Origin of the sequence: Pseudomonas sp. TWR2-1-1, assembly GCF_049897045.1 — a bacterium.
GTDB classification, from domain to species: domain Bacteria; phylum Pseudomonadota; class Gammaproteobacteria; order Pseudomonadales; family Pseudomonadaceae; genus Aquipseudomonas; species Aquipseudomonas versuta.
The window spans coordinates 169,272-283,686 of record NZ_JAFCVM010000001.1 but is presented as its reverse complement, the minus strand read 5'-3'; the positions used below and the strand labels follow the sequence as shown (position 1 = coordinate 283,686).

Here is a 114,415-nt window from a genome sequence, read left to right as displayed (position 1 = left end):
CCGGGCACTGAATTACAGCGCTTTGACGTCTTTGATTTCCACGTCGAAGGTCAGGGGCTTGCCTGCCAGCGGGTGGTTGAAATCGATAGTCACTTGCTCGTCATCAAAAACTTTGACCACACCCGGAAGCTCGGTGTTTGCCGCGTCATTGAAGATCACCAGCAAGCCTTCAGACAGCTCCATGTCCTTGAATTGCGAACGTGGAATTATCTGTACATTTTGCGGGTTCGGCTGGCCGAACGCATTTTCCGGAAGGATCTCCAGAGTGCGCTTGTCACCGGCCTTGAAGCCGAATAGAGCGGCTTCAAAACCCGGCAACAGACTGCCATCACCAACCTTGAAAGTGGCGGGTGACTTATCGAACGTGCTGTCGACGGTGTCGCCATTTTCAAGACGCAGAGCGAAATGTAAGGTGACTTCTGTGTTCTGGCCAATACGTTGCTCAGTCATGAGCGGACTCTCCGGACTTCTTACTTTTGAACATATCCAGCGCCAGCATCACTGCCCCGACACAAATCGCACTATCGGCGACATTGAACGCAGGGAACAGTCGATGCTCCCAATGCACCAGAATGAAATCGATCACATGGCCGTAGGCAATGCGGTCATACAGGTTGCCAAGCGCGCCGCCCAGAATCAGTGCGAGCGCAATTGCCAGCCAGGTGTCATTACGTCCAAGACGCTTGAGCCATACCAGCAGTACCGTACTGACCACCACGGCAATCAGGGCAAACAACCAACGCTGCCACCCCGAGCTGTCAGCCAAAAAGCTGAAAGCAGCGCCCGAGTTGTAAGCCAGGGTCCAGCTGAAGAAATCGGGGATCACCACGATTCGCTGGTACATCTGCAGGGAGCTATCGAAGTAGGTCTTGCTGGCCTGGTCAATGACCAGGACCAGCAACGTCAACCAAAGCCAGCCCAGGCGCCCAAAGCGCCCGGCATTGCTGGTATTAGGCATAGTGACGTACCTCGCCGGCGCCGCTGATGTTGTCGACACAACGACCGCAGATTTCCGGATGCTCCGGGTTCACACCGACGTCTTCGCGGCAATGCCAGCAACGGGCACATTTGGCGTGTGCCGACTTGACCACTTTGAGCTTGAGGCCAGCCACTTCGGTCACTACTGCATCTGCCGGCGCCTGTACAAACGGCGCAACACTGGCGGTGGAAGTAATCAGTACGAAACGCAGTTCGTTGCTCAGCTTGGACAGGTCTGCAGCCAGATCATCTTCGGCGAACAGAGTGACTTCGGCCTGCAAGTTGCCGCCAATGGCTTTGGCCGCACGCAGGTTTTCCATCTCTTTGTTAACCGCAACCTTGACCGCCATGATCCGCTCCCAGTAGGCGCGGTCCATCTCGGTGCCTTGCGGCATCTCGCTCAGGCCTTCGTACCAGGTGTTGAGCATGACCGATTCGTTGCGCTCGCCCGGCAGGTATTGCCACAGCTCATCGGCAGTGAACGACAGGATCGGCGCGATCCAGCGTACCAGCGCTTCGGAGATATGGAACAGCGCGGTCTGGCACGAACGACGGGCCTTGCTGTTGGCGCCAGTGGTGTACTGACGGTCCTTGATGATGTCGAGGTAGAAACCGCCCAGCTCCTGCACGCAGAAGTTGTGCACTTTGGAGTACACGTTCCAGAAACGGTATTCGCCGTAATGCAGTTCCAATTCGCGCTGCAGCAGCAATGCACGGTCAACCGCCCAACGGTCCAGGGCCAGCATTTCATCAGCAGGCAGGATGTCGGTGGCCGGGTTGAAGCCGGTCAGGTTCGAGAGCAGGAAGCGAGCGGTGTTGCGGATACGCCGGTAGGCGTCAGCACTGCGCTGCAGGATCTGGTCAGAAACCGCGATTTCACCTGAATAGTCAGTCGAAGCGACCCACAGACGCATGATGTCGGCGCCCAGGGTGTCGTTGACCTTTTGCGGTGCAATCACGTTGCCCAGGGACTTGGACATTTTGCGCCCGGCTTCATCCACAGTGAAGCCGTGGGTCAGCAGTTCGCGGTATGGCGCGTGGTTATCGATGGCACAACCGGTCAGCAGCGACGAGTGGAACCAGCCACGATGCTGGTCGGAGCCTTCGAGGTAAAGATCGGCACGTGGGCCGGTCTCGTGACCCATCGGATGCGAGCCGCGCAGCACATGCCAGTGCGTGGTACCCGAATCGAACCAGACATCCAGGGTATCGCTGATCTTGTCGTACAGCGGCGCTTCGTCGCCCAGCAACTCGGCAGCGTCCATCTTGAACCAGGCTTCGATGCCTTCAACTTCAACGCGCTTGGCTACTTCTTCCATCATTTCGACGGTACGCGGGTGCAGCTCGCCGCTTTCCTTGTTCAGGAAGAACGGGATCGGCACGCCCCAATTGCGTTGACGCGAGATGCACCAGTCCGGACGGTTGGCGATCATCGAGTGCAGACGGGCCTGACCCCAGGCCGGAACGAACTGGGTGTCTTCGATGGCGTTGAGCGCCCGGACACGCAGGGTGTCGCCTTCGGTCGGCTGTTTGTCCATACCGATAAACCACTGCGCGGTGGCGCGGTAGATCAGCGGCGTCTTGTGGCGCCAGCAGTGCATGTAGCTGTGGCTGATGGTTTCGGTGAACATCAGCGAGCCGACTTCAATCAGCTTGTCGATGATGTTCTGGTTGGCCTTCCAGATGAACTGGCCACCGAAGAATTCAAGCGAGGGTACGTAAACGCCGTTGCTTTGAACCGGGTTGATGATGTCATCGTTGACCATGCCATAAGCTTTGCAGGTCACGAAGTCGTCGACGCCATAAGCCGGGGCGGAGTGAACCACGCCGGTGCCTGCGCCCAGTTCGACGTACTCGGCCAGATAAACTGGCGACAGGCGATCGTAGAACGGGTGACGGAAGTTGATCAGCTCCAGTGCAGCACCGGTAGTGGTGGCAATGACCGAACCCTGCAGGTTGTAGCGGGCCAGGCTCGACTCGACCAGTTCTTCAGCCAGCACCAGCAGCTTGTCGCCCACGTCGACCAGCGCGTAGGTGAACTCCGGGTGCACGTTAAGTGCCTGGTTGGCCGGGATGGTCCACGGTGTGGTGGTCCAGATCACGATCGAGGTCGGCTTGCTCAATGTAGCCAGGCCGAAGGCCTCGGCCAGTTTGGCTTCGTCGGCGACCGGGAATGCCACATCGATGGCCGCAGATTTTTTGTCCTGGTACTCAACTTCCGCTTCAGCCAGGGCCGAACCGCAGTCGAAACACCAGTTCACAGGCTTGAGGCCTTTAAAGACGAAACCGCCTTTGACGATTTCGGCCAAAGCGCGGATTTCACCGGCTTCGTTTTTGAAGTCCATGGTTTTGTACGGATTGGCGAAGTCACCCAAAACACCCAAACGGATGAATTCGGACTTCTGGCCTTCGATCTGCTCGGCGGCGTAGGCACGGCAAAGCTCGCGGGTTTTATCCGCGCTCAGGTTCTTACCGTGAGTCACTTCAACCTTATGCTCGATCGGCAGCCCGTGGCAGTCCCAGCCCGGCACGTACGGCGCATCGAAACCCGCCAGGGTTTTCGAGCGGATGATCATGTCCTTCAGAATCTTGTTCAGCGCATGACCGATGTGGATTGTGCCGTTGGCGTACGGAGGACCGTCGTGAAGTACGAACTTCGGACGATCCTTGCCAATCTCGCGCAACTTCCCGTACAGGCCAATGCTGTCCCAGCGCTGCAAAATTTGCGGTTCGCGCTGTGGCAGGCCGGCCTTCATTGGGAAGGCTGTGTCCGGAAGGTTTAGCGTGGCTTTGTAGTCGGTCATTTCAGGCTCTTTTTAAGCGGTTGACCCAGCCAATAGGCTCGGGCGGCGGCGACGTCCGCATTGATCGCCGTCTTGAGCGCCTCCAGGGAGGCGAAACGCTGCTCATCACGCAGCTTGTGGTGGAATGCCACGGTCAAACGCCGGCCATACAAGTCGCCGGCGTAATCCAACAGATGTACTTCAAGATGGGCGCTGCCATCCCCTGCTACGGTTGGCCTGACGCCAATATTGGCGACGCCCGGCCAGGTTTTTCCATCGACTTCAACACTGACCAGATAAACCCCGGTCAACGGCACACGACGACGCTTAAGCTGAATATTGGCAGTTGGCGTACCCAGCTGGCGCGCCAGCTTCTGCCCGTGCAAGACCCTGCCGGCAATTTGAAACGGGCGGCCCAGCAAGCGCTCTGCAAGACCGAAGTCAGCACTGGCCAAGGCATCACGCACCTTGGTGCTGCTGATCCGTACACCATCAAGCTCCACGGTTTGCGCAGCTTCGACGGTAAATTTTTGCATGACGCCAGCTTGTTGCAGGAAATCAAAATCGCCGACCCGGTCACAGCCAAAACGGAAGTCGTCGCCGACCTCCAGATGCTGTACGCCAAGGCCGTCGACAAGAATGGTATCGACGAACTCGGCGGCACTGAGTTTGCACAAGCGCTGATTGAACGCCAGGCACAACACCCGATCAACCCCTGCGTCAGCCAACAGCTGCAGCTTGTCGCGCAGGCGGGCCAGACGCGCCGGAGCAGTCTCGGGGGCGAAGAACTCGCGCGGCTGCGGTTCAAAAATCACCACGCAGCTGGGCACGCCCAACTCCAGTGCACGCTCACGCAGCCGCTCCAGGATAGCCTGGTGACCACGGTGTACACCGTCAAAGTTGCCAATAGTGGCGACACAGCCCCGATGTTGGGGCCGCAGATTGTGAAGGCCTCGAACCAGCTGCATAACGCGCTTCTTGCTCATAAAGTGGCCGATTATAACCACACCCAGCCCGGTACGACAGGCAACAGCGCAAGGCAAATCAGGTCAATTCAACAAAATAGACGTCTGACCTGCAATTACCTCACATAAGAGACTTGCGGGCGAAATCCTTCAAACGCAAGCCCAGCAGCAATAGCATGCCGAAATAAACCAGTACGCCCGCAACCACCAACCCGCCCAAACGCATGAAGCGCTCCAGCATATGACCTTGATCCCAGGCAGGCATCAATTGCATCAAGCCCAGCAAAACAGCAGACATCACACCTACGGCCAGCAACAGCTTGAACAAGTATTTGCCCCAGCCCGGCTGGACGACAAACAGCTTCTGCTTGCGTATCTGCCAAAACAGCAAGCCGGCATTGATGCAGGCGCCGACACTGATGGCCAGCGCCAGGCCTGCGTGCTGCAACGGCACAATGAATATCAGGTTGAGTAACTGAGTAATGACCAGCGTAAATACGGCAATTTTTACCGGCGTGCGGATGTTTTGCTGGGCATAAAACCCCGGAGCCAGGACTTTAATCAAAATAATACCGAGCAATCCGAAGGAGTACGCAATCAAGGCCCGCTGAGTCATGGCCGAATCCAGTGCGGTGAACTGACCGTACTGAAACAGCGACACCGTCAACGGCTCAGCGAGGATCGCCAATGCCAGGGAGCACGGCAATACCAGAACAAAGCACAGACGCAGGCCCCAATCGAGGATCCGCGAGTATTCATGACGATCCTTGTTAGCGTAGGTTTTTGACAGCGTCGGCAACAAAATGGTACCCAGCGCCACACCCAAAACCCCTGAAGGCAACTCCATCAATCGGTCTGCGTAGTACATCCAGGACACCGACCCGGCGACCAGGAACGAGGCAAAGATCGTGTTGATAATCAGCGAAATCTGACTGACCGATACACCCAGAATGGCCGGCAGCATTTGTTTCATGACCCGCCATACACCGGTATCACGCAGATTGAGCCGCGGAAGCACCAGCATGCCGATTTTTTTCAGGTGGGGCAGCTGAAACAGCAACTGCGCCAGACCACCGACCAGAACAGCCCAGCCCAGGGCCATGACCGGCGGATCGAAGTACGGTGTCAGGAACAACGCAAAAATGATCATGCTGACGTTGAGCAGGGTCGGCACGAAGGCCGGTACCGAAAAGCGGTTCCAGGTATTGAGGATCGCGCCTGCCAGGGATGACAACGAGATCAGCAAAATATAGGGGAATGTGACCCGCAACATGTCGGAAGTGAGCTCGAACTTCTCCGGAGTGGTAGCAAACCCTGGCGCCGTCGCCCAAATCACCCAGGGCGCGGCAATCATCCCCAGGATGGTCACGATGGCCAGCACCAAAGTCAGCAATCCCGCCACGTAGGCAACAAATGTGCGCGTAGCTTCCTCGCCTTGCTGGCTTTTGTACTCAGCCAGAATCGGCACAAAGGCCTGAGAGAAAGCCCCCTCGGCGAAGATCCTGCGCAGCAGATTGGGCAATTTGAAGGCGATAAAGAACGCATCCGTGGCCATTCCGGCACCAAAGGTACGCGCAATGATGGTGTCCCGAATAAAGCCTAAAACCCTTGAAATCATGGTGATAGAGCTGACGGCAGCTAACGATTTGAGCAAATTCATTGAAAGAGTTTTTGCCTATAGATAAAGAGCAGGCGAACAAAGCGCCCACTTATGCGATACTGCGCGCCGCAACAGCACAGAGCCAAGCTCGCGAGTTTACAGGTCAAGCGCCGGAAATAAATCTCCCGTCTCCCTCGATCCACCACTCAGCGGATCGTATCAATCGCCCTTGACAAGAGTTGTCGTCATCGGCATGATTCGCGGCCTATTTTGTTTGTTATTTCCCAAAAGTCTTTCGAGGAGCTCGACGGTGGCCAACACACCTTCCGCCAAAAAACGTGCAAAACAGGCTGAGAAGCGTCGCAGCCACAACGCCAGCCTGCGTTCCATGGTTCGTACCTACATCAAGAATGTAGTTAAAGCCATCGACGCAAAAGACGCTGCTAAAGCGCAAGCTGCTTATGTTCTGGCTGTTCCTGTTATCGACCGTATGGCCGATAAAGGCATCATCCACAAGAACAAAGCTGCTCGCCATAAGAGCCGCCTGAATGGCCACGTCAAGGCACTGAACCTTGCGACAGCCGCTTAAGCGATAAGCTTTTTAAAAAACCGACCTCAGGGTCGGTTTTTTATTGCCTGCGATTTATGCCAGAACTCCTGACCCGTCACCGCTGACGAGCGCAGCAAGGCTGCGATCGAGCGCCTGGCGCTCGCACAACACACGACTGCCACGCAGCCGATCACAGCCTCGCTACGCTCGTCAGCGACTACAGACCCATGACAGCCCACGACGACCACGGCATTTGACAGGCACAAAAAAAGCCGCGAAAGGCATCACCCCCATCGCAGCTTTTTTATTGAAAGGAATTACTCGTGCGGCCAAGGCAAAATCGGGATTGCCGTCACCGCATTCTGCGGACTGCCTTCAATCAGGCGGTCGCTGTACACCAGATAAACCAGTGTATTGCGCTTTTTGTCGAGGAATCGCACCACCTGCATGGTCTTGAACACCAGCGACGTGCGCTCCTTGAACACCTCCTCACCATCCTTCAAATCACCCTTGAAGCTGATAGGCCCCGTCTGGCGGCACGCGATGGAGGCTTCGGCACGATCCTCAGCCAGTCCCAGACCGCCTTTCATGCCGCCAGTCTTGGCACGCGACAGATAACAGGTAACCCCGTCCACCTTGGGATCATCGAAGGCCTCGACCACAATGCGATCATTGGGCCCGACAAACTTGAAGACCGTCGACACCGTACCGATTTCTTCGGCAGAGGCCAGCAACGGCATCGCCAACATCAACCCCAACAAACCGCTAATCAAGCGCATGTCACACCTCAAAATCAGACCAGGATCAGGTTATCGCGGTGAACCAGTTCCGGCTCCGCCATGTAACCCAGCAAACTGACAATCGCATCTGACGACTGCCCAATAATTTTCTGCGCTTCACCAGCACTGTAGTTGGCCAGACCACGGGCAATCTCTCGACCGTCCGCCGCCACACAAACCACCATTTCGCCACGCCGAAAGCCACCCTGCACCGCTTTGACACCCACAGGCAGCAAACTTTTATTGCCCTTGGACAACGCAGCTACAGCGCCATCATCCAGTACCAGCGTACCGCGAGTCTGCAGATGCCCGGCCAGCCACTGCTTGCGCGCAGCCAGCATGCCACGCTCTGGCGACAGCAATGTGCCCAGACGCTCACCGGCCTTCAGACGATCCAGCACTCGCTCCAGACGCCCGCCAACAATAATCGTATGCGCCCCCGAACGCGCCGCCAGGCGTGCCGCACGCAACTTGGTCTGCATGCCGCCACGACCGAGCGCTCCGCCAGTACCGCCCGCCACAGCATCCAGCGCCGGGTCATCGGCGCGCGCCTCATAAATCATTTTTGCATCGGGGTTGTTACGCGGATCAGCATCAAACATGCCATCGCGGTCGGTCAGAATGACCAACAGATCAGCCTCAACCAGATTGGCCACCAACGCTGCCAGCGTGTCGTTGTCACCAAAACGAATTTCGTCAGTAACCACGGTGTCGTTTTCATTGATAACCGGGATCACACCCAACTCAACCAGGGTACGCAACGTACTGCGGGCATTCAGGTAACGCTTGCGGTCAGACAGGTCATCATGGGTCAGCAGAATTTGCGCGGTGTGCCGGGAATGCTCGGCGAAGCTCGACTCCCAGGCCTGTACCAACCCCATTTGACCAATGGCCGCAGCCGCCTGCAGCTCATGCATCGCACTGGGTCGGACTGTCCAGCCAAGGCGACTCATCCCGGCCGCTACCGCACCGGAAGACACCAGCACCAGCTCCACGCCCGCCTCGTGCAGGGCCACCATTTGCTCGACCCAGACGCCCATCGCCGCGCGATCCAGCCCCTTGCCATCCGCTGTCAGCAATGCGCTACCGATCTTTACGACCCAACGCTGCGCACCCGTCACCTTGCTCCGCATCATCATCCAACCTATGCCTGAGAGCAGCACGACCGAGTGCTGCCCATGGAATTATTTTGATTACCGTTACGTAGATGCCAAAACGCCGCTCGATTGAGCGGCGCTTCAGTTTACTGCAAGGAATCAGTCGCGGACGTAAATGATTTCCGGACCATCCTCATCATCAACATCTTCTTCGTCCCAGTCATCTTCACCGATGTCGTGGACGCTCTTCACGCCGCTGCGGCGCAGGGCACGCTGATCATCCAGCGCCTGCAACTGGGCACGCGCCTCATCTTCGATGCGCTGATCAAGCTCATTCAACTCTGCCTTGTAGGCAGGGTCGTTGGCCAGACGATCGGCACGGTCTTCGAGGTAACGCATGATGTCGTGGCAAAGCTTCTCGGTGCCAATCTTGGCAATGGCCGAGATCACATACACCGGACCGGTCCACTCAAGACGATCGACAACTTCTTTTACTCGAGCGTCATGCTCATCTTCCGGCAAAGAATCGCACTTGTTCAGCACCAGCCAACGATCACGTTCAGCCAGCGACGGGCTGAACTTGGTCAGCTCGTTGACGATGACTTCAGCAGTATCAGCAGCGCTTTCGGTGCCCTCAACTGGCGCCATGTCCACAAGATGCAGCAGCAAACGCGTACGCGCCAAGTGCTTGAGGAAACGAATGCCCAGGCCCGCACCATCAGATGCGCCTTCGATCAAGCCAGGAATATCGGCAATCACGAAGCTCTTCCAGCGATCAACGCTGACCACACCCAGGTTTGGCACCAGGGTAGTAAACGGATAATCCGCCACTTTAGGCTTGGCCGCCGATACCGAACGGATAAAGGTACTTTTACCCGCATTCGGCAAACCAAGCAGACCTACGTCAGCCAGTACTTTCAATTCCAGCTTCAGGTCGCGCTGCTCACCCGGCTTGCCCGGAGTGGTCTGGCGCGGAGCCCGGTTGGTGCTGGACTTGAAACGGGTGTTACCCAGACCGTGCCAACCGCCGTGCACAACCAGCAAACGCTGGCCGGCCTTGGTCAGGTCGCCGATGATTTCCTGAGTCCCGGCGTCGATCACGGTCGTACCGACCGGAACACGCAGAATCATGTCTTCGCCTTTACGACCGGTACAATCGGCGCTGCCGCCGTTCGAACCGCGCTGGGCATCAAAGTGACGCGTGTAGCGGTAGTCAACCAGGGTATTGAGGTTTTCGTCGGCGACCATATAGATCGAGCCGCCATCACCACCATCACCACCGTTCGGACCACCGTTTTCGATGAACTTCTCGCGACGGAAACTCATGCAACCGTTACCACCATCGCCAGCTTTTACTTTGATCGATACTTCATCAACAAACTTCATAACAAAACGCGCCTCTCGTCATCAGGACGAGCCGATAAAAACCAAGACATAAGACTCTTGCAAAAATGAGCGCAGCGACCTCAATCAACGACCGTTAAATCCAGCGCCAGCAGCCCATACAAACAGTTTTGCAAGAGACTCACCCCACAAACGAAAAAGCCCCGTCGCAAGACAGGGCTCTTCCAGCTACCAAGCTTTTACGCCGCGACGACTGCAGTCTTCGGAACGATGCTTACATAGCGACGACCGAAGGCGCCCTTAACCTGGAACTTGATCACGCCTTCCACTTTCGCGAACAGGGTGTGATCTTTACCCATACCAACGCCGTAGCCAGCGTGGAACTGAGTACCGCGCTGACGCACGATGATGTTGCCCGGGATGATAGCCTGGCCGCCATACATCTTCACGCCAAGGCGTTTGGCTTCTGAGTCGCGACCGTTACGGGTACTACCACCAGCTTTTTTGTGTGCCATGAGTCAATTCTCCTAGTGAGGAATTAGGCTGAAATTAAGCCTGAATACCGGTGATTTTGATCTCGGTGTACCACTGGCGGTGGCCCATACGCTTCATGTGGTGCTTACGACGACGGAACTTGATGATGCGGATCTTGTCGTGACGACCTTGGGAAATCACTTCAGCAACAACAGTGGCGCCAGGAACAACTGGAGCGCCGATGTTTACGTCGTCGCCATTGGCGACCAACAGAACGCGATCAAAAGTTACGGATTCGCCAGTGGCGATTTCCAGTTTCTCGATCTTCAGGTATTCACCTGGTGCTACTTTGTATTGCTTGCCACCAGTAACGATTACTGCGTACGACATGGTATTTCTCCGATAATCCTGCTCACCCAGCTCTTTATAGGTAAAGGTATTGGCTGGCATGGCTGCATGGGGCTGGAACGGCCCAAGTGCAATTGCGTAAGGCAGGTGCTGCCCAGGAAGTTCAGGGTGCGCGATTGTACGCAAGCCACGTCAGGGTTGCAAGGGGCCGCCCATCGCGCCTTGACAGGCCCTGCCCCCCGACCTAGCATGCCGCGCAACCCTTCTGGAGCACCTGTCGCTGATGCAACCCCAAGCTTTCTACCGCGCGGTGGCGGACGATTTTAGCGCCGTCGACGACATCATCAAGAAGCAGCTGACTTCACGCGTCCCGCTGGTCTCAAAAATCGGCGACTACATCACTTCGGCCGGCGGCAAACGCCTGCGTCCTTTATTAGTGTTGTTGTGCGGCAAGGCACTGGGCCGTGAAGGCGACGACTTGCGCTTACTGGCCGCGACCATCGAGTTCCTGCATACCGCGACCCTGCTGCACGACGACGTGGTGGACATGTCCGGCATGCGCCGTGGCCGCAAGACTGCCAATGCAACGTGGGGCAATGCGCCAAGCGTACTGGTTGGCGACTTCCTGTATTCGCGCTCCTTCGAAATGATGGTCGAGCTGGGTTCGATGCCAGTGATGAAAATCCTGTCGCAAGCCACCCGCATCATTGCCGAAGGCGAAGTCCTGCAGCTGTCCAAAGTGCGCGACGCCAGCACCACCGAAGAAACCTACATGGAAGTGATTCGCGGCAAAACCGCGATGCTGTTCGAGGCCTCTACCCACAGCGCAGCGGCCCTGGCCGGTGCCACTCCAGAGCAAAGCGAAGCCCTGCGCACCTTTGGTGATCATCTGGGCGTGGCGTTCCAGCTGGTCGACGACTTGCTCGACTACCGTGGCGATGCCGAAACCCTGGGCAAAAACGTGGGCGATGATCTGGCTGAAGGCAAACCGACCTTGCCGCTGATCTACACCATGCGCGAAGGCACGGCCGAGCAGGCTGCCCTGGTTCGCAAAGCGATTCAGAAAGGCGGCATTGAAGATCTGGAGAGCATTCGCGCGGCCGTGGAGGAATCTGGTTCGCTGGACTACACCGCACAACTGGCCCGTGATTATGTAGCCCGGGCCATTGCCTGCCTTGAAAGCCTGCCGCCCAGCGAATACCGCGACGCACTGGTTGAACTGAGCGAGTTCGCGGTCGCCCGCACGCACTAAACCTTGTGGGAGCTGGCTTGCCAGCGATGCATACACCTCGATCCATCAGTGATGGCAGGTGATGCAATCGCTGGCAAGCCAGCTCCCACACGTTCATTACACCCCTAACCACCGCCCGCCAACAAAACCCTATATAATGCGTGCCTTTTAGCCATCCTGACTCTTAAGGAGCTTTAGTGAGCACGTTGCCACCCTGCCCAAAATGCAATTCCGAATACACCTACGAAGACGGCGCCCAGCTGATCTGCCCGGAATGCGCCCATGAGTGGTCCGCCAATGGCGACGCCGAAGAAGCCAGCGATGTAAAAGTCTATAAAGACTCCGCAGGCACTGTCCTGACCGACGGTGACACCATCACCGTGATCAAAGACCTGAAAATCAAAGGCACATCCCTGGTGGTCAAGGTCGGGACCAAGGTCAAAAACATCCGCCTGTGCGATGGCGACCATGATATCGACTGCAAAATCGACGGCATCGGCCCGATGAAACTCAAGTCCGAGTTCGTTCGCAAAGTCTGATCCTGCTCGCTTCCTTCCTGCGTTTCGCGCAGGAAGGTGCTGGCCTCCTCGCAAAACCCCCGCGCAACATCAAAAAGCCACCAACTTTGACCCGCAGCAGTTTTTATCCGGAAAAAAAACAAATCCGCCAATAGGCACTTGCTATTAATTGAATAAGAATTATTCTCATTGGTATTCATCAAGGAGATGACGACCATGACTTATTTAATTGATGCCTGGCTGGACCGTCCACATCCCTATCTGCGAATCCTGCATCGGGAAACCGGGGAAGTCTGTGCGGTGCTGGAAGAAGAAGCGCTTAACGAGCTACAGGATCAGGGCGACCTGGATTTCAACGGGCTCAACTCAAGTGAACCGGTGGTGCTCAAAGAACTGGTGCGAAATCTGTTTCTGTTTTGCTATGCCCGGGCATTGCGCCCCATAGGCACGACCGATACTCAAGAGCATCACGCCAAACTGGAAATATGATGAGCCTTGTGTGACCGCAGGCTTGCGTGCAAACCCGCGGTCACCGTTAAAGCACCGAAGTCTTACAGAACTTCCAGCAGCTCAACGTCGAATACCAGCACGCTGTGCGGAGCGATGCTGCCAACGCCCTGGGCGCCGTAGGCCAATTCGCTCGGCACGTAGATGCGCCATTTGCTGCCGGCGTTCATCAGTTGCAGGGCTTCGGTCCAGCCGGCAATTACGCCGCCGACCGGGAACTCGGCTGGCTGACCACGATCGTAGGAGCTGTCGAACACAGTGCCGTCAATCAGGGTGCCGTGGTAGTGAACACGTACAGTGTCTTCACGCGATGGCTTGGCGCCTTCACCTGCAGTCACAACTTCAAATTGCAGACCCGAAGCCAGGGTGGTGATGCCGTCTTTCTTGGCATTTTCAGCCAGGAAAGCCTTGCCTTCACCTGCAGCAGCTTCTGCCTTGGCAGCCGCTTCAGCTTGCATCAGCTCGCGGATTACCTTGAAGCTGGCACTCAGCTCTTCTTGACCAACACGGCTTTCTTTACCGGCGAAAGCATCGGTCAAGCCAGCCAGGATTGCATCCAGGCTAACGCCCGGTGGCGGGTTGTCACGCAGTTGGTCGCCCAGCTGACGGCCAATGCCGTAGCTAACGCGGGTTTCGTCGGTCGACAGATTTACTTCGGACATAACACTGCTCCGCTGTAGGGCGATCCAGAAAAAGCCATTTTTAAAAACAGCCCCCTCTCAACCGCCCAGAACCAAAAAAGGGCGAGCAGACTACCACAGCCCCCAAAGCCTTCGCAGCCCGCCGTCATGTAACGCACGTCACGACAAATCAGTGCTTGGTCAGTTTGTCGAGATAGCCCATGGCAAACGCCGATACCACGAAGGTCATATGAATGATCACGTACCACATCAAGTACTGAGGCTCGATGTTGCGCGCATCCATGAACACCCGCAGCAGATGGATCGAAGAGATGGCCACGATCGACGCTGCAACCTTCATCTTCAACGACGTCGAGTCCATGGTGCCCAACCAGCTAAGCTTCTCCTTGTGGTCATCGATATCCAGCTGGGAGACAAAGTTTTCGTAGCCCGAAATCATCACCATTACCAGCAAGCCACCAACCAGGGCCATGTCAATCAACGACAGGATGACCAGGATCAAGTCCGACTCAGATAGCGCGAACACGTTGGGAATTACATGAAACACTTCCTGGAAGAATTTCAACGCCAGGGCCAGCAAGCCCAGCGAGAGGCCAAAGTAAATCGGGGCCAGAATCCAGCGTGAGGCGTACATTGCGTTTTCGATAAAGCGTTCCATTGAAACTCACAGGAAGTAAAAAAATGGGCGCGAGTATATCAGCGACAAATCAATAGCGATAAAGCCCCGGAAACAGCCTGTAAAATAAATTTTCTGCTAGTGTCGACCTCCTCAGCACCGCTTTCGGACAGGAAAACTGAACAATGGATCTGCGATTTCCCTTGGGCTGTCTCGGGCTTTCAATAGCTTTGCTTATTACGGGCGGCTGCTCGCCAGATGACAAACACCAGCAGGCCAGTCTGGAAGAGCGCAGCGCAGCATTCGAAAAAAGCCTCGACAGCATCAAGGACCAGCAACTCAAAGATGCCGTAGCAGACCTGGGGGGCTCCTTGCTGCTGCTCGAGCGGGCCAGGGTCAAGCTTGAGGAAAAACCGCTCGAAACCGAATATGGCGATGACGACCTGGCCCTGCTCAAGCACTACCCCAGCAGCCAGGCGCTGAGCGATACCTACATCAACGGGCTGTTTGTAGTGCGCAAAAACTCCAGCTCGGATTATCTGACCGACCTTGAACCCGTATTCCCGTTTCCGGCAAACAGCGACTCTGAGTTTCCGTTCCCCCATGCGCTTGAATGGCAGTCCGTGACCCTGAGCAACAAACAACTGGTGCCGTTCCAGGCCGAGTGGTCTGAAACCGATCCCGGCATCCAGCTCAGCCCGTCCAGCGCCAATATGAGCAACCCGGACGATCTGACGGTCACCTACCCCTATATCGACGGGGTTGAAACTGAAAACATCCAGCAACCGCAGCCCCTGATATTGCACGGCAAGGTAGAAGTGATCGCCCCCGGCAAAGTGGTGAACTTCCACCTGAACAGCAAGGACGTGGGCCAAACCCGCACCGACGGCACGATCAGTGTGACCCTGCTGGCCCTGGGCAAAAACTTCGCCGAAGTCGATATCAACAACAGTGCCGCGCTGGCCGAAGAAGTGCGCGACACACAACTTAATCCGCTGATCATTCAAGCCCGCGACCACACCGGGCAATTCCTGTCGCGCGCAGGCTCGATCAATGAAAACGCCGAGCAGTTGGCCTTCTATGAGCTACAACTGGCGCAAATGCTCAAGCAAACCGCGTGGAGTGAGGCTTTCGGGCAACAACTGGATAGCGAACAGAAGGCCTTTGACGACACCCACACCCATCACTACAGCAAGGTGTATTTCAACGGCAATGTCGAAAACCTCGACATCAGCGTGCTCGATTTCTCCACCGCCAATATCACCCGTAAAAGCCTCGACCTGCCTGTGCGCAGGCTCGACAAGACGGTCGTGGGCAAAGATATTCAACCCCTGCCGCTGTCGGTCGTGGTGTATGACGATCAGGCCGCCAACTACCTCAAAGACGCCAGCCTGGAGCCTGAACAGCTGACAAAGAGCGTGGTGATCAACCAGTCTGTGGATGACGCCAGCGCCGCAACCCTTGAGTTCAGCCACCCGCCAACCTTCAATGACGAACTGCTGGGCGCCTTGCCGGACACAGCTGACGCCCCTGTCACCTTCTTCGCCGAAGACGAGAACGGCAAGCGCAGCGAGCCTCTGGAACTGCCCACCGAGGCCTTCGATGTTGACCCGCATACAGGGGTTATTACCTATGACCTCAATCTGTTCCCCGAAACACCGGCTTATGCAGTCGGCTCCATGCCGATGTTTATCGCTGCCATCGACAAACAGCCCCTGAACACGGCGCAACTGCCTAAAGGCCTCGAACTCAAAGGCAACGCACTGATTGTTGATCAAAAGCTGTTCCCGTCCGAGGCCTGGCGCTTTTACGCCAAAGACGACACCGGCAACTACCTCAAGGAAGTACTCGCCGTAAGCCACAGCGCCGAACCTAATGGCCCGGCGCTGTTTGACGTGCACTACTTCTATGGGCAGCCCACCCAGCTCGAAAGCTATGCCCGCAAAGACCTGCTGCCTGTCGAGTACGGTTTTGAAATCAAGCTCGACAAAGTCCCTGAAGTCACCCCGCCCCGCTGATATAGCGACTTAGCGGGAGGCGTGACAGCGACCACCGTTGATCTGGCGCAACTGGGCCTGCACGTGCAGGCACCAGATCTGCGGGTCATCGGCAAGCCGATAGCCATGCAGTGTCAGGCTTTCAACGATTGACTCAAGAATGGTTTCAGCCACAAAAGGGCCGGGGAACGGGCCTTGGGACTTGATCGTAGTCGGCTGCTCGCCTGCCAGCCCGGCAGCAAACAGCAGCGTCCACATCCCGGTATTGCCTGCCAGCGGTCGAATGCTGCATTCAATACGGGTAACCAGGCCCAAGCATTGGCGGGTAAGGCAAAGGTTGCGCGACATGGCGGCGACCCTCGGTAGATTCTGTCATCAGCCGCACACTACGGGCTGCATCATTCCAGTGACGACAGTGGAAGTCCTGCTTTGAGAATAGAGGAAGAATCTGACAGGAGAAGCTGCCAAGACCAACGGATGCCCTGACCTCTGCAGGAGCGAGCGTGCTCGCTCCTGCAGTTGATCCAGAGTTAAGCCGGTTTTTTCGCCGCCAGAACTTCGGCAAGCAGTTCCTTTTCGGCGTCCTTGAGGTCTTCGTCGTTGATCATCTCGGCAATCGCCCGCAACCTTTCGACCACCCGTGCATTGACGCTGCCTTCCGGGAACTGACCTTCGGCATCCGGTTCACCGGCCGGCTCGCCGACCAACAGGCTCAACGCCTCATCCGCCTGACGCACCGCGTAAACGTGGAACTTGCCTTCGCGCACCGCCTGCAACACCTTTTCGTCCAGCATCAAGGTCGCCACGTTGGCTTGCGGGATGATTGCGCCCTGCTCGCCCGTCAGACCACGTGCCTCGCAGAGTCGGAAGAAGCCTTCAATCTTCTCGTTGACTCCGCCCACCGCCTGCACTTCGCCGAACTGGTTGATGGAGCCGGTGATTGCAAAACACTGCTTGAGCGCGGTTTTGGAAAGCGCCGAAATCAGCGTGCACGCCTCACCCAAGGAGGCACTGTCGCCATCGACATACCCGTAGGATTGCTCCAGCGCGATGCTCGCCGAGATCGCCAGCGGGAATTCCTGGGCATAACGGCTGCCCAGATACCCGGTCAGAATCATCACCCCTTTGGAGTGAATCGGCTGTCCGAGGTTTACTTCACGCTCGATGTCGACAATGCCACTGCCTCCCGGATACACCGTGGCAGAAATGCGCGCAGGTACGCCGAACGCCGAGTCCCCCACTTCAAGTACCGTCAGCCCGTTGCACTTGCCGACCGCCGCACCGTCGGTGTCGATCAAAATGATCCCCGCCAGCATGTCGTCAAGAATCCGCGCCGAAACGCGCCCGGTGCGGGTGGCCTTGGCTTTGAGCGCACGCTCGATGTGCCCGGCATCAGTCATTGCATCGTTGGCCAGGTGGCGAATGAAATCCGCCTCGCTGACCAGCTGAAACAGATCCCCGATACGCGCCGACAACCGCCCCTGGTGCTCGGCAAGACGCGCACTGTAGGTTGCAAGACGCGCTACGGCATCAGCGGTCAACGGCGCCATACCCTCTTCCGAGGTGCGCGTGGTCAGCAACTGGGCGAACTGCTCCAGGCTTTCGTCGACCATCGGGATGTCTTCATCGAAATCCACCAGTACCCGGAACATCTCCTGGAAGTCCGGATCCAGATCCTGCAGCGTGTAGTACAACTGGCGGGCGCCGATAATGATGACCTTGACCTGCAACGGGATCACTTGCGGGTTAAGGGTGATGGTGGCCAGACGGCCCATCTCGCCCAGCGGCGACTCCATTTTCAGTTTGCGTGATTGCAGGGCACGCTTGAGCGCATCCCACACAAAGGGCTCGCTAAGCATTTTCTCGGCTTCGAGAATCAAAAAGCCGCCATTGGCACGGTGCAATGCACCGGGACGCAATTGCCGATACGTGGTGTACAGCGCGCCTTGATCAGTGCTGTATTCGATCCGGCCAAACAGGTTGTCGTAGGTCGGGTGTGGTTCAAACACCACCGGCGCGCCGCCGCTCATGGGCTGGCCAACCACCAGGCTCGGCAGGTACTGCTCTTCAAGCAGCTTGCGCGCCTGAGCATCGGTTTTGCTGTCGTCCACCAGTTGCTCGACCACAGTCTTCAGCAGATACACCTGCATGGCCTGCAAATAGCCGCAGACCGCACCATTTTCGGCGTACTTCTGCGACAGAGGCGCCAGCAGAGGTTGCAACGCCAGGGTGATGGTTTCTTCGTTCAGGTGACGCAGCTGGTTGTTCGACTCGCGCTTCCACTGCGGCAGGCTCGCCAGCTCTTCGTTTAGACGCTCCTCAAGCCCGGAAATATCTTCGTGGAAGCGCTCACGCTCTTCATCGGGCAATTGCGAAAACTCAGCTTCGTCCAGCGCCTTGCCCTCGCTCATCGGAGTGAAGGCCACGTTGCTGCTGTCGCGGTACAGCGCCACGCCTTTTTCCAGCGCCAGACGCTCAATGACATCCAGCGCACGGTCGTAACGCTGGTTGAAACCGCGATCGATTGCGCTTTTGCGTTGCTGGTAGGTCGGGTGTTCAAACACTGCCGGAAAGGTCGCCAGCAGGTTGTCGATCAAGCCGTTGATGTCGGTGATGAATGCACCGGCAGTACTCGCAGGCAGCTCAAGCGCGCGCGGCTCGCGCGGCTCATCGAAGTTGTTCACATACACCCAGTCGCTGGGTGACTTCAGGCGTTTGCCCTCGGCCTTGAGATAGCGTTTGACGAACGAAAAGCGACCGGTCCCCGGCTCGCCCATGACAAATACGTTGTAACCCGGGCGCGGCATGGCCACGCCAAATTGCAGGGCTTCGACCGCTCGCTCCTGGCCGAGAATGCCGCGAAAAGGCTCCAGATCATTGGTGTTGGAGAAGCTGAACTGTTCAGCGGAGAACGGACGGGTTAGCGCGTCAGGCGCTAGACGCAAGCTGGCAGCTACAGGATCAGGCATCGGGCTTCCTTACATCAGGCGGGGCAGATGGCAGCATTCTGGCGCTGGCCGTATCCCACTGGCAAGGCGCACAGCACGCGAAAGATCAGCCCCCTGTGTTTACGGGCTATAAATACTGCCGCTCAATGAATATTTTACAAAAATTCACGGAACCGGCCGATCGTGCCTAGACTCCTACGTGTTACGCGGCTGGAGTAATAACTGGTCCGTACTGGCGCTTCAGGGCCAGAACCCTTGTCCATTGGTTGCACACACATAGAGAACAAAGCTTATGAAACGGATTCTTCTCGGTACTCTCTTTACTGTTGTTTCCCTCAATGCCATGGCGCAAGCACCGGGTGGCCCGAACTGCGGTTGGGGCAACATGCTGTTTGAAGGTCAGCGCGGCACACCGGCTCACTTCCTCGCCTCAACCACCAACGGCACCTCCGGTAACGCTACCTTCGGTATGACCTCCGGGACCAACGGCTGTACGACCAAGGACGCCCTGACCTACGGCGGCAAATCGTGGATTGCCATGAATGGCATGATGAACGAGCTGTCCGAAGACATGGCCAAAGGCAATGGCGAAGCACTGACCACCTACGCGGTGGTACTGGGTGTCGCCCCTGAAGACCGCGACCATTTCGCGGCAGTCACCCACGAGCACTTCCAGCAAATCTTCAGCAAAGCCGACGTAACCGCTGACGATGTGCACACCAACACCCTCGCTATCCTCAAAGGCGACGCACGCCTGGCGAAATACGCAACTGCTGCGTAGTAAATGAGACCCGCCCGCTCCTCCCGGAGCGGGTATTCTCCTGCTTCACTTCTATTCGTCTGACAACAGTTGCCCACCATGCTCAAACGCCTTGCCTATCTGGCGCTCTGTGCCTGCGCCCCGTTGTATGCCGCACCCCATATCGACGATCAACGTTTGCAGCAGCTGGCCAACGATCCTTTCTGGATCTCCCTGGGGCACTATGAGGCCCGCAAGCTGGGCGGCTGGCGCAGCTATGTCAGCGACGACAAATTCTTTCTCGCCAAAGACGGTGCCCACCATCCGGATGCCGAATTGCGCGCTACCGTGGATGCGTTGTATGCCCCCCTGAGCATGGGCGACAAGCACCCGCAGTGCGTGTACCCGGCACGCACCCGCTGGCTCAAGGCCCAACTGAACCTGACCGACCTGCCCAAGGCCGAGTGCGCAGAGTTCACCCAGTGGTTTAAAGACGTGGCCCCCCACAGCACGGTGATGATTTTCCCGGCGGCCTACCTCAACAGCCCGTCCTCCATGTTCGGCCACACCTTGCTGCGTATCGACCAGGCCGACGTACAGAGCAACAAGACCGCGCTGCTCAGCTATGCGATCAACTTCGGCGCCTACATTGAAGGTTCCGACAACAGCATTCTGTATGCCTGGAAAGGTTTGGCCGGGGGTTATCCCGGTCTGTTTGCGCTGGTGCCCTACCAGGAAAAACTCTCGGAGTACCGCAGTCTTGAGAACCGCGACCTGTGGGAATACCGCCTGAATCTGACGCCCGAAGAAACTCAACGCATGGTCGAACATGTGTGGGAACTCAAACAAATCCAGTTCGACTATTTCTTCTTCGACGAGAACTGCTCGTACCGCCTTCTGGAACTGCTGCAAGTCGCGCGTCCCGGCTTGCAACTGACCACGCAATTCCCGCTGACCGCAATCCCCACCGACACCGTGAAAGCAGTTAAGGAAGCCGGGCTGGTGGAAAGCATCGAGTATCGCCCGTCCCGCGAGCGTGAACTGCTGGATCGCGCCAAGGTGCTGGACCCTGAAGAGCAGCAATGGGTACTGCAGGTCAGTGCCGATCAGGCCCAGCTGCAGAACCCGCAATTCAAGGCGCTGCCCAAAGAGCGTCAGGCGCTGATCATTGACGCGGCATATCGCATTGAGCGCTACCGGGCCAATGGCCTTGAACGAGACAGCGCACGCTCACAGCGCAGCTTCGAACTGCTCCGGGCGATCAACCAGAATCCCGCATCCGGGCTTGAGGTCGAAAAACCCGAACTGCCGGAAAACGGACACGAGTCACGCACCTGGCAGCTGGGCGCCGGCAGCCGGGACGACAAGGCATTTGCCGAGTACGGCCTGCGCATGGCCTATCACGACCTGAACGACAACGCGCCGGGCTTTCCGCTGGGAGCGCAGATTGAAATCCTGCAACTCAAGCTGCGCCAGTACGAAGGCAATCACTGGCAGGTCCAGCAGCTGGATCTGGCCAATATCCGCTCATTGACCCCACGAAACGACTTGCTCCAGCCCTGGTCCTGGCAAGTGGGCGGCGGGCTCGAGCGCGTCCTCGGCAAGCACGGCGACGAAACCCTGGTCAGCCACGTCAATGGTGGCGCAGGCGGTACCTGGCAGCTGGGCGAGAATGTACTGGGGTTTGCCCTGGGCACTGTGCGCGTGGAGCACAACAATGACTTCGCCGCCTTTGTATCGCCTGCAGCGGGTTTCAACACCGGCGTGTTGTGGCGCAATACAGTGGGCAATCTGAGCCTGGAAGCCAAAAGCGACTACTTCACCAACGGCGAAATCCGACGCAGCCTGAGCCTGAATCAGCAATGGGAAGTGTCACGCAACCTCGGCCTGCGATTGACGGCACAACGGGAGTTCAGCCACCTTAGCGCTCCGGTAAACGAAGTGATGCTGGAACTGAAGTGGTATCACTATTAAATGGAGTTTAAGAACATGGCCGTAACCTGTGATTCCCTTGAACAAGTGCGCGAGAACATTGACCGGCTGGATCGCCAGATCGTCGGACTGATCGCCGAGCGCGGTGCTTATGTGTCCCAGGCCGCCGGCTTTAAAAAAGACAGCGACGCGGTGAAAGCCCCGCAGCGGGTAGAACAGGTCATCACCAAGGCCCGCGCCTTGGCAGAACAACTGGGCGCCAACCCGGATGTGACCGAAAGCGTCTACCGCGCCATGATTGCTGCCTTTATCCAGCAGGAACTGGCAGAGCACTCAGCGTTGCAGCTGGCCGACTAAATAAATAAAACCGTAGGAGCGAGCTGTTCGTTGTTGGATTGAAAAGCTCGCGAGCAAGCTCGCTCCTACAAGTTACCCGGCAAACCAATCTGAACCCTGACTCCCTCTGCGGCTCTAAATCCCACAGCCCCGGAAGGACATCGTCATGAGCCGCGCGTTTGTAAACGAAGACACCGCCGCCGAACAGGCCAATACCCCCGTTGAGCGCCAGATCAGCGATCAGCCCAACTATGTAACCGCCGCCGGCCTTGATCAGCTACAAGCCAAAATCAGCGAGTTGCAGCGCCAGCACAGTGCCGAGTCAGCCCGGCGCGATGACGCCGACAAACAACGCCTGGCCGACCTCGAGCGCGACCTGCGCTACTACAACCAGCGCGTACAAAGCGCCCATGTCGTCGCCCCTGCGACATCAACGCAAAAGGTGCAGATTGGCAGTTGGGTGACCTTTGCCGATGACTCGGGCAATGAACAACGCGTACAACTGGTCGGCGAGGATCAGGCCGATGCAGGCCAGGGGCTGATCAATTGGGGCTCGCCGCTGGGTCGCGCGCTGTTGGGCGCGCAACTGGGGGATGAAGTGCTGTGGTTTCGGCCCGCAGGGGATCTGCAGGTCGAAATCATCAGGATTGATCCGGCTTAAACCACGCCCTGGGCCAGCATTGCATCGGCGACTTTGACGAAGCCTGCAATGTTGGCGCCTTTCACGTAGTTGATACGGCCATTCTCTTCACCGTAGTGCACGCAGGCATGGTGGATCGACTGCATGATGTTGTGCAATTTGCTGTCCACCTCGCCTGCCGTCCAGAGCAGGCGCATGGCGTTCTGCGACATTTCCAGGCCGCTTACTGCCACACCACCGGCGTTTGAAGCCTTGCCCGGAGCAAACAAAATACCCGCGTCGATAAACATATCGACCGCTTCAAGGGTGGTCGGCATGTTCGCGCCTTCAGCCACGCATACGCAGCCGTTGCTCAGCAATGCACGGGCCGCATCGGCGTCCAGTTCGTTCTGGGTGGCACATGGCAGCGCGATGTCACACACCAGGCCCCACGGATGCTGGCCAGGCAGAAACTCCAGGCCAAATTGGCCGGCCAGTTCGCTGATACGTCCGCGCTTGACGTTCTTCAGCTCCATCAGCGCCTCCCACTGCTCATCGCTCAAGCCGGCTTCGCAAAAGAGCGTGCCTTCAGAGTCCGACAACGAGATCACTTTGCCACCCAGGTCCATCACTTTACGGGCCGCATACTGGGCCACGTTGCCGGAACCGGAAATCGCGACACGCTTGCCGTCAATGCGCTGGCCGCTGCGTTTGAGCATCTCCTGGGCGAAGTACACGCAGCCGAAGCCGGTGGCTTCAGGGCGAATCAGACTGCCGCCGTAGCTCATGCCCTTGCCGGTCAACACCGACGTGAACTGGTTGCTCAGACGTTTGTACTGACCAAACATAAAGCCGATTTCACGCGCGCCCACACCGATGTCGCCCGCCGGCACGTCGACATCAGAACCGATGTGACGATACAACTCGCTCATGAAGGCCTGGCAGAAGCGCATGACTTCAGCATCGCTTTTGCCTTTTGGATTGAAATCCGAGCCCCCTTTACCGCCGCCCATTGGCAACGAGGTGAGGGAGTTTTTGAAGGTTTGCTCGAAGGCCAGGAACTTCAGAACCCCCAGATTTACCGACGGATGGAAGCGCAAACCGCCTTTGTAAGGGCCAATGGCGCTGTTCATCTGGATCCGGAAACCGCGGTTGACCCGCACTTTGCCTTCGTCATCAACCCATGACACGCGGAACACAATCGCGCGCTCGGGTTCACAGATGCGCTCGAGAATGCCTGAGTTCAGGTAATGGGGATTGGCTTCAAGGAACGGCCACAGACTGCGCAGAACTTCTTCTACGGCCTGATGGAATTCAGGCTGGTCCGGGTCACGTTTTTTCAGGCGGGCAAGGAAGTGGTCGACGGATTCGATCATGGGAAAGTCTCGGCAAATTTGTTGTCGTTAGGCGCTGATTGGCCAGAACTTTATCAACTCATGCCGCACCGCGACAGCGCAAAATGTCGCAGTTATGAATTTAAATGGTGCTTTTATATAAATTAATCCAGTTAAACGAGTAATTGCGCACCATAAAAGTGATTCTTGTACCCAGTTTTGCACCAGATTATCCCCGTGGAGTTCACGTAGCAGCTGACGAGGCACGAGGCTGCGTCTGGCGGCGAAGCCGTCATGAATTCAGAGCTCCCGTTCATTCAGATAAACCGCAGGCCCTGAATTTACGATCACTTCGCAATCGGACGCAGCCTCGTTCCTCGTCAGCGGCTACGACCACCGGGCACAACCAGAAATCCAAAAAAAAACGGAGCCCCGAGGGGCTCCGTTTTTTCTTGCCAACCGGCCTTACTGGGCCAGTTTCTTGTGACGTACACGGTGCGGCTGGTTGGCCGCTTCGCCGAGACGTTTTTTACGATCAGCTTCGTACTCGGTGTAGTTGCCTTCAAAGAAGACCGCTTGCGAGTCATCTTCGTACGCCAGGATGTGAGTCGCGACGCGGTCAAGGAACCACCGATCGTGAGAGATCACAATGGCAGCGCCCGGGAAGTCCAGCAGCGCTTCTTCCAGCGAACGCAGGGTCTCGACGTCAAGGTCGTTGGACGGTTCGTCGAGCAGCAGCACGTTGGCGCCCTCTTTCAAGGTCAGGGCCAGGTGCAAGCGACCACGCTCACCGCCGGACAGGTCCTTGACGAACTTCTGCTGATCGCCACCTTTGAAGTTGAAACGACCGACATAGGTACGCGACGGGATTTCGTAGTTACCAATGCGGATCACATCGGAACCATCAGAAATGGCCTGGAACACAGTCTTGCTGCCATCCAGGTCATCGCGGCTCTGGTCCACACATGCCAGCTGCACGGTTTCGCCGATTTCAATGCTGCCCGAATCCGGCTGCTCTTTGCCCATCAGCATGCGGAACAGGGTCGACTTACCGGCACCGTTACCGCCGATCACGCCAACGATGGCGCCTTTAGGCATGGAGAACGACAGGTTGTCGATCAGCACGCGATCGCCGTAACCCTTGGAGACGTTCTTGAATTCGATAACCTTGTCACCCAGGCGCGGACCGGCCGGGATGTAGATTTCGTTGGTTTCGCTGCGCTTCTGGAATTCCTGCGATTGCAGTTCTTCGAAGCGTTGCAGACGGGCCTTGGATTTTGACTGACGGGCCTTGGCGCCTTTACGGACCCATTCCAGCTCGTCTTTCATGGCCTTTTCATGGGCCGACTGCTGCTTGGATTCGGCAGCCAGACGATCGGACTTGGCTTCAAGCCAGCCCGAATAGTTGCCCTCGTAAGGAATGCCCGCACCGCGGTCAAGTTCCAGAATCCAGCCCGCCACGTTATCCAGGAAGTAACGGTCGTGCGTAATCGCAACCACGGTACCCGGGAAGTCGTGCAGGAAGTGCTCCAGCCAGGCCACGGAGTCAGCGTCCAAGTGGTTGGTCGGTTCGTCGAGCAGCAGCATGTCGGGCGCCGACAGCAGCAGGCGGCACAGGGCCACACGACGCTTTTCACCACCGGACAGGTGCTCAACCTTGGCATCCCAGGCGGGCAGACGCAGAGCATCGGCAGCCACTTCCAGCTGGCGCTCAAGGTTATGACCGTCGCTGGCTTGCAGGATCGACTCCAGCTTGGCCTGTTCTGCAGCCAGCTTGTCGAAGTCGGCGTCCGGGTCGGCGTATTCAGCGTAAACCTGATCCAGACGCGCCTGCGCATCCTTGATCACGCTAACGGCTTCTTCAACCACTTCGCGTACGGTCTTGTTCGGGTCCAGCTGTGGCTCTTGCGGCAGATAACCGATGTTCAGTTCCGGCATCGGGCGTGCTTCGCCGTCGAACTCGGTGTCCACGCCAGCCATGATTTTCAACAGGGTGGATTTACCCGAACCGTTCAAACCGAGCACGCCAATCTTGGCGCCCGGATAAAACGACAGGGAGATGTTTTTCAGGATTTCCCGCTTCGGCGGAACAACTTTGCTCAGCCGATGCATGGTGAAAACGTATTGAGCCATGGAGAACCTAGCGTCAGTGACTGATGAATAAGGCGCGAGCATTGCCCGATCAGGCCATAGAAGAAAGTCAGGAACTGATGTGCATCAATACCTGCTGATCGTAAAAGCCTGAGTGTAGGCGCTCGAATAACCGGCAAAGCTACCTGAATGCGTTGATCAGGGCAAACCAGCGCAAAGCACAGGGCTGGCACTTTGCCACAACCCAAGGCATGCTAGGCGCCCTCTGGGCGTCCGGCTTATAGTGCGTGCGCGCCTTGTTTGCCAAATCGCAGGATCACAGCTTGCCCAATGTCACCCCGCCAACACTGACCCGCATACCAGGCCAATTCCTTGGCACACCTGTGCGCGGCACGTTAAAAGGCGCGCTGGCCACGCTGGTCCTGATACTGCTGGCAATGCTGTTCTGGCTATTGATTGAACAGTTCCGGCACACGATCCAGCAGGAGCGCTTATCGAGTATCAATTACAGCGCAGACCTGGCCGATAACATCAATCTGAGCATGGCGCTCAGGGCTGAAACGGCCCTCAACCAGCTACCCTCCTACGCGCAACCCAAAGACCCGCACCAGCTACAGGAACTGCTCACCCGGCTGCGCCAATCCTTGCCGGCCCTGCAAAGCCTGGCCTTGTTGAGCGCCACCGGCCAAGTGCTGCTCGACAGTACGGGGGTCAGTCCCGACGCCGCCTACCTTGCCGACTGGATAAAAAGCACCCGGTTGCACAAGCGCACAGCCGGCTACTATTACGGCAACAACAGTGATGGCACTGTTGCCTATCTGATGTTGCGCCACCCTGGCGGTACGACCAACGGTTACTGGTTGCTGCGCATGAATCCGGATCTGCTACAAGACCTGGCACGCAATACCGTCAACAACCGCCCCCGGTGGCTGATCGAAAACACACAGACCGGCAGAACCCTGAGCCGCAGCGCGCCCCCTCTGGCTCCGGTATCGGCCGTCGATCCTCAGGACATCGATGACACAGTACTGCTGACCCCCTTGAGCAACAGCGACTGGCAGTTGCGCGGGCTGTTCAATGACAGGCTGGCGGCTGAGCACTTGCTCCCCGGACTGATTGGCAAAAGTCTGCTCGGCTTGTTGTTTTCCATGCTGCCGGTGGTCGCCCTGTTCAATATGCGCCGCCGCCAACGCCAACTGCACGAAGGCCGCCGTCGTTATCACGATATTTTCGAAGGCACCGGCGTTGCCCTCTGCGTACTCGACCTGTCCAGCTTGCCGGGGTTTCTCGAGCGCGAAAAAATTCGCGACAGCCGCACGCTCAAGCAATGGCTGGACAGCCAGCCGCATCACCCTCACCAGTTACTTGAACAATTGCGCATCACTGAAGTGAACCAGGTCGCCATGCAATTGCTGGAGGTCGAATCAGAGGACGGCGCGTGGTTAAAACTGATCAGCGACTGTCCGAAAACCGGCCCGGCCATCGGTTATCCGTTGGTAGAGGCGATACTCGACCAACTGCAGCAGCTTGAGCTGGAAATCAAACTGGCCGACGCCCGGGGGCAAGACCAGCATTTATGGCTGGTGCTGCGCCTGCCCGATACTCGCCAGGACTATCACGCGGTCATCCTGAGCATTACCGACATTACCAATCGCAAGCTGATCGAGCTGTCCTTGCAGGAACGCGAAAGCTTCTGGTCCGACGTGGTACGTACCGTGCCGGACCACCTCTACGTGCAGGATGTCATCAGCCAGATGATGATTTTCAGCAACTATCACCTGGGCCACACCCTGGGCTATAACGCCTGCGAGTTGCAGCAAATGGGGCCGTATTTCTGGGAGTTCCTGCTGCATCCCGACGACGCAGAGCACTATCACCAACTACGCCTGCAGCAACGTGACGGCGAGTATCTGCATCGGCTGCAATGCCAGCTGCGCTTTCGTCATCGCAATGGCGCCTGGCGCAGTTTTGAAATCCGCGAACAGGCGCTGGCCCTTGGAACAGGGGACCAGGTCACGCGAATTGTCGGGGTTGCCAAAGATATTACGGACCAGATCGAAGCCAGCGAATCGCTGCGCGACAGCGAGCAGCGCTACCGGATGCTGGCTGAGAGCATCAGCGATGTCATTTTCTCCACTGACCGCTTACTGCGCCTGAATTATGTCAGCCCTTCCGTACAGACCGTGCTCGGCTACGACGCGGCCTGGGTTTTCGACAATGGCTGGCAATCGACCATCGCCAACCCGCAACAGCTTGCCAATATCTCCAGCCTGCTGGAGCGGGTCACTGCCGCACTGGACAAACCCGAGCAACTGACGGCTCTGCGCAGTCAACTGCAAAGCCAGTTATTCCTGCTCGACTGCTTGCGGGCCGACGGCCGCAAAATCCCCATGGAGTTGCGTCTGGTACTGGTGTGGGATGAGAACGATACGTTTGAAGGCATCCTGGGGGTGGGCCGCGACATCAGTCAGCAGCGCCGCGCGGAAAAAGACCTGCGCATGGCCGCCACAGTATTCGAACACTCCACCTCGGCAATCCTGATAACCGACCCTGCCGGCTATATCGTTCAAGCCAACGAAGCCTTCAGCCGGGTCAGCGGCTATGCCGTGGCGCAAGTGCTCGACCAATTGCCAAGCATGCTGACGGTGGATGAACAACAGCAGGCGCATCTGCGTTACGTAATCAAGCAACTCAATCAGCACAGTTCCTGGGAAGGTGAGGTGTGGCTCAAGCGCCGCAGCGGCGAACACTACCCGGCGTGGGTCGGGATTACCGCCGTGCTGGACGATGAAGGCGATCTGGCCAGCTATGTGTGTTTTTTCAGTGACATCAGCGAACGCAAAGCCAGTGAACAGCGCATCCACCGGCTGGCTTATTACGATGCCCTGACCCACCTGCCCAACCGCACATTGTTCCAGGACCGCTTGCACACCGCACTGCAACAGGGCGACCGGAACAAATCGTGGGTGGTGTTGATGTTCCTCGACCTCGACCGCTTCAAACCGATCAATGACTCCTTGGGCCACGCCGCAGGGGATCGCATGCTCAAAGACATGGCGATCCGCCTGCTGGCCTGTGTTGACGACGACGATACCGTCGCGCGCATGGGCGGTGATGAGTTCACCTTGCTCCTGCAACCCCGCACCACACGTCAATTGGCCCTGAACCGGGCCATCAGCGTGGCCGAACAAATCCTTGCCAGCCTGGTACAACCCTTTGTCCTCGAAAGCCGTGAGTTCTTCGTCACGGCCAGTATCGGTATTGCCCTGAGCCCGCAAGACGGCAACGAACTCAGTCAGTTGATGAAGAACGCTGACACGGCGATGTACCACGCCAAAGAGCGCGGCAAGAATAACTTCCAGTTCTATCAGGCCGACATGAACGCCAGCGCCCTGGAGCGCCTGGAGCTGGAAAGCGATTTGCGCCATGCACTGGAGCAGGAAGAGTTCATCCTCTTTTACCAGCCCCAGTTCAGCGGCGACGGCAAGCGCCTGACCGGGGTTGAAGCGCTATTGCGCTGGAATCATCCGCGCCGCGGGCTGGTGCCACCGGGCGACTTTATCCCGGTGCTCGAAGAACTGGGGCTGGTGGTCGATGTCGGGGACTGGGTCCTGACCGAGGCCTGCCGCCAACTCAAGCACTGGCATCAGGCCAAGGTGCGTGTGCCGAAAGTGTCGGTCAATATTTCGGCGCGCCAGTTTTCGGACGGCCAGCTGGGTACGCGGATTGCCAATATCCTCAAGGACACCGGGTTGCCCCCGGCCTGCCTGGAGCTCGAACTGACCGAAAGTATCCTGATGCGTGAAGTCAGCGAAGCCCTGCAAATTCTGGCCAGCCTCAAAAATCTCGGCCTGAGTATTGCCGTCGACGACTTCGGCACCGGGTATTCCTCGCTCAACTACCTCAAGCAATTCCCGATCGACGTGCTGAAGATCGACCGGACCTTTGTCGACGGCCTGCCCTGCGGCGAGCAGGACGCCCAGATCGCCCGGGCCATTATTGCAATGGCCCACAGCCTGAACCTGGCGGTCATCGCCGAAGGCGTCGAGACCCACGAACAGCTGGACTTCCTGCGCGAGCATGGCTGCGACGAAGTCCAGGGCTATCTGCTGGGACGACCGATGCCGGCACGTCAGTTAGAGAAGCTGCTGCTGGCCAAGCAGATGCACGCGGCAAGTGACGAGTTACACATTTGACGTCACCCTTTACTGCTTGCAGTTTGATCAGGAACGCCGTGAATCGCTTTCATATGCCAGATAAAACCCATTGAGTTAGAATGCCCTCCTTTTCTGCCCCCGATCCTTGAGGACCGCCATGTTCAGCCGTGATTTGACACTTGCCAAGTTCGACGCCGACCTTTTTGCCGCCATGGAGCAAGAAGCTCAGCGCCAGGAAGAACATATTGAGCTGATCGCTTCGGAAAACTACACCAGCCCAGCGGTCATGGAAGCTCAAGGCTCGGTTCTGACCAACAAATACGCCGAAGGTTATCCGGGCAAGCGTTACTACGGCGGCTGCGAATACGTCGACGTGGTTGAACAACTGGCCATCGACCGTGCAAAAGAACTGTTCGGCGCCGATTACGCCAACGTTCAGCCGCACGCTGGCTCCCAGGCCAACAGCGCTGTGTACCTGGCTCTGCTGTCGGCTGGCGACACCATTCTGGGCATGAGCCTGGCCCACGGTGGTCACCTGACCCACGGCGCCAGCGTTTCGTCTTCGGGCAAGCTGTACAACGCCATCCAGTACGGTATCGACGCCAATGGCCTGATCGACTACGACGAAGTTGAACGTCTGGCCGTTGAGAACAAGCCAAAAATGATCGTGGCCGGTTTCTCTGCCTACTCGCAGATCCTCGACTTCCCGCGTTTCCGCGCTATCGCAGACAAGGTCGGCGCCTACCTGTTCGTCGACATGGCTCACGTAGCCGGTCTGGTTGCAGCTGGCGTTTACCCGAACCCGGTTCCATTTGCTGACGTAGTGACTACCACTACTCACAAAACCCTGCGCGGTCCACGTGGCGGCCTGATCCTGGCCAAAGCCAACGCCGACATCGAGAAGAAGCTGAACTCGGCCGTTTTCCCGGGTTCCCAGGGCGGCCCGCTGGAGCACGTTATCGCGGCCAAGGCCGTGTGCTTCAAGGAAGCTTTGCAGCCTGAGTTCAAGGCTTACCAGCAACAAGTGGTCAAGAACGCTCAAGCCATGGCTTCGGTGTTCATCGAGCGCGGTTTTGACGTGGTATCGGGCGGTACTGAAAACCACCTGTTCCTGCTGTCGCTGATCAAGCAGGACATCTCCGGTAAAGACGCTGACGCCGCTCTGGGCAAAGCCTTCATCACCGTGAACAAAAACTCCGTACCTAACGATCCACGCTCCCCGTTCGTTACCTCGGGTCTGCGTTTCGGTACTCCGGCTGTCACCACTCGCGGCTTCAAGGTTGAAGAGTGCCGTGAACTGGCTGGCTGGATCTGCGACATCCTGGACGACATCAACAACGAAGCCGTTATTGATGCTGTACGCGAGAAGGTAAAAGCCATTTGCGCCAAGCTGCCTGTTTACGGCAACTGATAGTCAATAGCTGAAAAAAAGCCCGGCTTTTAAGCCGGGCTTTTTTGTGCGCGCTCTGCGGCCCCACCCCCGCCCCTCCTGTAGGAGCGAGCTTGCTCGCGAGCTTTTTCAAGCCATAAACAGCTCGCGAGACAAGCTCGCTCCTACAGTCGGCACCGGTGCTGTGTCAGAGACGTGCAAAGCCTTCGCGGATTTTGGCTTCCGGTAATTCATCGGCAATAAATACCATCACGCTTTCGCGGAACTCGCCCACACCCCCTGTAGGAGCGAGCTTGCTCGCGAGCTTTTTCAAGCCATAAACAGCTCGCGAGCAAGCTCGCTCCTACAGTCAGCACCGGTGCTGTGTCAGAGACGTGCAAAGCCTTCGCGTTTTTTGGCTTCCGGTAATTCATCGGCAATAAATACCATCACGCTTTCTCGAGACTCGCCCACACCCCCTGTAGGAGCGAGCTTGCCTCGCGAGCTCTTTCAAGCCACAAACAGCTCGCGAGCAAGCTCGCTCCTACAGTCAGCACCGGTGCTGTGTCAGAGACGTGCAAAGCCTTCGCGGATTTTGGCTTCCGGTAATTCATCGGCAATAAATACCATCACGCTTTCTCGGGGCTCGCCTTCGGCCCACTCGGTGTCCCAGTCAAAACCGTAAAGCTTGAGCACGCCCTGAAACACCAGGCGCCGGTCTTCACCCGCAATATTCAACACGCCTTTGTAACGCAGCAGTTGTTTGCCGTGCTCTTCCAGCAGTTCGTTCATGAACCCGCTGAGGCTGTCGATATCCAGCGGCTTGTCGGTGCGCAGTACCAGGCTGGAAATACGATCCACTGAAGCCGCGGGCTGTACCGGACGCAAGTTCAACCCTCCACCCAAATCGGCGTTCAGATTAAACCCGCGCACATCCAGCAGCTCGGCCAGCTCAATGTTGCCGTGCTCCACCACGCGGATCGGAGCCCGACGGTTGATCCGGGTCAAACGCTGGCACAGCGCGTCAAAAGTAGCGTCATCCACCAGATCCCGCTTGCTCACCAATAACCGGTCGGCAAAGCCGATTTGCGCCTGGGCGATGGTCTGGCTCAGGTGGACGTCGGCATGGGCGGCATCCACCAGCGTAATGATGCCGTCCAGCAGATAACGCTCACGCAGTTCTTCGTCAATAAAGAAGGTTTGTGCCACCGGGGCCGGATCAGCCAGGCCGGTGCATTCGATGACCAGCCGGTCGAAGGCAATTTCACCGCTGTCCAGACGCTCAAGCAGCAGGTACAGAGCCTTGGTCAGGTCCGTGTGGATGGTGCAGCAGACACAGCCATTGGACAGGGTCATGACTTGCACCGGCTCATCGCCCAGCAATTGGGTATCGATCCCGGCATCGCTGAATTCATTCTCGATCACGGCGATTTTCAGCCCGTGTTCGGCCTTGAGCAGATGGCGCAGCAAGGTGGTTTTACCGGCACCGAGAAACCCGCTGAGGATGGTGACGGGAATTGGGGAGGACATGCAGAGTCTCCTTGAAAAATGAGGCTGCCAAAACGACTGTGGGAGCAGGCAAGCCCGCTCCCACAGTCAGATACAACCCGCCCTTAGCGGGTCAACAGCACTTGGGCCCGCCCTTGCCGCCGTAACGCGCCTCCTGGCGTTCCCGAAAGAACGACTCATAGCTCATTACCGGCTTGTCCGGGTGTTTGGTTTGCATATGCTCGACGTAGTTGTCGTAGTCGGGCATGCCGACCATCAGGCGCGCGGCCTGACCGAGGTATTTACCGAGGCGACTCAGGTCATTGAACATGATTGCAATCCTCTGTCATGCATCCGGTACGGAGTGATACGGCGCTTCTTTATCCGTACGTTCTTTACGGCCCCAGGCCGCCGCACCGACTTTCACGGCATAGAACAGAATGCTGAACACCACGAACAGGAACAGCACGGTCAGACCGGCGTTGGTGTACGCGTTGATGATCACGTGCTGCATCTGGTCGATGTTTTTCGCCGGGGCAATCACTTGGCCGGCATCCAGTGCGGTGCTGTATTTTTTCGCCAGGGCCAGGAAACCCACCGCCGGGTTGGCGTCGAACAGCTTGATAAAGCCCGCGTAGGTGGTGCAGATCAGCAGCCAGATCGCCGGCATCATGGTCACCCAAATGTAGCGCTGGCGCTTCATTTTGATCAGCACGACTGTCGCCAGCATCAGCGCAATCCCCGCCAGCATCTGGTTGGAGATACCGAACAGCGGCCACAAGGTGTTGATGCCGCCGAGCGGATCGATGACGCCCTGGTACAGCAGATAACCCCACATCGCCACGCACAGGCCGGTTGCCAGCAAGTTGGCAGTCCATGATTCGGTGCGTTTGAGTGCAGGTACGAAGCTGCCGAGCAAATCCTGCAGCATGAAACGTCCGGCACGCGTACCCGCATCCACGGCGGTCAGAATGAACAGGGCTTCAAACAGAATGGCGAAGTGATACCAGAACGCCATGGTGTTTTCGCCCGGCAACACGTTGTGCAGGATCTGCGCGATCCCCACTGCCAGGGTCGGCGCGCCGCCGGCACGGGCCAGAACGGTGGTTTCACCGATGTCATGGGCCAGAGCAGTCAGTGCGTCCGGGGTAATTGCAAAGCCCCAGCTGGTGACCGTCTGGGCCACCGTCACCACGTCACCGCCGACAATGGCCGCCGGGCTGTTCATGGCGAAGTACACGCCAGGCTCGATCACCGATGCGGCAACCATGGCCATGATGGCCACGAAGGACTCCATCAGCATCGCGCCGTAGCCGATGTAGCGGGAGTTGCATTCGTTATCCAGCAGTTTCGGGGTAGTACCCGAGGCAATCAGCGCGTGAAAACCCGACACCGCACCGCAGGCAATGGTGATGAACAGGAAGGGAAACAGCGCGCCTTTCCAGACCGGACCGGTACCGTCAACAAACTGGGTCAGGGCCGGCATTTTCAGCTCGGGCATGGTCACCAGAATGCCGATCGCCAGCGCCATGATGGTGCCGATTTTAAGGAAGGTGGACAGGTAGTCGCGGGGCGCAAGCACCAGCCACACCGGCAACACCGCCGCTACAAAGCCGTAACCGATCAGCATCCAGGTGATTTGCGTACCGGTGAACGTGAAGACCGGCGCCCACTCAGGGCTGGCCGCAATCTGGCCCCCCAGCCAGATGGAGCCGAGCAACAGCAGCACACCGACTATCGAGATTTCCCCGATGCGGCCCGGACGGATGTAGCGCATATAAATGCCCATGAACATCGCGATCGGGATGGTTGCCATTACCGTGAACATGCCCCACGGGCTCTCGGCCAGGGCCTTGACCACAATCAGTGCCAGCACCGCGAGGATGATGATCATGATCAGGAAGCAGCCAAACAGTGCGATGGTGCCAGGCACCTTGCCCATTTCCTCGCGCACCATATCGCCCAAGGAGCGACCGTTGCGGCGGGTGGACATGAACAGGACCATGAAGTCCTGTACCGCACCGGCCAGTACCACACCGGCAATCAGCCACAGCGTGCCCGGCAGGTAGCCCATTTGCGCGGCCAGTACAGGGCCGACCAGAGGGCCGGCGCCAGCGATGGCGGCAAAGTGGTGACCGAAAAGAATGTGTTTGTTGGTCGGTACGTAGTCCAGACCGTCGTTATTGACCACCGCCGGTGTTGCACGCAGTGGGTCCAGTTGCATCACCCGGGTGGCGATAAACAGACTGTAATAACGGTAAGCGACCAGATAGATGGCAACGGAGGCCACTACGATCCACAAGGCGTTGATCGCCTCGCCTCGGCGCAAGGCCACTACGCCAAGGGCGCAGGCTCCTACAATTGCCAACACCAGCCACGGGATGTGGCGTAGCAGGCTATTTTTATTATTCATTTTTATATTCCGGCCAGTTGGACAAGAAAGATTGCCCCCGGAGTTTAGCGCCCCCAGCTTTAAAGACCAGCCCCTTACCTTGGTCTAGAGCCTTCTTTTGCGGATTTGTGGCTGGCGGCGCAGCCCTTTTGTGCAACATGGCGCCGCCGTCTGACCCGAGCTATTGAGCCGATTGCGCGCTCAACCCCTGCCGACTCTGTCAGCCATTTGAAGGCCTATTCAAACAACGCATCCAGCGCCTGCTCCAAACGGGTCACACCAATCACCTTCAGCCCCGGCGGCGACTCTTTGGGCGCGTTGCCCTGGGGCACGATGGCACGTTTGAAACCGTGCTTGGCTGCTTCCTTCAAGCGCTCCTGACCGCTCGGCACCGGCCGCACTTCACCCGACAGCCCCACTTCACCGAACACCAGCAAATCATGGGGCAATGGTTTGTTGCGCAGGCTGGACATCACGGCGGCCATCAATGCGAGGTCCGACGCGGTCTCCAGCACCTTGACCCCGCCCACCACGTTGAGGAATACATCCTGATCGTGGGTCGGAATTCCGCCATGTCGATGCAAGACCGCCAGCAACATGGCCAGCCGGTTCTGGTCCAGACCGAGGGTGACCCGGCGCGGGTTGGACATATGGCTGTCGTCCACCAACGCCTGAACCTCCACCAGCATCGGGCGGGTGCCTTCCCAGGTGGCCATGACCACACTGCCTGGTACTTCTTCCTGCGCGCGAGTAAGGAAAATCGCAGACGGATTGGAGACTTCCTTCAGGCCTTTGTCGGTCATGCCGAACACGCCCAGTTCGTTGACCGCACCGAAGCGGTTTTTTACCGCCCGCAACAAACGCAAACGACCGTCGGATTCGCCCTCGAAATACAGCACGGTATCGACCATGTGCTCCAGCACCCTTGGACCTGCGAGCGCGCCCTCTTTGGTCACGTGGCCCACGAGGAAGATCGCGGTGCCGCTGGACTTGGCGTAACGCACCAGCAATGCCGCACTTTCACGCACTTGCGAAACGCCGCCGGGGGCAGATTGCAGTTGCTCGGTGAAGATGGTCTGGATCGAGTCGATCACCATGACCTTGGGTTTTTCCAGCTTGGCGGTAGCGATGATGCTTTCGATGCAGGTCTCGGTCATGACCTTGAGCTGATCCTGCGGCAAGCCCAGGCGTCGGGCACGCATCGCCACTTGCTGCTGCGATTCCTCACCGGTGACATACAGCGCAGGCATGCGCGTGGCCATATGACACAAGGTTTGCAGGAGGATGGTCGATTTACCGATACCGGGGTCACCGCCGATCAGCACCACCGAACCGTCCACCAGACCGCCACCAAGCACCCGGTCCAGCTCGCCGGAAGCGGTGGAGAAGCGCGGGATTTCAGCGATGCTGACTTCAGCCAGGGTTTTGATCTGGGCTTGTTGCCCGGTCCAGCCGGTGCGCCCGCTGGGTGGGGCGGCGGCACCACTTTCGACAATGGTTTCAACCAGGGTGTTCCAGACGCCGCACTCACCGCACTGCCCGGCCCACTTGGGGAAAGTTGCGCCGCACTCGGTGCAGCCGTATATGCGCTTGGGCTTGGCCATCTGAACTCCACGGAAAAACCGCGATGATAGCCCAGCGAACCCGGGTTAGTGCGATACCGGCATGCGGATTTCGCCATTGGCCAGCCGGGCGGCACTGTTGCCCAATGCATCTTCGGCACTCAGGTCGGCCCCCTTGCGTGACAAGTCCTTGAGCAATTCGGCCCGTTTGAACAGCCCGGCATACATGGCAGCGGTCTGCCCGGCACCGTTGCGCTGATCCGGGTTGCACTCCGTGGCCAGCAAGCGTCGGGCGATCTGCACTTCGCCCTTGAAAATCGCGCCCATCAGGGCTGTATTGCCGCGTTTGTCTTGTACACACGCGTTCGCGCCGGCCTTGAGCAAGTGCTCAACCGCCTCACCCTGGCCGTTATAGGCCGCAAGGATCAGCGCGGTGTAACCCTTGCTGTCTTGTACGTTGAGGGTGTAGCCGGACTCGATAAAGGTATCGAGCATCGGCACGTCACCACGGCGTGCCGCGTCGAAGTAGTAGTTCTGGAGCTCGGCCTGTACATCGGGTTCGGCGGCCAGGGCAAGCCCACTGACAATAAGCAGAGTCATAGAAACGACAACACGCATAATTAATCTCCTTACTGTGGGAGCTGGCTTGCCAGCGATGCAGGCAACACAGGTTTAATTTCAGACCTTGTTGATGCAATCGCTGGCAAGCCAGCTCCCACAAAGATTTTCCTGACTGTCAGTCGACCAGTTTGGCGGCCAGGGCCTTGACGCGGGTCAGGTCACCCTTGGCCACTTTGGTCACGCCGGTGCCGTATTCAGGGTCAGCCTTGTACAGAAACGACAGCATGATGTGCTTGCTTTCATCATCGGTTGTGGCCAGCGACTCACCGAAGCTTGCAATCAGGTCCTGACGCTCTTTGTTGCTGAACGAGCGGTAAAGATCACCCGCCTGCCTGAAGTTTTGCTCACGCTCAATCTTCGCCTGCTGGGTAGTGCCCGACAGCGGCAGTTCGCTGTAACGCGCAGCTTGTGGCTCTTCGCGCGGCATCAAGCGGCTCGGCTGATAATTCACCCCGGTGCTGGTATGGCCGATATTCATCGCGCCGTCCTGGTTGCCATTGTTCACGGCAGTGCGCGGAGCATTGATCGGCAACTGCATGGCGTTGGCACCGAGGCGGTACATCTGCGTATCGGCATACGAGAACACCCGCCCTTGCAGCAGGCGGTCTTCGGAAGGCTCGATACCCGGCACCAGATTGGCCGGTGCCATCGCTACCTGCTCGGTTTCCTGAAACACATTGGCCGGGTTACGGTTCAACACCATCTGCCCGACTTTGCGCTCAGGTATGCCCGGCCAGATTTTGGTTGCATCCAGAGGGTCGAAATCGAACGATTTCAGCTCTTCAGGCTTGAGCACCTGCACGTATAAATCCCACTTGGGGAAATCGCCCTGATTGATATGCGTGACCAGATCATGGGTCAGGTGACTGTAGTCACGGCCCTGAACCTGTGCGACTTGCCCGGGATCCAGATTTTTAAGCCCCTGCAGGCTTTTCCAGTGGAACTTCACATAGCGCACGTCGCCCTTGGCGTTCACCAGTTTGTAGGCGTGTACACCGTTGCCGTCCATTTGACGGTAGCTGGCCGGCGTACCGGCGTTGGAGTACAGCTCGGTCAGGGTGCGGGTCGCTTCCGGCACGTGGGAGAAGAAGTCGAAGCGCCGTGAGTCGTCGTCAAGGTTGGTACGCGGGTCCGGCTTAAAGGCATGCACCATGTCCGGAAATTTGATTGCATCGCGGATAAAGAAGGTCGGGAAGTTATTGCCTACCAGGTCCCAGTTGCCGTCTGCGGTGTAAAACTTGGTGGCAAAACCTCGCGGGTCACGCAGGGTTTCCGGCGAGTGGTTGCCATGCACCACGGCCGAAAAACGTACAAACACCGGCGTGGTTTCACCCGCGGCAAACACTTTGGCTTTGGTCAGATCGCTCAAGTCATCGGTCACGGTAAAGGTGCCGTGCGCTCCGGTGCCACGGGCATGCACCACACGCTCCGGGATACGCTCGCGGTCGAAACGCTGAAGCTTTTGCAGCAACTGCACGTCTTGCAGCAACACCGGGCCGTTTGCCCCGGCCGTTTGAGAATTCTGGTTATCTCCTACTGCGGCACCGTTGTCGCGAGTCAAGGTGGCGGCCTGAACCGAAACCGACAGCAGGCTGGCGCTCAAAACAAACAGCAGGCGACGCTGCGAAAGCGTTCCAAAGCCTAGGGAAGTGGTCATGCGTGAGTCCTCTGGTTATTAGATGCGCAGTGGCATGCGCTGACCAAAGGCTAGAGGTCCAGGGACAGAATCCTAAATAGAAAGGTCGCAAGCACTTGATTGAAATATAAATCTGGCCTTGAAGCGTCTAAACAGGTACTGCCCGGGGGTATAGGCTTTTTTTAAACTATTGGCGTTTAAACCGGTCGATTTACAACCCTACAAGCATCGCAGCAGGCAAGATCGGCAAGGCTGACTTACACTGCACACACCAACTTCATATGTAACAAGGAATAACCTATGGGCGTGATCAGTGAGTTCAAGGCCTTCGCGGTCAAAGGGAATGTGGTCGACATGGCCGTCGGTATCATTATCGGCGCGGCATTCGGCAAAATCGTTTCATCCTTCGTTGGCGATGTAATCATGCCACCCTTGGGTTTGTTGATCGGAGGGGTGGACTTCAGTGACCTGGCCATTACGCTCAAGGCAGCCGTTGGTGATGCACCTGCCGTGGTTCTGGCATACGGCAAGTTCATCCAGAGCGTGATCGACTTCATCATCGTCGCGTTTGCCATCTTTATGGGAGTCAAGGCGATCAATCGCCTGAAACGTGAAGAGGCTGTGGCCCCAAGCGCGCCACCTGTACCGTCTTCAGAAGAGGTACTGCTCAGCGAAATTCGCGACTTGCTCAAAGCGCAAAACAATCGACCTTAACGGTCCAGATAAAAAAACGGCACCTCCAGGGTGCCGTTTTTTATTACAGGCGTGTTAATGCCTACCAATAGTTTTCCACTGCCACCTGACCCGGACGGCGACTCAGGCTTAGTTGCAAACCACGCTCTTTCAGCAACTTTCGGGTGTCATCAATCATTTGCGGATTACCACACAACATGACCCTCGAATGCTCGGCTGTCAGTTTGATATTGACCCGTTCTTCAAGTGCTCCATTTTCAATCAATGTGGTAACTCGCCCTGTTAAAGCACCTTCGTGATGCTCGCGCGTGACAATCGGCACATAGGTAAACTTGTGTGCATATTCTGACAAGTAATCACGGTCAACCAGGCCGGCAATCAACTCCTGATAGGCCAACTCTCTGGTCTCCCGCGCGCTGTAAACCAGCACGATATGTTCAAACTTTTCCCATACTTCAAAGTCTTGCAGTATCGACAGAAACGGCGCGATGCCGGTGCCGGTCGCGAGCATCCACAGGTCCTGGCCATCAACAAAACGGTCCAGGGTCAAAAAACCATAGGCCTGGCGTTCAACCAGCAAGGTATCGCCGACTTCCAGACGACTGAGTTCACTGGTGAACTCGCCTCCCGGCACGACAATGGAGAAGAACTCCAGAAATTCGTCATGGGGTGAGGAAGCCATTGAATAGGCTCTCCACACAGTGCTGCCATCGGCCTTGGTCACGCCCAGGCGTGCGAATTGACCCGCAGTGAAACGAAAACCCGGGTCGCGGGTGGTACGCAACGTGAAAAGGCCGGGGGTAAGCGGGGTAACCTCAAGCAGCGTCTGGCGGGTAAATTTTTCTGCACTGGCAGTCATGGGGCACTCCCTTGGATAGTGCCCTAGTGTCGCGCAAAGACAGACACAGGAACACCGACGGTTTGTGCTGGTTTTGCTCCCGGGGCGAGGCGATGGCATCGCCAACGGGCGGATCTGGCTCACCGGATAAACGCATCGGGTAATCCCCGGCAAAAAAAAGTAAAATCACGCCCACCTGTAAAACCCACGGACGCCAGTGCTGCGAAGTCGCCGCTGATGATTCTCCAGAGTTTGTATAAATGCCTGTGCTCGAAAGCCCTTTCGCCCAACTCCGCTTGATCCGCCAACCTGAACAGCAAAACGAGCCGTTACAGGCTTTCGACGCTGCGGACGAGTATCTGCTTAACCATTTGGCCGAACAGGGTCTGCCCGCCAACAGCCGGGTGCTGGTGCTTAATGACAGTTTTGGGGCACTGGCGATCAGTCTGGTGACCACCATGCACGTCACCAGCAGCAGCGATTCGTTCCTCGCCATCCAGGCCCTGGAAAAGAACCTGGTACGCAATGGTCATGCATTCGATGCCGTCACGGTCATTCCCGCCAGCGAGCCACTGGTTGGCCCTTTCGACTGCGTGCTGGTACGAGTGCCCAAAACCCTGGCGCTGCTCGAAGAACAGCTCATTCGTCTGCAAGGTCAGTTGGCTCCGGGCGCGCAAGTGATTGCAGGCGCAATGGTCAAACATCTGCCCCGGGCAGCCGGCGATTTGCTGGAGCGCTATATCGGCCCGGTCCAGGCTTCACTGGCAGTGAAAAAAGCCCGCTTGCTGATTGCGACACCTGAAGCCAAAGGGCCGTTTACCTCGCCCTACCCTTCGCGCTACTCACTGGACGAGCCCGCCATCGAGCTGCTCAACCATGCCAACGTCTTCTGCCGTGAAGGGCTGGACATCGGCACCCGTGCGTTCCTGCCCCACCTCCCCAAAAACCTGGGCTCGGCTCGGGTTGCGGACCTGGGTTGCGGCAATGGCGTACTGGCTATCGCCAGCGCTTTGAATAACCCGGACGCCCACTACACGCTGGTGGATGAATCCTTCATGGCGGTGCAATCGGCTCGCGAAAACTGGCAAGCGGCGCTGGGCGAGCGAGAAGTGACTGTGCGTGCCGGTGACGGCCTGGCGGGGCAGGAACCCGATTCACTGGACGTAGTGCTGTGCAACCCGCCCTTCCACCAGCAACAAGTGGTGGGCGACTTTCTGGCCTGGCGGATGTTTCAGCAAGCCCGGGAAGCACTGGTCGTCGGCGGTGCGCTGTACATAGTCGGCAATCGCCATCTGGGTTATCACAGCAAGCTGGCCAAACTGTTTCGCGGTGTCGAACAAGTGGCTGCCACACCCAAGTTTGTGATTCTCAAGGCGCGCAAGTAAGCCCCCATTGGGAGCAGCCGGTCCACGCTCGATTGCTCGCGCGCTTTTCAAGAATGCTGCGTTCACTCTGTAATCAATATGGGCTTGGTAAAGAGCTCGCGAGCACGCTCGCTCCTACTCTGGGCCGGGCCATGGAGTCATCCATAAACTAAAAAACCCTCCGAAGAGGGTTTTTTATGAGTGGCGAGCATCAGTGGCTTTTCATGCCCGCAGCGGTCATGAAAAGTCGGATCAGCCAGGCAAATACGCCCAGTGACACCACACTGGCGGTCCAGATCACCAGCAACCAGCCAATGCGTTGCCACAACGGCTTTTTCTCGGCCTCTTGCACTTCGCGTAGATAGTCCTTGCCAGCCATGTTGCAGCCCCCTCTCGGGAAAAGGCTGCGGCCATCAGGCCGCAGCTGCACTCTAGTGATAACCGTCTTCGTGGGTGACCTTGCCGCGGAACACGTAGTAGCTCCAGAAGGTGTAACCCAGAATGAACGGGATGATGAACAGGGTGCCCACTAGCATAAAGCCCTGGCTTTGCGGCGGTGCGGCAGCTTCCCAGATCGTGATCGATGGCGGGATGATGTACGGCCACAGGCTGATACCCAAACCGCTGTAGCCCAGGAATATCAACACCAGGGTCAACAGAAACGGGGTGTAGTGGGCGTTGCGGGCAATCGCTTTGAACAGACCGAACATCGTAACCAACACCAGAATCGGCACTGGCAGGAACCAGAACAGATTTGGCAGGGTGAACCAGCGCGCAGCGATTTCAGAATGTGCCAGCGGCGTCCACAGGCTGACAATGCCCATCAACACCAGTACTGCCAGGGCCAGCGGGCGCCCCAGTTTGTGCATCTGCTGTTGCAGGTCGCCCTGGGTTTTCATGATCAGCCAGGTACACCCCAGCAGGGCATAAGCCACGATCAGTGCAAGGCCGCAGAACACGGTAAAAGGAGAGAGCCAGTCCAGGCCGCCGCCGGCGTACTGCCGGTTGACTACCGGTATACCGTCAATGAAGGCCCCCAGTGCCACCCCCTGGAAAAACGTGGCCACCAGAGAACCGCCAATAAATGACTTGTCCCAGATATGACGTTTCTCGGGCCTGGCCTTGAAGCGAAACTCAAAGGCCACACCGCGGAAGATCAGGCCCAGCAGCATCAGGATCAAAGGCAGGTACAACGCTGACAATACGACCGAATAAGCCAGCGGGAAGGCACCAAACAATGCCGCGCCGCCCAGCACCAGCCAGGTTTCGTTGCCGTCCCAGACGGGGGCAACCGTATTCATCATCACATCACGATCACTGTCGTTCTTGATGAACGGGAAAAGGATGCCGATCCCGAGATCGAAGCCATCCATGATCACGTACATCATGATCCCGAAGATGATGATGATTGCCCATATAAGTGGCAGATCAATACCCATGACTCAATTCCCCTTAGTCAGGCTGTCGCTGTGGCCTTCATCCGTACCCTCATGGGCAGCAGACAGAGGACGGGAAGGCGTGCGTGGCTGGCCTGGACCACCTTCGTTGTGGGTTTCGCCTTCATGGGTGATCGGGCCCTTGCGCACCAGACGCATCATGTAGCCCAGACCCACACCAAACAGCGCGAAGTACACCAGTACAAACAGGACCAGAGTGATGCTCATTTGCGTGACGCTGTGATTGGACGACGCATCCGCTGTGCGCATGAGCCCGTACACCACCCAAGGCTGACGCCCGATTTCAGTGGTAAACCAGCCCATCAGGATCGCCACCAGACCCGAAGGTCCCATCCACAGCACCAGACGCAGGAACCAGCGGTTCTCGTACAGCGTCCCGGTCTTGCGTAACCACAGGCTCCACAAGCCGATGAAGATCATCAGCATGCCCAGCGCAACCATGATCCGGAACGTGAAGAACACGATGGTCGAGTTCGGACGATCTGCGGCCGGGAAGTCCTTCATTGCCGGGATCTGTTTATCCAGACTGTGGGTCAGGATCAGGCTGCCCAGGTACGGCAGTTCGATCTTGTAGTCCGTCGTCTCGGTTTTCATGTTCGGGATGCCAAACAGGATCAGCGGCGACGGCTCACCGGGCTTGTTCTCCCAGTGACCTTCGATCGCAGCAATTTTCACTGGCTGATACTCAAGCGTATTCAGGCCGTGGGCGTCGCCGATAAAGGCTTGAACCGGTGCGACCACCAGCGCCATCCACATCGCCATCGAAAACATGCGGCGGATGGCGGGAGTGTTGCGGCCGCGCAACAGGTGCCAGGCTGCCGAAGCGCCGACAAAGAACGCCGTGGCCAAAAAGGCGGCCGTGGCCATGTGCGCCAGACGGTAAGGGAAGGACGGGTTGAAAATCACTGCCAGCCAGTCCATCGGGATTACCCGGCCATCAATGATTTCGAAGCCTTGGGGGGTCTGCATCCAGCTGTTGGACGCCAGAATCCAGAAGGTCGAAACCAGTGTGCCCAGGGCCACCATCACCGTGGAGAACATGTGCATCCCGCGACCGACACGGTTCCAGCCGAACAGCATCACGCCCAGAAAACCGGCTTCAAGGAAGAACGCGGTGAGGACTTCGTACGTCAGCAAGGGCCCCGTAACAGCGCCGGCAAAGTCAGAGAACCGCGACCAGTTCGTGCCGAACTGGTAGGCCATGACCAGGCCGGATACCACGCCCATGCCAAAATTGACTGCAAATATCTTCGACCAAAAGTGATACAGATCGCGGTAGGTGTCCTCACGGGTTTTCAGCCACATGCCTTCGAGCACCATGAGATAACTGGCAAGACCGATGGTAATGGCGGGAAAAATAATGTGAAACGACACGGTAAACGCGAACTGGATTCGGGCGAGATCGAGAGCCTCAAAACCGAACATATGTCTTCCTCTATCAGGTATCAGGTCGTTCAGAACACAGACGCTGCGTCTGTGTCCAACTTCCCTGCTGATAATGGCCTCAGCGAATCGGTGTCCGCTTTTGCAACCACCACGCAAGGGGTCTGGCCGGCTGGCCATCCAGATAAACCGCAAAGGGCTTTGACCTGGATCAAACATTGATCAAAGAGTAGTCCATTCCCGTCAGTGCGCTAATGTGGTTTTTTGCCGCGTGACATGATGTCCCATGGCCAGTAAAACACTGTTGCAGGAATCAAAACTCTCATCCAAAAAGCCTCCACCGGCAGCGCTTCAAGTGATCGTTGCGCAGTCAAATTTGGGTCATTATTTGTTACACAAAAATGATAGTCTCAATCGCTCCAGCCCTCTGCCCCGACCCTTCAATGACCAGCCAGCCTCTCCTGTTACGTCATCACCGGCCATTTGTGGCCTTCTGGTTCGCCCGCATCTTCACTGCCAGCGCTTTTCAAATGCTGACCGTGGCCATTGGCTGGAATATCTACCAACTGACCGGCAACGTGATGGATCTGGGCTGGGTCGGGCTGATCGAGTTCGCCCCGCGGGTGATGTTCATGCTGCACACCGGGCATGTGGCAGACCGCTATGATCGCCGCCGGGTCGCGGCCTTGTGTCAGTCGCTGCAGGCCATGATTGCCCTGACCCTGGCCATCAGCAGTGCAACCGACCATATAAGCCGTGAGTTGATCTTTGTCCTGGCGTTTCTGCTGGGGGGCGCCCGCTCATTTGAAATGCCCACCACCCAGGCATTACTGCCTTCTATAGTGCCCATCGCGCTGTTCCCGCGGGCCGTGGCGGCCGCACAAGCAGCCCAGCAATCAGCCACCATCGTTGCGCCGGCACTGGGCGGGCTGCTTTATGCGTTTGGCAGCGTCTGGGTCTATGGCCCCACGGTGGTGCTGTACCTGATTGCCGCACTATTAATGAGCAATCTGCCTGCGCGCCAGACTGCACTGAACAAGGGCAAGGCAACCCTGGACTCACTGTTGGCCGGCATTCGGTTTATCCGCAGCCGGCCGGACATCCTCGGCGCCATCTCCCTGGACCTGTTCGCGGTGTTGCTCGGCGGCGCCACGGCGTTGCTGCCGGTGTTTGCCAAGGACATCCTGCTCACCGGGCCTTGGGGTCTGGGCATGTTGCGCTCGGCGCCTGCAGTCGGTGCCCTGCTGATGTCACTGTGGCTGGCCAGGTTCCCGGTTGAACGCAAGGTGGGGCGCATCATGTTTACTGCTGTGGGCGTGTTTGGCGTCGCGACCATTGCGTTCGGGCTGTCGACCTCGTTCTGGTTTTCGATGGCGGTGCTGGTGGTGCTGGGTGCGGCAGACATGATCAGCATGGTGATCCGTGCCTCGTTCGTGCAGCTGGAAACGCCCGATGAAATGCGCGGGCGGGTCAGTGCAGTCAATGGCCTGTTTATTGGTGCTTCCAACCAGTTGGGCGAATTCGAGTCCGGTGCTACCGCCCATTGGCTAGGCACCGTGCCTGCCGTGTTGCTGGGCGGAGTCGGTACCCTGGTGGTCACGGGGCTGTGGATAAAACTGTTCCCCGGGCTGGCCAATCGCGACCGGATGGTGGAAGAGAAACAACCGGATCAACTGTAATACCAGCGCCAGCCGCGGCCCCTCTTCTATAGCTGTGCGGCCACTGCGTTGCGTCGAGCCTTGCCGCCGAGCTGCTCGACCAGCGTGAGAGCAAACGCCAAAGCCGCCCCTGAGCCTTGGGCGGTGATGCAGTTGCCATCCACCACTACCGGCTGGTCGATGAAGTTGCATCCCGAAAGCCGGTCGCTGACAGCAGGCAGGCATGTCATGCGCCGCTGCTTGAGCAGCCCGGCAGGCTGCAGAACCAAAGCTGGAGCCTGGGCAATCGCCGCGTAAAAACCTCCGGCCCTGGCCTGATCCGCCAACATTTGCAGCAGAGGTTGATGCGCCACCAGGTGCTCACAACCCACTGCACCTCCCGGCAACACAATCAGGTCAAAAGGTTGCGCCAGCAGGTCAACCAGCATGCCATCGGCGGTCAGCCGTGTGCCACGGGCGCAGGTCAACATGCGCCGCCCCTCGACACTGGCAACCACCACCTCGACCTCGGCACGACGCAGTACATCGATCAAGGTCACGGTTTGCAGGTCGTCAACGCCTTCAGCAACAGCAATCAAGGCTCTAAAGGTCATGGGGCATCTCGCACAGGGGGTCGTATCAGCCTAGTCCAGCTTCGCCTCCAGGGTGCTGGCTACTTTATATACAGCCTGGCGCCGAGACGATTGTGCGGGGAAGTCAGGGAGGTGTTACTGAACTCGAACCAGCCGCCATCCTTGTTACCCAGATCAAAGCTATAAAGGTAACCCACCGTAGTACCGGCACCATTACAGGTCACAAGGCCTTCACCCTGATTGCACACCGGGGTGCGGACGCCATCCACTTCCTGGCCGTCCAGGCTCACATTCGGCTGGCCGCCATAGCCGCGTTCAAGCACGTAAACCTTGATGCCCGGGCCCTGATGATCGCATCTGGTCTGTTCGCGGCCATCCGACACATCCTCTACGGCGCAGGATACGGACACCACCTTGAGTATTTCGACACGGCTCAAGGGCATCGCCGGTGCAGCGCTCAACGCAGCACTTATCAACAGGGTGAAACAGACAAAAACAGGCTTGATAGTGCACTTCATGATTTACCCCCAAAACTGGCATGCAGTATGCCTGTGCCCTCGACGTTACAAAACATTGCCCCGCTGGGTAACCAAAGCAGCCAGACGTTGGAGTCTGCTGGTATGATGCGCGGCTTTTTCCGACAGACAGAAATTCTTCAGGCCATTAGGGTCTGTGCTTTGCTGTTGAAAACGATTTAATCACGGCGCATTGGGCGCCACGGGGACTGGCATGCTGGAAAGGCTGTTTCAACTCAAAGCACATGACACCAATGTGCGTACCGAGATTCTTGCGGGTATCACCACCTTCCTGGCGATGGCCTACATTCTCTTCGTGAACCCGAGCATCCTCGGCGAAACGGGCATGGACAAAGGCGCCGTATTTGTCGCCACCTGTCTGGCAGCCGCCATCGGCTCGGCCACCATGGGCATCATCGCCAACTACCCGATCGCCCTGGCTCCGGGCATGGGCCTGAACGCCTTCTTCACCTACACCGTGGTGCTGCACATGGGCCACACCTGGCAAGTGGCGCTGGGTGCAGTGTTCATTTCAGCGGTGCTGTTCTTCCTGTTGTCGATCTTCCGCATCCGCGAATGGATCATCAACAGCATCCCGCTGCCGCTACGCTCGGCCATTGCCGCGGGCATCGGCCTGTTCCTGGCGCTGATTGCACTGGGTAACGCCGGGATCGTCGTCGCCAACAAAGCCACCCTGGTGGGCATGGGCGACCTGAGCCAGCCTAAAGTGATTCTCGCCTCTCTGGGTTTTGCCCTGATCGTAGGCCTTGAAGCCCTGAAAATGCGCGGCGCCGTGCTGATCGGCATTCTGGCCGTGACCGTTGCCTCGATTGCATTGGGTGTCACCGAATTTGGTGGCGTAGTGTCGATGCCGCCGTCCCTGGCCCCGACCTTCCTGCAACTGGACATTAAAGGTGCTCTGGACATCGGCCTGATCAGCGTGATCTTCGCCTTCCTGTTCGTTGACCTGTTCGACAACTCCGGCACCCTGATCGGCGTCGCCAAGCGCGCCGGCCTGATGGGCAAAGACGGGCACATGCCGAAAATGGGCCGGGCCCTGATCGCCGACAGCACCGCGGCCATGGCCGGTTCGTTGCTGGGTACCTCGACCACCACCAGCTACATCGAGTCGGCAGCAGGCGTGAGTGCCGGCGGCCGTACCGGTCTGACAGCCATCGTGGTCGGCATCATGTTCCTGCTGGCGTTGTTCTTCTCGCCATTGGCCGCCAGCGTTCCGGCGTTCGCGACCGCCCCGGCGCTGATGTTCGTTGCCGTATTGATGATGAGCGGCCTGGCCGAAATCGACTGGGACGACATCACCGTCGCCGCACCGGTCGTGGTCACCGCCCTGGCGATGCCGTTCACCTATTCCATCGCCAACGGCATCGCCTTCGGCTTTATTTCCTGGACCGTGATCAAACTGCTGTCGGGCCGCGCTCGCGAGCTCAATGCGCCGCTGATCATTCTGTCGATTCTGTTTGTGATCAAGCTGGGTTGGTTTAACGCATGAGTGCTTTGCCGTTTGATTCTGCTACCTACGCCATTGAGCTTGAGGCCAAGGCCAATCGTCTGCGCGAGCTGTTAGCGCCCTTCGACGCGCCTGAGCCACAGGTGTTCGACTCGCCTCTGAAGCACTTCCGTCTGCGGGCCGAATTCCGCCTGTGGCGCGAAGGGGGCGAGCGTCACTACGCCATGTTTGCGCCAGATGACAAGCGCACGCCGATCCTGATCGAAGAGTTCCCGATTGCCAGCCTGCGCATCAATCAACTGATGCCGCAACTCAAGGCCGCCTGGAAGGCCAGCGCCGCCCTGAGCCACAAACTGTTCCAGGTGGAGTTCCAGACCACTCTGTCCGGCGATGCGATGGTCACTTTGTGCTATCACCGCCCGCTGGACGAACACTGGCAGACCGCGGCCGAACAGTTGGCCAAAGACCTGGAAATCAGCGTGATTGGCCGCTCCAAAGGCAAACGCGTAGTCATCGGGCGTGATCACGTGGTCGAGCAGTTGGTCGTGGCCGGCCGCACCTTCACTTATCAACAGCCCGAAGGCGCGTTCACTCAGCCAAACGGCACGGTCAACCAGAAGATGCTCAACTGGGCATACGAAGCGCTGGGCGAGCGTCAGGATGATCTGCTGGAACTGTACTGCGGCAACGGCAACTTCACCCTGCCGCTGGCCACCCGCGTACGCAAAGTGCTGGCCACCGAAATCAGCAAGACCTCGGTGTATGCCGCGCTGAACAACCTGCGCGACAACGCTGTGGATAACGTCACGCTGGTGCGTTTGTCGGCCGAAGAGCTGACCGAGGCCCTGAACGAAGTCCGTCCCTTCCGCCGCTTGCAGGGCATTGACCTGAAAAGCTACGAATTTGGCAGCGTCTTCGTCGACCCGCCACGCGCGGGCATGGACCCGGACACCTGCGAGCTGACCCGACGCTTCGACAACATCCTGTACATCTCCTGCAACCCGGCCACCCTGGCCGAAAACATCGCCCAATTGCACGATACCCACCGTATCGAGCGTTGCGCCGTGTTTGACCAGTTCCCGTGGACTCACCACATGGAATCGGGCGTGTTGCTGGTTCGCCGGTAAACACCTGCACCCCGCGTGGGTAGCCTCTGCCACAGGCAGCGGCTACCCCGGCAGGACCTAGAACTTGTACTCCAGCATGCCACTCAAAGTACGGCCTCGCGCCAGACTCAAGTTATTGGCATCGCCCATTGCCACGAAATACGCCTCGTCCGTGGCGTTCTCCATGACCAGCGTGATGTTCAAATCATCGGTCGCCCAGTAACTGGCATACAGGTCATACACGCTGTACTTGGGCCAGGTGGCCTGTTCAATACTCTGGTAGTTGTGAGTATTGATATCACTGTTGTTACCCGGGCTATAACGCATGCGTATTCCGGTATCCAGGCGACGCTCCAGAAAGCGTGCACCCACGGTCAACGAACCTCGGTCCGCAGGTATATAGGCTGCATTGCCCATTACTTCCCCGCACGAAACATCAGCGTTGCGCTTTGCATCCTCCAGCCACTCCTTTTCACTGACCATCCGGATGCCCGTGGTCCCGTCGGGACGCGTGTAGCGCTCAATTGTGCTCTTCAGGGTTTTCCCGGACTTCATGGCGCCCCCCATAAAGTAATCCTTGGAGCAAAACTCATTGCTGCCAATCATGTGGGTATAACTGACGTTGGTATACGCACGGCCCATATCATAACTAAGTTGATATTCAACGCCGCGAAAACGGGTGTCGTTCATGTTATTGGCGTAAACCAGATCACCAAAACTGGTCTGCGGCGTTTCAGGCAGCGCAATACCGTAGCGCATGAACGAGAAGTTCTTGATCCGGTTATCGAAGTACGAAACTTTCATCCCCAGACGATCGTTATCAAAGAATAAGGACTCTTTAAAGATATTGAAGCCGACTTCCCAGTCCTTCGATTCTTCAGGTTTGAGGAACGGGTTGGGGAAGACCCGTTCCGGTGCGTTGCCACCGTGGGGGCGCCCGGTCATGAACACTTCAGTGACCGCCGGCGGACGCCAGCCCTTGCCCACCCGCGAATACAATTGCAGCCAGTCCACACCGGGCTTGATTGCAATGCCAAAGGTCGGCGAAAACTGTCCGCTCTGACGGTCCACGTCATACAGCTCTTCGGAACGAATCGACGGCCCGAGGCCTATGACCGCAACCCCGTTTTCATAGCGCAGCACGTCTTTGCGAAAGAGCGTCAGGCCAGTCTTGCCTTCAAGGCGATAACGGTCATAGCGCAGCCCGCCGCTGAGGTTGAACCAGTCGTTGTAGTCATATTCCAGATTACTGAACAGACTGGCCATGGTGCGCGTACCTGTCGGGTTCGCCCCCTCCACATACGGTTTGGTCTGCTCGCTCGACGCCCCGAGCTTCGCGGTTTTGGGCTTGAATTTGTCCTGGTACATCTCCAGGCCCAAGGTCCAGTTCAATTGGCCCCAGGTATCGAAATTGAACAGTGCCGTGTTCTGCGCCTGCAGGCCCCAGGTATCGGTCCGGAACCGGTCCTTGTAGGCATCGAAGGCATTCTCGGGAGTCGCTTTATGCCCGGCGTTGGCCCGTTCAAGTTCGGTGGTGACGTAATAGGCCTTGGCCTTCAGGTCGATCAGCGGGTTGTCCGGGTTGTAGCTGTAATCAAGCGCGTAGTTCGCTGTTCCCAGGTTGTTCTTGCTGTGGCGCACATAGTCATAGCCTGACAGGTCAGCTCTTGAGTAGGTCCACGAGTCGTTGCTGTCGCTGTCCGTGTTCAGGTAACTGAGCTCCACACGCTGGTCGTTGGGCAGATTGAGTCCGACCTTGGCCATTTGTGAGCGCGTTACGCTGCCCGCATCACCGACTTCGCTTTTAAGCCAGTCTTTCCAGGCTTCGCGCTGATATTTTTTGACCCGGATTTCATCTCCCAGGTTATCGGCGTTTTGCCGACCGCTGCGGTAATTGCCAAAGTGCCGTTCACTGACGGCGAACAAGGCATCGCCGATCTCATTACCGAACGCGAACACTGCGCCACCGTTGAAGTAGGTGCCATTGCCCATTTCTCCGAGGCCGCTGCCCGCACGAATGCGCCCGCCGAACTCTTTGCCGTCCTTGAGAAAATCACTGGCTTGCAGGGTGTTGAATGTCGCGATCCCGCCCAACACCCCTGCGCCGCCCATTACCGACTGGGACCCTTTATCGATTTCGACGCTGGAGATCATTTCCGGATCGATCAGCATCACGCCGTTGCGGTGCTGATGGCCGTTAACGTTGAAGTTCTGGCGCATGCCGTCAACGTTCATGTTGACGCGGCCATAGTCCTGCAAGCCGCGGATATTGACCGACAGCCCCGGGTCGCGCTGATCCACTGCGGTGTATACGCCGGGGGTTTCTTCCAGCATGTCGGCGGCATGGCGCGGTGCGCGCCTGGCAATCTGCTCCTGGGTGATCACCGACACTGCTTTAGGGGTTTGATACACCCAGTCAGCGCTGTTGCCGTTGCCTTCGCTGGCTGTAACCGAGGTCGTGCCCAGCGCCAAAGCACTTTTATGCTCGCCGCTGACGCGGGACAGAGTCACTTGGCGCTCCCCGGTGAAGCGGTACTCCACCGGATTATTGCCCAGCAATCGGGCCAGGCCTTCCTGCACCCCGAAGTCGCCTTGCACCGCTTGAGATTGCAGCCCACGCAGCATCGGGCTGTCGAACAGCACCTGCAAACCGGCCTGTTCGGCAAAAACCAGCATGGCCTTGTCCAGCGGCTGCGCCGGAATATGAAAAGCGATGAATTCTTGTTGAACGGCGCTGCTGGCTTTTTCAGCAGCCTGTACCGACGCGTGCGCGGCCAGCATTGCGACCATTGCGACATGAACAGCAAAGGCCAACCGGCTCGCGGCCCCTGCCCCTTTGCGCTGACTACCCATCATTATTGTTATCCCCGGACTGCATGACTTGTTATGCGAATGAATCTCAATAGCAAGACGTGCCGACAGGGGAAAGTCAGTAATATTTTTTGCGATTAATTTATAAACCGCCTGCGGGTGCTGGCTGACTCAACCCCCTCACGCGCAGCAAACCCTGTAGGAGCGAGCTTTCAACATGACCGCGAATCGCTCGCCAGCAAGCTCGCTCCTACGAGGTTGGGGGGGCTTCAATGTGGGATCAATAAATCAGGCTGACGCCAGCCAGTTCCACGCGCTGCACGTGCAATTCCCGGGTCAGGGTCTGCAAGGCGCTGTCGAGCAGTTCAAGGCGGAATACGCCACTGATCTGGCGGGTGGCAAGCGCAGGATTGGCCAGAATGATCTGGCCCGGACGATAACGATTGAGCTGCCCGATGACCTGAGCCAATGGCTGGCGATCAAATACCAGTACCCCGCGCCGCCAACTGGTGGCCGCGCTCAGGTCGAAACCGGGAAGGGCCTGTACCCCATTGCTCGCGCTGTAGCGGGCACTTTGACCTTCCATCAAGGTTTGCCGGGGCGACCCCTGGGCCGGCAGCGTTTGCAGGCTGACCGCCACGCTGTGTTGCAGCACGCCGACCCAGGCCTGATCACTGCTCTGGCGGCCGACCACAAACCGGGTACCCAGCGCTTTGGTTTGACCGCCCGCACTTTGCACCACAAAGGGCCGGGTTTCAGCCTCGCCCATCGGCGCGACATCAAATACCGCCGAGCCTGCCAGCAACCGGATGCGACGCTCAGCGCTGTCGTAGTCGATGCGTATTGCACTGGATGCATCCAGCTCCACCGAACTGCCATCGACGAGCTGGACGGTACGGATTTCTCCTGTACCAGTCCGGTAATCGGCTTCGATTTGTAACAGCAATGTAGGTCCGCAGGCCCAGCCGACCGCCAGCACCAGCGAGAGCACTGCAGCCGGCTTTACCCAGCGCAGCAGACGCCGACGTCGAGTGACGGGGACTGACCGCGCAACCTTCGGGCGCAGGCGAAGATCAGCAGGTTTGGAGTCCAGCGCCAGATCCCCCAGTGCTGCCCAGGTCTGCTCGGCGAAACGCAAGGCCGGAGCATGTCGCTGATCATCTGCCAGCCACTGCGCCAGCCGGGCCTGCGCCTCGGCGTCAAGCTCTCCCGCGTGCAGACGCACCGCCCAGTGTGCGGCGGCCTCAGTGATGGTCTGCTGTTCCGGGCCTTGGCTATTCACGTGGGAATCTCAACTTCTCATTTATATAAGCAGTGACGTCTTGCTCACCGCTTGTCAGTAAACCGTTGGTCGACATAAGGGCGGATTATTTCTCAGGCTCTTGAAGACGCTGCATGACATAGGCCAAAGCTTTAGCCAGATGCTTTTGCACTGAGCTGTCGCAGATATCAAGGTGACGCGCGACTTCAGCATGGGTCATGCCCTCGATGCGGTTGAGCCGGAAGATTTCTCGGGTGCGCTCAGGCAGTTCTGCCAGTGCCCGTTTTAGAGCCATGCGCTGTTGTTCAGCCATCGCCTGGGCCTCCAGCCCTGCCAGTTCATCCTCAATCTCAGCCAGCGCCTCATGCGCGACCGAGTCGGTCTTGCGCCGGGTCTCCTGGCGAATGTGATCGACCAGCAGATTCCCAGCGACGCGATAGAGGTAGCCGGGGGAGTTATCGATCTGTTCCTTACCCGCGCGCTCGGCCATGCGCAGAAAACTTTCCTGCACCAGATCGGCAGCCAGTTGCGGGTCTCGTACCTTGCGCGCCAGATACCCGCGCAGGGTACTGGCGTGCTTGAGGAACAAGCCCTTGAGGTCCATATCCGACAAACCGGCTCCCTGGTGCACATAGGAAAGAGGGCCGCTATCTTACTTTTTGTCGAGAATGATTTTCAATTGATATTAACTGTCATTGCGCGCTGTGCCTGGATTGGCCTGATTTCAGCGTTTACGCCTGCAAATAGCGTAAAACCGAGTCGGTAATCATCTCGCGCTGACGCTGCTTTATCTGGCTGTCAGACAAATCGATCTGAAAAATCTCACCCAGCGTGTAGCGGTTCGACACCCGATAAAAGCAGAAAGAACTCACCAGCAAGTGGACGTCGAGCGCATTGAGACCCGGCCGAAACACCTTCTGCTGCACCCCGCGCTGCAAGATTTCTTCCAGCGCATGCACGATGGTGTCGTTCAGGGCTTTGATGCCTGACGAACGCTTGATGTACTCGCCCTTGTGGATATTTTCGACGCTGACCATACGTACAAAGTCCGCGTTCAGGTCGTGGTGGTCAAAAGTGAATTCCACCAGCCTGCGAATCGCCGGCACCGGCGCCAGCTCCTCGAGATGCAACTGGCTTTCAATGTGCCGGATCTGCCCGTAGAGCTTCTCCAGTACTTCGACGTAGAGCTGCTCCTTGCTGGTGAAGTAGTAATAGATCATGCGTTTGGAGGTGTTGGTGCGCTCCGCGATCGCGTCCACCCGTGCCCCCGCCAACCCCTGCTCCACAAATTCGACAAGGGCTTCTTGCAGAATGTTTTCGCGGGTCTTTTCCGGGTTGTTTTTACGGCTTTTACGCGGTTCGACAACCGGGGCCGTGGCGCCGGTGTCGACTTCTGGAATCTGGGTCATTAAAGGCTCACGGCCATCTGGGAATGCCCGCGATTATGGGCCGCCCCGTCCATCGAAGGAAGTCGCCCGACCTATAACTTGGCCTGACGCGCGGCACCACTGCGGGACTTGGCCATCGCCGCCAACCTGACGGGAACGTTGGCCGCGCCATAGCCGGCATACCCGTTTTTGCGCTGCAGCAACTCAAAGAAGAAACGCCCGGCAAAAGGCTCGGTGTACACGTGAAACAGTTCACCGCCCTGGGCATCACGGTCGTACAACACGTTGAAATAGGCCAGCTCGCTCAAAAACTCATCATCAAAATCAAAGCGCGCCGCCAGATCGTCGTAGTAGTTGAGCGGGATATCCAGCAGCGGTACGCCCGCAGATTTGGCACGGCTGACCTCGGCAAACAGGTCGTCACACTCGAATGCGATGTGATGTACGCCGGAGCCGCGATAACTCGACAAAGCATGTGAGATCGCGGTGTTTCTATTCTCGGAAATATTCAGCGGCAAGCGAATGGAGCTGCATCGGCTACGCAATGCCCGGCTTTTGACCAGACCATAGGGGTCAGGCAGTACCACTTCGTCATCGGCTTCAAAGTCCAGCAGGCCTTTATAGAACAGTACCCAACTGTCGAGGCTGTCCGCCGGTAACGCCATGGCCATGTGGTCAATGCGTTTGAGCCCGCCTTGCGCAGCAGGGACCGCCGTGAGGTTGAAGTCGGACTGGTACAGCGGGTTGCCTGCAGCGTCCTGGTCCACCAGATAAATCAGACTGCCATCCGGCGCCCGCACGGCCGCCAGTTCCAGCTCGTTGGGGCCGACCAGCCCGCGATACGGCTGGCCTTTGTAGGCCACGGCGCGGGCCAGTGCGCTGGTGCTGTCCTGTACCCGTATGGCGGTGGCGCACAACGAAGGCCCGTGGGCCTCGAAAAAGTTGTGTGCAAACGAGTAAGGCTCAGCATTGAGAATCAGATTGATATCGCCCTGGCGCAACAAGCTGACATTTTTCGAGCGATGCTGACCGGCCTTGCTGAAGCCCAGACGCTCAAACCATTGCGTCAACTGGGCGCCCTGACTGTCATCCACGGCAAATTCGAGAAACTCGATGCCGTCGTAGTCACTCGCCTTTGGCGGCGCGAATAACGGCTCCAGCAGCGTTGCCGGTTCGCCCTGGAGAGCCAGACGCTCACGGGTTTTTTCTTCGAGATACAGCAGCGAGCGAAAACCGTCAGCGGCATTGGCCCGGGTAGGCGCCGCGCGAAAGCCGTCATTGAAAATTTCCAGCGACAAGGGACCTGTGTAGCCACTCTGAATGATCGGCGCCAAAAAGCCCGGCAGGTCGAACTCGCCCTGCCCCGGGAAGCAGCGGAAATGACGGCTCCACTCCAGCACGTCCATCGCCAGCACGGGCGCATCGGCCATCTGCACGAAGAAGATCTTGTCACCCGGGATCTGCGCAATGGCACTCGGATCCCCCTTGAGCGACAAGGTGTGGAAGCTGTCGAGCAAAACACCCAGGCTCGGATGGTCGATCTGACGCACCAGGTCCCAGACCTGTTGCCAGGTATTCACGTGACGCCCCCATGCCAGGGCCTCGTAGCCGATACGTAAATTGCGCGCACCGGCGCGTTCGGCGAGCAGGCTCAGGTCATCCAGCAGAATCTGCCGCTCGCCCACGGAATCGGCAGCGGCGTTACTGCACACCAGCACCAGGTCGGTGCCCAGTTCCTGCATCAAATCGAATTTGCGTTCGGCACGGTCAAGGTTGCGTGCCAGGCGGTCGCGGCGGCAGCCTTCAAAATCGCGAAAGGGCTGGAACAGGCTGATGGCCAGGCCCAGGTCTGCACATATCTGGCGCACCTCGCGCGGGCTGCCGTCATAATAAAGCAGGTCGTTTTCAAAGATTTCGACCCCGTCAAAACCTGCCGCCGCAATGGCATCCAGCTTCTCCGGCAAGGTGCCGCTCAAAGAAACAGTGGCAATCGAACGCTTCATTTTTAACTCCCGGAATTGGCACAGGCTGCAGACGACAGTATTTCTTGATGGCCTGATTATTAAGGGCGCCCTATTATTGAGCAATCGCTGTGTACCAAACAGTTAGTTTTGCGTGCGATTATCGAACACTATGGCCTATCTCGAATTGACGACTTTTTATCCAGTCGCCACCATCGATCCAGCACTGGCATCACCCATAACAATTCCAAGAAACGGATAAACAACCATGGTCCCTTCTCAGACTGCACGTACCAAGCCTGCCCAAGGTCCACATGCGGGTATCGGCGACAAGATCCGCAGCACCATGGCGCTCGGCAAGACCCGCTGGGGCATGCTCGCACTGGTGTTTTTCGCCACCACCCTGAACTTCATCGACCGCGCCGCCCTGGGCGTGATGCAACCGATTCTGGCCAAAGAAATGAGCTGGACGGCGATGGACTACGCCAACATCAATTTCTGGTTTCAGGTGGGCTACGCCATCGGCTTCGTCCTGCAAGGGCGCCTGATCGACCGGGTGGGCGTAAAACGCGTGTTCTTCTGCGCCGTATTGCTCTGGAGCCTGGCCACGGGCGCCCATGGCCTGGCCACGTCGGCCGCGGGCTTCATGATCTGCCGCTTTATTCTCGGTTTGACCGAAGCAGCCAACTATCCGGCCTGCGTCAAGACCACGCGCCTGTGGTTTCCGGCCAGCGAACGGGCAGTGGCCAGCGGCATATTCAACGCCGGGACCAACGTTGGGGCCATGTTTACGCCGATGCTGTTGCCACTGGTGCTGCATGTATGGGGCTGGCAAGCCGCCTTCTTGTGCATGGCCGCACTGGGCGGTATCTGGCTGATCTTCTGGGGGTTGAAGTACTACAACCCTGAAGATCATCCGACTGTGTCCAAAGAGGAACTGAACTACATCCAGCAAGAAAAAGAGCCGGAGCAGACCACCGTTTCTTTTGCCACCATCCTCAAGATGCGGGGCACCTGGGCATTTGCCTTGTCCTACGCCATGACGGCACCTGTGTTCTGGTTCTATCTTTACTGGCTGCCGCCCTTCCTCAACCAGCAGTACAACCTGGGGATCAGCGTCACGCAGATGGGTATCCCGCTGATCATCATCTACATCACCGCTGACTTCGGCAGCGTCGGCGGCGGGATTCTGTCTTCGGTACTGATCAAGCGCGGCATGGCGGCGGTCAAGGCACGCCTGGTTTCAATGCTGTTGTGTGCGATCGCCATCATTGGCGTGGTGATGGCCGCAGGCTCCAGCCAGCTGTGGGTGGCTGTCGGCGCAATTGCCCTGGCACTCGGCGCGCACCAGGCCTGGACGGCCAACGTATGGAGCATGGTGATGGACTACACGCCCAAACACATGATGGGCACCGTGTTCGGCTTTGGCGGGATGTGTGCCGCCATTGGCGGGATGTTCATGACCCAGTTCGTGGGCTATGTACTGACCGTCACCAACAACAATTACACATTGTTGTTCACTATGATTCCGGCTATGTACTTCATTGCGTTAGTGTGGATGTACTTCATGGCTCCGCGAAAAATCCCACACGTATAGAAAGCGGGCCAGACCTCCCCACGCAGCGACAGATTGAGGTATTTGATGACAATGCCCACCCCCCTTTCAGGGGTTAACCAGCCTTTGAAAGGCATCCTGCTGATTGTGGCGGCCACGGCCCTGTTCTCCAGTCACGACGCACTGTCCAAGTACCTCAGTGGTTTTTATCCGGTCGTGATGGTGGTGTGGGCCCGTTATCTGGTGCACACCCTGCTGATGGCTGGGATTTTCCTGCCGCAGTCCGGGCTGCGGGTCTTACGTAGCAAGCGCCCTTTGCTACAGGTCTTGCGGGCAATATGCCTGCTGGGGTCAGGGTTGTTTTTTACCTACGGCCTGCTGTTTATTCCGTTGGCCGAAAACACCGCGGTTAACTTTCTGGCGCCGCTGCTGGTGGCTGCATTGTCCGGGCCGTTGCTGGGCGAGAAAGTTTCACTCGGCCAATGGCTGGCCGTGGTCTGCGGGTTTATCGGCGTGGTGATCATCATTCATCCGGGCGGCGAGTTATTCACCCCGGCGGTGTTGTTACCGATGGCGGCAGCGTTGTGTTTTAGCTGCTATCAGATTCTCACCCGCAAACTCAGCGCGTATGACAGCCCGACGACCAGCAACTTCTTTGCCGGGCTATTCAATGTGCTGGTGATGAGCGCGCTGGTGCCGTTCTTCTGGCACACCCCGACCCTGGCGCATGGCCTGCAGATGCTTGCTCTGGGCGCTTTTGGCATGACGGCACACTTGCTGTTGACCCAGTCTTTTCGCGTCGCGGCCCCGGCACTGCTGGCGCCGTTCAGCTATTGCCAGATCGTGTTTTCCGGGATATTGGGCTGGTTACTTTTTGATCACACACCTGACTTCACTACCCGTATCGGCATCGCCATTATCTGCATCAGCGGCCTGGCGGCGGCCTTGCAGCAACGCCGCGCACGCGCCTGAATATTCTTCTGTAGGAGCGAGCTTGCTCGCGAGCAAGCTCGCTCCTACAGGGCTTTAGAAGTCGAAAAACACCGTTTCGTTTGGCCCCTGCAGGTAGATATCAAACCGGTAGGCCGGCTTGCCATCGACTTCGCAACGCCGGGCTATCAGGGTTTCGCGACGCTGCGGTTGCTCGATCAGGTTGAGCACCGGGCATTTGCCATTGGCCTCAGGCTCGTCGCTGAAGTACAGGCGGGTTTGCAGGTGGATGTTGATGCCCCGGGCAAACAGCGACACGTTGATGTGCGGCGCCATGGGCACGCCAGCTGCGTTCTTTACCACCCCAGGCTTGATGGTATTGAGGGTCCACTCACCGGCATCAAAGGTGGTGGCGGTACGACCAAAGCTGTTGAAGGCTTTTTCCGAGTCAAAGTCTTCGTCGTAAACCCCTTCATGGTTGGCTTGCCACAGTTCCAGAAATGAATCGCGCACCAGGTGTCCGTTACCGTCGTGCACGTTGCCTAGCAACAGGATGTGCTCGCCCGGCGCGCCGGGTTTGGCCATCTCGCTCCAGATTTCCACTGGGCGTGCCGGGTTGCCGGCCGCGGCCAGTGCCAGGCCGATATGTACATAGGGGCCAGCCGTTTGCGATGGGGTTTCCTGCAGCAGTTCGATAGGCATGACGAAGCTCCTCAGCAGTTTTCGAAGTGTGTCTTGCGCTGACCGCGCAGCACGATATCAAAGCGATATGCCAGGCAATCCATTGGATTGGCAGCGCCCATGTCCAGCCGTGCAATCAGGCTTTGCACGGCATCCGGATTGGTAATCGACTTGACGATCGGGCACATAGGGATCAGCGGATCCCCCTCGAAATACAGCTGGGTAATCAGGCGCGTCGCGATCGAAGGACCGCTGATGGAGACGTGGATGTGCGCCGGGCGCCAGTCGTTGGGCCCGTTACGCCAAGGATACGGTCCCGGTTTTACGGTCCGAAAACTGTAATAGCCCTGGCTGTCGGTCAGGGTACGGCCCACGCCACCAAAGTTGGGGTCCAGGGGCGCCAGGTAACGGTCGTTCTTGTGGCGATAACGGCCACCGGCGTTGGCTTGCCACATCTCGACCAGAGTGTGGGGAATCGGCTTGCCGTACTGATCGCATACGCGGCCCGACAACAGAATCCGCTCGCCCACCGGCAAACCGCCATTGTTGAAGTTGAGCAGCAGATCGTTGTCAAACTTGCCCAATTGAAGATGGGAAAAGTCAGGACCACTGGTTTCACTGACCGATTGCGGGATGCTCACCAGTGCCTGGCGCGGCGAACGGGCAATGGAGGTTTTGTAATCAGGGGTCAGCGCTTTGGGGTGCCAGTTGCGGTCACGGATGACAAAACGCCGGCTGTCTGCATCAGACATGTCGATCTCCTGTTGTTTTTATAAAGGCCATGCCCCCGCCCTTGTGTAGGAGCTAGCTTGCTCGCGAGCTCTTCGCGGCCATATTTAAAAGCTCGCGAGCAAGCTCGCTCCTACAAAGGTCAGGGCGGAGCAGGCAGGTAATGGCCAGTTTCAAACAACAGGCAGGTGGGGACTACTGAAAAGGCATCCTCAACCCATAACCATATGGTTATGGATAAACACCTTCGCAATAGGCCTGCCCCAACTCGCGCAGCACTTCGACACAGCCCTGTGCAGCCACCGACATTGGCACATGGGCGTTGCTGCAAATACCGATCGAGCCACCCGGTTCGCGCTGGCCGAGGTCGACTTCTTGCAGCTCACCACTTGCCAGATCCAGGCGCACGGCGTCCAGCGGCGCAATCCAGACCGCATCGTTATCCAGCACATAACGGCGGCTCAGGCTAATCGACAGGGTCTCCAGACGCTGACGGGACTGGCTGATGCCGCACTGTACGAACAGGCTGTCGGCAAAGGCACGGATGGTGGTATTGGCCAGTGGCAGGACCAGCGGGTAGTTTTCCAGCAAGCTGCGATCCAGCGGCGATTGCGTCAGCGGGTGGCCAGCACGCACCACCAGGGTCATGGATTCGCTGTAAAGATGTTCAAAATTCATCCCCTGGATTTCCGGGCTGTCCGTCATCCGCCCCACCACCAGATCGACATCCCCTACCCGTAACTGCGACAACAGGTACGCGCTCGGCCCCGTCACCACGCTCACCACCAGCGACAAATGCCGCGCATGCAGGCGGCGCACCAGCTCGGGTATCAGCAGACTTTCAACGGTCGACAACACCCCCAGGCGTACCGTCCCGCCCGCGTACTCGCCACCGCGCAAGGCATTGACCCCTTCGCGCAACGCCTGCACCGATGGCGTCGCATACCGCAGGAATGCCACACCGGCCTCGGTCAGGGTTATTCCGGATTTACTGCGTACAAACAGGCTGACCGTCAACAGCTCTTCGAGCTCCTTGAGGGTTTTTGACATGGCCGGCTGACTCACTGCCAGCACATCCGCCGCCCGCGCCAGGCTGCCCTGACGTGCCATCTCCAGAAAGCACACCAGGTGCCGGTATTTGATGCGGGTATCAATGTTCACAAGGCTGACAACTCGGGGCGGGGACAGGCCGTATTCAACCACTTCAGCGCGGGGCCCGGAACTCTATTCAGGCACTGGCGGTCTTTTTGCCGGGCCGGGCTAATCTGTCAGCCGTGCCGGCACCTGCTTTTGCAGTGCCTGGCGCGGTAACTGCCATACTCCTTGCGCACTGAACAGGCGTCTGACAACCGGGCTGGTGAAGCCCCTGTTCAGCAACAACACTTATCAACAGGATTTATCAGAGGATTGCCCCATGCTTTGGAAAAAAGGCCGACGCAGCGACAACGTGGAAGACGTGCGTGATCAAAGCACCGGGGGCGGGGGCGGGATGCGCATTGGCGGTGGCAAAGGCCTGAGCCTGATGGCGGTAGTGGTGATTGTCGGGATCGGCTTGTTGACCGGCCAGGACCCGATGCAGATTCTCGGGCAACTCAGCGGCCAGCTCACCGACCAGTCCTCGCCCCAGGTCACTCAGCAAGCCGGGCATGCGCCGCCAGCCAATGATCAACAAGCCGACTTCGTGCGCGCGGTGCTGGGCGATACCGAAGACACCTGGCGTCAGATTTTTCAACAGGCCGGACGCACCTATAAAGACCCGACACTGGTGCTGTTTCGCGGCCAGGTAAATTCCGCCTGCGGCTTTGCTTCTGCAGCCACCGGGCCGTTTTATTGCCCGGCAGATCAAAAGGTTTACCTGGACATGAGTTTCTTCCAGGAAATGTCCCAGCGCTTCAAGGCCGGTGGCGACTTCGCCCAGGCCTATGTAATCGCCCATGAGGTCGGCCATCACGTGCAGACCCTGCTGGGCATCTCGTCAAAAATGCAAATGGCCCGTCAACAAGGCAAGCGCATGGAAGGTGCAGGTGGCTTGCTGGTGCGCCAGGAATTGCAAGCCGACTGCCTGGCAGGAGTTTGGGCCAACCATGCACAAAAACGTCTGAACTGGCTGGAGCCCGGGGATATCGAGCAAGCCCTGAACGCCGCCAATGCCATCGGCGATGACCGCCTGCAGCAACAAAGCCAGGGCCGCGTGGTGCCGGACTCCTTTACCCACGGTACGTCGGCGCAACGGGTGAAGTGGTTCAAGACCGGTTTCGCGCAGGGTGATGTCAACCAGTGCAACACCTTCTCGGCAGCGAAGCTTTAAGTGGGACCGCGTCTGATCGCTTCGATACTTGGACTGCTGATTGTCTGTAGCGGGGCTCAGGCAGCAGAGCACGGGGTCAGGGAGCTGAGCCCCGGGCATCTGAACACCGGCGCCGGCCAGCTGGGTATCGGGTTGAGCCAGGACTGGCAGCAGCCCCTCCCCCACATGCAGCGGGCACTGATTGTAATTCATGGCCGTTTGCGCAATGCCCAGACCTACTTGCACAGCGTTGAAAAGGCGGCGACGCAGGCCGGGCAGTTATCCACAACCCTGATCATCGCTCCGCAGTTTCTGAATGAAAGCGATGCTGCTCGCCATAGCCTGCCTGCCGACACATTGCGCTGGCACGCCAATGACTGGATGGGCGGTGCACCTGCCACAAGCCCGATGCCGCTCAGTTCTTACGCGGCGCTGGACCAAATCCTGGAACGTCTCAATGACCGTAAACGCTACCCTGCCCTGCGCGAGGTAGTGGTTGCCGGACACTCGGGAGGCGCGCAGGTGGTGCAGCGCTACGCGCTGACAACCCGGGCTGATCAGGCATTGCAGGCCAATGGCATCAAGGTGCGGTATGTAATTGCCAACCCTTCGTCTTACGCGTATTTCAACGCGCAACGACCGGTTCCTGCCTTCGATCCTGCCAGTTGCCCAGGCTTCAATACCTGGAAGTACGGGCTCAAGGAGTTGCCCGCCTATGCCAAGGTGGAACCCCCCCAGCAACTTGAGCAGGCCTACGTGGGGCGAGACATCACTTACTTGCTCGGCGCCGAGGATATCGACCCCAACCACCCGGCCCTCGACAAGCGTTGCGAAGCCGAGGCCCAGGGCGCGTTCAGGCTGGTGCGGGGCAAGAACTACTTCGAGTATCTGACCCGGCGTCATCCACAGGGCCTCAATCAGCGACTGATTGAAGTCCCCGGGGTCGGGCACAACGGCGACCGGATGTTCACCTCGCCCGAGGGGCAGAAGGTGTTGTTCGGCGAGTAGCCTTCCTCCCCAGAAACCTGTAGGAGCGAGCTTGTAGTGGTCCAGTTTTTTTGGACCATCACGTAGGAGTATTAGGCCGCCATTTGCTCAAAAGTAACTGGCGGCAGGTTATTCGAGGCTGAGTGACAGCGTCGGTGGTTGTAATGGGCAATAAAGTCCATCACGTCCCGCTCTGCCTCGAAATGATTTTGGTAGCCGTTTTCCGGTGACCAGTCGTGCTTCTGTGATCTGAAATAGCGCTCAACGACTGCGTTATCCCAGCAATTACCGCGTCGACTCATACTCTGCACAATCTTCTTTTCAGCCAGATATTTTACGAAGCGCTCAGCGGTGTATTGGCAGCCCTGGTCCGAGTGAAAAACCAGCTCAGATGCAGGACGGCGCAGGCCTACCGCCAGTTGCAGCGCCCTGAGTGAAAGCTCAGCATCGGCCGTTCTCGAAAATGCCCAGCCCACAATCCTGCGCGAAAAAAGGTCCATGACAACCGCCAAATACAGCCAACTTGCACCGACCCGTATGTAAGTAATGTCCCCTGCCCAGAAGGTGTTCGGTGCCGTAGGGTTAAAGCGGCGGGCAAGAACATTAGGCGCGATGTTGGAGGGCTTGGTTGCTCGCCGATAGTGAGCGTACCGCGCACGCCGCCTGACCAGCCCGAGACTTTTCATCAGGCCACGCATTCGATGACGTCCAACTTCCATGCCCTGTTTATTTAACGCTTTACTAAACCCTCGACTACCCAGAGCACCGCGATGTTCTTTATGCAGCTGGAGAATTTTCTTCTCCAACTGACGCTCAATCCTGCGTGGCCGTTTGGGCTGACGTTGCGCGTAATAGCTGCTGCGAGGGACACCCAAAAGGCAGCACAGGTGTCGTACTGACAGGCTGCCCTGGGTGCCCTCGATCATTTTATTCGGCCGAAAAGCGCCTTTAGATGAGAGGGCAACTGCTTTTTTAGGACGTCATTCTCGGCCTCCAGCAGAGCCAACCTGGCCTGAAGCGAATCAATCAGATCCTGATCCTGCGGGCGGGTGGTTTGCGAGGCTCCTACATGCTCCTTGCGCCATCGAGAAACCCACCGGCGTAAAGCGGTAGGCCCTACGCCGGTCTGTTCGCACGCCTTTGGTACGGAGTAGTTCATTTCCACGACCAAGCGAATGGCCTCGGCTTTTTCTTCGGCAGTTACGACCCGAAATCCCATGATGAATCCTTAGGTTGATACTCCTACATCATGGTCCATAAATATTGAGCCACAACAGCTATTCAACGAAGCCACGAAGAGCTCGCGAGACAAGCTCGCTCCTACAGGGTTTGTGCAGTGCAAACATGCGGGAGATAAGGCAGATCGCAGCCCTCTCCGTCCAGGCCGGTAGGCACCACAGGCAGGAGGCTGTAACTGCACCTGTAGGAGCGAGCTTGCTCGCGAGCTTTTCAACGAAGCCGCAAAGAGCTCGCGAGACAAGCTCGCTCCTACAGGGTTTGTGCAGTGCAAACATGCGGGAGATAAGGCAGATCGCAGCCCTCTCCGTCCAGGCCGGTAGGCACCACAGGCAGGAGGCTGCTCCTACAGGGGTCAGGCGATAAGTTGGCGCAGTTCGAAGCAGTCCCGGGCATGCCAGTCGGTCAGTTCCGGCCACGGGTTTTCGGGCACGTTGACCAGTACGGTTTTACTGCCCGCCGCACGACCACAATCCAGGTCAAAACGATAATCCCCGACCATCACCATCTGTGACGGCTCGACCTCCCACGCCCGGGCCAGTTGCAACAGGCCGTCGGGGTCAGGTTTGTGGGCTGCATTGTCGCGGCCGAGCACATCCTGTGGCGCAAAGAATGGCGCCAGCCCAATGGCCTCCAGGGTGATATGCGCCAGCTCCCGGGCATTGCGGGTCAGCACCCCCAGGCGACAACCGCGGGCCGCCAGCTCGCGCACCAGCTCTACCGCGCCGGGCGCAGGAGTTGAGGCCAATGCCAGTTCACGCTCGTGCTCCAGCAACCAGGCGTGCTTGGCTTGCGCTTCGTGCGCAGGCAAGCCGTTGAGGTGGGTCAAAATATCGTCTTGCGCCGGGATATCCAGCGCGCGACGAATCGCAGCAAAGTCATGCACGGCAACGGTCAAAGTGCCGTCCATGTCGAAAACCCAGTGTTTTACATCCTTGAGTGTCATGCCCAGTCCTTGCGATGGCGAATCAAACCTTCTTGTGTAACCGACGCGACCAGCTGGCCTGCGCGGTTATAGACGCTACCGCGGGAGAACCCGCGTGAATTCCCCGCCCACGGGCTGTCCATGGCGTACAGCAACCAGTCATCGGCACGCAGGTCCTGATGGAACCACAGCGCGTGATCAAGGCTGGCAACCTGCATATCCTTTTGCCACACGCCTTTGCCATGGGGCAGCAGCGAGGTGGTCAGCAAACCGAAGTCCGAGGCATAGGCCAGCAGGTATTTGTGCAGCGCCGGCGAGTCAGCCAGTGCGCCATCGGCACGAAACCATACGTACTTGATCGGGTCGGTGATCTTGGGGTTGAACGGGTCTTCGCCCACCACCGGACGAAACTCGATGGGCTTGGCGCACAGCAGCTTTTCACGCATCGATTCGGGGATCAGATGCGCGCGCTGACGGATCATTTCAAGTTCCGAGGGCAGGTTTTCCGGGCCCACCACATCGGGCATCGGGGTCTGGTGCTCAAAGCCGGCTTCGTCGTACTGGAATGATGCACTGCAGGTAAAAATCGGCTGGCCCTTCTGGATCGCGGTCACCCGGCGCGTACTGAAACTGCCGCCGTCACGCACCCGGTCCACCTGATAGACCACCGGCAACCCGGCATCCCCCGGGCGCAAAAAATAGCCGTGCATCGAGTGCACGTGCCGCGCGTCTTCGACTGTCTGGCTCATGGCCGACAACGATTGGCCGAGTACCTGACCGCCGAACAACTGGCGAAAGCCCAGGTCCTGACTGCTGCCGCGAAAGAGGTTCTCTTCGATCGGTTCCAGGGTCAGCAAATTGACCAGATCTTCCAACACTTGGCTCATTCAGATTCTCCTCACACAGAGCAATACCGGCGCAGTCTTGGCTACGCAGGTCAACAAAATTTCGGCTTTCGCCACTCTCCACCTGCTCAGCCGTGCAGGGTTTCCAGCCACTGGGCCCGCGTAATGCGATACAGCACATGTGACCGTAGCGGATGCCCTTCAGGCAGGCGGGGATGTTCAAAGTCGCCGTCAGGATCGTGCTGCATGCCGATCGCCTGCATGACCTTCTGTGAAGGCAGGTTCAGCTGGCTGGTAAATGACACCACCTGATCCAGCGCCAATCGGTCAAAGGCACAGCGCAGCACGGCCCAGGCCGCCTCACTGGCATATCCCAGGCCCCAATGTTGCGGATCCAGACGCCAGCCAATTTCAACTGCCGGGCTGAACGGCGCGTCAAAATTGACATTGAGCAGCCCGGTAAAGCCGATGAAGGCCCCTGTGTCCTTGCGCTCCAGCGCCCACAGCCCGTAGCCGTATTCGGCAAAGTGACCACGAATCCGGCCAATCAGCGCGGCACTTTCGAGACGGCTCAGGGGCGCAGGAAAATAGCGCATCACCTGAGGGTCGGCAGACATCGCAGCGAACTCGGGCAAATCTGTGTAACGCCAGGGACGTAATCGCAAACGGGCACTTTCGAGCTCTTTGATCTGCTCCATCTGTTCTCTCCGATTTGTTACCGGGCTTTTCGAATACCTTGCAGTGTACAGCGCTGTTAATATCAAACGCTCGTTCGGCGCGAAATCCCTATGCCTTTACCTCTGATTTACCACGATGACTACAGTCCCGAGTTCCCGGCGGAGCATCGCTTCCCGATGGATAAATTCCGCCTGTTGCGCGACCACCTGGTCCAGACCGGGCTGACCCGAGATGCCGACTTGCTGCGCCCCGAACTGTGCCCTGTGGATATCCTCGCGCTGGCCCATGACCGTGCCTATATCGAGCGTTACATGGCCGGTGAACTGGCCCGCGAGGACCAGCGACGCCTGGGCCTGCCCTGGAGTGAAGCACTGGCGCGCCGGACCATCCGTGCGGTGGGCGGCTCTTTGCTGGCGGCCGAACAGGCGCTTGAGCACGGGCTGGCCTGTCACCTGGCCGGCGGCACCCATCACGCGCACTACGACCACCCGGCGGGTTTCTGCATCTTCAATGATCTGGCAGTCATCAGCCGCTATTTACTGGAAAGCGGACGGGTAAACCGGGTGTTGATCTTCGATTGCGATGTGCATCAGGGCGATGGCACGGCGCGGATTCTTGAACATACGCCGGATGCAATTACCGTTTCCCTGCACTGCGAAAAGAATTTTCCGGCACGCAAGGCGCAAAGCGACTGGGACATTGGCCTGCCCATGGGCATGGGGGATGCCGAATATCTGCAAGTGGTCGATGAAGCGCTCAATTACCTGCTGCCGCTTTATCAGCCCGATCTGGTGCTGTACGACGCGGGTGTCGATGTTCACCAGGACGATGCCTTGGGTTATTTGAAACTGACCGATGCAGGCGTGGCCGCCCGCGATGAGAGCGTGATGCGCCACTGTCTGGGCCGCGATATACCGGTAGTCGGAGTGATCGGCGGCGGTTACAGCAAAGATCGCAAAGCGCTGGCCCGACGCCACGGGATCCTGCATCACAGTGCGCAGAAGGTCTGGGTGTCTTCCGGCTGCCACTAATTACCCACAATGCCTGTGGAACTGCCTGTGGATAACCTGAGTGAAAGCTCTTGCAGGCCACGTAGTCTATGGGCTGCAGAGAGCTGTATGTTTTTCATACAAACAAATATCCATCTGCTATGGGAGCCGTTCAGCCAGTGATGCAGGCGACGCGGTTCGCTCTATCCAGGCAAGCGCTGCAATCGCTGGCAAGCCAGCTCCCACAGGGCACAGGCGGATTAGTCAGGTAGAATACGCGGCTTATTTCGCCGATTTGCAGCCCCGCCATGACTGAGCCCACCACCTCCCCTTCCCGTCACGTTGCCATTATTGGCGGTGGTCCCGCAGGTCTGATGGCCGCCGAAGTGTTGAGCCGGGCCGGGGTGCGGGTCGATCTGTATGACGCCATGCCTTCGGTGGGACGCAAGTTCCTGCTGGCCGGTGTCGGTGGTATGAACATCACCCATTCCGAAGCCTACCCGGCGTTCCTCTCACGTTATGCAGAGCGGGCACCGCAGATCGCCCCGCTGCTGCGGGCTTTCGATGCACAGGCCTTGTGTCAGTGGATTCACGACCTGGGGATTGAAACCTTTGTCGGCAGTTCTGGGCGGGTGTTCCCCACCGATATGAAAGCCGCGCCCTTGCTGCGCGCATGGCTCAAGCGATTGCGCGAATCCGGGGTAGTTATCCACACCCGCCATCGCTGGCTGGGCTGGCAAGCCGATGGCCAGTTGCGAATCGACAGCCCGGACGGTGAAAAGCAGCTCAAGCCGGATGCGCTGTTACTGGCGCTGGGCGGCGGCAGTTGGGCTCGCCTGGGCTCGGACGGGGCGTGGATGCCGCTTCTGGCCGAGCGCGGGGTGGAACTGGCGCCGCTGCAGCCGAGCAATTGCGGGTTTGATGTGGCGGGCTGGAGCGAAGTGCTGCGCAGCAAATTTGCCGGAGCACCGCTCAAGAACATTGCGATAGGCATGCCCGACAGCCCTGCGCGCCTGGGTGAGTGCGTCATTACCGCCAGCGGTATTGAAGGCAGCCTGATTTATGCCTGGTCGGCGCCGATTCGTGAAGCGATCAATCAACAGGGTGTCGCCACCATTCTGATCGATCTGCTGCCGGGCAAGCCTGTGGATAAAGTTGCCGCAGCACTGGCCAAGCCTCGCGGCTCGCGCTCCATGAGCAAGCATCTGCACAGTCAACTGGGGCTGGACGGGGTGAAAGCCGCGCTGTTGCGCGAACTGGCGCCTGCCGAGTGTTTTGCCGATCCACTGCGACTGGCCCAGGCGATTAAAGGCTTGGCACTGAACCTGATAAACACCCGCCCATTGGACGAGGCCATCAGCAGCGCGGGAGGTGTACGGTTTGAAGCGCTGGATGAAAACCTGATGCTCAAAGCCATGCCGGGGGTGTTCTGCGCGGGTGAAATGCTCGATTGGGAAGCCCCCACCGGCGGCTATTTGCTCACAGGCTGTTTTGCCAGTGGCCGGGCCGCAGGGTTGGGGGTTTTGAGCTGGCTTAAAGCCTGACGCTTGTGGGAGCGGGCTTGCCCGCGACGGCGTCGCGGACAAGCGGGTTTGGCTTACGGCTTGCGCTTGCGCGGGCCGGTGTTGAACACAGGAACTTTACGCACGGGTTTGACCGAAGGTTCAACCGGTGCCGCTTCGCCGCTGTCGACCCATTTGCCCAGGTTGCGCTTGCCGCCACCGCCTGAGGTTTTCGGTTTTTTCGGCTTCTTCGGCTTTTTGATCACCTGACCGGTTGCATCAGTCTCGGGGACCCGGTGCTCCGGCTCGAAATCCTGTTGCTCGTGGCGCGGCAAGGTCTGACGGGTCAGCATCTCGATTGCCGACAACATGTTCACTTCATCGGCGCAGACAAACGAAATCGCTTCGCCCTTCTGACCGGCACGGCCAGTGCGGCCAATGCGGTGAATGTAGTCTTCGGCCACGATCGGCATGTCGAAGTTGATCACCAGCGGCAGGTCTTCAATATCCAGGCCACGGGCGGCAACATCGGTCGCGACCAGGATCTGTACTTCACTGGCCTTGAACCGGTCCAGTGCGCGCTGGCGGGTGGCCTGCGGCTTGTCGCCGTGAATGCCGTCCGCGTTGATGCCCAGGCCTTGCAGCTTGCCCACCAGTTCATCCACACCGTTACGGGTTTTGGCAAACACCAGCACTTGCTTCCACTGCTGGGTGCGCAGCAAATGCAGGAACAGTTCCGGCTTGCGCTTTTTGTCGACCGGAATGATCCACTGTTTGACGCTGCTGGCCGCCACGTTGCGCGGGCTGACTTCGATGCTCAGCGGGTTTTCGAGCATCTGCTCGGCCAACAGGCGGATCGCGTCAGAAAAGGTCGCCGAGAACAGCAGGGTCTGGCGCTTTTTCGGCAACACGCGGTAGATATCACGCAGCTCTTCGGAGAAGCCCAGATCGAGCATGCGGTCCGCTTCGTCGAGGATCAGGGTTTGCAGCTGGGTGAACTTGATCGCTTTCTGGCGATAAAGGTCGAGCAGACGACCCGGCGTTGCCACCAGCACATCAACCCCTTTACGCATTTTCATCATTTGCGGGTTGATGCTGACGCCGCCGTAGACCGCATAGGTGCTCAACGGCAAATGTTCGGCGTACTGGCGAATGCTCTCGTGAACCTGTTCGGCCAGTTCCCGGGTTGGCACCAGCACCAGGGCGCGCACCATGTTACTGGCAACTTTCGGACCTTCCATGGTCAGCGACTGCAGCAGCGGCAGGGCGAAACCGCCCGTTTTGCCGGTGCCGGTCTGGGCTGCGGCCATCAGGTCGCGGCCAGCCAGCACTGCGGGGATCGCTTGGGCCTGAACCGGGGTTGGGGTCTTGTAGCCGAGCGTCTCAAGAGCGCGCAGCAAGGGTTCGATCAGGCCAAGGGTGGCGAATGTCATGGGGATACCGTCGAAAAAGGTCAGCGCAGGGGTGCATAAGTTGCAATGGCGCGCAGTTTACCCTAATTCAGACCGGTTTCTGCTTGCGCCACTGCGGCAACCCGATCAACACCACGGCGCTAATGATGACCGCCATCGCCAGGCACTCCTCAAAACCGATGCTCTCGCCTGCGAATGCAATGCCCAGCATCACGGCCACGGCCGGGTTGACGTAGGCGTAACTGGTGGCCGCCGCGGGGCGTACGTTTTTCAGCAGGTACATGTAGGCACTGAAGGCAATGATCGAACCGAAGAACACCAGATACAGCAATGCGCCCCAGCCTGCGGCCGTCGGCATCTGAGTCATGCGTTCGCCACTTAACAGGCTGCCGGCCAGGAGCACGGCGCCCGCCACCAGCATTTCGGCGGCACTGGCCATCGGCCCGGCAGGCAGCGGCAAGTGCCGGCTCCACACCGAACCGAACGCCCAGGCAGCGGCGGCAAACAAAATCATCGCCGCGCCCATCGGGCTGGCCTGCAGGTTGGAACCCAGGTTGAGCATGCCGATACCAATCAGCCCCAGGACAATCCCGGCCCATTCCAGACGGGTATTGCGTGCGCCCCAGAAGTAGCCGAACAGCAAGGTAAACAACGGCACGGTGGCCACGGCCAGTGCCGCGACGCCCGAGGCGACCCCGGAGTGTTCCGCCAGCGTCACGCCACCGTTGCCGCAGGCCAGCAACAGAAAGCCGATCATGCCTGCTGCGCGCCACTGGGCGAAGGTCGGTGCGGGCGACCCGCGCCAGCGCATGAAACCGTACATCAAGCTGCCTGCCACCAGAAAACGGACCCCGGCCATCATCAGCGGTGGCCAGGACTCAATACCGATACGGATGACCAGATAGGTCGACCCCCAGATCACATACAACGCAAAAAAGGCACCGATCAGTTGTAGCGGAAAACGACGTGCGGCAGGCATGGAGGCAGCTCAAAGGCAGAGGCAGGGGATGAGGGAGTCTAGCCAAAGCGCGGGGCAATATTAAGTTACAGAACCGGCCAAAAATGGCCGTACACTTTGGCCCCGCGACAGGGGCACGGCTAAAGGCTCGCGAGCAAGCTCGCTCCTACAGAAGCCCTGGTCTTCAGAACCCGCGGCAGCGCTTGAGGTGTTCGTTGATTTTGGCGGCAGGAATTTTTTGCAGGCTGCGCAACAGATCGTGGTTCAACTCTCGCAGGCCGTGCTTTTGACGCAGTTGCTCAGCCAGGTGGGTCGTCAGGTTGGCTGCCATTTCAGCATCGGCCATGGCCCGGTGAGCCTGACCTGTATGGGGCAAATGGGCGAAGGTGGTGAGGGTGCCCAGTTTGTGATTGGGCGCCGCCGGCATCAAGCGCCGCGCCAGCAGCAAGGAGCAGGCAAAGTGTTGCAGACGGGTGCGCTTGATGAGCCCCATCTCGAAGTCCCAGAATTTTTGGTCGAAGGCTGCGTTGTGCGCCAGCAGGGGCGTGATGCCCACAAACTCATTGACCTCGTTCATCACCTGCTGTGCAGACGGTGCAGTGCGCAACATGGCGTTGCTGATGCCTGTCAGTTGCTCGATAAAACCCGGTACCCGCACGCCCGCGTTCATCAGGCTCTGGTAACGCTCGACAATGCGCCCCTGCTCCAGAATCACCACCGCAATTTCTGTCGCCCGGCACGTGCTGCTCGGGGAGATACCAGTGGTTTCAAAGTCAATTACGGCGATGCGTTCCAAACCGGGTCAATCCTGTAAAAAATGGGAATTACTTGAGCAGCAAGCTGCCTTCAATCGGCACATAACGGCCAGCGGCACGAATCAATGAGTTGGCGGTAAGGCCGGGCACCCCATAGGCCACGGTTTCGACCCCGTGCTTGCTGGCAATGCGTTCGAGCAGCAGATCGAAATCACCGTCTCCCGAGGCCAGCACCACTTCATCGACATTGGCCGCAATGTCCATGATGTCGATGGTGATGCCTACGTCCCAGTCGCCCTTGGCCGAACCATCGCTGCGCTGGATATAGGGCTTGAGTTTTACCGTAAAGCCCAGGTTGCGCAGGATCTGCTGAAACTGCTGCTGTTTGCTGTCACCCCGGTCAATCGCATAAGCGTAGGCCTCGACAATTTCACCGCGCTGGCTGATATCGGCCCATAACGCAGCGTAATTGAAGTGGCAGCCATAAGCCTGGCGAACTGTGTAATAGAGGTTCTGCACATCCGCGAAGACCGCAATTCTTTTCACCGGCAAACCTCATGTGCCCAGGCAAGCGGGCAGCAGCTGAAAAACAAGGCCGCAGTATGCCAGCCTGCCGGGATTTTGCGCGGATTAACCGCCCGGCGTGCAATCACACGCCGGGCAGCGAGTTATCAGACGAAGGAGTCGTCGTCAGAAAAGAAGTCATCATCGTCCAGGCCGACGTCTTCAATGCCGGGCCCATCATTATTGGCAAACTGCTGGTTACCACTGCCCCAGCCGCTGTCGCTGGCCGGTACCGGTTGCTCGATGATTTCTTCAACCACTTGCGGCTGTTGATTGTGGCTGAACAGGCTGCTGATGCCTTGCGCCAGCATCACCCCGCCCGCCACACCGGCGGCGGTTTTCAGGGCGCCGCCAAGGAAGCTGCTACCCGCAGCAGGCGCAACCGGCGCCGCGGCCTGCGCAGCCGAATAGGCAGGCGCTGGTGGTGGCGACGATGGCCCGTCACGCCAGCCGCCCGAGGCGGCAGGGGCTGGTGCGGGTGCTGCTGGACGATTACTGCCACCAAACATGCCGGACAAAAAACCACCGCTGGCAGGCGCTGGTGCAGGCGCGGCCCGAGCCTGTTCGAGCTCGGCCTGCAACTGCTTGTTCTGCTGGTCGAGCTGCTTGAGCGCGGCCTCTTGCACAAGAATCGCCTGAGTCATGTAGTAAGCCGCCGCAGGCTGACGGGCCAGATGCTGGTTGATCCGCTCCTGTGCCTGGACATCGCGCGGGGCCGCGTCCATTTCAGCCTGTTGTAACCGGGTAAACAGCCCGTCAATCAGGGTTTGCTCTTCGCTGTTCATGACGACCTCACGGGATTGCCGATAAAAACCATGACCCATGCACATTGCAGGAGGTCATTCAGGTTATGGGGTCGTAACAAGAAGTTTCAATGACCCTTACTCAACGTTTACATTTGCTCACCATCGCGTGGCATCGGTTAAAGTGGCGCACCGCTTTTGACTGCCGATGCCTGACCATGAATCCGCTGACCGTTATTCGCGACTCCCTGTACTTCTTCCAGCGCAACCTGGGCCAGATCGTGGCGCTGTGCTTGCCGCTGGTGATCCTTGAAGCAGTGCTGCAGCACATGGTTGATAACGCCGTGGGCCCCGATCCGTCGCCCGGTTACGGCCTGCTTGTGGGTTTGCTGCTGTACCCGCTGTATACCGGCGCGCTGATTCTGTTCCTTGACGCCCGCAGCCGTGGCGAAAGCCCGCGCAACCGGGAGCTGCTGGCCCAGGCCCTCACCCTGTGGCCCAGGTTCGCATTGCTCGCCGCCATCAGTACGTTGCTGATTGTGCTCGGGCTGTCGATGTTTTTTGTCCCCGGTATTTTTCTGACCGTTGTGTTTGCGTTTGCCGAATACCGCCTGGTATTGCGCGGTGACGCCCCGCTGACCGCCCTGAAATCGAGCTTCGCCATGAGCCGCGGGCACTTCTGGCGGATTTTTGTCTGCTTGCTGGCGGTGCTCGGGCCGCTGATGTTGCTCAAGGAAGTGAGCTTCTCGCTGTTCCAGAAAGACGAGAACCCTTTGCTCTCGCTGGCGCTGGAGAGTGCCAACAGCTTTTTGCAGCTGTTTTTGTCGGTCGTGCTGTACCGCTTGTTTATGCTAATCGGCGAACCGTCCGACAAGTAAGAGAGAAGATTCACTATTCACCCGTCCTTGGGTGCCGGACTGCGGTCCGGTATCCTCGGCAATTCCCGCTACGTCATAAGCTGAGCCCATGCCACGTTTATTACGCCCCACCCTGTTAGGTTTGCTGCTGGTCACCGCCGTGCTGGCGAGCCTGATTTACAGCGTTACGTGGCGACCCGATGCCAAAGAGGTGCTGGCGCTCAGCTGCCCGGCCACCGCACCGGTGCTGGTGCCGGGCCAGGCGCTCAAGGTCATGACCTGGAACGTTCAATACCTGGCAGGCAAGCGTTATGTGTTCTGGTACAACCTGGTGGACGACAGCGGCCCGGATCTGCGCCCGACCCGTGAAGACATGGCATTCAGCCTGGATGAAGTGTCGCGGGTGATACGCGATGAGCAGCCCGATCTGGTGCTGCTGCAAGAGCTCGATGAAAACGCCAAGGCCAGCGACTATCAGGACCAGCTCGCGCTGTTGCAGGAACGCCTGGTCGATCTGTACCCGTGCAGCACCCAGGCCTTTACCTGGAAGGCCGACCTGGTGCCCGACTGGCATATCCTGGGGAGTGTCGGACGCAAACTGGTGACCCTCAGCCGTTACCAGATCGAACATGCCGAGCGCCTGCAATTGCCGGTGGCCGAAGCCAATATCATCAGCCGCCAGTTCCAGCCAAAACCTGCACTGCTGGTTAACTACCTGCCGCTAAACGACGGCGGGCAAATAATTGCCATCAACACCCAGTTCGACGCCCCGTCACTGGACAACAGCAACCTGCTCCATCAAATGCAGGCCACGGGTGTACTGCTGGACAAGTTCGAGAGCCAGGGCACGCCCTGGTTGATTGGCGGTGATTTCAACCTGTTGCCCATTGGCCAGTTCTTGCGCTTGCCCGCCGAACTGCGAGCGGGCTATTCACCGGACAGTGAATTGCACCTGCTGTGGGAAAAATACCCGATGGTCCCCAGCAACCCCGAAGCCACCGGCATCGACCGCGAACTGTGGCTGACCCACTTCCCCAATGACCCGCGCGTTCAAGCCCCTGACCGCACCCTGGATTACCTGTTCTACAGCCCGAAGCTGCAGCGCATTGAAGCCTATGTACGCCAGGAAGATACGCTGAGCATTTCCGACCACCTGCCGGTAATGGGGCGGTTTTTGCTACCGATTGATTGAGCCCCCTCTGTATCTGCAGGAGCGAGCTTGCCTCGGGATTTTTCAAAGGCGACAGCTCGCTCCTGCAGGGTTTGAGTTCAGGGTTTACGGGGTTTGATCCGGGCCGTGGGCTCGGCTATCAGCGGGTCGTCGGGCCAGTAGTGTTTCGGATAGCGCCCCTTCAAATCCTTCTTTACTTCGCTGTAGGTGCTGCGCCAGAAGTTGGCCAGATCCTGAGTCACTTGCACCGGGCGTCTTGCCGGCGACAGCAGGTGCAACTTGACCACCTGCCGGCCACCGGCGATGCGCGGGGTATCGGCCAGGCCGAACAGTTCTTGCAGGCGCACAGCCAGAATCGGCGGGTATTCGCTGTAGTCCAGACGCACCGACGAACCCGACGGTACCTTGATGTGATGCGGCGCCAGTTCGTCCAGCCGCTGGGGCAAGGGCCATTTGAGCAAGTTATGCACAATGCCGGACAGGTCGAGGCTGGCGAAATGACTCAGGCGCGAGACGCGCTCCAGGTACGGCGCCAGCCAATCTTCAAGTGAAGCCAGCAGCGCCGCATCACTCACATCCGGCCATTCGCTTTGCCCTTGGGCAGCCAGATCGAGCTGACGCAAAAGCATCACCCGTGCCTGCCACTGGCGCAGTTCCGGGGTCCAGGGCAGCAACTCGAGGCCCTTGCGCCGGACCAGATTGACCAGCGCCCCTGTGCGCGCAGCGGCGTCCAGCCCGGTCAGCGGCTCACGGCTAAGCACCAGCTCACCGACCTTGCGCTGGCGTTCGGCGCGCAACACCCCTTCACGCTCGTCCCAGTCGAGCTGGTCGACAACGCTGACCTGCTCACTGAGCACGCTGTCGAGCAACCCGGGATCAAGCTCGGCCGCCAGGTAGATCCGTTCTTCACGCTGCCCCTGACGACTGCCCAGATCGGCGATCACCAGCCAGGGATGCTTCATCAGGCCGTCGACCTCACTGAACAACGCCGCCCGGCCATTGGCCAGCCGATATTCCGCGCCGCCGGGTTTGCGTTGTTGCGCAACGCGGTCGGGATAGGCCAGCGCCAGCAAGGCGCCGAGCCAGCGCGGATGATCGGGATCAGCAACGGGCTGTGTGGCCTTGCCGCGCAGGTAGCCCCGATATTGCCGGGCCAGTTGCCTGGCCCGTTGCACACCGCCCTGCCCGCCACGGGCCCCGCGGCTTTCACCCTGGAGCAAGGCCAGACGGCTGTGCACATCCGCCCCGGCACCACGCAGGATGTCGCGCTCGCCCAAGAGCGCCGCGACATCGCTGGCCATCTCGGCCAGACCCAGCTCTTGCCCACGCAATAACAGATGAGCAATGCGCGGGTGCGCGGGCAGTTCGGCCATGGCTTCGCCGTGGGGGGTGAGTTTTGCGGTGTGCAAAGCCCCCAGCCGCTCAAGCAACTGCCGGGCCTGTGCATAACTTGCCGAGGGAGGCAGATCCAGCCAGATCAGTTGCTCCGGGGTCACTCCCCAGCGCGCCAGTTGCAGCGCCAGCCCGGCCAGATCGGCCTGGAGGATTTCCGCACTGCTATAGGCCGCCAATTGCGCGTGCTGGTCTTCGGACCACAGGCGATAACAGACGCCAGGCTCCAGGCGTCCGGCCCGGCCGGCACGTTGGGTGGCGCTGGCCCGCGAGATGCGCTGGGTGTCGAGACGGGTCATGCCGCTGCCGGGGTCAAAGCGTGGCACCCGTGCCAGCCCGGCATCTATCACCACCCGCACGCCATCGATGGTCAGGCTGGTCTCGGCAATGTTGGTCGCCAGCACCACTTTGCGCATGCCCGCGGGAGCAGGCTCGATCGCCGCACGCTGCGCATTCAGGTCCAGTTCACCATGCAGCGGGCACAGCAGGATGTCGCTGCGCGAACCCAGCGCATCAGCCAACTGTTGATGGACCCGGCGAATTTCGGCCTGACCGGGCAAGAACACCAACAGGCTGCCGCTGTCATCGCTGATGGCATCGAGCACCGTTTGCACCACTCGCGGCTCGATAAACTCGCCAGGCACAAACGGGCGCCCCCAACGCATGGCCACCGGGTACATCCGCCCTTCACTACGCAGCACCGGCGCGTCATCGAGCAAGCTGGCCAGACGCTCACCTTCAAGGGTGGCCGACATCAACAGGATTTTCAGCGGTTGCTCATCGCGAAACAGCTCGCGGCCATTGAGGCTTAAAGCCAGGGCCAGGTCGGCATCCAGACTACGCTCTGCAAGTTTGCTGATTTGACACATTGTCAAATACTTAAAATCCGCTACATTTTAAGGATAAAGCCAGCCTTCAAGGGTAAATAAAACCGTGACAATCATCAAAAGCAAAGGCTACGTCACCCACTACCCGCTGCAGGCCATTGATGAAGAGCTGGCATACAAGCTGCTGATGTCTCCGACCACACTTGATAGACACAATAGTAATGCTCTGCAGCTTTTCGACTGTCACTGCCACTGCTTGGGCGAGTACCTCAGTCTGACAAACCTTGATGGTGAAAAACTCACGTGGCTGGTCGAAAGCTTTCTTGGAAGCCTTCACGTTGGCGACATAGCTGTGCTTGAAGAGTACATAGTTCGTCAACGATCAATTGCTGTTACTGAGATGATTTCTGGTCTGGTCGACCTTGTTCCAGGCCTGCAGCCAGTGATCTGGTCTCGTGCCCGGCTGCCTCACTTTGAACAGACATGGCAAGAGAGCAAGCACAAGCTAGACCCGGAGATCGTCTCCTTCTGGAGTGGGTGGAAGGTCAAGGCCAAGAAAGGAAAATCGGTTTATCTCAAGCTAGTTGCGATGTATCACTCACACGGCCCTGAGTTCACCAAAGCTTTCCATGAAGCGATCAGACGCGACTCTTTGAAGCGCGCCAAAGTGGCGAGCGGGATGATCAATAAGCTCGCCAAATACATATCTGAGCAAAGCTTTCGTTTCCCTCCGGCAGCTTTCCAGTCACCGGAGATGATGGAAGACTTTTTCGAGCACTATTTCTGGCACTACCAGAACATTGAGTACGAGCGCAACGAAGACCCAGAACTCAATGCTCGCACTTTCAGAACTATGCGAAACCTGATCATAAGATGCTTCCTCAAAACCGATGTTTGGTCCGCTGACGAAGACGCAATAGTTTTGCCTGCAGGGAAGAGTAAGGCTGGCTCCGAGCTCAACATCAAGAAGAACAAGCATGGCATTGAGATCAAAGACAAACTTCTGACAGAAGTACCCGTGCATGTCACGGACATCCAGGCAATCGACCTCCTTTATGGAGAGATTACCAGTGATCTGTCGTGCATCGAAAAATGGGGGCTATCAGAGGCGTTGGCAATTCGCAAAGCGCAACGAATTCGAGTCAGAGAAGCTGGGGACGGTAGGCTTCTGGAGCGTGTTGTCCGCAACCCCCAAAATCGCCTTAACTTCGAAAAGCTAGGCTTCGCAAATATTTGTCGCACCTTCGAAGACGAAGGCATGTGCACAACGAATGATGCGCGTCGTCGTTACGGAATAAGGCTTCCGGCGCTAGCACTAAAACTTGGCCTACCCACAACCTACAGCTTACTGCCGTTTCAGTGCTTACTCACTCTATACCACCCGGAAATTACCACTACCTTCATGGACGACTTGGTGATTTGGGACGGCCCAAAAAGGGTTTCGTTCTTGAAGACTGACAAGGGCTATGAACTTATTGGATTTAAGGATAGGCGCGGGAGTAAGAACTCCGAACAGAAAATCCTGCTGCACCCCAAGGCTGCTGCGCTCGTTCGTATGGTAGAAGAGATCACGGAGCCACTTCGCCAATACCTTAAAAAGCAAGGCGATCCGACTTGGCAAAAACTTTTTTTAACGTGCGGAAGAAGCTTCAACTATCCGAAAACTGCTGACAGCAACATTCTAAATCGAACGGCAGTCGATAAGAACGCTTTTAGGCGCGAAGTTTTCATTGCGCGGCTATCGCCCCACACCGTGAAAAGAGGCGACGACTTGGTGGACTTTATCAAGAAGCTCTCGATAACCAGGGTTCGCGCTCAGTCAGCCGTGGCTGATTACATTCAAAATCATAGCCTGCCAAGACTTGCCAGAAAGCTTGGTCACGCCCACATGAACAGAGACCTGTTGGATTCCTACCTGCCCACCGCGATCTATGACTTCTTCGCGACCAGGTATGTGCGTATTTTCCAGAAGGGAATCATCTGCGAAGCCATGAAAGACAGTAAATACCTACTTCGTGCTTCCAAGTTTGACGATTTCGACCAAATGCACGAGTTTTTGAGCCGGTACACACTCAAGGAGGTTCCGGAGAACCTCAAAACCAGGGAAGAAAATCGCTTGGCCAATGGTGAGATTGTAGAGGTGGGTGTCTCCGTGTCTGCTGAAAGCATGACCGCGCTGATGTCCATCAGAAAAGCCATCAATCTCAGCAAGACGCCACACGCTGTTCGAGGGCTGGCCAAATACTGGGCTGCGGTTTGCGATACGGTCGAGAAGTACATCCTCAAAAGTCGCGACAAACTCCTGCACGCTCATTTGGAAATCGCCTCCAAAAATTGCAACCCCAGCGCCTACGAGAGCATGATCCATGCAGTATCCTGAACACCTCGCTCATTTCGCCAGCCTGTTCAAGAAACGCGACATATCACACTTCATGTCGGCTCCGTGGCTTGTCTCAAGCTTCAGGGATCCTGTGTGGAAATACAATTTTGGTTTCAAGACCGACCAAGACCTGGATTGGAGTGTTCACCTGTATGACGGTTCGTTATTAACGGATCCACAGCACGTCAAATTACTCAACTCGTTGCAATGCTGGCTGATAGCAGCGACTCAAAATTCAGCTGGGCCAGGCTTCACCAATAGCTGGGCCTCACAGGCGGCATCTTTTCGACGAACGCTCACGCTCATTGACCATATCCTTCAAGGCGCCGAAGCCTTGGAGCTGGTCGAGCATGGCCTGAGCGCGCTTACCTATGACGTGATGTGTGACATCATCGAGCAGGTCGGGACTAGTAGCTACGTCGCTGTGAGTACCTACGATTGGAACAATCGTCTCGCGAACTACTGCATTTCGCTTCTGGAGGAAACTAGCCCAGCGGCAATTGATAAATGCCTGAAGGATTACCCTTCCATCTCCGACATAACACCTCTTCAGCTCGAAGAGAACGTGCTTGATATCCCTCTGGAGCTGATCCCGCGTGTAAGAGCCGCGCTTTATATCAACAAGATGTACCACACCCATCCAAATGGTGGAGTGAACGTCAACTCAGTATGGGTCAGTGCACAACTATACAACGATACTTTGGCTGGAAAAAAGCGACTCAAGCCCCTGCATAGCATATTAGGTTTCATTTGGCGTAATGATCGCTTTATTCGTGAGGTCGATGGCGCCCCGGTCACCAACGGCAACCCAGACCGCATGACCAAGCGAGACTTGGTCTTGTACCGCACCGCCTTTACCATCTTACAAAAGATCTCTGCCCTAGATTTTCCACTCCCTACCCCAGAAGATCTTAGAGAGATTGCAACCTATAAAGTAACAGGGGCGGCGATGGGCCGTTTTAAAAATGTCCCAACCCCAATCATTTTCAAGGCGATCAAAGATGGCATTGAGTTCCACTTTGAATATGGCCCGCAGCTTCTTGAAAGCTATGTGAACATCGCCAAATATTCCGTGAAACACAAGGTCAACATCACAGGCATCCAAGACACAACTATCCTCTCGCTACTCGAACCCTCCATCGCTAAACTTGGCGTCCAGTACCTAGGAATTTCAACTCGCTCCAACGGAAGGGATCCTGGTACTGAACTAAAAGAAAGCAAGGAACTGTATTTCAGCAAGCTACGGGGCAATGCAGGGCTACTGGAACTCATCGCGGTCTATTACGGATCTATCCAGTTGTTGGTAGGAGCAACGATGGCGAAACGGGGTTGTGAACTACGCGGCCTCGATCCTGCCAACTGTCTCAGCGCGGACAAAAAGTGGCTGATCGCCCCTATCGCCAAGTCTAGTCGGGGTCTAAAAGGTCGCAGGGCTCGAAACGCCCGTCCCATTGATCCCCTAGCGGCGGAAATGGTTCAGACGCTCATTGACTTCCAGACAGAGCTGATCAGCATCGGCTTCATCGATCAGCACCTTCCCTTGTTTTCGTCCCCAGGCATCATAGGCACAAGTTCTTTGACGCCTTGCGACGTTTACCTCTACTACAAAAATATTGATCTGTTTTGTGATTACTTTGAGGTCGAGCGCGACAGTTTGGGGCGTCGCTACTACATCCGCCAACACCAACTGAGGCGGTTCTTTGCCTTAATCTTCCTCCATTGTGGGTACGGGGCAAGCGTAGGCATCCTGCAGTGGATGTTCGGGCACACTGACCCGGCGCACATCTGGAATTACATTACGGAGGAGCTGCCAGGCAAGGAGCTTCAAAACACCTTGTCGCAAGCCCTCAGCGAGCGTATCGCCTCTGGCGGCGCCACGTACTATACTGATGTGGTTGATCTGATTGAGGCTAAATTCGGCACCCGAAACGTATCATTAATGGATGCAGAACAGCTCGCAGAATACTTTGACTTTCTTATGGAAAGCGGCCAAATGACCATGGAGCCAGTTTTCCTGGAGAGTGATAACGGTTTACGGGTTGACATACTTGTTGTTGTGAGGAAACAAGATGAAATGGGATGAGGGAAAAACCATTCAAGCCGCCTCGATTGAGAACACGAGAAAGTTATTACTAGCGATAATCGCGACGCCTTACAAGTACCTCAAAAATACCGTTATAAGGGACTCCCTTATTAGCCAGGCATCTCTGGCGAAGCTCGCTTTGGAAACGATCGTTGAGGGAGAGACGCTACATATATCACCCATAAGTTTAAACACATTTAAGCAAAGAAGCGAAGAGCGAATACCGGGTGGATTCCTTGCAATAGATCGCCTACGCAAAAATGCTGCGTCGGTTATCAACAAGGAAGAAAAAAAAACACCCACGAAAAACAATAGAACTAGAGAGGCGATACTGGCGCAATTGGCGGAGCTTAATCTCAGCCTTGATGTACAGAAGCGCTCAAACTTGATACTCCTGCAAACCTTATCGGATGTCCGTAGTAAGCTGGATGGCGTAGTCAGCGCACAAGATGAAGTGACGCGCAAGATTCGCGCTGCGGAAATATTAAAGCGTATCACTGCAATAACCAGTCTAAACCCTGAAATGTATCAAATCCCGCCTATACAGAAGGCATCGGTCGTATCTATCACGGCCAAGGGTAAGAAAAATGAATGAAGAATTTCTGGTGGAAACGCTAGATCATGTAGATCTGTTCCAGAGATTTTCCGGAGGTAAGACGCGCAAGCATGCCTTCTACAAATTCCCATACATAAAATGGCCAAATAACGAGCCATGCCATATCGCCAATCTCTATTTGCTAAAACTATCCAAGAAGCATGAGCAAATTTCTGCTGATGGTCGAAGGCAGGACAGCAAGGGTGGAACGATAGGCCAGTACGCGAGCAACATTAGCCAGCTGATAAGACGCTGCTGGCATTACAGGGTCGACCCTTATCACATAACCGACAAGTTTTTTGAAGATTTCATCATTGAGCTAATTGAAGAGCCCAACCCTAGAAAACCTGATAAACCAAAAAGAGCCGACAGAACCACCATCAACATAGGTAGAGAGTGCTTAAAGTTCCTAGCTTGGATTGGCGAATTTTATGGCGACCTAAACTTCGTATCACCAAAAGGCACCATCAAGTTAACCACCGAAGAAGTAATTCGCACCTTCAACAATCAACACAAAGTAACAACTACCATCTCGCACCACTCTTTCCCCCTACCTTTCCGCGAGCACACACGAAGCCCAATTTCTGAGCATAACATTGACAAGATGGTGCAGGCGGTAAATGATAGCGGCAAGTCCGAGTTCCTCAAAGCGCGACACCTTGCACTGCTCACACTTCTTCAGCATACAGGCGCTCGGCGATCGGAAATCGCATCTCTGACAACATCGTCACTGCGTGATGCCCTGCTGATGAAATATCCAATGCTAAAGCTGGTAACGCTTAAGCGCGGCGAAGCATTTGTCCGTGAAGTTCCGGTGAATGCGATTGCATTGAATGAGGTCAAAAAATACTTAGCTGCAAGACAGAAATTGATCAAAGCACACCCAGAAAACCAAAACGACTACTTGCTCATATCTGAAATAACAGCAAAACCGATCGCACCTGAGACTATAACGTCGATAGTCTCGAAGATCAGAGAATCGGCTGGAATTGAAGAGCAAGCATGCGCGCATATGTTCCGCCATGCCTTTATCACGAACTTATTCAGATTGCTCGTCGAACGACACAAGTATGAAAGCAAGGATGAGTTCCAAGCAGCACTTATCAGCGACAAGGAGTTCTTACGCAAAGTTAGGGAGTGGACAGGCCACAAGAGCATTGAGTCTCTCAGAGACTATCTAACAAAGGTATTCGAAGGAGATAAGAGCATAGGTGATGCGGCTGAAAGCGTGCACAAGACTAATACGTTAACGCTTTATCAGAAGAACTCCGATGCTCTTTACAACGAATTCAAGCTCAAGAAAATAACTCCAGATGAGTTTATGCGACGGAATGACGAGTTGATGGCGCTGCGGGATCTGGAGCTTTCTAGGTATGACGGCCAGCCTAAGTCTCTTTAACGCCTGGCGGTGATGACGACCGTCCACTGCTACACGCAGGACAGTGACCCCCGTAGTGCCCCCCATCTGGGTACGTAACGGGGCAAAAGGAACTTAATGTTCCGTATCGGGGGCATTACGCCATACGCTTCGGGCTTCCATTCTCAAGCCTCTGGCCCATCGTGGGCCGGCGTGCTCCGCTTGCGCTTTTGGCCACAAGTTGCAGGATGGTATCGGGAACAATTATGTCGAGGTGCTCATCGGTTGCGCCAACTGATAATCCATGTCCTGTCCACACGGATGCCGCTCTACCTAAAGTGCATTGCCACCTATGAGTTTTTATTAGGGTGTGCGATAAATGCGGCACAGCGCCTGGGCACTATATCGATAGCAATTGCAATCACCCGTCTTGCCTTCCAAGAAAAGACCGTCCGCGAAAGATAGGCTTGCCGATCTACGAGTATGTCGAGGGGCTGCTCGGTGTTCGCCGCAGCATTCATGGCGCTCATGACTATTTTTTGGACAGCTGAGTAGCGGTTAAGCATGAGAACTACGATGGACGATCAAATTACACCACTTCAGGAGCTCAGAATCCTTCTCTGCTTGATCCGTCATGCAGACGCAAAAGGAAGCGTTGATTTCGACAACCCCGACGTCACGGCCACCCTGGGTGTAGTGGTCTAATGAAACCGGACACCCATTTAGGCGAGAATGTTCGCCAGAACGAGGTGTCAGATGACCAAACAACGCCGTACCTTTTCCCCTGAATTCAAACGCGAGGCTGCCGACCTCGTTCTCAAGCAGGATTACAGCTTCATTGAGGCCAGCCGCTCGCTTGGTGTCGGCGTGTCGGCTTTGCGCCGATGGGTCGACCAGGTGCAGCAAGAACGCATGGGCGTCACCCCGCAGAGCAAAGCGCTGACCCCGGAGCAGCAGAAAATCCAAGAGCTGGAAGCCCGAATTACTCGCCTTGAGCGGGAAAAATCGATCTTAAAAAAGGCCACCGCGCTCTTGATGTCGGAAGATCTCGAGCGTTCGCGCTGATTGACCAGTTGAGCATCCACGAGCCGGTTGATTGGCTGTGCAAGGTGTTTGAAGTGACCCGCTCGTGCTACTACGCTCGGCGTCTCAGGCGCCGCACACCGGATGTAGAACGCCTTCGATTGCGCAGCCGGGTGAGCGAGTTGTTCACCCAAGGCCGCAGTGCACCCGGTAGCCGTAGAATCATGGCCATGATGCAGGACGACGGCGCGCAGATCGGGCGATTCAAGGTACGCAGCCTGATGCGCGAGCTGGAGTTGGTCAGCAAACAACCGGGATCGCATGCTTACAAAAAGGCAACGGCCGAGCGGCCCGACATCCCTAATATTTTGAACCGAGAGTTTGATGTGCCCGCTCCTGACCACGTCTGGTGTGGCGATATCACTTACATCTGGGCTCAAGGGAAATGGCAGTATCTAGCGGTTGTGCTAGATCTTTTTGCCCGCCGTGTTGTGGGCTGGGCGTTGTCGGTAAAGCCGGATGCCGACTTGGTCATCAAGGCCTTGGATATGGCTTACGAGCAGCGAGGGAAGCCTCAGGGTTTGCTGTTCCACTCCGACCAGGGCTCGCAATATGGAAGCCGGAATTTTCGCCAGCGCCTTTGGCGATATCGTATGCGTCAGAGCATGAGCCGGCGAGGAAATTGTTGGGATAATGCGCCGATGGAGCGGGTGTTCAGGAGCCTGAAAACTGAGTGGATACCGACCATGGGCTACGCGACAGTCCAACAAGCTCAGCGGGATATCAGCTATTTTTTGATGCACCGGTACAACTGGATTCGACCGCACCAATTTAATGGTGGGCTGCCACCGGCTCAGGCCGAGAAAAAACTTAACGCAGTGTCCGGGATTAGTTGACCACTACACTTTGAGTTTTTCTGCGGCAGCGATTCTCTGGGGCGTAGTGAGCTTTTGGATAGACGCGTGGCCTTACTGCCATAAGCGCTATTGATTGAGCCTTGATCGAAGGCAGCACATCCTGAGGAAGCTAGGGCGTTAAGCCCTAGCAGATCTCACTTTTTCTTTTTTGCACGTTTCTCTGCCTTGTCTGATTTCTTCGCCTTTTCTGGCTTGCTATCAGCTTTCTTTACAGATTTTTTCGGTTCGGAGTCTTTTTTCTTGTCTTTCTTTTCGGAAGACTTTGAAAGAGCCGATGCCGCTGCAGATTTTTTTGCTGGTGAGGACTTTTTGTCTTTCAAGTCCTTGCTGGCTTTCGAAGTTTCACCTTTGCTTTTCTTGTCGTCTTTAGCCACGTTGACCACCTCTCAGAGTATGCCGTTGTTGGCAAAATGCCTGTGCAATTCTTCACAAGCTAATCATTAGGTGAGCGCATTCACGGGCGGTTCAAATTTTTATTGCGTTGAAATAGACAAGCCGATTTGGTCACGTCTTTCCTGATCAACGTTTTCAACAGCCCTGTACTAGGATCGTACGACGCGACTGCGCGCAATCCCTCCTGGTTTGCAGTAGAAGTGGCACGAACACCGCCCTCTCCCGCCAAGCCTATGGCGTCAGGAATGGCAATCGCGGTCGTCAGTGGTCTACCAACCGTCAGATCGCCCAACGCGAAGCTCACATCTATAGCTACTTGGCTGGCCGCATGGGCTTAGGAAACGTCACACGGATTCAAAAAGCCATGTTGTCGGCCCCGACCACCATTCTCCTTATAACACCCGAATCGTCCAGAAATAATGAACGCGTCGCTGCCTCAAGTCTCAGAACTGTATGCGGGCATGCAGGCCGTCATGACGATGAGAGAGCTATTCGAGAAGATGATGAGATTTCCGATGGGGATCGCGCCGCACCCGGCCCTGCGGATGTCGAACGAATGCCAACTGCTAGGTAACCACTTACTCGCATGCCCCTAACAATATACCCACAGCGCCAACTCTAATGAATCTGGAGGATTCCCATGCGACCTCAAACAACTTTTATATTCGACCTTGATGGCACGCTGACCGACAGCGTGTACCAGAACGTAGCCGCATGGAAAGAGGCACTCGATTCCGAGAATATCCCGCTGGCCATGTGGCGTATTCATCGAAAGATTGGTATGAGCGGAGGGCTGATGTTAAAAACCTTGTCCCGTGAAACGGGTGTAGAAATTACTGACGAGCAAGGAAGAATCTTAAGTAAAAAGCATGCGGCTGCGTATGAGGCCCTCAAAAGCCAAATAACGGCACTCCCAGGTTCAGTCGAGCTGCTAAAGACGCTTACCCATGAAAATATACAGTGGTGTATCGCAACCAGTGGTGGCGCTTCTACAGCCAAGATCAATTTAAAGGCGCTGGGTTTAGACATCAACGACATTAATATAATCACCCGCGACGATGTCAAATATGGAAAGCCTGATCCAGATCTTTTCCTTGCCGCAGCGCAAAAGCTCAAGAGACCCATTGAGGACTGCTTAGTGGTTGGAGACGCCATATGGGACATGCTTGCAGCAAGGCGGTGCAAAGCGACATGTGTGGGCTTGCTCTCAGGCGGCTACGATATTAGCGAGCTAGAAAGAGCGGGAGCCCTGAGGGTGTACGAGGATCCTCAAGACCTATTGCAACATTTAGAGGAAATAGCATCCCGACCTTGATTTCCGACAATCACTTTCAGGGCTTTTTATCAGCGGATTCATGCGTTTTCGCCGATAACCTTTCAATGATCTGGGGGGGGGTGCAGCCCCCAGCGCCGTACTGGAACTCACTTCACTTGCGCAGGTGAAGTAGGCTCGACAACGGTAACCAGTAGCCCTTCAGGACTTTTGATGCAGGGCAGGAAACCGTCAGTTCGCCGCATATCTAGCCAGCCCCTGACTTTAAGCACATCGAAAATATGCCCTTGATCCATCAACGCGAGAATCAGATCGTCTGAGATTCGATACCGACCGCACACCGGACAGTCACGCTCTTCCCACGGGCCGTCGCACATAACGCGTTCTGCAACTCCCACACAAAACAGGCATTCAACTCGATCACCATTTTATTGTTGTAATTGACTTGGGCCCAAGAGGCTCACTCCTGCTTGGGCTGCCAAGCGCTACTTACTCTCGTCAGCCTTTCCTTTCTGCATCTGTATAGAAGACTTGGTGCCACTAGAATTGTCTTTCGTCGCGTTATCCGCGTTGTCAAAGCATCCATGAAGCATGAATACACTGCATAGACATAAGCACATAGATAGCTTTTTCATGATCATTCTCCTGCTAGCTGTTGAATCTTTTTTACTGAAGAGGCCGGCCCAAAGGGAGCCGGCGAAGCCGGAGGTTGGCGTTTAAGCTGCTGGCTTGAGTACAACCTTCGTCCAGCCATCGTCACGTGCGTCGAAGTGCTTATAGGCATCTGGGCCCTCGGCAAGCTTGAGGCGGTGGGAGATGATCTGAGAAGGTTTTGCTCGGCCATGGTGGATTAGCTCAGCCAGGCGACGGTTGTAGACTTTGACGTTGGCTTGGCCCGTTCGAATCTGCTGCCCCTTGAACCAGAAAGCGCCGAAATCGAAAGCCATCTTGCCTTCCTTAGCCAGCTCATTTTTGGCTCCTGGGTCTTGCGGTACGAACACACCTACGACGCCGATGCCTCCGGTCGCTTTGGTCGAAGCGACTAGGTTGTTCATGGTCAGGTGATTAGCTTCATGACCATGGCGATCGCAGCACTGATAACCCACGCACTCGCAACCGCGATCAGTGCCCTTGCCATGGGTCAAGTTCAAGATCTGATCCACCGCCTCTTTCTCAAGCGAGTTGATGGGCGTAGCGCCCATTTGAGCAGCAAGCTTCAAGCGGTCAGGATGATTATCGACTACGAACACCTGAGAGGCACCCTTGATCATGGCCGAGTGGGCAGCCATCAAACCAACAGGGCCGGCGCCGTAGATGGCAATACTTTCCCCGGGAAGGAGGCCTGCCAACTCGGTTGCATGCCAACCAGTCGGGAAGATGTCGGAGAGCATGACGTAATCTTCTTCACGTTCTTGCGCGTCCACGGGCAACACCAGGCAGTTAAAGTCTGCATAAGGCACTCGAAGTAGTTCAGCCTGCCCCCCCTGATATGGGCCCATGTCAGCGAACCCATAGGCCGCACCCGCGCTGCCTGGGTTAGCGGTCAGACAAAACCCCGTCAGGCCTTTTTCACAGTTTTCGCAAAAGCCGCAGCCGATATTGAATGGCAGGCATACCCGATCTCCTACCTTGACCCGATCTACGCCGGAGCCTACTTCGATGACCTCGCCCAGATTCTCATGGCCAAACACTCTGCCCGTTTCAAAAGAAGTACGGCCTTCGTACATGTGCAGATCAGATCCGCAGATATTGGTGGAGGTCACTCGCACCAGCACGTCGGTGGGTTTTTCGATTTTTGCGTCCGGCACATTTTGCACACTGACGTCACGAGGGCCGTTGTAAACGATGGCTTTCATTCCATTCTCCCAGTGGCAAGACGAAAGGGAATTTTCGTCAGCACATGTTTAATCTGTCCAAGAGAACGAATCGTAGGTTCAAGATATCCGCGCCGAGTCTGACGAGCGGTTGTAGTGGTCAATTAATCCGGATACGGCGTTAAGGTTTTCTCGGCCAGAGCGGCCGCTAGCCCGCCATTGGTAGCTGAAGTTTTTCTTGAGCACGAGGTCATCAGCCTCGCACTTGAATACAGCAGAAAAGGAACGGCGCTATTTGGTCATTTGACACCTCGACCTGGCGAGCATTCACTCCTAAATAGGTGTCCGGTTTCATTAGACCATTACAGGCAGATGCCAAAACCGTTCAAAAAAATCTGAATTAATCATCCTTGAATCTCTCTCTTCTTTATCGATGGGAGATTAAGGGGGTTGCTTTGAGTTATCTGGATTGGGTTCAGTGGCCCGCCATGGTCGTGACTGTGATCGCAGCATGGCTCATCGGGTCTCAGCGGCCAGCAAGAAGAATGGCAGGGTTCTTCTGTTTCATTTTCAGCAATATCTTGTGGGTTATTTGGGGTGCTCATGCTGAGGCTTACGCGTTGATCGTTCTGCAGATCTGCCTTTGCTCAATGAACCTGCGTGGGTTTAAGAAGAATTTTCAGAATCAGTAGTCGCCACTTAATCGGAAGCTTGGCTACCGTGCCGATTTTTCCTGAACCCACGAGCATTGATGCCCAGCAAGATGCACTCGAGCACAATCAATCCGTAAGCATTTGTGTGCCACCCCCAAATAACCCATAGGGCATTGCTGAGGATGAACCCCCAAAAAGCAATCATGCGTCGGCGTGGTTGTTGAGATCCGATATACCAAGCAGAGATGACAGTCACGACCATGGCGGGCCACTGAACCCAATCAATCAGATCCACAAGTTAACCCCGACCCGAGAATAGCGTCTGAACTCAAGGACGGCTCGACCCCTAAGAGGGTATTGGGAGTAATAAGAGAGGCTAGGTAATCCCCAAACCCACCACTGCACTTGTAGTCCCGGCGCGCACTGGTGGTCACAGGGTTAGTAGCTGTCCAGACAATATGTGCGCCAATCCTCTCGAGGTCTGCAACCAGTTGAACATCCTCGTGTGCTATCAAATGCTGGAACCCACCAGCACTCCGATATGCCTCAGCACTCAGACCAAGATTGGCCCCATGGATATGGCGATGATCCTCGATAAACTGGTACAGCGCGAGGTACCTGCTACGAACGGCATCACCATATTCACTCCAGCAGTCGACCTCAACTGTTCCGCACACCGCGTCGGCTCCGAACTCAATCTGGCGCGCTAGCCAATCAGGCGGCACAACGGTATCTGCATCAGTGAATGCGAGCCATCGAGCACCTGCTTCGAGTAGCTGCTCAGCCCCCACGGATCTTGCCTTACCCACGTTTCTAAAACAGACATCTATCGACGCTACCACCTTTGCCGATACCACAGCTCCCGTATTGTCCGAGCAATGATCCAACACGACCAATATCTCGACCGTTTGACCTTGAATAGAAGGATGCTTAGCCGCAAGCAGCACAGAGTCCAAGCATTCGCCAATAAGCCGCTCTTCGTTATGAGCAGGTATCACGATTCCTATCATTAACGCTCCCTCCACCTAGCCCAGTGTCTTTAGCAATCGACACTGCGCTCATGTAGAAAGTTTAAAGTATCTAGATGCGACTCTAACCAGTTCTATAATGAGTGGTGAAATGGGAATTTTTACCGGCACCATTGATTGCCCGATACAACTCGCCCTCTTCCTCCACGCCTTCCGCCATTATCCCCTTCGCGCCCTTGTTCAACATCACAACGATTGAGCCGACGATTTCCAGATGACTGAGCTCTTCGGTGGTATGTCCATCAACAATCCCTAAGACCCAGATCTTCCTCAGCCAATGCTTGTGTGAAATATCGAGATGCCGCCTCGAGCTAACTGTTGGCTCCGCCGAATTGTTCGAGGAGTAAATTGGTCAGTCAGGGTTAGGCTGGGCAACTCGAACGGTGTATTGAAGTCGTTTGTTATGTAAGAACATGAAGACTCTCCTCAGACCTGACAGGTATCGTTACTCATTCGATAACTCAACCAATGCGATACCCGAACTCATCTGCAACTCTACTCGGCACCATAATTTCATAAGGCTTTATCTGTCGCGACCGGCGGTATAAGGCGCACGAGAAATGATTGAAATAGCACCTATCGTCGGAAATGTCGCGCAGATAAAAACTTTCCTTGTTTGGCGGCAATCCATATCGCTGCCACATAGGGCGTGCTGAAAAAGCTATTAAAGCGACAATGCACGCATAAAAGTAAATCGACTGAAGGAGCTCTCGATGAGTGGAATACGCATATTGTATAGGGTCAAAATGATGAGCGTGGTGTTGTTCGCTCTGATACTCGCCGCATGTGCGGGTAGCAATTCGCCCTCTAACGTAATCACGCCTGGCGATGCCAAATCCCCAGCCACGCAATCACTTGAGTCTGGTGCTGCACTGCTTCAGTCACGTGCGCCGATAGATGCATTGAATGCCTATCTGGATGGTTTCCATTTTTACAACGGCCACATGAATGCTCAGATGGAGGCACACCACTACTGCGCGATTCTCAACGAGGAAGTTATCCAGTGCGTGATCTACGATGGCAATCGTAAGGATGCCAAGCTGATGGGGGTCGAATACATCATCAGCGAACATTTGTTCGCGGGCCTGCCCAAAGCTGAGCAATCACTCTGGCACAGTCATGTTCACGAAGTGAAGTCAGGTCAGCTCGTGGCTCCTGGAATCCCAGAGGTAGCCGAGCATACTTTGATGGAAAAACTCGTTCATACCTATGGCAAGACATGGCATACCTGGCATTCCGACCTCAATAAAGATCTGCCCCTTGGCGTGCCTCAGCTAATGATGGGCTTCACGGCAGATGGGCAGGCCGACCCACAGATGATTGCAGATCGGGATCGTCGATTCGGTATAGATAGCGCGCAGAAGAAGAAAGCTAGAGCCGACATACCGACGCCCGTCGTTGCGCTTGGAGCGGATGCGTGGAGTCAGGGTAAGGTTTTCCAGATAACGGATCCGACGCATACCCCGCATTAACACTAACTTCATTGCCCATAATCAGTGATCGCGAGGATTGGCGACCTCTCGGTCAATTCGATTGAACGATCAGTAAGAACCCTACCTCTATTGCAAACCAGTGAAGGTAGGATGTGATCATGATCGACTCAGCAATCGGCATGAAACCAGGGGAACGATATTTAATCGAGAGCGCAGAGCTAACTCGTAATTTTCCGGGTTTCTTCCTTGATGGAAAATACTATTTAGGCCCCGAAATCCTGACTGCGGGCGGATGGCTTGAGGGTCATAAATTCCTATACGACGAACTCGACGCTGTGGGCGATCCAGTTTTTCCTGAGCGAGTTGCTGGGGTGATCGAAAACCTTACGTTGATTCTCAGTGATGGTGCGCGTCTCAAGCTGAAGGCGTTTCTCTTTCATGCACAGGAAGAACAAACCGTCTCAATAACGACTCCTCGCGGTCATGTGCATGTGCCTAATAGACCATGGCGGCTCCACGGAGAAGTGGTCGTAATGACTGGCCCCTCAAGCGGCACAGGTAGGGCTGCAGCACATGCATTCGCTGCGGAAGGGGGCAGAAGAGAAGCACAAAAAATCGCCCGGTGCTCATCGTCGCGGAAGCTGCTCTGGCATTAGGTGGTATTGCATTGGCACTCGCTCGACGGACAGCCAAAAAACGTCGCCTGCGATGATAACGTTGAATCGGTGCCTGGATTCCTTCGGCACGTCGATGGAACTCTAGGCCTCTACGATGGCCGACATTTAACAGGCGATACGTTGATTGCCTAAACACAAGGAGCTTCACATGCCCGATTTTAACGGCAAAATTCGTTACGCAGTGATCGGAGGTGGATCCATCTCTCAAGGCGCCTTTATGCCAGGGGTTGGACAAACCGAGAATTCAGTCCTGACAGCCCTTGTAACGGGTGATCCAATCAAGGCAGACAAGCTAGCAAAACGCTACTCCCTGAAAAACTACAGTTATGCGCAATACCCAGAGTTATTGGCATCCGGTGAGATTGATGCCGTATATATAGCAACACCCAATTTCCTGCACCGTGAATATGTAGTGCCCGCCCTGGAAGCAGGCATCCATGTGCTGTTGGAAAAGCCCATGGCCGCTAACGAGGATGATTGCGAAGCGATGCTGGCAGCGGCGCAACGCTCGAATGCAAAGTTCATGATTGCTTACCGCCTGCATTGTGAGCCTGGCACTCTTGAAATGATCGAGCGCGTACATGCCGGCGACTTCGGGCAACCTCGCCTGTTCACGTCGACATTCACGCAAACAGTGAAACCAACCAACCACCGGATGCAGAACGGCTTTGCAGCAGGCCCTGTGCTGGATATGGGGCCGTACCCGCTGAATATGGTGCGACAGCTATTTGGTGATGAGCCCATCGAGGTCAGCGCGGTAGGTACGACCGCACCGGGCAGTAAACTGGAAACCCCCGATACAGTGAGTGTATGCCTCAGGTTTTCCGAAGGTCGCATGGCGCAATTCACCCTCAGCTACACCCTTCCAAGCAGCGAGCGGTTCCAGCTCATTGGCACTGAGGGCGAAATCGAAGCTTCTCCCTGTTTCGGTTACGGTGAAGGTGTAGGTATTACCTATCGCGCTACCATCGGTGACCAAACCAAAGAGCACTCGCATCCTGTTGTCGACCAATTTGCAGGTGAGACGGCGTACTTCTCCGATTGCATACTGAACGACTCTACGCCGGAGCCGAGCGGGGAAGAAGGCTTTAGGGACGTTCGAGTTCTGCTCGCCGTGGGACGAGCGCTGGCAACGGGTCAACCTCAAAAACTGGATGCGCTTTCCTCAAAGACGGTGCCCGGCTCAGGCCAAAAACGCAACTTCGAGCTCGCCAGCGCTCCCGATTTCATAAATACAGAATCGCCTACCGAATAAGCTCGGCCTGTTGTCGAGGCGACCTGGACGTCGATCCGTGGGCTGATATGCCCAACACTAAGCAAGCCATCACGGCCCAAATGCGCACACGCATCGAACTGAAGTAGCACTCACTGCAGGAGAAATGGCATGGATAACTACCACATTACGCCGACTGAAAATGGTTGGACATTAAAAGAAACAAGGTGCAGAACGTGCATCGAAAACAGCAACTACGAAAGCTGAAATCATAAAGCTTGCCAGCGAGTTTCTTGATTGAAAAACAACATCGTTGAAGATCCATAAAGAAGGCGGTTCGATCCAGGAATAGCGCACATATCCTCGGAGCGTCGATCCGAAAAAAACAAAGGTTAGTCGGTCGTACTATCGGGGGAGACCAACCACATTTGACCAGTCCAGAGTTCTCCACTCAAAGATTAGGCGGTAAAAGCCCCGACCATTCGTGGCGGGGCTTTGATTAAGGCACCCGAAACCCCAGCGCGGTCATCAAGGTGGACAGCATGTACGCTTGACATCAGGCAGAACTACACGTCGGACACAGCATGGAGAAGGAATGTAGTCTGTGCAAATGGCTGCTTGGCCTAGGCTGCGTAGCGATTGCTTCTCGCGCCTTACTGGATCTGCGCTATGACCTCGCCTGCCTCGGTAGCAAGTGCAAGGCACTGTTGCGTCTGGGACTTACTGTTTTCCATTTCACCGACGGATCGACCAACTTCTGATTCAGCAAATCTACAGAGGCAATTTCTTTCGTCGCGCCGCTGGTACGTCCAGCTAATTGCGTACCTTATCCGCGACTACGGCGAAGCCTCTACACTGTTCGCCTGTAGGAGCAGTAAGCTTATACTCAACCGCCTCCATACGGGCTATCCAAGCTGCTGTTTTAGGGAAACTTTAACGCGTTACTGGCCGCTCACAAAAATAGAACAGAGGTGATTATGTACCCTTTTGATATACAACGAATGTTGATAGACGAATTCCCACTATCTTATTTACTTGAAGTAGGCTTCCGGGCTACTTTTGCTTTTTTAGCAGTGTTTCTTTTTCTCAAATCAAGTGGCAGACGAGGCATTAGGCAACTATCACTGTTTGAGCTAGTTGTTATTTTGACGCTGGGTTCAGCTGCGGGAGACGTATCTTTCTATCATGATGTGCCCCTTTTACCGGTTGCAGTAGTCTTCCTCACTCTTTTGCTGCTTTACCGCATGATTGTTCTGGCTATGACCAAGAGCAAGCAATTTGAAGCCTGGATCGATGGTTTGCCTGTTACCGTCATTAGCAATGGAATGTTCGAAATGAAGGCATTCGAGACGCTTAACATGTCAAATAGCGAATTATTAATGGAGCTTAGGCAGCAAGGCGTTGAACATCTAGGACAAGTGAGATTAGGGTTAGTAGAAACTGATGGAGACATCAGTCTTTATTTCTATGATGAGAAAGATATCTGCCCTGGACTTTCAGTCCTACCTGAAGAGCATCGACCTGAGTTTCAGAAAATGCCCACGTCGGCACTCTACTGCTGCGTGAAGTGCGGTTTCGCGCAATCTATCGATAAGGAACAAGAAGCATGCTGCTTAAGATGCAGTCATAAAATCTGGTCAATGGCGCTGAGGACTCGACGCGCCAAATAAGACTCTCACAAGAGCTGCATATTGCGTACTATTATCGCACCCTTGGTAAATTCGGCCAGTTATTTGATAACTAAGCGCAGTCAGACATTCCGCTGACAATCAGATGCTCTGACTATGCTTTATGGCTCCATCGAAGGACGAAGCGCTTACCCAACTAACTGGGCTCCCTTGGCGCGGGTAGAGCGGCCCTTGAACAGGCGAATAGCAGACTGCCTATCACGATTAATGCCCCTCCACGCATCCAGGTTTCTAGGCTTTGCTGACTGAGCAATACCAAACACGACACAATAGCGAGTACCGGAACCCACGTCGGAATCCGAAAGTGATCCTCCGAAACCTCATCACGCCGTAGGATTAACACGGACAAATTAGTGCTGAGAAATACAAATAGTAGCAGCAGGACGACGGTCTCAGCCAATGTGGCTAGAGTCCCCGTCAGCGTCAGTCCAATTGCTACAAGGGTGGTAGCAATGATTGCGATCCACGGGGTGCGCCTCTGAGGCAGCACTTTACTCAAGGCGTCGGGCAAAAGTCCAAGGCATGCCATTCCATAAGTCAAACGACTTGCCATTATCATGGTGAGAAGCGCGCCATTAGCGACCGCGACCAATGCAATGAAGGCGAAAACGCGAGGCGGAATATTTAGACCTGACGTCCGAACCACTTCAAGAAGAGGAGCCGAGGTTGCGACTAATTTTTCCATGGGTAGCACGGAAGATGCCGCCACTCCGACTGCTACGTAGACTAGTCCGGCAATAAGCAAGGCGGCAAATAACGCGCGAGGGTAAACCCTCCGAACATCTCGAATCTCTTCCGCAAGATTGGCGGATGTTTCGAATCCAACAAAAGAATAGAAGGCGAGCAATGCTGCCCCCAAAACGGCTAACATCGGGCTGACCCCTGGCTTGAATTCAAAACTGCGACTCAAATCAGCTTCACCTGTTCGGAAATACCAAGCAGCGGCAACGACGACTAAAATAAGACCTGATAGCTCAATAAGTGTCATCGCCAAGTTGGCTCTAAGAGACTCTTTGATACCCCTCGCATTTAAGAGCGCGATTACTAGCAGGAACACTAAGGCCGCAAGGTGAGAGGGTACATGGATGAACGCCGCTAGGTAATCCCCAGCAAATGCCAACGACAAACCCGCCGCACTTGTGACAGCTGCAGAAAGCATGCAAAAGCCAACGAGAAAGGAGATGAGCGGTGATCGGAAGGCCTTTTCAGCGAAAACCGAAGCAGCGCCCGCGTGGGGATATTTTGTGACCAACTCTGCGTACGAACCGGCGGTCAGCATCGCGAAAAAAAGTGCAATGAGCAACGGTACCCAGATCGCACCGCCTACTTCTCCCGCAATCGTCCCCGCGAGTGCATAAACTCCCGCTCCAAGAACGTCGCCGAGAATAAAAAGAAAAAGCATTGGGCCAGTGACGGCGCGACGCAAGGAGATCTTGGGGGTTAAGGTCTTCATATTTAACTTCCTGGCTTGAGGTTGCCACAGCAAGTCATCGGGCTCATAGCTAGATAACTTCACTCTCAAGCAATAGAAAGTCGCCTATGCCTAAAGTTCATATATCTTGCCGGAATTCTGGTTATAAGATTCCGCAACAACCACCTTAACCAAGCTTCGCAAGCCCTTTCAAGGTGACTACAATCGATGACGGAAAAGACACTGCGCGGGTCTCTTCTGGTATTCAAACCAAACTAAATTGGCCAGCCATGATGCCACGGAATATGCACCGTGCTTCGCTTCCCACTCCTTCACTCCTAGATGATTACCGTCTTAGTTTCGATCATCTCACCCGTATGAGGGTTCTTATAAACCTTCATCTGGCCGGCCTTGCGTGTGTCAGTTTTAGACGCAGGTGCAATCGAACGAAGGTTGGATCGCGAGTGAAGCAGGTTGATCACGTCTTACAAGCTATAGCCATATTTTGCGCGAAAATGTGAAGCTTCGTTTAAAATTCAATTTATTTTTTGAGACCGGCGTCGCTCTTGTGAGCTTGGAGAGCTTGGAGTTGGTCGGGGAGGTGTTTTTCAAGTTGGCGGGAGTCTGCAAGCTTAGTCATTTGAAACCTCTTCTAGATGTGTTGCACGTTTCAGCGAAAAAGACACACTCATGAACTGATGGATCTGTTTACGAACGCCTTGACTAATAAATTGAATTCCACGCAGGGGAGCAAGGTCACTACTAGGAGAATAGAAGACGACACAGCAGCGAGAGAAGATTATGAGCCTTGCAATGACAATTTTCAGCATCATCACCGCGTGGATGTCTATAGCAATTTCCATGTTGTGGGGGATATTGCGTATAGCACGTCGACACCACCCACTCGCTCAGGAAGATGACGTACCTAGCGTTCGCTGGAAATACCTATCAGATCCGCATGTACTGCCATTTTGCACCAACCCTAACTGATGCGAAGGACATGTCCGACCGCTTAGTAAGGCATCTGGAGCTACACTTATGTATCCAACTACACCCGATGGCCGCTATTTCGTAGTCAATGGCAAACTCTGGCGGTGTAGTAATCCTTCACTACCCGCAGACGTTCGGCAAAACCTTGTTAACGAACTGATGGCCGCACGTCGTGAGGTAAAGAACGCTAAAGCATCAAATGATGCGGAGCAATTGAAGGGCGCGAGGGCCAAGGTACAAAAGGTCAAGGTTAAGCTGGGTGAGCGCGGCCCAGTATGGTGGGACGATGGTTCCCCCGACTTTGCTCAGCGTAACGTCAAAAATACGTCCTATTCTGAGTGGTATGAATCTCTTGCTGGTACGAAAGCGAAATGAGGGTCTTACGCTGGCTACCCTATTTATCCTGTCTTAGCCTTTAAAGAAAACTGGTACTGGACGACAATCCCGCCATGCACGCTGAGCAGTGGCGCAAAGTGGCAAAGGAGGCTCGTTCAGCGCTGGTTGGTGGCATTCACGAATTAGCTTCCCCTGAGAAAGATCTGCGAGGGCCGTGAGAGCTGATTTTCGGTCGAAGTAGTGTAAATACGCGCTGGCGGGAATAAGCGTTATGGCATGTAATTTTGCCTCAATGACGATCCGCTAGAACTTCGGTGCATCGCCTGTGGCTTCCGCAATGGTGGCCAAAGCCTCCTCCATATCGGCGATGTTGTCTTGAAGCTTCTGAAAAACCAACAGGAAAGCGCCGTCCACATCCACGGTCTGGTGGCCACGAAGCGTACCTACTCTTTCATCCTGCATCCCATGAAGACGATTGACGCTCTCTCGCAGAGCCAACAGCTGATCAAAGATGGCGCCGATTTGAGCTTGGCTCTGTGCACTCATTGATACCACCCAAGCCTTAAACTGATCTCCCTTCGATAGGACGTATCGATCTGAGCCGGCACCTGCCTAACGTTGTCCCGCGCGTGCTCCTGCGCATCGGCACTCAAACTCGCTAGATATGAAACAGCGTCATCAACAGTTGGGATCAAACCTTGAATGTCTTCGAATCTGGGCGTAAATGCAGTCCAGATAACTGCGTCCAATTGGTGAATGAGTGCCCATTCGGCGATCACTCTCACTGGAGAGCTACTGGTGGTAAAAACACCGATTCCATCATCCCTGTCTTCTGGAATTTGCTCTCGGACACGCAAGGCCTCGCATGCCTCTTCGAGGCCTTTTACATTTGATACTGCCCAGAGAACGGTGCATGGATGCGCATTCGCACAGATCGCCGTTGCGAGTTCTCCACCATCACCGACTCGCGAAAATTCCATGGGCAAATCCGGCCCATCCAAAAACCATTTGCTCGCGAGCGGTAATGCTCCAGGTTTCCAAATCAGGGATCTCCATCCTAGACATGCAATTACCATTGAAGAGTTCCTGTGGTTAGACAAGCGCCGCGGGAATGGGAAGCGAACTCCTGATAAAGCTGACTTCTTTGTTAAGGATCGAAGTCTTCTTCGCAGCCGCGCAATCTTTTGGATTCGATTTAGCCTTTTGTTTTCCTAGGGTCGGCGGCGCCAGGAAAGGTACGCTCCTCTTGAATCGTCCTAGCCGATTTGCGGATTTTCAGCGAGGCTGTTTTACCTGCAGAAATTCGCTGGCTATTTCAATGATTTGCGCTTTCGTAGAGGCCATTTTTGAAGCACGTTGTGCGCCCTTTTTGACAAGCTACCTAGCGTTTTCTTTGTGATGTGATAGTTACCCATGGATCACCTCGACATGATTTATCAACAACAGCTAGAAGGTTGACCATTGTCGAACTGCAGAGTTTGAAAGAATTGGCGAAGAAACTGATGCTGCCTACAATTGCGTGCGCCCCCCCTGCACAACGACGCTAACGAGAGGATTAGCTGACTTAGGTGCGCTCCAGGCCAGCCTCGGCGTTTCGGTTTGCGACCATCTGTGCTATCCCTTCATCGTCATATTGCCGGGTAAGAAATTTGCGGGTCAAGACGGCAGTTCATCTAGCGCCGGTCAGCCCAAAGAAAAGCCCCTCGCCTTTCTGAATGCAAAACTCTGAACGTCGAATTGTGGGGCACAGGATATGGGCGTTGCATGTCTGTATTAATGGATCACGGTCGCCGATAAGAACCAGCGTACGTTGAGGCAGCCGAAGCAGGCTTGTCCATCCGAACAAGGCTGCTAGCTGGAAATAACAGGTTCTCGGCAACGTGTTGTGGGTGATTTGGAGATTTTACGCAGGCGCGTATGCATTGATCGTATTATAAGTTTGTCTATTCCTGATGAACCACGTTGAGGCTACCGTCACAGCCATGGGTTGCCATTGCAGGAAATCGATGCACTCCAACTTGTCACCTCCTTCCCACAGCACTTTCAAAGAGAGACGCCGGCGCTAACCTGTGGATCAAGCGCAGGCAATCCCAGGAGTGAGACCCCCAGATTGACCAGATACTCTCCAAACCCTTCGCGACTTTTGTAATCCTTCCGGGCGCTGGTGATTAACGGATTCGTGGCTGTCCAAACGATATGAGCACCAACCCTCTTCAGGTCAGCAACCAAATGGACATCTTCGTGTGCAGTGAGATGCTGAAACCCGCCAGCGTTCCGGTCGGCCTCGGCACTCAGTCCAAGATTGGCGCCGTGGATGTGCCGGTGATTCTCGATGAATTGGTAAAGCTCCATGTGCTTTGAGCGAACCAATTCTCCATGGCTATTCCAGCTATCCACCTCAACTGTCCCACAAGCTGCATCAGCCTTGAACTCAACCTGCCGTGCCAACCAATCGTGGGGCACGACAGCGTCGGCATCGGTGAAAGCAAGCCATTTCGCGTCAGCGGCCAGCATATGATCTGCGCCGGTTGCTCTCGCCTTACCCACATTCTGAAAAGAAATCTCGATCCCGGTTACACCGTACGCTGAAACGATCTGTTTTGTCTGATCAGCACAATCGTCTAAAACGACGACTACGGAAACTGGGTGGCCGGTCAATGCAGGATGCGTAGCGGCGAAGAGAGCAGATGTTAGACACACAGCAATGTGGTTCTCTTCATTGTGGGCAGGTATGACAACACCGATCATTAACGTCACCTCCGACTACCTGAGTTACAGACTCCAGCAGTCGACCTACTTCCGCTCCATTAGGTTTAGAAAATTTCCAGCGAGGGTATATAGGCGACCGCTAGTCATTTGGGTCTATATCATTCTGAACTTACTTTCTTCGATCCTCCTCTCCCTCTTACCATCCAGCTGAAGTAGGTAAGACGTTATGAGAGCACTCACCTATCACGGCGCGCACAGCGTCAAGGTCGACACGGTTCCCGATCCGGTTATCCAGGAAAGTGATGACATCATTCTTCGGGTTACCGCGACGGCGATATGTGGATCTGACCTCCATCTCTATCGGGGAAAGATTCCAACTGTCGAGCATGGCGATATCTTTGGCCATGAGTTCATGGGGATCGTTGAAGAGGCAGGCTCAGCAGTGACCGCCGTGCAACCCGGCGACCGCGTGGTAATTCCTTTTGTAATCGCCTGCGGCAGCTGTTTTTTCTGCGCAATGGATCTGTTCGCGGCCTGCGAAACGACAAATACAGGGCGCGGAGCGATCATAAACAAAAAGGTGATACCACCAGGAGCCGCGCTGTTCGGCTTCAGTCACATGTACGGCGGTGTACCTGGCGGGCAAGCCGAATATGTGCGCGTACCGAAAGCCAACACCGGGCCCTTTAAAGTGCCGGGGACGCTGTCGGATGAAAAGGTACTTTTCCTGTCAGACATCCTTCCAACTGCTTATCAGGCTGTAACGAACGCGGGGATTGGTAATGGCTCCAGCATCGCCATCTATGGTGCAGGCCCCGTCGGGTTGTTGAGCGCCGCCTGTGCAAGGATGCTCGGTGCCGACCAAATTTTCATGGTCGATCACCATCCTTATCGCTTGGCATACGCGCAGAAAACATACGGTGTAATTCCGATCAACTTCGATGAAGACGATGATCCCGCAGATACGATCATTCGACAAACCAAAGGAATGCGGGGAGTTGATGGCATCGTAGATGCGGTCGGGTTTGAAGCAAAAGGTAGTACGACGGAAACAGTTCTCGCGACACTCAAGCTTGAGGGCAGCAGCGGCAAGGCTTTACGTCAGTGCATCGCCGCCGTTCGGCGCGGCGGCACCGTCAGTGTTCCTGGCGTTTATTCAGGGTTCATCCATGGCTTCCTGTTCGGAGACGCATTCGACAAGGGTCTGACCTTCAAAATGGGTCAGACCCACGTGCATCGTTTCCTACCTGAGCTCCTTGAACACATTCAGACAGGTCGTCTCTCACCTGAAGTCATCATCAGCCACCACATGTCTCTGGAACAGGCCGCTGAGGGATATAAAATCTTTGATAAAAAAGAAGAGGATTGTCGAAAAGTCATTCTGACCCCCGGCGACACACACATCGCTAGTCCGGAGAGCGATAGCAGCGCAACACTGTTGACTACCTAAGTCTATCGGTAAGTGGAAAGGACGAGATGGTTTGGCTTTTTACCAAAAACTCTCGTCGTTTTACATTTGGGGGGCGGCGAACCGAAAATGTTAACGTTTTTTTACCCTAGGCAGCCTCGATTTTTCAGTTCGCTTAGACATTGAAGTCTATCTGTGATCTGAGTCATCAAAAAGGATTGCAAGGGGTGGCAAAAAATACTGAAATGCGAACACACTCAGCTACTAACTCATCAGACGCCGGGCAGTTAAGCTCGGCTAAGGGAGCTTTGATTGATCGTCCAATGGGAAGGTTTCTTGCCAATTGAAGGATCAGTGATCGTCATCGAAGACGATCCGACCTTGCGAGCATTGATGGAAGAAATTGTATCGGAAGTGGGAGGGAAAGCGCTCTCATTTGAGACTGCCGATGATGCGTTAACCTATCTGCTTCAAACTCATGAACAGTGTCGTCTAGTGATCGCAGATCACGGCGTACCTGGCCAGATCCAAGGAATCGAGTTCATCGAAATGGTAGGTAGTCGATGGCCATCAATTTCGGCAATCCTGACCTCTGGATATTTGATAGATCCAGAAGCTGTCCCAGCCTCTAGCATCTATCTACACAAGCCTTGGTCATTGGATGATTTCGTTATCGCTATGGCGACTTTATTGCAGCCCGGCGTAGCGATCATAAAGCCTGACTCACGGGATCGGCGATGCTAGATAGGCCGGGCTCGAATGGGTTACTCTCCTCATCAGAAGCTTCGTGAGTACCTCCTCTATCTCATCAGCAGCGCCGTTTTTATGCTCCGTGAGCGACAACTACCAGTAACGATCTGCTATCAGACCGCCAACCGCTTCTGCCCATAGTGGATCACAGCTCACACCCATCTTTGTGGCTGCCGCTATAACGGCAAGAAGTGCTTACTCAAGTCGCTGTGTACGATCGGAGAACACGGGATGGGCTCCATGAAAATGAAGCCATATTATGACCAATATCAGTTTGACATCAAAGGCGACTTTTGACGGCTATATGTATGCGTCAATCTGCTCAACGCCCCTGCGCTCTAAGCTCGCGCGACTCGAATCTGGTTTTGCATGCCATGCATCTCACTGCGTACGTCGCCAATCATACCGGCAATCGCTCTGCTAGAGTTGAGCTCCGCAGTCGAAACCTCCGTCACCAAAAGCTCCTCACTGCCTGTTGAAGGATCGGTCATCTTAATCATTAACGAGCCATAAGCATTTATGGTGCATGAGCAGAACAATGGTAGGAAGCCACACTCAATAATATGTCGAAGCTCAAGAGCTGAGATCATCGGAGTTTTCCTAGTATCAATCTGCATTCATTGTTGTTCTTCAGGATAAGTATTCAAGGGCTCAAAGTAGGATTATTCGACAAGGAGTTTCAGAGTGACGCTGGCTGAAACGTTCAACCGCGCGGATTCTTTGCTCTCCATTTAGTTGAGAAAAAATGTAGCTCCCGTTGTGATATTCCCATATCACACCTGTTCCAGCTTTCGGAGATTTACGAGATGCTTCGCGCAGCCAACCAGCTAGGAAGCACCCTCGGAAGAATCTCCAAAAAAGTTGGAATTTTTTCGTCAAGTAACAATCATTTGACTATGAGCATAGGGAGGATCTCATGAGCCAAACAGATATTTTTGTGATCGATTACAAGCTTTATGGGCAGGCAAAGTCATTCGTCATTCGCGCTAAGGCGATGCGGAATGTGGACGCATGGCATTGGGCGAGTTGCGATGCCGGTTTAGCCCCAATTCCTAAACCTGGTAAACCGCCCTTGAAGGTCGTATCGAAACCCCAGGCCGAAAGGTTTGGGGTGACAGATGTCAAATGGCGCGAAACAACTACTTTGGTTTGGACTGAGGCGTAGCCATGGGCAACGATTTCCATCACACGGGATGTGACGGCGAACTCACGAGAACTAATGCAGGGCTTTATGAGGCGAAAGACTCGATGAGATCGCCATTAGACTATTGGAACAAAGAGATATATGGAAATGATTGATGATGCACGAACACTGGGCATTCATTGAGTGAGCTAAAAACACCTAAAAGCACCATGCATGAACAACGGCGAATGCAGGGCGAGTGTCGACATAGCTGACACGGTAGTCATTCTTTATGTATGACCGAAGCAACACCCTCTAAAGTGATAACGACCGAAAACGGACTGAGGACATTTTGGAAATATTCTTGATTATCGTCAGATGTTTTAAAAAGAAGGTGCCCGGTAAAGGTTTCGTCTACGCGCACGGCTACCTCTCCGAGATTTAAATCGATGCGAAGGGTAGAGCCGTCTCCCATGCGCCATCGCCCAGAAACGGCTTTATCACCTAATACCTGAGAATCAATCGCGTGAGAGTTCCGTAGCCTTGGGATGATGTCACTCTGACGTATAGACAATAATCTACGATAAAAGAGGAGCCAAGCGAGATGGTCTTGACCTTGTGAATACTTGAAATACGCTGCCCCAAACTTAGGTTTCGAACTTTCGAAAGTTGATGCTGCGTTGGGATCTGGGATGCATTCCCTTTGACTTTCCTCAGCGAACGCGGCGAAATCCGAAAATTCGTCCCTCCGTCCTTCACAGACTTTCTGGGCCAATTCATCGTGAAAGTCGGTGAAAAAAAGAAAACGTTCATCTGCCCCCCATTCATCACCCATGAATATTAGGGGGATCATAGGTGAGAGCAGTAAAAAAGCCGTCGCGGCTCGTAATGCAGGCGCCGGAGTGATATGTACCAAGCGCTCGCCCAAGGCACGATTTCCTATTTGATCGTGATTTTGCAAAAAGAGTACGAAAGCGCTAGTAGGTAGATGACCACTCGGTTCGCCTCGAGGCTGTCCGTGACGAGTAGGTTCGCCCTGGTAAACAAAACCCTCGCTAAGCACACGTGCCAATTTCTCGGTAGTCGCTTCGGCAAAGTCGGCGTAGTAAGAATCTGTTTCGCCTGTCAGCAAGACATGCAATGTATTGTGTCCATCGTCGTTCCATTGAGCGTCGAAACCTTTTTTAAGGCGGTGTGCCTCATTTAACTCGTTCTCTAAGATTAACCAAACCTTTCGGGGCTCTCTAAACTCTTCTCGAATGCATTCCGCAAATTCGTTTAAAAACGTAGGGTCATCAATGGCGTGAACAGCATCTAAACGCAAGCCGTCGAAGCGGTATTCCGATAACCACATGATTGCACTGCCGATGAAGAAATCTCGCACCTCACGACGGCCATAATCGATAGCATCCCCCCAAGGCGTTTTCTTGTCGCTGTGGAAAAAGTGCTTGGCATAGGTGTGGAGAAAATTGCCGTCTGGGCCAAAGTGGTTGTAGACCACGTCAAGAATTACAGCGAGACCTAGCCCATGGGCTGTGTCGATTAATGATTTAAGCTGTTCAGGGCTACCGTATGAGACTTGGGGGGCATAGGGCAGAACCCCATCATAACCCCAGTTGCGGCTCCCGGAGAATTGCGACAACGGCATAAGCTCAATTGCCGTGAAACCCATATCAGCCAAATGGGGCAACATGCTTTCCACAGCGGAATAGCCGCCAATCAAGCCAACATGGAGTTCATAAATTATAGCTTCATGCCATGGTCGACCGTACCATCCGAGATGCTGCCAGCGATAACTTTCTGAGTCGACAACGACACTATATCCATCGGCATCCTCTGCTTGCGCTCTGGAAGCGGGATCTGGAACCTCGTAATCATTGTTGATCTTATATTTGTAGAGGGTGCCAGCAGAGCATTGAGTTTCGAGGACAAACCAACCGTCGTTGCCCGGTAACATCGCCATTGATCTGCCGCCATCTGTCACCACATTTATTGTCTTTGCATCTGGAGCCCAAAGACTAAAACGCGTGCAGTTTGAATCAACAACAACGGCTCCATGGCATCTACTGAGTTCGCTGTTCGCAGGCATTCTTCGCCCCCTTTACATAGATAATCGTTGTGCGAAATTAGAACCACCGCGTCATCAACAAGGTAAACTTGATAATTGCGAACTATAGCTCGGCCTGCTATTACGAATGGTCACTCTTTTGCAATGACCATGGCACGCCATCTTGGAATCTAAACGACTTAATCTAAACTTTCTCTCTTGCCGGTATTATTTAAGACACCCGCACGGCGTTTGCGCAACAGGAGATACCAAGAGCAGCCTGCGATAACGTGGCAGGTATAACCATAAGAAAGCGGGCCCTCACAGGGCGTTTCAAATATTTTAATTTGGAACACGCTCTGCAGACAAACGGTAGGTGCGCTGAGACCGCAGGCAATATTTTTTGTAGAGCTACCAAGTCATCCGTTCGACGTACGTAGCCAGGTACTCGGTAAGCGTCAGCGAGCACGCTTGAATTGCCCCATCCAAAATAAGCTCGTAACCGTGGGTGTTTTCGGTGGGTATCGCTAAGCAACCAGCTTTTGCTGATGAGCCATTGCTCAAGACAGCGCTCGCATCTGAAGCGAAATCAACCAGCAGTGCATATTGTGGGGTGTAACCACAGCGAGCTGCCGCAGCTGCTAAGGATTTCACGACTCCCCGCGTGTAATAACCCTTTTCGTCACCAGTATTTATGATTGGATCGATGCTAAGCCTCGTTCCATACTCGTCCATCACTGGGCCGACCTCAACTGCAATAGTGGTATCACCAGGGAGTGTCGCAGATGCGAACATTGCCCCAGCATTGGATTCTTCTTCCGACGTCGTAAATACAAAATAAACATCGCAAGTCAGCTCATTTCGACGATGACTTACTTGACGCGCGGAATCGATCACTGCTGCCATGGGAGCACGATCATCCAAAAAATGCGCCGCGACAGCGTCACCAACGCGAAACGGCTTACGCCAGTGGCGACTCAACACGACTCGCGTACCTGGACGCACTCCATGACTACGAAGAATTTGTAAAGAAGAGCGCGTAACCACATGAACATCATTCCAATGCACGTTTCCCGATAACACATCACCTCCTTGAGGAGCATTCTGCGTTGCATGCATTGAACCGAAAGACAAAACTCCTGGGATAATTTCGTTATCACCCAGAATATCCACCGGACACATGCCGAAATTCACCGGGTTCGCGCCGCCTAGCGCGGTTACTCTCAGCGTGCCGTCTTCATTGACGCTCTTAACCACCATTGCGATTTCGTCCATGTGCGCCATGACCCGCACAGATCTCCGCCTTTCGGGAGTCTCTCGCTGACTTTTGATAAGTCCTATGACGTTGCCTGCAGCATCAACCCATGTTTCGTCGCAAAGAGGGGTGATGGTTTGCATGCATATTTCGCGGACTTCATCTTCCTGTCCCCCTGGCCCACGAGCCATCAAGAGCTGAGCTAACAACTCGGAAATCGTGTTTTGCTGATTTGAGCCCCTAGAAATAGCATCATGTTGTGCATCACACATTTTCGGTCTCTCGCTCAGGCTCATTAAATGACAAGCGGCGCTATTGCAGCGCCGCCCGATTTCAAATCACAGCTGTCACTTGGATTCCAAAGTTGCAGCCTGGTTGCCGCCCTGTTCCGCAATCTTGGTCAATTTATCATCAGCCCCTTTTTCTTCAGCGAGCGTCGCTGCCAACATCGCTGCAGCGTCGTCAAGCTTGAGATGCTTGGCCATTGCTATTAAGGTGCCGTAGGCTGCTATTTCGTAGTGCTCCACCTTCTGCGCCGCACCAATTAACGCTGCATCCAAGACCGCACCCTTCTCGATCTCTTCCAAAAGCTCTTTCGACTCTTCAACCAGCCCCTCCATCGCCACGCATTTCATGCGCTTCAGTTTGATACCCGTAAGCTCGACCAGTTGATCAATACGCTCGATCTGACCTTGGGTTTCTTCCAAGTGGGAGGTAAACGCGTCTGCCAACAGGGGGTTGGTCGCTGCTTTCGCCAAGCGAGGCAACGCTTTGGTGATTTGTTTTTCCGCACTGTAAACGTCAGAGAGTTCATGGATAAACAAGTCTTCGACAGTTTTTCTAGCCATTTCTAAACTTCCTTCTGGTCAGTCTTCGTGTCGCCTCGTGGGCGTCCGCACGGGATCAGCATGCATGCAAAACTTGCCGTGCATAAAGACTGACCAGCCTGTTTTACGATGTGTTCCGAAAATTTTCAGGGTAACGGATAAAAGGCTCATTGCTAACCCAAAGCAGTATCTAGGAACATCATCAACCCAAAACCGAGCATCAGTCCCAAGGTCGCAGGAGTCTCATGACCATTGCGGTGCGTCTCTGGTATGACCTCATGAGACACCACAAAAATCATGGCTCCAGCTGCCAAGCCCAGCGCAATGGGATAGCCCAATGCAAAGCTACTAGAAATGCCTAATCCCACAATCGCTCCAATGGGTTCCATCAATCCCGATCCCACAGCAAATAGTGCTGCGCGAAGCGCTGAGATGCCTGTCACACGCAACGCTAGGGCGACCGCCAGACCTTCGGGTATGTCTTGGATGGCGATGGCAGTGGTCAGTGGCAGTCCGACCTTCATATCGCCGTTGGCGAAGCTCACTCCAATAGCCATGCCTTCCGGCAGGTTATGCAGAGTGATTGCCAGGACGAACAACCAAACACGATTGATACGCTGTGCGTCTGGCCCTCGGCGTCCGCTTTTCTCATGTTCGTGAGGAACGAAACGATCAAGGCCAACCATCAGCGCTACGCCTAATCCCAATCCCGCAACAACAACGCATGCTGCGAGTAACTGATTTTCGCAAAGGGCCTGAGCTGCTTCGATACCAGGGAGAATGAGGGAGAAGGAACTGGCGGCCAGCATCATGCCGGCGGCGAAGCCCAGCATGATGTCTTGTGTGCGGGCTGCGATTTCTCGTAACGCAATCGCTATGACAGCTCCCATGGCCGTTGCAGCGAAACCTGACATGCCACCGAGAAAAGCGAAGTGCAGATTTTGTTTGTTAGCGCCGACAAAGGCGCCATACCCGCAGATGAGTAAGAACAATGTTACGCAAATCAAGATTGACCAGAAGGCGCGCCCGCCCCACCCAGTTCCTGAGAAACGGGCGAACCAGGAGCTAGGCGGTGCGGCTGATGAGGTCAACGGCTCGGGCATGGTACCTCCTATTTTTTCGAGTCGTACTTTTCAGTAGATACGGAAAGCGACAGTAGGAACTGCCTGGATACGCGTTGCGCGTCACGTTCAAAAGCGACGTAGGTGGAGTAGAACATCTCCGAAACAGTTAGATTTTGATGCGTAGTTTTTTTGATGACCACGGTGTGAATCCCTCTGAGTCACATGGAAAACCGCACGCCTGATGGCGTGCGGCCACTTCTCAAGGTTGTGTTTCGCCTTGTACCCCGGCCCCTAAATCTGCACCCGTGATCGGGTTGCTTTCTGGGGCGGACATTGTCCTGGCTTTCATATCCATCAGCAGAGCCTCGTCCTCAGCGCTCAATTGCACAGAGGCGGTGCCATCTCCACCATCCACTGCAGGCGCCGGATCTTCCACGAAGACCCATTCGTCCCCTTCGTTCCAGGGGCCGCGAATGCTGCCTTCGCCCTGTGACATATTGAAGTAGACGTTGGTGAACTCCGGCATGCCCGGTAGTTTGCCCTGAGGGAAATTTGGTTGGATGGCGTGCAATGCTTTTTCGAAAGACATCTGGTGGGCGATTTCACGTGTCATTAGAAATCCCAATGCCTCTTTCACACCGGGATCATCGGTGACATTCATCAAACGCTCGTAAACAATTTTCGCTCTCGCCTCGGCGGCGATATTCGAGCGCATGTCTGCTGTGGGTTCGCCAATGGTATCGACGTAAGCTGCCGACCAAGGTACGCCAGCCGAGTTAATCAAAGGAGCACCTGCGCCATACAACAGACTCGTGATGTGAGAGTCGTTACCGGCTCCGTTGATGGCGCGGTATAGCTCGCCTTCTTCCTCGACACCTTCGGCCATTTGTCCCTTGGCGCCCTTGTTCAACATCACGATGATCGACCCGACAATCTCAAGGTGACTGAGCTCTTCGGTGGCGATATCCATCAGTAGATCTTTTCTGCCTGGATCATCTTCCGCCAACGCTTGGGTGAAGTAGCGGGAAGCCGCTGCGAGCTCGCCCTGAGCTCCCCCAAACTGCTCTAGTAATAAATTAGCTAAGCCAGGGTTTGGCTGGGCAACCCGCACGGTGTATTGAAGTCGTTTGTTATGTAGGAACATGACATTCTCCTCAGGTGAATAAGGGCTGCGGTTCACTCGGTGATAGACCGAATTCCAGCCCACAAACATCTGAAGCAAGTGCGCCAGGGTTAATTTCAAAAACCTTCGGCGCGAACGACGAACGGATAGAGATTATCCTTTACTGTGTTCTGGCGACGAGGGGCCTTCTTTGATCCCACGAGGCCCCGCAACACCCCAAATGATCAAACCTAAGACCGGGAGGATAATTAGGCCAAACGCCCATGCTGCTTTTATGCCTACCGTTTTGTCGCTTCGAAACACGCTAACAATCGCCCATAGATCGACGAGCAGAATGATCACGGCGACAGCAATCGCGAAATAGCTGGTAGCTTCAGACATGTTGTAACCCTCCTCAGATAGTTAAATCTTAGGCCGCAGACTAATCAGGGTGTTCCAAGCAAATCTCGGGACGCATGTTAGCCTCAGAAATTAATCCTCTCGGGCAATGATGGAAATCTTGCCGTTGCGCTCAATGATCGCGTACTTGATGTCTTCCAGCGTCTCAATCCCCTGACTGGATCGTGCGGCTTCCATGACGTCAGCTTCGACCAGTCGGGCCTGACGTAGCCGTTGATGAAGAAGCTTGCCGTTTTCAACGATAATGGTGGGCTCACCATCGATCAGCCGTGAAACCCATCCCGAGCGTTGCTTGA

The 114,415-nt window shown here is 56.1% G+C and carries 101 protein-coding genes and 5 pseudogenes (1 of these 106 running past the window's edge); 39 read left to right on the top strand and 67 right to left on the bottom strand.

Annotated elements, in window-relative coordinates; translation table 11 throughout:
* Positions 1–12: 12 nt before the first annotated feature.
* From fkpB to murJ, 5 genes are all read right to left on the bottom strand, one after another.
* A complete protein-coding gene (gene fkpB / locus ACP7BO_RS01375; protein WP_397455730.1) occupies positions 13–450 on the bottom strand; it encodes an FKBP-type peptidyl-prolyl cis-trans isomerase in 438 nt (145 codons plus the stop codon).
* The gene (gene lspA, locus ACP7BO_RS01370; RefSeq protein ID WP_060690665.1) at positions 443–958 is read right to left on the bottom strand and encodes a signal peptidase II; all 516 of its coding nucleotides are present in this window, start codon (positions 956–958) and stop codon (positions 443–445) included. Before lspA ends, fkpB begins: the two co-directional genes overlap by 8 nt.
* Positions 951–3,782 (bottom strand): isoleucine--tRNA ligase, encoded by a 2,832-nt coding sequence (gene ileS / locus ACP7BO_RS01365; protein WP_397455729.1) that lies wholly within the window; start codon positions 3,780–3,782, stop codon positions 951–953. Before ileS ends, lspA begins: the two co-directional genes overlap by 8 nt.
* Positions 3,779–4,729 (bottom strand): bifunctional riboflavin kinase/FAD synthetase, encoded by a 951-nt coding sequence (gene ribF, locus ACP7BO_RS01360; protein ID WP_397455728.1) that lies wholly within the window; start codon positions 4,727–4,729, stop codon positions 3,779–3,781. The genes ileS and ribF overlap by 4 nt, the downstream gene beginning before the upstream one ends.
* A gap of 118 nt (positions 4,730–4,847) precedes the next feature.
* A complete protein-coding gene (gene murJ / locus ACP7BO_RS01355; RefSeq protein ID WP_397455727.1) occupies positions 4,848–6,386 on the bottom strand; it encodes a murein biosynthesis integral membrane protein MurJ in 1,539 nt (512 codons plus the stop codon).
* A 250-nt stretch (positions 6,387–6,636) separates the two neighbouring features.
* Here murJ and rpsT point away from each other — a divergent pair, with 250 nt between their 5' ends.
* Positions 6,637–6,915, top strand: a complete 279-nt coding sequence (gene rpsT, locus ACP7BO_RS01350) for a 30S ribosomal protein S20 (protein WP_003443902.1) — start codon at positions 6,637–6,639, stop codon at positions 6,913–6,915.
* Positions 6,916–7,193: 278 nt separating this feature from the next.
* On the opposite strand, the gene ACP7BO_RS01345 is transcribed toward rpsT, so the two are convergent.
* The 5 genes from ACP7BO_RS01345 to rplU all read right to left on the bottom strand — a co-directional run bounded on the left by ACP7BO_RS01345 (position 7,194) and on the right by rplU (position 10,960).
* Positions 7,194–7,655: a CreA family protein gene (locus tag ACP7BO_RS01345; protein ID WP_397455726.1), complete on the bottom strand. Its 462-nt coding sequence runs from the start codon at positions 7,653–7,655 to the stop codon at positions 7,194–7,196.
* Between the two features lie 14 nt (positions 7,656–7,669).
* A complete protein-coding gene (proB, locus tag ACP7BO_RS01340; RefSeq protein WP_397457189.1) occupies positions 7,670–8,788 on the bottom strand; it encodes a glutamate 5-kinase in 1,119 nt (372 codons plus the stop codon).
* Between the two features lie 123 nt (positions 8,789–8,911).
* Entirely contained in the window at positions 8,912–10,138 is a 1,227-nt protein-coding gene (gene cgtA / locus ACP7BO_RS01335) for an Obg family GTPase CgtA (protein WP_060690660.1), read from the bottom strand.
* A gap of 197 nt (positions 10,139–10,335) precedes the next feature.
* Positions 10,336–10,611: a 50S ribosomal protein L27 gene (gene rpmA / locus ACP7BO_RS01330; RefSeq protein WP_003443913.1), complete on the bottom strand. Its 276-nt coding sequence runs from the start codon at positions 10,609–10,611 to the stop codon at positions 10,336–10,338.
* Positions 10,612–10,645: 34 nt separating this feature from the next.
* Positions 10,646–10,960: a 50S ribosomal protein L21 gene (gene rplU / locus ACP7BO_RS01325; protein WP_003443915.1), complete on the bottom strand. Its 315-nt coding sequence runs from the start codon at positions 10,958–10,960 to the stop codon at positions 10,646–10,648.
* A 241-nt stretch (positions 10,961–11,201) separates the two neighbouring features.
* Here rplU and ACP7BO_RS01320 point away from each other — a divergent pair, with 241 nt between their 5' ends.
* The 3 genes from ACP7BO_RS01320 (at position 11,202) to ACP7BO_RS01310 (ending at position 13,156) form a co-directional block, all read left to right on the top strand.
* Positions 11,202–12,170 carry a polyprenyl synthetase family protein gene (locus ACP7BO_RS01320; RefSeq protein WP_060690659.1) on the top strand — a complete coding sequence of 323 codons (969 nt, stop codon included), beginning with the start codon at positions 11,202–11,204 and terminating at the stop codon, positions 12,168–12,170.
* 176 nt (positions 12,171–12,346) lie between these two features.
* Positions 12,347–12,688: a zinc ribbon domain-containing protein YjdM gene (locus ACP7BO_RS01315; protein WP_060690658.1), complete on the top strand. Its 342-nt coding sequence runs from the start codon at positions 12,347–12,349 to the stop codon at positions 12,686–12,688.
* Between the two features lie 195 nt (positions 12,689–12,883).
* Entirely contained in the window at positions 12,884–13,156 is a 273-nt protein-coding gene (locus tag ACP7BO_RS01310) for a hypothetical protein (RefSeq protein WP_397455725.1), read from the top strand.
* Between the two features lie 62 nt (positions 13,157–13,218).
* Here the strand turns inward: ACP7BO_RS01310 and ACP7BO_RS01305 are convergent, their stop codons facing one another.
* Both ACP7BO_RS01305 and ACP7BO_RS01300 read right to left on the bottom strand, forming a co-directional pair.
* Entirely contained in the window at positions 13,219–13,836 is a 618-nt protein-coding gene (locus ACP7BO_RS01305; RefSeq protein WP_003443927.1) for an FKBP-type peptidyl-prolyl cis-trans isomerase, read from the bottom strand.
* Positions 13,837–13,984: 148 nt separating this feature from the next.
* On the bottom strand, positions 13,985–14,473 hold the full coding sequence (locus ACP7BO_RS01300) for a TIGR00645 family protein (RefSeq protein ID WP_003443930.1): 489 nt from the start codon (positions 14,471–14,473) through the stop codon (positions 13,985–13,987).
* A gap of 143 nt (positions 14,474–14,616) precedes the next feature.
* On the opposite strand from ACP7BO_RS01300, the gene ACP7BO_RS01295 reads away from it, so the two are divergent.
* Entirely contained in the window at positions 14,617–16,449 is a 1,833-nt protein-coding gene (locus tag ACP7BO_RS01295) for a hypothetical protein (RefSeq protein ID WP_426208232.1), read from the top strand.
* Positions 16,450–16,458: 9 nt separating this feature from the next.
* Here ACP7BO_RS01295 and ACP7BO_RS01290 read toward each other — a convergent pair whose 3' ends face one another.
* Both ACP7BO_RS01290 and ACP7BO_RS01285 read right to left on the bottom strand, forming a co-directional pair.
* Positions 16,459–16,776: a hypothetical protein gene (locus ACP7BO_RS01290; RefSeq protein ID WP_060690655.1), complete on the bottom strand. Its 318-nt coding sequence runs from the start codon at positions 16,774–16,776 to the stop codon at positions 16,459–16,461.
* 182 nt (positions 16,777–16,958) lie between these two features.
* A complete protein-coding gene (locus ACP7BO_RS01285; protein WP_397455723.1) occupies positions 16,959–19,397 on the bottom strand; it encodes a Lon protease family protein in 2,439 nt (812 codons plus the stop codon).
* Between the two features lie 271 nt (positions 19,398–19,668).
* On the opposite strand from ACP7BO_RS01285, the gene ACP7BO_RS01280 reads away from it, so the two are divergent.
* From ACP7BO_RS01280 to ACP7BO_RS01265, 4 genes are all read left to right on the top strand, one after another.
* Entirely contained in the window at positions 19,669–20,157 is a 489-nt protein-coding gene (locus tag ACP7BO_RS01280) for a DUF3015 domain-containing protein (RefSeq protein WP_003443943.1), read from the top strand.
* Positions 20,158–20,235: 78 nt separating this feature from the next.
* Complete coding sequence (locus ACP7BO_RS01275; RefSeq protein ID WP_426208229.1) at positions 20,236–22,089, top strand: DUF4105 domain-containing protein; 1,854 nt, start codon at positions 20,236–20,238, stop codon at positions 22,087–22,089.
* A gap of 15 nt (positions 22,090–22,104) precedes the next feature.
* A complete protein-coding gene (locus ACP7BO_RS01270) occupies positions 22,105–22,404 on the top strand; it encodes a chorismate mutase (RefSeq protein ID WP_426208228.1) in 300 nt (99 codons plus the stop codon).
* Positions 22,405–22,549: 145 nt separating this feature from the next.
* A complete protein-coding gene (locus tag ACP7BO_RS01265) occupies positions 22,550–23,044 on the top strand; it encodes a GreA/GreB family elongation factor (RefSeq protein ID WP_426208226.1) in 495 nt (164 codons plus the stop codon).
* On the opposite strand, the gene gdhA is transcribed toward ACP7BO_RS01265, so the two are convergent.
* Both gdhA and ettA read right to left on the bottom strand, forming a co-directional pair.
* Positions 23,041–24,378: an NADP-specific glutamate dehydrogenase gene (gene gdhA, locus ACP7BO_RS01260; protein ID WP_073509455.1), complete on the bottom strand. Its 1,338-nt coding sequence runs from the start codon at positions 24,376–24,378 to the stop codon at positions 23,041–23,043. The two genes, ACP7BO_RS01265 and gdhA, sit on opposite strands and share 4 nt — an antisense overlap.
* A gap of 423 nt (positions 24,379–24,801) precedes the next feature.
* Positions 24,802–26,469, bottom strand: coding sequence for an energy-dependent translational throttle protein EttA (ettA, locus tag ACP7BO_RS01255; protein WP_003443957.1), 1,668 nt, complete (start codon positions 26,467–26,469; stop codon positions 24,802–24,804).
* A 1,154-nt stretch (positions 26,470–27,623) separates the two neighbouring features.
* On the opposite strand from ettA, the pseudogene ACP7BO_RS01250 reads away from it, so the two are divergent.
* Positions 27,624–30,623, top strand: a pseudogene (locus ACP7BO_RS01250) (EAL domain-containing protein); the annotation flags it as partial.
* A 118-nt stretch (positions 30,624–30,741) separates the two neighbouring features.
* Positions 30,742–31,995, top strand: coding sequence for a serine hydroxymethyltransferase (gene glyA, locus ACP7BO_RS01245; RefSeq protein ID WP_060690650.1), 1,254 nt, complete (start codon positions 30,742–30,744; stop codon positions 31,993–31,995).
* 166 nt (positions 31,996–32,161) lie between these two features.
* Here glyA and ACP7BO_RS01240 read toward each other — a convergent pair whose 3' ends face one another.
* The 7 genes from ACP7BO_RS01240 to katB form a co-directional block, all read right to left on the bottom strand.
* On the bottom strand, positions 32,162–32,287 hold the full coding sequence (locus tag ACP7BO_RS01240; RefSeq protein ID WP_426208223.1) for a hypothetical protein: 126 nt from the start codon (positions 32,285–32,287) through the stop codon (positions 32,162–32,164).
* A gap of 233 nt (positions 32,288–32,520) precedes the next feature.
* On the bottom strand, positions 32,521–33,483 hold the full coding sequence (yjiA, locus tag ACP7BO_RS01235; RefSeq protein WP_426208221.1) for a GTPase: 963 nt from the start codon (positions 33,481–33,483) through the stop codon (positions 32,521–32,523).
* A gap of 91 nt (positions 33,484–33,574) precedes the next feature.
* Positions 33,575–33,772: a YbdD/YjiX family protein gene (locus tag ACP7BO_RS01230; protein ID WP_426208219.1), complete on the bottom strand. Its 198-nt coding sequence runs from the start codon at positions 33,770–33,772 to the stop codon at positions 33,575–33,577.
* Between the two features lie 15 nt (positions 33,773–33,787).
* Positions 33,788–35,854, bottom strand: coding sequence for a carbon starvation CstA family protein (locus ACP7BO_RS01225; RefSeq protein WP_060690648.1), 2,067 nt, complete (start codon positions 35,852–35,854; stop codon positions 33,788–33,790).
* 215 nt (positions 35,855–36,069) lie between these two features.
* Positions 36,070–37,437 carry a DNA repair protein RadA gene (radA, locus tag ACP7BO_RS01220; protein WP_060690647.1) on the bottom strand — a complete coding sequence of 456 codons (1,368 nt, stop codon included), beginning with the start codon at positions 37,435–37,437 and terminating at the stop codon, positions 36,070–36,072.
* A 45-nt stretch (positions 37,438–37,482) separates the two neighbouring features.
* Positions 37,483–37,995, bottom strand: a complete 513-nt coding sequence (locus ACP7BO_RS01215; protein ID WP_397457188.1) for an ankyrin repeat domain-containing protein — start codon at positions 37,993–37,995, stop codon at positions 37,483–37,485.
* Between the two features lie 136 nt (positions 37,996–38,131).
* Positions 38,132–39,673: a catalase KatB gene (gene katB, locus ACP7BO_RS01210; RefSeq protein ID WP_426208216.1), complete on the bottom strand. Its 1,542-nt coding sequence runs from the start codon at positions 39,671–39,673 to the stop codon at positions 38,132–38,134.
* 279 nt (positions 39,674–39,952) lie between these two features.
* Between katB and mscL the strand changes: the two genes are divergently transcribed.
* On the top strand, positions 39,953–40,366 hold the full coding sequence (gene mscL, locus ACP7BO_RS01205) for a large-conductance mechanosensitive channel protein MscL (protein WP_060690644.1): 414 nt from the start codon (positions 39,953–39,955) through the stop codon (positions 40,364–40,366).
* A 61-nt stretch (positions 40,367–40,427) separates the two neighbouring features.
* Here the strand turns inward: mscL and ACP7BO_RS01200 are convergent, their stop codons facing one another.
* Entirely contained in the window at positions 40,428–41,204 is a 777-nt protein-coding gene (locus ACP7BO_RS01200; RefSeq protein ID WP_426208214.1) for a ferredoxin--NADP reductase, read from the bottom strand.
* A 239-nt stretch (positions 41,205–41,443) separates the two neighbouring features.
* Here ACP7BO_RS01200 and ACP7BO_RS01195 point away from each other — a divergent pair, with 239 nt between their 5' ends.
* On the top strand, positions 41,444–42,568 hold the full coding sequence (locus tag ACP7BO_RS01195; protein ID WP_426208212.1) for a methyltransferase: 1,125 nt from the start codon (positions 41,444–41,446) through the stop codon (positions 42,566–42,568).
* A gap of 190 nt (positions 42,569–42,758) precedes the next feature.
* Here ACP7BO_RS01195 and ACP7BO_RS01190 read toward each other — a convergent pair whose 3' ends face one another.
* The 3 genes from ACP7BO_RS01190 to ACP7BO_RS01180 are packed head-to-tail and all read right to left on the bottom strand — an operon-like array spanning position 42,759 to position 45,429.
* On the bottom strand, positions 42,759–42,926 hold the full coding sequence (locus tag ACP7BO_RS01190; RefSeq protein ID WP_397455715.1) for a DUF2474 domain-containing protein: 168 nt from the start codon (positions 42,924–42,926) through the stop codon (positions 42,759–42,761).
* Positions 42,927–42,978: 52 nt separating this feature from the next.
* Entirely contained in the window at positions 42,979–43,986 is a 1,008-nt protein-coding gene (gene cydB, locus ACP7BO_RS01185; RefSeq protein WP_060690640.1) for a cytochrome d ubiquinol oxidase subunit II, read from the bottom strand.
* Positions 43,987–43,989: 3 nt separating this feature from the next.
* A complete protein-coding gene (locus ACP7BO_RS01180) occupies positions 43,990–45,429 on the bottom strand; it encodes a cytochrome ubiquinol oxidase subunit I (protein WP_060690639.1) in 1,440 nt (479 codons plus the stop codon).
* A gap of 401 nt (positions 45,430–45,830) precedes the next feature.
* On the opposite strand from ACP7BO_RS01180, the gene ACP7BO_RS01175 reads away from it, so the two are divergent.
* Positions 45,831–47,066: an MFS transporter gene (locus ACP7BO_RS01175; RefSeq protein WP_060690638.1), complete on the top strand. Its 1,236-nt coding sequence runs from the start codon at positions 45,831–45,833 to the stop codon at positions 47,064–47,066.
* 26 nt (positions 47,067–47,092) lie between these two features.
* Here the strand turns inward: ACP7BO_RS01175 and ACP7BO_RS01170 are convergent, their stop codons facing one another.
* Positions 47,093–47,638: a DJ-1 family glyoxalase III gene (locus tag ACP7BO_RS01170; RefSeq protein WP_426208209.1), complete on the bottom strand. Its 546-nt coding sequence runs from the start codon at positions 47,636–47,638 to the stop codon at positions 47,093–47,095.
* 59 nt (positions 47,639–47,697) lie between these two features.
* Positions 47,698–48,135 (bottom strand): DUF4879 domain-containing protein, encoded by a 438-nt coding sequence (locus ACP7BO_RS01165; protein WP_397455712.1) that lies wholly within the window; start codon positions 48,133–48,135, stop codon positions 47,698–47,700.
* A gap of 211 nt (positions 48,136–48,346) precedes the next feature.
* On the opposite strand from ACP7BO_RS01165, the gene ACP7BO_RS01160 reads away from it, so the two are divergent.
* On the top strand, positions 48,347–49,642 hold the full coding sequence (locus tag ACP7BO_RS01160; RefSeq protein ID WP_060690635.1) for an NCS2 family permease: 1,296 nt from the start codon (positions 48,347–48,349) through the stop codon (positions 49,640–49,642).
* Positions 49,639–50,727, top strand: coding sequence for a tRNA (uridine(54)-C5)-methyltransferase TrmA (gene trmA / locus ACP7BO_RS01155; RefSeq protein ID WP_397455711.1), 1,089 nt, complete (start codon positions 49,639–49,641; stop codon positions 50,725–50,727). The genes ACP7BO_RS01160 and trmA overlap by 4 nt, the downstream gene beginning before the upstream one ends.
* A 57-nt stretch (positions 50,728–50,784) precedes the next feature.
* Here the strand turns inward: trmA and ACP7BO_RS01150 are convergent, their stop codons facing one another.
* From ACP7BO_RS01150 to quiC, 5 genes are all read right to left on the bottom strand, one after another.
* Positions 50,785–53,559: a TonB-dependent hemoglobin/transferrin/lactoferrin family receptor gene (locus tag ACP7BO_RS01150; RefSeq protein ID WP_426208905.1), complete on the bottom strand. Its 2,775-nt coding sequence runs from the start codon at positions 53,557–53,559 to the stop codon at positions 50,785–50,787.
* A 238-nt stretch (positions 53,560–53,797) separates the two neighbouring features.
* Positions 53,798–54,799, bottom strand: a complete 1,002-nt coding sequence (locus tag ACP7BO_RS01145) for a FecR family protein (RefSeq protein WP_426208206.1) — start codon at positions 54,797–54,799, stop codon at positions 53,798–53,800.
* A gap of 85 nt (positions 54,800–54,884) precedes the next feature.
* On the bottom strand, positions 54,885–55,391 hold the full coding sequence (locus ACP7BO_RS01140) for an RNA polymerase sigma factor (RefSeq protein ID WP_426208204.1): 507 nt from the start codon (positions 55,389–55,391) through the stop codon (positions 54,885–54,887).
* A 118-nt stretch (positions 55,392–55,509) separates the two neighbouring features.
* A complete protein-coding gene (locus ACP7BO_RS01135; RefSeq protein WP_426208202.1) occupies positions 55,510–56,187 on the bottom strand; it encodes a TetR/AcrR family transcriptional regulator in 678 nt (225 codons plus the stop codon).
* A gap of 71 nt (positions 56,188–56,258) precedes the next feature.
* Positions 56,259–58,169, bottom strand: coding sequence for a 3-dehydroshikimate dehydratase QuiC (gene quiC, locus ACP7BO_RS01130; protein ID WP_426208200.1), 1,911 nt, complete (start codon positions 58,167–58,169; stop codon positions 56,259–56,261).
* Between the two features lie 226 nt (positions 58,170–58,395).
* Here quiC and ACP7BO_RS01125 point away from each other — a divergent pair, with 226 nt between their 5' ends.
* Both ACP7BO_RS01125 and ACP7BO_RS01120 read left to right on the top strand, forming a co-directional pair.
* Complete coding sequence (locus ACP7BO_RS01125; protein WP_426208198.1) at positions 58,396–59,724, top strand: MFS transporter; 1,329 nt, start codon at positions 58,396–58,398, stop codon at positions 59,722–59,724.
* A 45-nt stretch (positions 59,725–59,769) separates the two neighbouring features.
* Positions 59,770–60,654 (top strand): DMT family transporter, encoded by an 885-nt coding sequence (locus ACP7BO_RS01120; protein WP_060690630.1) that lies wholly within the window; start codon positions 59,770–59,772, stop codon positions 60,652–60,654.
* A 54-nt stretch (positions 60,655–60,708) separates the two neighbouring features.
* On the opposite strand, the gene pcaG is transcribed toward ACP7BO_RS01120, so the two are convergent.
* From pcaG to pcaQ, 3 genes are all read right to left on the bottom strand, one after another.
* Entirely contained in the window at positions 60,709–61,314 is a 606-nt protein-coding gene (gene pcaG / locus ACP7BO_RS01115; protein WP_397455708.1) for a protocatechuate 3,4-dioxygenase subunit alpha, read from the bottom strand.
* An 11-nt stretch (positions 61,315–61,325) separates the two neighbouring features.
* The gene (gene pcaH / locus ACP7BO_RS01110) at positions 61,326–62,045 is read right to left on the bottom strand and encodes a protocatechuate 3,4-dioxygenase subunit beta (protein ID WP_060690628.1); all 720 of its coding nucleotides are present in this window, start codon (positions 62,043–62,045) and stop codon (positions 61,326–61,328) included.
* Between the two features lie 208 nt (positions 62,046–62,253).
* Positions 62,254–63,183 carry a pca operon transcription factor PcaQ gene (gene pcaQ / locus ACP7BO_RS01105; RefSeq protein ID WP_426208194.1) on the bottom strand — a complete coding sequence of 310 codons (930 nt, stop codon included), beginning with the start codon at positions 63,181–63,183 and terminating at the stop codon, positions 62,254–62,256.
* Positions 63,184–63,436: 253 nt separating this feature from the next.
* Here pcaQ and ypfJ point away from each other — a divergent pair, with 253 nt between their 5' ends.
* Together ypfJ and ACP7BO_RS01095 are read left to right on the top strand one after the other, a co-directional pair.
* Entirely contained in the window at positions 63,437–64,330 is an 894-nt protein-coding gene (gene ypfJ / locus ACP7BO_RS01100; protein ID WP_426208192.1) for a KPN_02809 family neutral zinc metallopeptidase, read from the top strand.
* On the top strand, positions 64,331–65,317 hold the full coding sequence (locus ACP7BO_RS01095; protein WP_426208191.1) for an alpha/beta hydrolase: 987 nt from the start codon (positions 64,331–64,333) through the stop codon (positions 65,315–65,317). It abuts the gene before it with no gap.
* A 71-nt stretch (positions 65,318–65,388) separates the two neighbouring features.
* Here the strand turns inward: ACP7BO_RS01095 and ACP7BO_RS01090 are convergent, their stop codons facing one another.
* The 5 genes from ACP7BO_RS01090 to ACP7BO_RS01070 all read right to left on the bottom strand — a co-directional run bounded on the left by ACP7BO_RS01090 (position 65,389) and on the right by ACP7BO_RS01070 (position 69,000).
* Positions 65,389–66,222, bottom strand: a complete 834-nt coding sequence (locus ACP7BO_RS01090) for an IS3 family transposase (protein ID WP_426208189.1) — start codon at positions 66,220–66,222, stop codon at positions 65,389–65,391.
* A complete protein-coding gene (locus tag ACP7BO_RS01085) occupies positions 66,219–66,515 on the bottom strand; it encodes a transposase (RefSeq protein WP_426208187.1) in 297 nt (98 codons plus the stop codon). The genes ACP7BO_RS01090 and ACP7BO_RS01085 overlap by 4 nt, the downstream gene beginning before the upstream one ends.
* 372 nt (positions 66,516–66,887) lie before the next feature.
* A complete protein-coding gene (locus ACP7BO_RS01080; RefSeq protein WP_397455704.1) occupies positions 66,888–67,478 on the bottom strand; it encodes an HAD family hydrolase in 591 nt (196 codons plus the stop codon).
* A complete protein-coding gene (tesB, locus tag ACP7BO_RS01075) occupies positions 67,475–68,344 on the bottom strand; it encodes an acyl-CoA thioesterase II (protein WP_397455703.1) in 870 nt (289 codons plus the stop codon). Before tesB ends, ACP7BO_RS01080 begins: the two co-directional genes overlap by 4 nt.
* A gap of 86 nt (positions 68,345–68,430) precedes the next feature.
* A complete protein-coding gene (locus tag ACP7BO_RS01070; protein WP_426208184.1) occupies positions 68,431–69,000 on the bottom strand; it encodes a GNAT family N-acetyltransferase in 570 nt (189 codons plus the stop codon).
* Between the two features lie 90 nt (positions 69,001–69,090).
* Between ACP7BO_RS01070 and ACP7BO_RS01065 the strand changes: the two genes are divergently transcribed.
* Together ACP7BO_RS01065 and ACP7BO_RS01060 are read left to right on the top strand one after the other, a co-directional pair.
* On the top strand, positions 69,091–70,011 hold the full coding sequence (locus ACP7BO_RS01065) for a histone deacetylase family protein (protein ID WP_426208182.1): 921 nt from the start codon (positions 69,091–69,093) through the stop codon (positions 70,009–70,011).
* A 266-nt stretch (positions 70,012–70,277) separates the two neighbouring features.
* A complete protein-coding gene (locus ACP7BO_RS01060; protein ID WP_426208180.1) occupies positions 70,278–71,513 on the top strand; it encodes a TIGR03862 family flavoprotein in 1,236 nt (411 codons plus the stop codon).
* A gap of 53 nt (positions 71,514–71,566) precedes the next feature.
* Here the strand turns inward: ACP7BO_RS01060 and ACP7BO_RS01055 are convergent, their stop codons facing one another.
* The 5 genes from ACP7BO_RS01055 to ACP7BO_RS01035 form a co-directional block, all read right to left on the bottom strand.
* The gene (locus tag ACP7BO_RS01055; protein WP_426208178.1) at positions 71,567–72,904 is read right to left on the bottom strand and encodes a DEAD/DEAH box helicase; all 1,338 of its coding nucleotides are present in this window, start codon (positions 72,902–72,904) and stop codon (positions 71,567–71,569) included.
* A gap of 67 nt (positions 72,905–72,971) precedes the next feature.
* Positions 72,972–73,862: a drug/metabolite exporter YedA gene (gene yedA / locus ACP7BO_RS01050; protein WP_073508772.1), complete on the bottom strand. Its 891-nt coding sequence runs from the start codon at positions 73,860–73,862 to the stop codon at positions 72,972–72,974.
* Between the two features lie 163 nt (positions 73,863–74,025).
* A complete protein-coding gene (locus tag ACP7BO_RS01045; RefSeq protein WP_426208176.1) occupies positions 74,026–74,637 on the bottom strand; it encodes a 3'-5' exonuclease in 612 nt (203 codons plus the stop codon).
* A 28-nt stretch (positions 74,638–74,665) separates the two neighbouring features.
* On the bottom strand, positions 74,666–75,142 hold the full coding sequence (locus ACP7BO_RS01040) for an NYN domain-containing protein (RefSeq protein ID WP_397455698.1): 477 nt from the start codon (positions 75,140–75,142) through the stop codon (positions 74,666–74,668).
* A gap of 125 nt (positions 75,143–75,267) precedes the next feature.
* Positions 75,268–75,945: a DUF2076 domain-containing protein gene (locus tag ACP7BO_RS01035; protein ID WP_426208175.1), complete on the bottom strand. Its 678-nt coding sequence runs from the start codon at positions 75,943–75,945 to the stop codon at positions 75,268–75,270.
* 176 nt (positions 75,946–76,121) lie between these two features.
* Between ACP7BO_RS01035 and ACP7BO_RS01030 the strand changes: the two genes are divergently transcribed.
* Positions 76,122–76,781 (top strand): YciC family protein, encoded by a 660-nt coding sequence (locus tag ACP7BO_RS01030; RefSeq protein WP_397455696.1) that lies wholly within the window; start codon positions 76,122–76,124, stop codon positions 76,779–76,781.
* A gap of 88 nt (positions 76,782–76,869) precedes the next feature.
* Complete coding sequence (locus ACP7BO_RS01025) at positions 76,870–77,952, top strand: endonuclease/exonuclease/phosphatase family protein (protein WP_397455695.1); 1,083 nt, start codon at positions 76,870–76,872, stop codon at positions 77,950–77,952.
* A gap of 77 nt (positions 77,953–78,029) precedes the next feature.
* On the opposite strand, the pseudogene hrpB reads toward ACP7BO_RS01025, so the two are convergent.
* Positions 78,030–80,168, bottom strand: a pseudogene (gene hrpB / locus ACP7BO_RS01020) (ATP-dependent helicase HrpB); the annotation flags it as partial.
* Between the two features lie 88 nt (positions 80,169–80,256).
* Between hrpB and ACP7BO_RS01015 the strand changes: the two are divergent.
* The 5 genes from ACP7BO_RS01015 (at position 80,257) to ACP7BO_RS00995 (ending at position 88,484) form a co-directional block, all read left to right on the top strand.
* Positions 80,257–82,530: a hypothetical protein gene (locus ACP7BO_RS01015; protein WP_426208174.1), complete on the top strand. Its 2,274-nt coding sequence runs from the start codon at positions 80,257–80,259 to the stop codon at positions 82,528–82,530.
* A complete protein-coding gene (locus tag ACP7BO_RS01010; protein WP_426208172.1) occupies positions 82,517–84,613 on the top strand; it encodes a hypothetical protein in 2,097 nt (698 codons plus the stop codon). The genes ACP7BO_RS01015 and ACP7BO_RS01010 overlap by 14 nt, the downstream gene beginning before the upstream one ends.
* Positions 84,600–85,208 carry a hypothetical protein gene (locus ACP7BO_RS01005; protein ID WP_426208170.1) on the top strand — a complete coding sequence of 203 codons (609 nt, stop codon included), beginning with the start codon at positions 84,600–84,602 and terminating at the stop codon, positions 85,206–85,208. The genes ACP7BO_RS01010 and ACP7BO_RS01005 overlap by 14 nt, the downstream gene beginning before the upstream one ends.
* Complete coding sequence (locus ACP7BO_RS01000) at positions 85,201–86,607, top strand: tyrosine-type recombinase/integrase (protein WP_426208168.1); 1,407 nt, start codon at positions 85,201–85,203, stop codon at positions 86,605–86,607. Before ACP7BO_RS01005 ends, ACP7BO_RS01000 begins: the two co-directional genes overlap by 8 nt.
* A 714-nt stretch (positions 86,608–87,321) precedes the next feature.
* A protein-coding gene (locus ACP7BO_RS00995) for an IS3 family transposase (RefSeq protein WP_426208166.1) occupies positions 87,322–88,484 on the top strand; the annotation gives its coding sequence in 2 pieces (ribosomal slippage) (positions 87,322–87,574 and positions 87,574–88,484; 1,164 coding nt in all).
* A 155-nt stretch (positions 88,485–88,639) separates the two neighbouring features.
* On the opposite strand, the gene ACP7BO_RS00990 is transcribed toward ACP7BO_RS00995, so the two are convergent.
* Positions 88,640–88,888, bottom strand: a complete 249-nt coding sequence (locus ACP7BO_RS00990) for a hypothetical protein (protein ID WP_426208165.1) — start codon at positions 88,886–88,888, stop codon at positions 88,640–88,642.
* A 650-nt stretch (positions 88,889–89,538) separates the two neighbouring features.
* Here ACP7BO_RS00990 and ACP7BO_RS00985 point away from each other — a divergent pair.
* Complete coding sequence (locus ACP7BO_RS00985) at positions 89,539–90,213, top strand: HAD family hydrolase (RefSeq protein ID WP_426208163.1); 675 nt, start codon at positions 89,539–89,541, stop codon at positions 90,211–90,213.
* A 674-nt stretch (positions 90,214–90,887) separates the two neighbouring features.
* On the opposite strand, the gene ACP7BO_RS00980 is transcribed toward ACP7BO_RS00985, so the two are convergent.
* The gene (locus ACP7BO_RS00980; protein WP_426208161.1) at positions 90,888–92,027 is read right to left on the bottom strand and encodes a glutathione-independent formaldehyde dehydrogenase; all 1,140 of its coding nucleotides are present in this window, start codon (positions 92,025–92,027) and stop codon (positions 90,888–90,890) included.
* Positions 92,028–92,473: 446 nt separating this feature from the next.
* On the opposite strand from ACP7BO_RS00980, the gene ACP7BO_RS00975 reads away from it, so the two are divergent.
* Complete coding sequence (locus tag ACP7BO_RS00975; RefSeq protein ID WP_426208903.1) at positions 92,474–92,677, top strand: hypothetical protein; 204 nt, start codon at positions 92,474–92,476, stop codon at positions 92,675–92,677.
* 7 nt (positions 92,678–92,684) lie between these two features.
* Here ACP7BO_RS00975 and ACP7BO_RS00970 read toward each other — a convergent pair whose 3' ends face one another.
* The 3 genes from ACP7BO_RS00970 to ACP7BO_RS00960 all read right to left on the bottom strand — a co-directional run bounded on the left by ACP7BO_RS00970 (position 92,685) and on the right by ACP7BO_RS00960 (position 93,916).
* Complete coding sequence (locus ACP7BO_RS00970) at positions 92,685–92,933, bottom strand: hypothetical protein (RefSeq protein WP_426208159.1); 249 nt, start codon at positions 92,931–92,933, stop codon at positions 92,685–92,687.
* Positions 92,920–93,648, bottom strand: a complete 729-nt coding sequence (locus ACP7BO_RS00965) for a glycosyltransferase (protein ID WP_426208157.1) — start codon at positions 93,646–93,648, stop codon at positions 92,920–92,922. The genes ACP7BO_RS00970 and ACP7BO_RS00965 overlap by 14 nt, the downstream gene beginning before the upstream one ends.
* Positions 93,649–93,730: 82 nt before the next feature.
* On the bottom strand, positions 93,731–93,916 hold the full coding sequence (locus ACP7BO_RS00960) for a manganese catalase family protein (RefSeq protein ID WP_426208901.1): 186 nt from the start codon (positions 93,914–93,916) through the stop codon (positions 93,731–93,733).
* Between the two features lie 496 nt (positions 93,917–94,412).
* Between ACP7BO_RS00960 and ACP7BO_RS00955 the strand changes: the two genes are divergently transcribed.
* The 4 genes and pseudogenes from ACP7BO_RS00955 (at position 94,413) to ACP7BO_RS00940 (ending at position 98,659) form a co-directional block, all read left to right on the top strand.
* Positions 94,413–95,138 carry an OBAP family protein gene (locus ACP7BO_RS00955; RefSeq protein WP_426208899.1) on the top strand — a complete coding sequence of 242 codons (726 nt, stop codon included), beginning with the start codon at positions 94,413–94,415 and terminating at the stop codon, positions 95,136–95,138.
* 119 nt (positions 95,139–95,257) lie between these two features.
* Positions 95,258–95,522, top strand: a pseudogene (locus ACP7BO_RS00950) (SDR family oxidoreductase); the annotation flags it as partial.
* A 402-nt stretch (positions 95,523–95,924) separates the two neighbouring features.
* Positions 95,925–97,031 (top strand): Gfo/Idh/MocA family protein, encoded by a 1,107-nt coding sequence (locus ACP7BO_RS00945; RefSeq protein ID WP_426208155.1) that lies wholly within the window; start codon positions 95,925–95,927, stop codon positions 97,029–97,031.
* Between the two features lie 935 nt (positions 97,032–97,966).
* Positions 97,967–98,659, top strand: a complete 693-nt coding sequence (locus ACP7BO_RS00940) for a DUF421 domain-containing protein (RefSeq protein WP_426208153.1) — start codon at positions 97,967–97,969, stop codon at positions 98,657–98,659.
* A gap of 154 nt (positions 98,660–98,813) precedes the next feature.
* Here ACP7BO_RS00940 and ACP7BO_RS00935 read toward each other — a convergent pair whose 3' ends face one another.
* Together ACP7BO_RS00935 and ACP7BO_RS00930 are read right to left on the bottom strand one after the other, a co-directional pair.
* Entirely contained in the window at positions 98,814–100,130 is a 1,317-nt protein-coding gene (locus ACP7BO_RS00935; RefSeq protein WP_426208151.1) for an APC family permease, read from the bottom strand.
* 243 nt (positions 100,131–100,373) lie between these two features.
* Positions 100,374–100,728, bottom strand: a pseudogene (locus ACP7BO_RS00930) (histone-like nucleoid-structuring protein, MvaT/MvaU family); the annotation flags it as partial.
* Positions 100,729–101,126: 398 nt separating this feature from the next.
* Between ACP7BO_RS00930 and ACP7BO_RS00925 the strand changes: the two are divergent.
* Positions 101,127–101,453 carry a hypothetical protein gene (locus tag ACP7BO_RS00925; RefSeq protein ID WP_426208149.1) on the top strand — a complete coding sequence of 109 codons (327 nt, stop codon included), beginning with the start codon at positions 101,127–101,129 and terminating at the stop codon, positions 101,451–101,453.
* Between the two features lie 264 nt (positions 101,454–101,717).
* Here ACP7BO_RS00925 and ACP7BO_RS00920 read toward each other — a convergent pair whose 3' ends face one another.
* The 4 genes and pseudogenes from ACP7BO_RS00920 to ACP7BO_RS00905 form a co-directional block, all read right to left on the bottom strand.
* Entirely contained in the window at positions 101,718–101,960 is a 243-nt protein-coding gene (locus ACP7BO_RS00920) for a hypothetical protein (protein WP_426208147.1), read from the bottom strand.
* Positions 101,957–102,394 carry a hypothetical protein gene (locus tag ACP7BO_RS00915; RefSeq protein ID WP_426208145.1) on the bottom strand — a complete coding sequence of 146 codons (438 nt, stop codon included), beginning with the start codon at positions 102,392–102,394 and terminating at the stop codon, positions 101,957–101,959. The genes ACP7BO_RS00920 and ACP7BO_RS00915 overlap by 4 nt, the downstream gene beginning before the upstream one ends.
* A gap of 215 nt (positions 102,395–102,609) precedes the next feature.
* Positions 102,610–102,829: pseudogene (locus ACP7BO_RS00910) on the bottom strand (DUF2188 domain-containing protein).
* Between the two features lie 628 nt (positions 102,830–103,457).
* Positions 103,458–104,162 carry a glycosyltransferase gene (locus ACP7BO_RS00905; protein ID WP_426208143.1) on the bottom strand — a complete coding sequence of 235 codons (705 nt, stop codon included), beginning with the start codon at positions 104,160–104,162 and terminating at the stop codon, positions 103,458–103,460.
* A 187-nt stretch (positions 104,163–104,349) separates the two neighbouring features.
* Here ACP7BO_RS00905 and ACP7BO_RS00900 point away from each other — a divergent pair, with 187 nt between their 5' ends.
* Positions 104,350–105,573, top strand: a complete 1,224-nt coding sequence (locus tag ACP7BO_RS00900) for a zinc-dependent alcohol dehydrogenase (RefSeq protein ID WP_426208141.1) — start codon at positions 104,350–104,352, stop codon at positions 105,571–105,573.
* A gap of 270 nt (positions 105,574–105,843) precedes the next feature.
* A complete protein-coding gene (locus ACP7BO_RS00895; RefSeq protein ID WP_426208139.1) occupies positions 105,844–106,275 on the top strand; it encodes a response regulator in 432 nt (143 codons plus the stop codon).
* 344 nt (positions 106,276–106,619) lie between these two features.
* Here the strand turns inward: ACP7BO_RS00895 and ACP7BO_RS00890 are convergent, their stop codons facing one another.
* Entirely contained in the window at positions 106,620–106,871 is a 252-nt protein-coding gene (locus tag ACP7BO_RS00890; protein WP_426208897.1) for a DUF1652 domain-containing protein, read from the bottom strand.
* A gap of 326 nt (positions 106,872–107,197) precedes the next feature.
* Here ACP7BO_RS00890 and ACP7BO_RS00885 point away from each other — a divergent pair, with 326 nt between their 5' ends.
* A complete protein-coding gene (locus tag ACP7BO_RS00885) occupies positions 107,198–107,446 on the top strand; it encodes a DUF6555 family protein (protein WP_426208137.1) in 249 nt (82 codons plus the stop codon).
* A gap of 241 nt (positions 107,447–107,687) precedes the next feature.
* Here ACP7BO_RS00885 and treZ read toward each other — a convergent pair whose 3' ends face one another.
* The 7 genes from treZ to ACP7BO_RS00850 form a co-directional block, all read right to left on the bottom strand.
* Complete coding sequence (treZ, locus tag ACP7BO_RS00880; protein WP_426208135.1) at positions 107,688–109,493, bottom strand: malto-oligosyltrehalose trehalohydrolase; 1,806 nt, start codon at positions 109,491–109,493, stop codon at positions 107,688–107,690.
* Between the two features lie 369 nt (positions 109,494–109,862).
* Positions 109,863–110,897 carry a M28 family peptidase gene (locus tag ACP7BO_RS00875; protein WP_426208895.1) on the bottom strand — a complete coding sequence of 345 codons (1,035 nt, stop codon included), beginning with the start codon at positions 110,895–110,897 and terminating at the stop codon, positions 109,863–109,865.
* A 156-nt stretch (positions 110,898–111,053) separates the two neighbouring features.
* Positions 111,054–111,554 (bottom strand): ferritin-like domain-containing protein, encoded by a 501-nt coding sequence (locus tag ACP7BO_RS00870; protein WP_426208134.1) that lies wholly within the window; start codon positions 111,552–111,554, stop codon positions 111,054–111,056.
* Between the two features lie 152 nt (positions 111,555–111,706).
* Positions 111,707–112,636 (bottom strand): ZIP family metal transporter, encoded by a 930-nt coding sequence (locus ACP7BO_RS00865; RefSeq protein WP_426208132.1) that lies wholly within the window; start codon positions 112,634–112,636, stop codon positions 111,707–111,709.
* A 220-nt stretch (positions 112,637–112,856) separates the two neighbouring features.
* Positions 112,857–113,741, bottom strand: coding sequence for a manganese catalase family protein (locus tag ACP7BO_RS00860; protein ID WP_426208130.1), 885 nt, complete (start codon positions 113,739–113,741; stop codon positions 112,857–112,859).
* A gap of 132 nt (positions 113,742–113,873) precedes the next feature.
* A complete protein-coding gene (locus tag ACP7BO_RS00855; protein WP_426208128.1) occupies positions 113,874–114,101 on the bottom strand; it encodes a PLD nuclease N-terminal domain-containing protein in 228 nt (75 codons plus the stop codon).
* A gap of 90 nt (positions 114,102–114,191) precedes the next feature.
* Positions 114,192–114,415, bottom strand: partial view of a DUF421 domain-containing protein gene (locus tag ACP7BO_RS00850; RefSeq protein ID WP_426208126.1) — the 3' portion only. The gene runs 223 nt beyond the window's last position; 224 of the gene's 447 nt are visible here — the last part of the coding sequence; its start codon lies beyond the right edge, outside the window — the gene reads right to left on this strand; the stop codon is at positions 114,192–114,194.

What these genes read in the sequence shown, in the direction of transcription:
- cgtA (WP_060690660.1), bottom strand. Translation starts at nt 10,138, where the DNA reads ATGAAGTTTGTTGATGAAGTATCGATCAAAGTAAAAGCTGGCGATGGT.
- ACP7BO_RS01215 (WP_397457188.1), bottom strand. Translation starts at nt 37,995, where the DNA reads ATGACTCTGCTTATTGTCAGTGGGCTTGCCCTGGCCGCCGAACCCGAT.
- ACP7BO_RS01090 (WP_426208189.1), bottom strand. Translation starts at nt 66,222, where the DNA reads ATGATCGAGGGCACCCAGGGCAGCCTGTCAGTACGACACCTGTGCTGC.
- ACP7BO_RS01010 (WP_426208172.1), top strand. Translation starts at nt 82,517, where the DNA reads ATGCAGTATCCTGAACACCTCGCTCATTTCGCCAGCCTGTTCAAGAAA.
- ACP7BO_RS00860 (WP_426208130.1), bottom strand. Translation starts at nt 113,741, where the DNA reads ATGTTCCTACATAACAAACGACTTCAATACACCGTGCGGGTTGCCCAG.
- rpmA (WP_003443913.1), bottom strand. Translation starts at nt 10,611, where the DNA reads ATGGCACACAAAAAAGCTGGTGGTAGTACCCGTAACGGTCGCGACTCA.
- ACP7BO_RS01060 (WP_426208180.1), top strand. Translation starts at nt 70,278, where the DNA reads ATGACTGAGCCCACCACCTCCCCTTCCCGTCACGTTGCCATTATTGGC.
- ACP7BO_RS01225 (WP_060690648.1), bottom strand. Translation starts at nt 35,854, where the DNA reads ATGAATAATAAAAATAGCCTGCTACGCCACATCCCGTGGCTGGTGTTG.
- ACP7BO_RS01230 (WP_426208219.1), bottom strand. Translation starts at nt 33,772, where the DNA reads ATGTTCAATGACCTGAGTCGCCTCGGTAAATACCTCGGTCAGGCCGCG.
- ACP7BO_RS01190 (WP_397455715.1), bottom strand. Translation starts at nt 42,926, where the DNA reads ATGGCTGGCAAGGACTATCTACGCGAAGTGCAAGAGGCCGAGAAAAAG.
- ACP7BO_RS01320 (WP_060690659.1), top strand. Translation starts at nt 11,202, where the DNA reads ATGCAACCCCAAGCTTTCTACCGCGCGGTGGCGGACGATTTTAGCGCC.
- ACP7BO_RS01000 (WP_426208168.1), top strand. Translation starts at nt 85,201, where the DNA reads ATGAATGAAGAATTTCTGGTGGAAACGCTAGATCATGTAGATCTGTTC.
- ACP7BO_RS01030 (WP_397455696.1), top strand. Translation starts at nt 76,122, where the DNA reads ATGAATCCGCTGACCGTTATTCGCGACTCCCTGTACTTCTTCCAGCGC.
- ACP7BO_RS01035 (WP_426208175.1), bottom strand. Translation starts at nt 75,945, where the DNA reads ATGAACAGCGAAGAGCAAACCCTGATTGACGGGCTGTTTACCCGGTTA.
- ACP7BO_RS01345 (WP_397455726.1), bottom strand. Translation starts at nt 7,655, where the DNA reads ATGCGCTTGATTAGCGGTTTGTTGGGGTTGATGTTGGCGATGCCGTTG.
- pcaG (WP_397455708.1), bottom strand. Translation starts at nt 61,314, where the DNA reads ATGCCTATCGAACTGCTGCAGGAAACCCCATCGCAAACGGCTGGCCCC.
- ACP7BO_RS01120 (WP_060690630.1), top strand. Translation starts at nt 59,770, where the DNA reads ATGACAATGCCCACCCCCCTTTCAGGGGTTAACCAGCCTTTGAAAGGC.
- ACP7BO_RS01165 (WP_397455712.1), bottom strand. Translation starts at nt 48,135, where the DNA reads ATGAAGTGCACTATCAAGCCTGTTTTTGTCTGTTTCACCCTGTTGATA.
- ACP7BO_RS01135 (WP_426208202.1), bottom strand. Translation starts at nt 56,187, where the DNA reads ATGACCCAGATTCCAGAAGTCGACACCGGCGCCACGGCCCCGGTTGTC.
- ACP7BO_RS01150 (WP_426208905.1), bottom strand. Translation starts at nt 53,559, where the DNA reads ATGGGTAGTCAGCGCAAAGGGGCAGGGGCCGCGAGCCGGTTGGCCTTT.
- treZ (WP_426208135.1), bottom strand. Translation starts at nt 109,493, where the DNA reads ATGCCTGCGAACAGCGAACTCAGTAGATGCCATGGAGCCGTTGTTGTT.
- quiC (WP_426208200.1), bottom strand. Translation starts at nt 58,169, where the DNA reads ATGAAGCGTTCGATTGCCACTGTTTCTTTGAGCGGCACCTTGCCGGAG.
- radA (WP_060690647.1), bottom strand. Translation starts at nt 37,437, where the DNA reads ATGGCCAAGCCCAAGCGCATATACGGCTGCACCGAGTGCGGCGCAACT.
- ACP7BO_RS01005 (WP_426208170.1), top strand. Translation starts at nt 84,600, where the DNA reads ATGAAATGGGATGAGGGAAAAACCATTCAAGCCGCCTCGATTGAGAAC.
- ACP7BO_RS01070 (WP_426208184.1), bottom strand. Translation starts at nt 69,000, where the DNA reads ATGGAGCAGATCAAAGAGCTCGAAAGTGCCCGTTTGCGATTACGTCCC.
- fkpB (WP_397455730.1), bottom strand. Translation starts at nt 450, where the DNA reads ATGACTGAGCAACGTATTGGCCAGAACACAGAAGTCACCTTACATTTC.
- ACP7BO_RS00855 (WP_426208128.1), bottom strand. Translation starts at nt 114,101, where the DNA reads ATGTCTGAAGCTACCAGCTATTTCGCGATTGCTGTCGCCGTGATCATT.
- katB (WP_426208216.1), bottom strand. Translation starts at nt 39,673, where the DNA reads ATGACCACTTCCCTAGGCTTTGGAACGCTTTCGCAGCGTCGCCTGCTG.
- ACP7BO_RS00890 (WP_426208897.1), bottom strand. Translation starts at nt 106,871, where the DNA reads ATGATCTCAGCTCTTGAGCTTCGACATATTATTGAGTGTGGCTTCCTA.
- ACP7BO_RS00965 (WP_426208157.1), bottom strand. Translation starts at nt 93,648, where the DNA reads ATGATAGGAATCGTGATACCTGCTCATAACGAAGAGCGGCTTATTGGC.
- yjiA (WP_426208221.1), bottom strand. Translation starts at nt 33,483, where the DNA reads ATGTCCTCCCCAATTCCCGTCACCATCCTCAGCGGGTTTCTCGGTGCC.
- ACP7BO_RS01055 (WP_426208178.1), bottom strand. Translation starts at nt 72,904, where the DNA reads ATGACATTCGCCACCCTTGGCCTGATCGAACCCTTGCTGCGCGCTCTT.
- ACP7BO_RS01175 (WP_060690638.1), top strand. Translation starts at nt 45,831, where the DNA reads ATGACCAGCCAGCCTCTCCTGTTACGTCATCACCGGCCATTTGTGGCC.
- ACP7BO_RS00985 (WP_426208163.1), top strand. Translation starts at nt 89,539, where the DNA reads ATGCGACCTCAAACAACTTTTATATTCGACCTTGATGGCACGCTGACC.
- ACP7BO_RS00865 (WP_426208132.1), bottom strand. Translation starts at nt 112,636, where the DNA reads ATGCCCGAGCCGTTGACCTCATCAGCCGCACCGCCTAGCTCCTGGTTC.
- ACP7BO_RS01295 (WP_426208232.1), top strand. Translation starts at nt 14,617, where the DNA reads ATGGATCTGCGATTTCCCTTGGGCTGTCTCGGGCTTTCAATAGCTTTG.
- ACP7BO_RS01085 (WP_426208187.1), bottom strand. Translation starts at nt 66,515, where the DNA reads ATGGGATTTCGGGTCGTAACTGCCGAAGAAAAAGCCGAGGCCATTCGC.
- ACP7BO_RS00870 (WP_426208134.1), bottom strand. Translation starts at nt 111,554, where the DNA reads ATGGCTAGAAAAACTGTCGAAGACTTGTTTATCCATGAACTCTCTGAC.
- ACP7BO_RS00975 (WP_426208903.1), top strand. Translation starts at nt 92,474, where the DNA reads ATGGTCGTGACTGTGATCGCAGCATGGCTCATCGGGTCTCAGCGGCCA.
- ACP7BO_RS00945 (WP_426208155.1), top strand. Translation starts at nt 95,925, where the DNA reads ATGCCCGATTTTAACGGCAAAATTCGTTACGCAGTGATCGGAGGTGGA.
- ACP7BO_RS01180 (WP_060690639.1), bottom strand. Translation starts at nt 45,429, where the DNA reads ATGTTCGGTTTTGAGGCTCTCGATCTCGCCCGAATCCAGTTCGCGTTT.
- lspA (WP_060690665.1), bottom strand. Translation starts at nt 958, where the DNA reads ATGCCTAATACCAGCAATGCCGGGCGCTTTGGGCGCCTGGGCTGGCTT.
- ACP7BO_RS00935 (WP_426208151.1), bottom strand. Translation starts at nt 100,130, where the DNA reads ATGAAGACCTTAACCCCCAAGATCTCCTTGCGTCGCGCCGTCACTGGC.
- ACP7BO_RS01265 (WP_426208226.1), top strand. Translation starts at nt 22,550, where the DNA reads ATGAGCCGCGCGTTTGTAAACGAAGACACCGCCGCCGAACAGGCCAAT.
- ACP7BO_RS00900 (WP_426208141.1), top strand. Translation starts at nt 104,350, where the DNA reads ATGAGAGCACTCACCTATCACGGCGCGCACAGCGTCAAGGTCGACACG.
- trmA (WP_397455711.1), top strand. Translation starts at nt 49,639, where the DNA reads ATGAGTGCTTTGCCGTTTGATTCTGCTACCTACGCCATTGAGCTTGAG.
- ACP7BO_RS00920 (WP_426208147.1), bottom strand. Translation starts at nt 101,960, where the DNA reads ATGAGTGCACAGAGCCAAGCTCAAATCGGCGCCATCTTTGATCAGCTG.
- gdhA (WP_073509455.1), bottom strand. Translation starts at nt 24,378, where the DNA reads ATGATCGAATCCGTCGACCACTTCCTTGCCCGCCTGAAAAAACGTGAC.
- ACP7BO_RS00905 (WP_426208143.1), bottom strand. Translation starts at nt 104,162, where the DNA reads ATGATCGGTGTTGTCATACCTGCCCACAATGAAGAGAACCACATTGCT.
- ACP7BO_RS01275 (WP_426208229.1), top strand. Translation starts at nt 20,236, where the DNA reads ATGCTCAAACGCCTTGCCTATCTGGCGCTCTGTGCCTGCGCCCCGTTG.
- ACP7BO_RS01125 (WP_426208198.1), top strand. Translation starts at nt 58,396, where the DNA reads ATGGTCCCTTCTCAGACTGCACGTACCAAGCCTGCCCAAGGTCCACAT.
- ACP7BO_RS00955 (WP_426208899.1), top strand. Translation starts at nt 94,413, where the DNA reads ATGATGAGCGTGGTGTTGTTCGCTCTGATACTCGCCGCATGTGCGGGT.
- ACP7BO_RS01285 (WP_397455723.1), bottom strand. Translation starts at nt 19,397, where the DNA reads ATGCCTGATCCTGTAGCTGCCAGCTTGCGTCTAGCGCCTGACGCGCTA.
- ettA (WP_003443957.1), bottom strand. Translation starts at nt 26,469, where the DNA reads ATGGCTCAATACGTTTTCACCATGCATCGGCTGAGCAAAGTTGTTCCG.
- ACP7BO_RS00885 (WP_426208137.1), top strand. Translation starts at nt 107,198, where the DNA reads ATGAGCCAAACAGATATTTTTGTGATCGATTACAAGCTTTATGGGCAG.
- mscL (WP_060690644.1), top strand. Translation starts at nt 39,953, where the DNA reads ATGGGCGTGATCAGTGAGTTCAAGGCCTTCGCGGTCAAAGGGAATGTG.
- ACP7BO_RS00915 (WP_426208145.1), bottom strand. Translation starts at nt 102,394, where the DNA reads ATGGAATTTTCGCGAGTCGGTGATGGTGGAGAACTCGCAACGGCGATC.
- tesB (WP_397455703.1), bottom strand. Translation starts at nt 68,344, where the DNA reads ATGAGCCAAGTGTTGGAAGATCTGGTCAATTTGCTGACCCTGGAACCG.
- ACP7BO_RS00875 (WP_426208895.1), bottom strand. Translation starts at nt 110,897, where the DNA reads ATGGCTCGTGGGCCAGGGGGACAGGAAGATGAAGTCCGCGAAATATGC.
- ACP7BO_RS01300 (WP_003443930.1), bottom strand. Translation starts at nt 14,473, where the DNA reads ATGGAACGCTTTATCGAAAACGCAATGTACGCCTCACGCTGGATTCTG.
- pcaH (WP_060690628.1), bottom strand. Translation starts at nt 62,045, where the DNA reads ATGTCTGATGCAGACAGCCGGCGTTTTGTCATCCGTGACCGCAACTGG.
- ACP7BO_RS00980 (WP_426208161.1), bottom strand. Translation starts at nt 92,027, where the DNA reads ATGAAAGCCATCGTTTACAACGGCCCTCGTGACGTCAGTGTGCAAAAT.
- murJ (WP_397455727.1), bottom strand. Translation starts at nt 6,386, where the DNA reads ATGAATTTGCTCAAATCGTTAGCTGCCGTCAGCTCTATCACCATGATT.
- ACP7BO_RS01195 (WP_426208212.1), top strand. Translation starts at nt 41,444, where the DNA reads ATGCCTGTGCTCGAAAGCCCTTTCGCCCAACTCCGCTTGATCCGCCAA.
- ACP7BO_RS01200 (WP_426208214.1), bottom strand. Translation starts at nt 41,204, where the DNA reads ATGACTGCCAGTGCAGAAAAATTTACCCGCCAGACGCTGCTTGAGGTT.
- ACP7BO_RS01160 (WP_060690635.1), top strand. Translation starts at nt 48,347, where the DNA reads ATGCTGGAAAGGCTGTTTCAACTCAAAGCACATGACACCAATGTGCGT.
- ACP7BO_RS01310 (WP_397455725.1), top strand. Translation starts at nt 12,884, where the DNA reads ATGACTTATTTAATTGATGCCTGGCTGGACCGTCCACATCCCTATCTG.
- ACP7BO_RS00940 (WP_426208153.1), top strand. Translation starts at nt 97,967, where the DNA reads ATGTACCCTTTTGATATACAACGAATGTTGATAGACGAATTCCCACTA.
- cydB (WP_060690640.1), bottom strand. Translation starts at nt 43,986, where the DNA reads ATGGGTATTGATCTGCCACTTATATGGGCAATCATCATCATCTTCGGG.
- ACP7BO_RS01025 (WP_397455695.1), top strand. Translation starts at nt 76,870, where the DNA reads ATGCCACGTTTATTACGCCCCACCCTGTTAGGTTTGCTGCTGGTCACC.
- ACP7BO_RS01305 (WP_003443927.1), bottom strand. Translation starts at nt 13,836, where the DNA reads ATGTCCGAAGTAAATCTGTCGACCGACGAAACCCGCGTTAGCTACGGC.
- ACP7BO_RS01290 (WP_060690655.1), bottom strand. Translation starts at nt 16,776, where the DNA reads ATGTCGCGCAACCTTTGCCTTACCCGCCAATGCTTGGGCCTGGTTACC.
- ACP7BO_RS01270 (WP_426208228.1), top strand. Translation starts at nt 22,105, where the DNA reads ATGGCCGTAACCTGTGATTCCCTTGAACAAGTGCGCGAGAACATTGAC.
- ACP7BO_RS01080 (WP_397455704.1), bottom strand. Translation starts at nt 67,478, where the DNA reads ATGACACTCAAGGATGTAAAACACTGGGTTTTCGACATGGACGGCACT.
- yedA (WP_073508772.1), bottom strand. Translation starts at nt 73,862, where the DNA reads ATGCCTGCCGCACGTCGTTTTCCGCTACAACTGATCGGTGCCTTTTTT.
- proB (WP_397457189.1), bottom strand. Translation starts at nt 8,788, where the DNA reads ATGCGGAGCAAGGTGACGGGTGCGCAGCGTTGGGTCGTAAAGATCGGT.
- ypfJ (WP_426208192.1), top strand. Translation starts at nt 63,437, where the DNA reads ATGCTTTGGAAAAAAGGCCGACGCAGCGACAACGTGGAAGACGTGCGT.
- ACP7BO_RS00925 (WP_426208149.1), top strand. Translation starts at nt 101,127, where the DNA reads ATGTATCCAACTACACCCGATGGCCGCTATTTCGTAGTCAATGGCAAA.
- rplU (WP_003443915.1), bottom strand. Translation starts at nt 10,960, where the DNA reads ATGTCGTACGCAGTAATCGTTACTGGTGGCAAGCAATACAAAGTAGCA.
- ACP7BO_RS01170 (WP_426208209.1), bottom strand. Translation starts at nt 47,638, where the DNA reads ATGACCTTTAGAGCCTTGATTGCTGTTGCTGAAGGCGTTGACGACCTG.
- ribF (WP_397455728.1), bottom strand. Translation starts at nt 4,729, where the DNA reads ATGCAGCTGGTTCGAGGCCTTCACAATCTGCGGCCCCAACATCGGGGC.
- glyA (WP_060690650.1), top strand. Translation starts at nt 30,742, where the DNA reads ATGTTCAGCCGTGATTTGACACTTGCCAAGTTCGACGCCGACCTTTTT.
- ileS (WP_397455729.1), bottom strand. Translation starts at nt 3,782, where the DNA reads ATGACCGACTACAAAGCCACGCTAAACCTTCCGGACACAGCCTTCCCA.
- ACP7BO_RS01280 (WP_003443943.1), top strand. Translation starts at nt 19,669, where the DNA reads ATGAAACGGATTCTTCTCGGTACTCTCTTTACTGTTGTTTCCCTCAAT.
- ACP7BO_RS01065 (WP_426208182.1), top strand. Translation starts at nt 69,091, where the DNA reads ATGCCTTTACCTCTGATTTACCACGATGACTACAGTCCCGAGTTCCCG.